This is a genomic window from Acidovorax facilis (assembly GCF_023913775.1).
Lineage (GTDB): Bacteria > Pseudomonadota > Gammaproteobacteria > Burkholderiales > Burkholderiaceae_C > Acidovorax > Acidovorax facilis.
The window spans coordinates 1-112,806 of the sequence record NZ_JAMXAX010000001.1; the positions used below are offsets into that span (position 1 = coordinate 1).

Annotated in this window: 111 protein-coding genes and 2 tRNA genes (1 of these 113 only partly in view); 86 read left to right on the forward strand and 27 right to left on the reverse strand. The window is 61.9% G+C overall.

Translation table 11 applies throughout. From position 1 onward, the window contains the following. Positions 1–192: 192 nt before the first annotated feature. The 15 genes from NFX52_RS00005 to NFX52_RS00075 all read left to right on the forward strand — a co-directional run bounded on the left by NFX52_RS00005 (position 193) and on the right by NFX52_RS00075 (position 18,250). Positions 193–351, forward strand: coding sequence for a hypothetical protein (locus tag NFX52_RS00005; protein ID WP_156358765.1), 159 nt, complete (start codon positions 193–195; stop codon positions 349–351). Further along, positions 351–1,700 carry an NAD(P)-dependent oxidoreductase gene (locus NFX52_RS00010; RefSeq protein ID WP_055399343.1) on the forward strand — a complete coding sequence of 450 codons (1,350 nt, stop codon included), beginning with the start codon at positions 351–353 and terminating at the stop codon, positions 1,698–1,700. Before NFX52_RS00005 ends, NFX52_RS00010 begins: the two co-directional genes overlap by 1 nt. Positions 1,701–1,733: 33 nt before the next feature. Further along, positions 1,734–3,047 carry an NAD-dependent dihydropyrimidine dehydrogenase subunit PreA gene (gene preA / locus NFX52_RS00015; RefSeq protein WP_055399341.1) on the forward strand — a complete coding sequence of 438 codons (1,314 nt, stop codon included), beginning with the start codon at positions 1,734–1,736 and terminating at the stop codon, positions 3,045–3,047. A gap of 222 nt (positions 3,048–3,269) precedes the next feature. Continuing rightward, positions 3,270–4,727 carry an NCS1 family nucleobase:cation symporter-1 gene (locus NFX52_RS00020; protein ID WP_055399339.1) on the forward strand — a complete coding sequence of 486 codons (1,458 nt, stop codon included), beginning with the start codon at positions 3,270–3,272 and terminating at the stop codon, positions 4,725–4,727. A 78-nt stretch (positions 4,728–4,805) separates the two neighbouring features. Continuing rightward, entirely contained in the window at positions 4,806–6,257 is a 1,452-nt protein-coding gene (gene hydA / locus NFX52_RS00025; RefSeq protein ID WP_055399337.1) for a dihydropyrimidinase, read from the forward strand. Between the two features lie 26 nt (positions 6,258–6,283). Continuing rightward, positions 6,284–7,540 (forward strand): Zn-dependent hydrolase, encoded by a 1,257-nt coding sequence (locus NFX52_RS00030; protein WP_055399335.1) that lies wholly within the window; start codon positions 6,284–6,286, stop codon positions 7,538–7,540. 219 nt (positions 7,541–7,759) lie between these two features. After that, positions 7,760–9,763, forward strand: coding sequence for an ATP-binding response regulator (locus NFX52_RS00035; protein WP_055399333.1), 2,004 nt, complete (start codon positions 7,760–7,762; stop codon positions 9,761–9,763). 38 nt (positions 9,764–9,801) lie between these two features. Beyond that, on the forward strand, positions 9,802–10,554 hold the full coding sequence (locus tag NFX52_RS00040; protein ID WP_055399331.1) for a response regulator: 753 nt from the start codon (positions 9,802–9,804) through the stop codon (positions 10,552–10,554). Positions 10,555–10,823: 269 nt separating this feature from the next. After that, positions 10,824–12,029 carry an ABC transporter substrate-binding protein gene (locus NFX52_RS00045; protein WP_055399330.1) on the forward strand — a complete coding sequence of 402 codons (1,206 nt, stop codon included), beginning with the start codon at positions 10,824–10,826 and terminating at the stop codon, positions 12,027–12,029. A 122-nt stretch (positions 12,030–12,151) separates the two neighbouring features. Beyond that, positions 12,152–13,012, forward strand: a complete 861-nt coding sequence (locus tag NFX52_RS00050; RefSeq protein WP_055399328.1) for a branched-chain amino acid ABC transporter permease — start codon at positions 12,152–12,154, stop codon at positions 13,010–13,012. 5 nt (positions 13,013–13,017) lie between these two features. Continuing rightward, on the forward strand, positions 13,018–14,001 hold the full coding sequence (locus tag NFX52_RS00055) for a branched-chain amino acid ABC transporter permease (RefSeq protein ID WP_055399326.1): 984 nt from the start codon (positions 13,018–13,020) through the stop codon (positions 13,999–14,001). Continuing rightward, a complete protein-coding gene (locus NFX52_RS00060) occupies positions 13,998–14,774 on the forward strand; it encodes an ABC transporter ATP-binding protein (RefSeq protein ID WP_055399324.1) in 777 nt (258 codons plus the stop codon). The genes NFX52_RS00055 and NFX52_RS00060 overlap by 4 nt, the downstream gene beginning before the upstream one ends. Continuing rightward, positions 14,771–15,472, forward strand: a complete 702-nt coding sequence (locus NFX52_RS00065) for an ABC transporter ATP-binding protein (RefSeq protein ID WP_055399322.1) — start codon at positions 14,771–14,773, stop codon at positions 15,470–15,472. The genes NFX52_RS00060 and NFX52_RS00065 overlap by 4 nt, the downstream gene beginning before the upstream one ends. A gap of 18 nt (positions 15,473–15,490) precedes the next feature. Further along, the gene (locus NFX52_RS00070; protein WP_055399320.1) at positions 15,491–16,963 is read left to right on the forward strand and encodes a M81 family metallopeptidase; all 1,473 of its coding nucleotides are present in this window, start codon (positions 15,491–15,493) and stop codon (positions 16,961–16,963) included. Between the two features lie 30 nt (positions 16,964–16,993). After that, the gene (locus tag NFX52_RS00075) at positions 16,994–18,250 is read left to right on the forward strand and encodes a Zn-dependent hydrolase (RefSeq protein ID WP_055399318.1); all 1,257 of its coding nucleotides are present in this window, start codon (positions 16,994–16,996) and stop codon (positions 18,248–18,250) included. Positions 18,251–18,329: 79 nt separating this feature from the next. On the opposite strand, the gene NFX52_RS00080 is transcribed toward NFX52_RS00075, so the two are convergent. From NFX52_RS00080 to NFX52_RS00095, 4 genes are all read right to left on the reverse strand, one after another. Next, complete coding sequence (locus NFX52_RS00080; RefSeq protein ID WP_055399316.1) at positions 18,330–19,367, reverse strand: bifunctional nicotinamide-nucleotide adenylyltransferase/Nudix hydroxylase; 1,038 nt, start codon at positions 19,365–19,367, stop codon at positions 18,330–18,332. Positions 19,368–19,475: 108 nt separating this feature from the next. Next, positions 19,476–21,176, reverse strand: coding sequence for an NAD+ synthase (locus NFX52_RS00085; protein WP_055399314.1), 1,701 nt, complete (start codon positions 21,174–21,176; stop codon positions 19,476–19,478). A 4-nt stretch (positions 21,177–21,180) separates the two neighbouring features. Beyond that, positions 21,181–22,374 (reverse strand): nicotinate phosphoribosyltransferase, encoded by a 1,194-nt coding sequence (gene pncB / locus NFX52_RS00090; protein WP_055399312.1) that lies wholly within the window; start codon positions 22,372–22,374, stop codon positions 21,181–21,183. 46 nt (positions 22,375–22,420) lie between these two features. Beyond that, entirely contained in the window at positions 22,421–23,278 is an 858-nt protein-coding gene (locus NFX52_RS00095) for a cysteine hydrolase family protein (RefSeq protein WP_055399310.1), read from the reverse strand. Between the two features lie 329 nt (positions 23,279–23,607). On the opposite strand from NFX52_RS00095, the gene NFX52_RS00100 reads away from it, so the two are divergent. Together NFX52_RS00100 and NFX52_RS00105 are read left to right on the forward strand one after the other, a co-directional pair. Further along, positions 23,608–24,279 carry an NUDIX hydrolase gene (locus NFX52_RS00100; protein WP_055399308.1) on the forward strand — a complete coding sequence of 224 codons (672 nt, stop codon included), beginning with the start codon at positions 23,608–23,610 and terminating at the stop codon, positions 24,277–24,279. Between the two features lie 159 nt (positions 24,280–24,438). After that, positions 24,439–25,680, forward strand: a complete 1,242-nt coding sequence (locus tag NFX52_RS00105) for a diguanylate cyclase (RefSeq protein WP_055399306.1) — start codon at positions 24,439–24,441, stop codon at positions 25,678–25,680. Positions 25,681–25,714: 34 nt separating this feature from the next. Here NFX52_RS00105 and NFX52_RS00110 read toward each other — a convergent pair whose 3' ends face one another. The 3 genes from NFX52_RS00110 to metK all read right to left on the reverse strand — a co-directional run bounded on the left by NFX52_RS00110 (position 25,715) and on the right by metK (position 27,871). After that, positions 25,715–26,173, reverse strand: coding sequence for a hemerythrin domain-containing protein (locus tag NFX52_RS00110; RefSeq protein ID WP_055399304.1), 459 nt, complete (start codon positions 26,171–26,173; stop codon positions 25,715–25,717). 47 nt (positions 26,174–26,220) lie between these two features. Next, positions 26,221–26,406 carry a DUF1328 domain-containing protein gene (locus NFX52_RS00115; RefSeq protein WP_055399302.1) on the reverse strand — a complete coding sequence of 62 codons (186 nt, stop codon included), beginning with the start codon at positions 26,404–26,406 and terminating at the stop codon, positions 26,221–26,223. Positions 26,407–26,689: 283 nt separating this feature from the next. After that, complete coding sequence (metK, locus tag NFX52_RS00120) at positions 26,690–27,871, reverse strand: methionine adenosyltransferase (protein WP_055399300.1); 1,182 nt, start codon at positions 27,869–27,871, stop codon at positions 26,690–26,692. A 132-nt stretch (positions 27,872–28,003) separates the two neighbouring features. Between metK and NFX52_RS00125 the strand changes: the two genes are divergently transcribed. Next, positions 28,004–28,858, forward strand: a complete 855-nt coding sequence (locus NFX52_RS00125) for a lysophospholipid acyltransferase family protein (protein ID WP_055399298.1) — start codon at positions 28,004–28,006, stop codon at positions 28,856–28,858. Then, positions 28,855–29,724, forward strand: coding sequence for a lysophospholipid acyltransferase family protein (locus tag NFX52_RS00130; RefSeq protein WP_055399296.1), 870 nt, complete (start codon positions 28,855–28,857; stop codon positions 29,722–29,724). Before NFX52_RS00125 ends, NFX52_RS00130 begins: the two co-directional genes overlap by 4 nt. A gap of 52 nt (positions 29,725–29,776) precedes the next feature. On the opposite strand, the gene NFX52_RS00135 is transcribed toward NFX52_RS00130, so the two are convergent. Both NFX52_RS00135 and yihA read right to left on the reverse strand, forming a co-directional pair. Next, positions 29,777–30,682, reverse strand: coding sequence for an alpha/beta fold hydrolase (locus tag NFX52_RS00135; RefSeq protein WP_055399294.1), 906 nt, complete (start codon positions 30,680–30,682; stop codon positions 29,777–29,779). A gap of 50 nt (positions 30,683–30,732) precedes the next feature. Beyond that, on the reverse strand, positions 30,733–31,488 hold the full coding sequence (gene yihA, locus NFX52_RS00140) for a ribosome biogenesis GTP-binding protein YihA/YsxC (protein WP_055399291.1): 756 nt from the start codon (positions 31,486–31,488) through the stop codon (positions 30,733–30,735). A 72-nt stretch (positions 31,489–31,560) separates the two neighbouring features. Here yihA and NFX52_RS00145 point away from each other — a divergent pair, with 72 nt between their 5' ends. The 5 genes from NFX52_RS00145 to msrQ all read left to right on the forward strand — a co-directional run bounded on the left by NFX52_RS00145 (position 31,561) and on the right by msrQ (position 37,719). After that, complete coding sequence (locus NFX52_RS00145) at positions 31,561–32,190, forward strand: c-type cytochrome (protein WP_055399289.1); 630 nt, start codon at positions 31,561–31,563, stop codon at positions 32,188–32,190. Positions 32,191–32,349: 159 nt separating this feature from the next. Beyond that, positions 32,350–34,503 carry a cytochrome c biogenesis protein ResB gene (locus tag NFX52_RS00150; protein ID WP_055399287.1) on the forward strand — a complete coding sequence of 718 codons (2,154 nt, stop codon included), beginning with the start codon at positions 32,350–32,352 and terminating at the stop codon, positions 34,501–34,503. Further along, complete coding sequence (ccsB, locus tag NFX52_RS00155; protein WP_055399285.1) at positions 34,500–35,849, forward strand: c-type cytochrome biogenesis protein CcsB; 1,350 nt, start codon at positions 34,500–34,502, stop codon at positions 35,847–35,849. The genes NFX52_RS00150 and ccsB overlap by 4 nt, the downstream gene beginning before the upstream one ends. A 145-nt stretch (positions 35,850–35,994) precedes the next feature. Further along, positions 35,995–36,999, forward strand: a complete 1,005-nt coding sequence (gene msrP / locus NFX52_RS00160) for a protein-methionine-sulfoxide reductase catalytic subunit MsrP (RefSeq protein WP_055399284.1) — start codon at positions 35,995–35,997, stop codon at positions 36,997–36,999. Positions 37,000–37,065: 66 nt separating this feature from the next. Further along, a complete protein-coding gene (msrQ, locus tag NFX52_RS00165) occupies positions 37,066–37,719 on the forward strand; it encodes a protein-methionine-sulfoxide reductase heme-binding subunit MsrQ (RefSeq protein WP_055399282.1) in 654 nt (217 codons plus the stop codon). A gap of 100 nt (positions 37,720–37,819) precedes the next feature. On the opposite strand, the gene NFX52_RS00170 is transcribed toward msrQ, so the two are convergent. Further along, on the reverse strand, positions 37,820–38,638 hold the full coding sequence (locus tag NFX52_RS00170; protein WP_055399379.1) for an oxygen-binding di-iron domain-containing protein: 819 nt from the start codon (positions 38,636–38,638) through the stop codon (positions 37,820–37,822). Positions 38,639–38,762: 124 nt separating this feature from the next. Beyond that, positions 38,763–38,972 (reverse strand): LPS translocon maturation chaperone LptM, encoded by a 210-nt coding sequence (gene lptM, locus NFX52_RS00175; RefSeq protein WP_082437493.1) that lies wholly within the window; start codon positions 38,970–38,972, stop codon positions 38,763–38,765. Between the two features lie 12 nt (positions 38,973–38,984). Between lptM and cyaY the strand changes: the two genes are divergently transcribed. Further along, positions 38,985–39,314 carry an iron donor protein CyaY gene (gene cyaY, locus NFX52_RS00180; protein ID WP_055399280.1) on the forward strand — a complete coding sequence of 110 codons (330 nt, stop codon included), beginning with the start codon at positions 38,985–38,987 and terminating at the stop codon, positions 39,312–39,314. A 58-nt stretch (positions 39,315–39,372) separates the two neighbouring features. Here cyaY and NFX52_RS00185 read toward each other — a convergent pair whose 3' ends face one another. Next, positions 39,373–41,766, reverse strand: coding sequence for a penicillin-binding protein 1A (locus NFX52_RS00185; RefSeq protein WP_055399278.1), 2,394 nt, complete (start codon positions 41,764–41,766; stop codon positions 39,373–39,375). A gap of 268 nt (positions 41,767–42,034) precedes the next feature. Here NFX52_RS00185 and NFX52_RS00190 point away from each other — a divergent pair, with 268 nt between their 5' ends. The 25 genes from NFX52_RS00190 to hisD all read left to right on the forward strand — a co-directional run bounded on the left by NFX52_RS00190 (position 42,035) and on the right by hisD (position 70,370). Next, positions 42,035–43,114, forward strand: a complete 1,080-nt coding sequence (locus tag NFX52_RS00190) for a pilus assembly protein PilM (RefSeq protein WP_055399276.1) — start codon at positions 42,035–42,037, stop codon at positions 43,112–43,114. Continuing rightward, a complete protein-coding gene (locus NFX52_RS00195) occupies positions 43,111–43,719 on the forward strand; it encodes a PilN domain-containing protein (protein ID WP_055399274.1) in 609 nt (202 codons plus the stop codon). Before NFX52_RS00190 ends, NFX52_RS00195 begins: the two co-directional genes overlap by 4 nt. 2 nt (positions 43,720–43,721) lie before the next feature. After that, a complete protein-coding gene (locus tag NFX52_RS00200) occupies positions 43,722–44,402 on the forward strand; it encodes a type IV pilus inner membrane component PilO (RefSeq protein ID WP_055399272.1) in 681 nt (226 codons plus the stop codon). Further along, complete coding sequence (locus NFX52_RS00205; protein WP_082437492.1) at positions 44,399–44,941, forward strand: pilus assembly protein PilP; 543 nt, start codon at positions 44,399–44,401, stop codon at positions 44,939–44,941. The genes NFX52_RS00200 and NFX52_RS00205 overlap by 4 nt, the downstream gene beginning before the upstream one ends. Then, positions 44,938–47,079, forward strand: a complete 2,142-nt coding sequence (locus tag NFX52_RS00210; RefSeq protein WP_156358764.1) for a type IV pilus secretin PilQ — start codon at positions 44,938–44,940, stop codon at positions 47,077–47,079. Before NFX52_RS00205 ends, NFX52_RS00210 begins: the two co-directional genes overlap by 4 nt. A 25-nt stretch (positions 47,080–47,104) precedes the next feature. Then, positions 47,105–48,631, forward strand: a complete 1,527-nt coding sequence (locus tag NFX52_RS00215) for a putative Ig domain-containing protein (RefSeq protein WP_156358763.1) — start codon at positions 47,105–47,107, stop codon at positions 48,629–48,631. Between the two features lie 413 nt (positions 48,632–49,044). Then, positions 49,045–50,148 (forward strand): 3-dehydroquinate synthase, encoded by a 1,104-nt coding sequence (gene aroB / locus NFX52_RS00220; RefSeq protein WP_055399270.1) that lies wholly within the window; start codon positions 49,045–49,047, stop codon positions 50,146–50,148. Positions 50,149–50,228: 80 nt separating this feature from the next. Beyond that, positions 50,229–51,392, forward strand: a complete 1,164-nt coding sequence (locus tag NFX52_RS00225) for a deoxyguanosinetriphosphate triphosphohydrolase (protein WP_055399377.1) — start codon at positions 50,229–50,231, stop codon at positions 51,390–51,392. A 69-nt stretch (positions 51,393–51,461) separates the two neighbouring features. Further along, positions 51,462–52,091: a DUF1415 domain-containing protein gene (locus NFX52_RS00230; RefSeq protein WP_252635342.1), complete on the forward strand. Its 630-nt coding sequence runs from the start codon at positions 51,462–51,464 to the stop codon at positions 52,089–52,091. Next, positions 52,091–53,047, forward strand: a complete 957-nt coding sequence (locus NFX52_RS00235; RefSeq protein WP_055399266.1) for a class I SAM-dependent methyltransferase — start codon at positions 52,091–52,093, stop codon at positions 53,045–53,047. Before NFX52_RS00230 ends, NFX52_RS00235 begins: the two co-directional genes overlap by 1 nt. An 84-nt stretch (positions 53,048–53,131) precedes the next feature. After that, complete coding sequence (locus tag NFX52_RS00240; RefSeq protein WP_055399264.1) at positions 53,132–53,830, forward strand: transposase; 699 nt, start codon at positions 53,132–53,134, stop codon at positions 53,828–53,830. A 180-nt stretch (positions 53,831–54,010) separates the two neighbouring features. After that, a complete protein-coding gene (locus NFX52_RS00245) occupies positions 54,011–58,744 on the forward strand; it encodes a glutamate synthase-related protein (protein WP_055399262.1) in 4,734 nt (1,577 codons plus the stop codon). 48 nt (positions 58,745–58,792) lie between these two features. Continuing rightward, the gene (locus NFX52_RS00250; RefSeq protein WP_055399260.1) at positions 58,793–60,271 is read left to right on the forward strand and encodes a glutamate synthase subunit beta; all 1,479 of its coding nucleotides are present in this window, start codon (positions 58,793–58,795) and stop codon (positions 60,269–60,271) included. Between the two features lie 401 nt (positions 60,272–60,672). Continuing rightward, entirely contained in the window at positions 60,673–61,491 is an 819-nt protein-coding gene (locus NFX52_RS00255; protein WP_055399258.1) for an ABC transporter ATP-binding protein, read from the forward strand. Further along, a complete protein-coding gene (gene mlaE, locus NFX52_RS00260) occupies positions 61,488–62,270 on the forward strand; it encodes a lipid asymmetry maintenance ABC transporter permease subunit MlaE (protein WP_055399256.1) in 783 nt (260 codons plus the stop codon). The genes NFX52_RS00255 and mlaE overlap by 4 nt, the downstream gene beginning before the upstream one ends. Positions 62,271–62,305: 35 nt before the next feature. Further along, positions 62,306–62,794, forward strand: coding sequence for an outer membrane lipid asymmetry maintenance protein MlaD (gene mlaD, locus NFX52_RS00265; RefSeq protein ID WP_055399254.1), 489 nt, complete (start codon positions 62,306–62,308; stop codon positions 62,792–62,794). Next, positions 62,791–63,585, forward strand: a complete 795-nt coding sequence (locus tag NFX52_RS00270) for an MlaA family lipoprotein (RefSeq protein ID WP_055399252.1) — start codon at positions 62,791–62,793, stop codon at positions 63,583–63,585. The genes mlaD and NFX52_RS00270 overlap by 4 nt, the downstream gene beginning before the upstream one ends. 175 nt (positions 63,586–63,760) lie before the next feature. Next, positions 63,761–64,405: an MlaC/ttg2D family ABC transporter substrate-binding protein gene (locus NFX52_RS00275; RefSeq protein WP_055399250.1), complete on the forward strand. Its 645-nt coding sequence runs from the start codon at positions 63,761–63,763 to the stop codon at positions 64,403–64,405. Between the two features lie 9 nt (positions 64,406–64,414). After that, on the forward strand, positions 64,415–64,687 hold the full coding sequence (locus NFX52_RS00280; RefSeq protein ID WP_055399248.1) for an STAS domain-containing protein: 273 nt from the start codon (positions 64,415–64,417) through the stop codon (positions 64,685–64,687). Positions 64,688–64,745: 58 nt separating this feature from the next. Further along, entirely contained in the window at positions 64,746–65,684 is a 939-nt protein-coding gene (locus tag NFX52_RS00285; protein WP_055399246.1) for an ABC transporter ATP-binding protein, read from the forward strand. Further along, positions 65,681–66,436, forward strand: coding sequence for an ABC transporter permease (locus NFX52_RS00290; RefSeq protein WP_055399244.1), 756 nt, complete (start codon positions 65,681–65,683; stop codon positions 66,434–66,436). Before NFX52_RS00285 ends, NFX52_RS00290 begins: the two co-directional genes overlap by 4 nt. A 267-nt stretch (positions 66,437–66,703) precedes the next feature. Then, the gene (locus tag NFX52_RS00295) at positions 66,704–66,946 is read left to right on the forward strand and encodes a BolA family protein (protein WP_010462096.1); all 243 of its coding nucleotides are present in this window, start codon (positions 66,704–66,706) and stop codon (positions 66,944–66,946) included. Between the two features lie 97 nt (positions 66,947–67,043). Beyond that, positions 67,044–68,318, forward strand: coding sequence for a UDP-N-acetylglucosamine 1-carboxyvinyltransferase (gene murA, locus NFX52_RS00300; protein ID WP_055399241.1), 1,275 nt, complete (start codon positions 67,044–67,046; stop codon positions 68,316–68,318). 2 nt (positions 68,319–68,320) lie between these two features. After that, positions 68,321–68,968, forward strand: coding sequence for an ATP phosphoribosyltransferase (gene hisG / locus NFX52_RS00305; RefSeq protein ID WP_121508815.1), 648 nt, complete (start codon positions 68,321–68,323; stop codon positions 68,966–68,968). A gap of 19 nt (positions 68,969–68,987) precedes the next feature. Beyond that, positions 68,988–70,370, forward strand: a complete 1,383-nt coding sequence (gene hisD / locus NFX52_RS00310; RefSeq protein ID WP_055399237.1) for a histidinol dehydrogenase — start codon at positions 68,988–68,990, stop codon at positions 70,368–70,370. Here the strand turns inward: hisD and NFX52_RS00315 are convergent. Beyond that, on the reverse strand, positions 70,357–70,767 hold the full coding sequence (locus NFX52_RS00315; RefSeq protein ID WP_055399235.1) for a DUF2917 domain-containing protein: 411 nt from the start codon (positions 70,765–70,767) through the stop codon (positions 70,357–70,359). The two genes, hisD and NFX52_RS00315, sit on opposite strands and share 14 nt — an antisense overlap. Positions 70,768–70,918: 151 nt before the next feature. On the opposite strand from NFX52_RS00315, the gene NFX52_RS00320 reads away from it, so the two are divergent. The 9 genes from NFX52_RS00320 to NFX52_RS00360 all read left to right on the forward strand — a co-directional run bounded on the left by NFX52_RS00320 (position 70,919) and on the right by NFX52_RS00360 (position 77,909). Further along, positions 70,919–72,373: an aminotransferase-like domain-containing protein gene (locus NFX52_RS00320; protein WP_252635343.1), complete on the forward strand. Its 1,455-nt coding sequence runs from the start codon at positions 70,919–70,921 to the stop codon at positions 72,371–72,373. A gap of 60 nt (positions 72,374–72,433) precedes the next feature. Then, the gene (locus tag NFX52_RS00325) at positions 72,434–72,658 is read left to right on the forward strand and encodes a hypothetical protein (protein ID WP_015012682.1); all 225 of its coding nucleotides are present in this window, start codon (positions 72,434–72,436) and stop codon (positions 72,656–72,658) included. Between the two features lie 14 nt (positions 72,659–72,672). Beyond that, entirely contained in the window at positions 72,673–73,125 is a 453-nt protein-coding gene (locus NFX52_RS00330) for a PIN domain-containing protein (protein ID WP_055399231.1), read from the forward strand. Continuing rightward, on the forward strand, positions 73,122–74,243 hold the full coding sequence (gene hisC, locus NFX52_RS00335) for a histidinol-phosphate transaminase (RefSeq protein ID WP_055399229.1): 1,122 nt from the start codon (positions 73,122–73,124) through the stop codon (positions 74,241–74,243). Before NFX52_RS00330 ends, hisC begins: the two co-directional genes overlap by 4 nt. After that, positions 74,240–74,878 carry an imidazoleglycerol-phosphate dehydratase HisB gene (gene hisB, locus NFX52_RS00340; RefSeq protein ID WP_015012685.1) on the forward strand — a complete coding sequence of 213 codons (639 nt, stop codon included), beginning with the start codon at positions 74,240–74,242 and terminating at the stop codon, positions 74,876–74,878. The genes hisC and hisB overlap by 4 nt, the downstream gene beginning before the upstream one ends. Before the next feature lie 51 nt (positions 74,879–74,929). Next, positions 74,930–75,607 carry an imidazole glycerol phosphate synthase subunit HisH gene (gene hisH / locus NFX52_RS00345; RefSeq protein WP_055399227.1) on the forward strand — a complete coding sequence of 226 codons (678 nt, stop codon included), beginning with the start codon at positions 74,930–74,932 and terminating at the stop codon, positions 75,605–75,607. A 65-nt stretch (positions 75,608–75,672) separates the two neighbouring features. Further along, on the forward strand, positions 75,673–76,413 hold the full coding sequence (gene hisA, locus NFX52_RS00350; RefSeq protein ID WP_055399225.1) for a 1-(5-phosphoribosyl)-5-[(5-phosphoribosylamino)methylideneamino]imidazole-4-carboxamide isomerase: 741 nt from the start codon (positions 75,673–75,675) through the stop codon (positions 76,411–76,413). Between the two features lie 123 nt (positions 76,414–76,536). Next, on the forward strand, positions 76,537–77,337 hold the full coding sequence (gene hisF / locus NFX52_RS00355) for an imidazole glycerol phosphate synthase subunit HisF (protein ID WP_055399223.1): 801 nt from the start codon (positions 76,537–76,539) through the stop codon (positions 77,335–77,337). Beyond that, positions 77,334–77,909, forward strand: a complete 576-nt coding sequence (locus NFX52_RS00360) for a hypothetical protein (protein WP_055399221.1) — start codon at positions 77,334–77,336, stop codon at positions 77,907–77,909. Before hisF ends, NFX52_RS00360 begins: the two co-directional genes overlap by 4 nt. A gap of 41 nt (positions 77,910–77,950) precedes the next feature. Here the strand turns inward: NFX52_RS00360 and NFX52_RS00365 are convergent, their stop codons facing one another. After that, a complete protein-coding gene (locus NFX52_RS00365; RefSeq protein WP_156358762.1) occupies positions 77,951–78,160 on the reverse strand; it encodes a hypothetical protein in 210 nt (69 codons plus the stop codon). Here NFX52_RS00365 and hisI point away from each other — a divergent pair. From hisI to tatC, 8 genes are all read left to right on the forward strand, one after another. Further along, positions 78,150–78,548, forward strand: coding sequence for a phosphoribosyl-AMP cyclohydrolase (gene hisI / locus NFX52_RS00370; RefSeq protein ID WP_176889144.1), 399 nt, complete (start codon positions 78,150–78,152; stop codon positions 78,546–78,548). The two genes, NFX52_RS00365 and hisI, sit on opposite strands and share 11 nt — an antisense overlap. Beyond that, complete coding sequence (locus NFX52_RS00375; protein WP_252635344.1) at positions 78,548–78,943, forward strand: phosphoribosyl-ATP diphosphatase; 396 nt, start codon at positions 78,548–78,550, stop codon at positions 78,941–78,943. Before hisI ends, NFX52_RS00375 begins: the two co-directional genes overlap by 1 nt. After that, entirely contained in the window at positions 78,940–79,326 is a 387-nt protein-coding gene (locus tag NFX52_RS00380) for a DUF4870 family protein (RefSeq protein ID WP_055399217.1), read from the forward strand. Before NFX52_RS00375 ends, NFX52_RS00380 begins: the two co-directional genes overlap by 4 nt. Beyond that, the gene (locus NFX52_RS00385) at positions 79,319–80,383 is read left to right on the forward strand and encodes a patatin-like phospholipase family protein (RefSeq protein ID WP_055399215.1); all 1,065 of its coding nucleotides are present in this window, start codon (positions 79,319–79,321) and stop codon (positions 80,381–80,383) included. The genes NFX52_RS00380 and NFX52_RS00385 overlap by 8 nt, the downstream gene beginning before the upstream one ends. A gap of 164 nt (positions 80,384–80,547) precedes the next feature. After that, complete coding sequence (locus tag NFX52_RS00390) at positions 80,548–80,904, forward strand: histidine triad nucleotide-binding protein (protein WP_055399213.1); 357 nt, start codon at positions 80,548–80,550, stop codon at positions 80,902–80,904. Between the two features lie 106 nt (positions 80,905–81,010). After that, positions 81,011–81,253, forward strand: a complete 243-nt coding sequence (tatA, locus tag NFX52_RS00395) for a Sec-independent protein translocase subunit TatA (RefSeq protein ID WP_055399211.1) — start codon at positions 81,011–81,013, stop codon at positions 81,251–81,253. A 43-nt stretch (positions 81,254–81,296) separates the two neighbouring features. After that, entirely contained in the window at positions 81,297–81,758 is a 462-nt protein-coding gene (gene tatB, locus NFX52_RS00400) for a Sec-independent protein translocase protein TatB (protein WP_055399209.1), read from the forward strand. A gap of 62 nt (positions 81,759–81,820) precedes the next feature. Beyond that, a complete protein-coding gene (gene tatC / locus NFX52_RS00405; RefSeq protein ID WP_055399208.1) occupies positions 81,821–82,615 on the forward strand; it encodes a twin-arginine translocase subunit TatC in 795 nt (264 codons plus the stop codon). A 223-nt stretch (positions 82,616–82,838) separates the two neighbouring features. Here the strand turns inward: tatC and NFX52_RS00410 are convergent, their stop codons facing one another. After that, on the reverse strand, positions 82,839–83,990 hold the full coding sequence (locus tag NFX52_RS00410; RefSeq protein WP_055399373.1) for a S1C family serine protease: 1,152 nt from the start codon (positions 83,988–83,990) through the stop codon (positions 82,839–82,841). A gap of 122 nt (positions 83,991–84,112) precedes the next feature. On the opposite strand from NFX52_RS00410, the gene NFX52_RS00415 reads away from it, so the two are divergent. Together NFX52_RS00415 and pdxA are read left to right on the forward strand one after the other, a co-directional pair. Further along, positions 84,113–84,874, forward strand: coding sequence for a Nif3-like dinuclear metal center hexameric protein (locus NFX52_RS00415; protein WP_055399371.1), 762 nt, complete (start codon positions 84,113–84,115; stop codon positions 84,872–84,874). Between the two features lie 95 nt (positions 84,875–84,969). Then, entirely contained in the window at positions 84,970–85,998 is a 1,029-nt protein-coding gene (gene pdxA / locus NFX52_RS00420; RefSeq protein ID WP_055399206.1) for a 4-hydroxythreonine-4-phosphate dehydrogenase PdxA, read from the forward strand. Between the two features lie 182 nt (positions 85,999–86,180). Here the strand turns inward: pdxA and mscL are convergent, their stop codons facing one another. Beyond that, positions 86,181–86,612: a large conductance mechanosensitive channel protein MscL gene (gene mscL / locus NFX52_RS00425; protein WP_055399204.1), complete on the reverse strand. Its 432-nt coding sequence runs from the start codon at positions 86,610–86,612 to the stop codon at positions 86,181–86,183. 145 nt (positions 86,613–86,757) lie between these two features. Here mscL and petA point away from each other — a divergent pair, with 145 nt between their 5' ends. The 6 genes from petA to NFX52_RS00455 all read left to right on the forward strand — a co-directional run bounded on the left by petA (position 86,758) and on the right by NFX52_RS00455 (position 91,004). Next, positions 86,758–87,354, forward strand: coding sequence for a ubiquinol-cytochrome c reductase iron-sulfur subunit (gene petA / locus NFX52_RS00430; RefSeq protein WP_055399203.1), 597 nt, complete (start codon positions 86,758–86,760; stop codon positions 87,352–87,354). A gap of 11 nt (positions 87,355–87,365) precedes the next feature. Continuing rightward, the gene (locus NFX52_RS00435; RefSeq protein ID WP_055399201.1) at positions 87,366–88,778 is read left to right on the forward strand and encodes a cytochrome b; all 1,413 of its coding nucleotides are present in this window, start codon (positions 87,366–87,368) and stop codon (positions 88,776–88,778) included. 19 nt (positions 88,779–88,797) lie between these two features. Beyond that, positions 88,798–89,556, forward strand: coding sequence for a cytochrome c1 (locus NFX52_RS00440; protein WP_055399199.1), 759 nt, complete (start codon positions 88,798–88,800; stop codon positions 89,554–89,556). 109 nt (positions 89,557–89,665) lie between these two features. Next, positions 89,666–90,277: a glutathione S-transferase N-terminal domain-containing protein gene (locus NFX52_RS00445; protein WP_007854512.1), complete on the forward strand. Its 612-nt coding sequence runs from the start codon at positions 89,666–89,668 to the stop codon at positions 90,275–90,277. A 48-nt stretch (positions 90,278–90,325) separates the two neighbouring features. Beyond that, positions 90,326–90,877: a ClpXP protease specificity-enhancing factor gene (locus NFX52_RS00450; protein WP_055399369.1), complete on the forward strand. Its 552-nt coding sequence runs from the start codon at positions 90,326–90,328 to the stop codon at positions 90,875–90,877. 51 nt (positions 90,878–90,928) lie between these two features. After that, a tRNA-Thr gene (locus NFX52_RS00455) sits at positions 90,929–91,004 on the forward strand. 46 nt (positions 91,005–91,050) lie between these two features. Here NFX52_RS00455 and NFX52_RS00460 read toward each other — a convergent pair. Continuing rightward, positions 91,051–91,350, reverse strand: a complete 300-nt coding sequence (locus tag NFX52_RS00460) for a hypothetical protein (RefSeq protein ID WP_055399197.1) — start codon at positions 91,348–91,350, stop codon at positions 91,051–91,053. A 31-nt stretch (positions 91,351–91,381) separates the two neighbouring features. Between NFX52_RS00460 and NFX52_RS00465 the strand changes: the two genes are divergently transcribed. The 5 genes from NFX52_RS00465 (at position 91,382) to NFX52_RS00485 (ending at position 97,972) form a co-directional block, all read left to right on the forward strand. Beyond that, a complete protein-coding gene (locus NFX52_RS00465; protein ID WP_238385645.1) occupies positions 91,382–92,365 on the forward strand; it encodes a M23 family metallopeptidase in 984 nt (327 codons plus the stop codon). Positions 92,366–92,502: 137 nt separating this feature from the next. Then, complete coding sequence (secA, locus tag NFX52_RS00470) at positions 92,503–95,256, forward strand: preprotein translocase subunit SecA (RefSeq protein WP_207401850.1); 2,754 nt, start codon at positions 92,503–92,505, stop codon at positions 95,254–95,256. Positions 95,257–95,351: 95 nt separating this feature from the next. Continuing rightward, entirely contained in the window at positions 95,352–96,581 is a 1,230-nt protein-coding gene (gene argJ / locus NFX52_RS00475) for a bifunctional glutamate N-acetyltransferase/amino-acid acetyltransferase ArgJ (protein WP_055399191.1), read from the forward strand. Between the two features lie 55 nt (positions 96,582–96,636). Then, positions 96,637–97,509: an ATP-binding protein gene (locus NFX52_RS00480; RefSeq protein ID WP_055399189.1), complete on the forward strand. Its 873-nt coding sequence runs from the start codon at positions 96,637–96,639 to the stop codon at positions 97,507–97,509. Beyond that, the gene (locus NFX52_RS00485; RefSeq protein ID WP_055399367.1) at positions 97,502–97,972 is read left to right on the forward strand and encodes an NUDIX domain-containing protein; all 471 of its coding nucleotides are present in this window, start codon (positions 97,502–97,504) and stop codon (positions 97,970–97,972) included. Before NFX52_RS00480 ends, NFX52_RS00485 begins: the two co-directional genes overlap by 8 nt. Positions 97,973–98,066: 94 nt before the next feature. On the opposite strand, the gene NFX52_RS00490 is transcribed toward NFX52_RS00485, so the two are convergent. The 8 genes from NFX52_RS00490 to NFX52_RS00525 form a co-directional block, all read right to left on the reverse strand. Further along, positions 98,067–98,285 carry a DNA gyrase inhibitor YacG gene (locus NFX52_RS00490; protein WP_055399187.1) on the reverse strand — a complete coding sequence of 73 codons (219 nt, stop codon included), beginning with the start codon at positions 98,283–98,285 and terminating at the stop codon, positions 98,067–98,069. A gap of 51 nt (positions 98,286–98,336) precedes the next feature. Further along, positions 98,337–99,092 (reverse strand): cell division protein ZapD, encoded by a 756-nt coding sequence (gene zapD, locus NFX52_RS00495; RefSeq protein WP_055399185.1) that lies wholly within the window; start codon positions 99,090–99,092, stop codon positions 98,337–98,339. Between the two features lie 85 nt (positions 99,093–99,177). Next, the gene (gene coaE, locus NFX52_RS00500) at positions 99,178–99,798 is read right to left on the reverse strand and encodes a dephospho-CoA kinase (RefSeq protein WP_055399183.1); all 621 of its coding nucleotides are present in this window, start codon (positions 99,796–99,798) and stop codon (positions 99,178–99,180) included. 3 nt (positions 99,799–99,801) lie between these two features. After that, entirely contained in the window at positions 99,802–100,680 is an 879-nt protein-coding gene (locus tag NFX52_RS00505) for a prepilin peptidase (protein ID WP_055399181.1), read from the reverse strand. Next, positions 100,680–101,897: a type II secretion system F family protein gene (locus NFX52_RS00510; protein ID WP_055399179.1), complete on the reverse strand. Its 1,218-nt coding sequence runs from the start codon at positions 101,895–101,897 to the stop codon at positions 100,680–100,682. Before NFX52_RS00510 ends, NFX52_RS00505 begins: the two co-directional genes overlap by 1 nt. Before the next feature lie 17 nt (positions 101,898–101,914). Next, the gene (gene pilB / locus NFX52_RS00515) at positions 101,915–103,654 is read right to left on the reverse strand and encodes a type IV-A pilus assembly ATPase PilB (RefSeq protein ID WP_055399177.1); all 1,740 of its coding nucleotides are present in this window, start codon (positions 103,652–103,654) and stop codon (positions 101,915–101,917) included. Positions 103,655–103,787: 133 nt separating this feature from the next. After that, a tRNA-Pro gene (locus NFX52_RS00520) sits at positions 103,788–103,864 on the reverse strand. A 40-nt stretch (positions 103,865–103,904) separates the two neighbouring features. Further along, positions 103,905–104,834, reverse strand: a complete 930-nt coding sequence (locus NFX52_RS00525; protein ID WP_055399175.1) for a polyprenyl synthetase family protein — start codon at positions 104,832–104,834, stop codon at positions 103,905–103,907. 226 nt (positions 104,835–105,060) lie between these two features. Between NFX52_RS00525 and rplU the strand changes: the two genes are divergently transcribed. The 4 genes from rplU to proB all read left to right on the forward strand — a co-directional run bounded on the left by rplU (position 105,061) and on the right by proB (position 108,119). Beyond that, complete coding sequence (gene rplU / locus NFX52_RS00530; RefSeq protein WP_005794184.1) at positions 105,061–105,372, forward strand: 50S ribosomal protein L21; 312 nt, start codon at positions 105,061–105,063, stop codon at positions 105,370–105,372. Positions 105,373–105,387: 15 nt separating this feature from the next. After that, on the forward strand, positions 105,388–105,645 hold the full coding sequence (rpmA, locus tag NFX52_RS00535) for a 50S ribosomal protein L27 (protein ID WP_008905145.1): 258 nt from the start codon (positions 105,388–105,390) through the stop codon (positions 105,643–105,645). A gap of 171 nt (positions 105,646–105,816) precedes the next feature. Continuing rightward, positions 105,817–106,887 carry an Obg family GTPase CgtA gene (gene cgtA / locus NFX52_RS00540; protein ID WP_055399173.1) on the forward strand — a complete coding sequence of 357 codons (1,071 nt, stop codon included), beginning with the start codon at positions 105,817–105,819 and terminating at the stop codon, positions 106,885–106,887. Between the two features lie 92 nt (positions 106,888–106,979). Beyond that, positions 106,980–108,119 carry a glutamate 5-kinase gene (gene proB / locus NFX52_RS00545; protein WP_055399171.1) on the forward strand — a complete coding sequence of 380 codons (1,140 nt, stop codon included), beginning with the start codon at positions 106,980–106,982 and terminating at the stop codon, positions 108,117–108,119. Between the two features lie 113 nt (positions 108,120–108,232). On the opposite strand, the gene NFX52_RS00550 is transcribed toward proB, so the two are convergent. Then, positions 108,233–108,901: an RNA pyrophosphohydrolase gene (locus NFX52_RS00550; protein WP_252635345.1), complete on the reverse strand. Its 669-nt coding sequence runs from the start codon at positions 108,899–108,901 to the stop codon at positions 108,233–108,235. A gap of 92 nt (positions 108,902–108,993) precedes the next feature. On the opposite strand from NFX52_RS00550, the gene NFX52_RS00555 reads away from it, so the two are divergent. Beyond that, the gene (locus NFX52_RS00555) at positions 108,994–110,736 is read left to right on the forward strand and encodes a proline--tRNA ligase (protein WP_055399167.1); all 1,743 of its coding nucleotides are present in this window, start codon (positions 108,994–108,996) and stop codon (positions 110,734–110,736) included. Further along, positions 110,733–111,434, forward strand: coding sequence for a lytic transglycosylase domain-containing protein (locus tag NFX52_RS00560; RefSeq protein WP_055399165.1), 702 nt, complete (start codon positions 110,733–110,735; stop codon positions 111,432–111,434). The genes NFX52_RS00555 and NFX52_RS00560 overlap by 4 nt, the downstream gene beginning before the upstream one ends. A gap of 136 nt (positions 111,435–111,570) precedes the next feature. On the opposite strand, the gene paeA is transcribed toward NFX52_RS00560, so the two are convergent. Then, positions 111,571–112,806: the 3' portion of a polyamine export protein PaeA gene (gene paeA / locus NFX52_RS00565; RefSeq protein WP_252635346.1), read on the reverse strand. Its footprint extends 123 nt past the window's final position; the window shows 1,236 of its 1,359 coding nt (coding positions 124–1,359); its start codon lies beyond the right edge, outside the window — the gene reads right to left on this strand; the stop codon is at positions 111,571–111,573.

A 112,806-nucleotide genomic window follows, 5' to 3' on the forward strand; every position in this document is an offset into this window, starting at 1 on the left:
GGAACAAGCCAGGGGCCAAAAACTGGCATTTCGCTGGCGTGGGACGGAGATTTGCGGCGATTTGGCTGGCACGGGGTTTGCTCTAGGGATTTTACCAATTGGTAAATTTTTACGGGTTGGTAAATTGAACCACCACACAGGGCACCGCTGCACCAAAGCAGCGGGCACCTGAATCCTACAGCGAGGCCCACGATGAAACCTCCGAAGTTTGCAAGCACAGGCGCCTGCGCCTGCGCTGCATTGGCTGGCCCCAGCCGCATGCGCAGCCAGTGCTGCGCGGCACGGGCGCGCATGGCGGCCTGCATGGCCTGCGCCCAGACCCCCACCCTGACCCTCTCGGAGGAAACCTGATGGACACACCCGCAAGCCGTGCCTGCGGCATTCATGCCGCACGCCTGAACCTGGCTGATTACGCCGCCAACTTCAGCGACGCACATCCGCCGCTCACCCGCCCCCAGGCCCTGATCGAGGCCGAGCGCTGCTACTACTGCCACGACGCCCCCTGCGCCACGGCCTGCCCCACGGGTATCGACATTCCCTCGTTCATCCACCGCATCGCGCAGGACAACAACCGGGGCGCGGCCCGCGCCATCCTGGAGGCCAACCCGCTGGGCGGCATGTGTGCCCGGGTGTGCCCCACTGAGGTGCTGTGCGAACAGGCTTGCGTGCGCAACACCAACGAAGACAAGCCGGTGGAGATCGGCTCGTTGCAGCGCTATGCGACTGACGCATTTTTTGAAAAGCCGGGTGCACCGTTGTTCCAGCGCGCAGCCGCCACTGGCAAGCGCGTGGCTGTGGTGGGCGCTGGGCCTGCGGGCCTGGCCTGTGCGCATGGTCTGGCCGTGCGCGGGCATGACGTGGTGCTGTTCGAGGCGCGCCCCAAGCTGGGCGGCCTCAATGAATATGGCCTTGCCAGCTACAAAACCACCAACAACTTCGCGCAGAAGGAGGTGGAGTGGCTGCTGTCCATCGGTGGCATCGAGGTGCGCACCGGCCAGCAACTGGGCCGTGACATCACGCTCGACAGCCTGCTGGGCGCGTACGACGCCGTGTTCCTGGGCCTGGGCCTGCAGGGCGTGAACGCGCTGGGCGTGGCCGAGCCCACGGCCACCGGCCTGCGCAATGCGGTGGACTTCATCGCCGAGCTGCGCCAGAGCACTGACCTCTCGACCCTGCCCGTTGGCCGCCGCGTGGTGGTGATTGGCGGCGGCATGACGGCGGTGGACGCCGCCGTGCAGTCGCGCAAGCTGGGCGCGGAAGAGGTGACCATCGTCTACCGCCGGGGCGCAGAGGCCATGTCGGCATCGGCCGTGGAACAGCAATGGGCGCAGACGAATGGCGTGACCATCCGCCACTGGGCGGCACCGAAGGAAGTGCTGAGCGAAGGCGGTGCGGTCAAGGGCGTGCGCTTTGCCGCCACGGCACTGAGCGGCGGCAAGCTGGTGGAAACCGGCGAGACCTTCACGCTCGATGCCGACATGGTGCTCAAGGCCATTGGCCAGACCTTTGTGGCCGAGCCTGTGGGCAAAAGCATTGCGCTGGAGGGCGGGCGCATCGCCACCGATGCCGAAGGCCAGACCAGCCTGGCGCGCGTGTGGGCCGGTGGCGACTGCCGTGTGGGCGGCCGCGACCTCACGGTGGAGGCGGTGGAGCACGGCAAGGTGGCCGCTGTCTCCATCCACGCCGCATTGATGGCCTGAACCCCTTCACCCCAGTTTTCACGGGAGCACCCCATGGCAGACATTCGCAGCAATTTCCTGGGCATCCAAAGCCCCAACCCCTTCTGGCTCGCCTCCGCACCACCCACCGACAAAGAGATCAACGTCACCCGCGCCTTTGAGGCGGGCTGGGGCGGCGTGGTGTGGAAGACGCTGGGCGAAGACCCACCGGTGGTCAACGTCAACGGCCCGCGTTACTCCACGCTGATGTCGCAAGACCGCCGTGTGATCGGCCTGAACAACATCGAGCTGATCACTGACCGGCCGCTGCACACCAACCTCGAAGAGATCAAACGCGTCAAACGCAACTGGCCGGACCGCGCCATGATCGTCTCGCTCATGGTGCCGTGCGAGGAGCAGAGCTGGAAGGCCATCTTGCCGCTGGTGGAAGACACCGGCGCCGACGGCATCGAACTCAACTTCGGCTGCCCCCACGGCATGAGCGAGCGTGGCATGGGCGCGGCCGTGGGCCAGGTGCCCGAATACATCCAGATGGTCACCGCCTGGTGCAAGCACTACAGCAAGCTGCCCGTGATCGTGAAGCTCACCCCCAACATCACCGATGTGCGCCAGCCCGCACGCGCCGCCAAGGCGGGCGGGGCCGATGCGGTGTCGCTGATCAACACCATCAACTCCATCATGGGCGTGGACCTGGACCGCATGGTCATGAGCCCGAGCACCGACGGCTGGGGCTCGCACGGCGGCTACTGCGGGCCGGCCGTCAAGCCTATCGCGCTGAACATGGTGGCCGAGATTGCACGCGACGCGCAGACCGCGGGCCTGCCCATCAGCGGCATTGGCGGCATCACCACCTGGCGCGATGCGGCCGAATACATTGCGCTGGGCTGCGGCACGGTGCAGGTGTGCACGGCAGCCATGGTGTACGGCTTCAAGATCGTGCAGGACATGTGCGATGGGCTGTCCAACTTCATGGACGAGCACGGCTACGCCACGCTCGACGACTTCAAAGGCCAGGCCGTGCCCACGGTCAAGGACTGGAAGAACCTCAACCTCAATCACATTGAAAAAGCCGTCATCAACCAGGACGCCTGCATCCAGTGCGGCCGCTGCCATGTGGTGTGCGAAGACACCTCGCACCAGGCCATCACCTTCACCAAAGAGGGTGGCGTGCGCAAGTTCGAGATCAACGAGGCCGAGTGCGTGGGCTGCAACCTGTGCGTGTCGATCTGCCCCGTGCCTGAGTGCATCACCATGCGCGCGCTGGAGCCGGGCGAAGTTGATGTGCGCACAGGCAAGAAGGTGACCGGCGAATACGCCAACTGGACCACGCACCCCAACAACCCGCAGCGCGTGTCTGCAGCGGCTTGATATGCGGCCCATGCGTGCGTGTGCCACAGACCCTGCAAGGCGTTGTGACAGCACCCGTTGTGGTGCTGATTTGCAACGCATGCTGCACTGCATCTGGTGCAGTTCTTGCGTGATCTCTAGCATCGCTCGCTTCCCTTTGCCCGCCATCTGCCAGCGTGAGGGCGCTGAAACAGACGGCGGGTTGTGTGCAACCCCAACGACGTCTTTGACAGGAGTACAGGCATGACCAACAGTACCGGCAGCGCTGCCCATGTGGCGGGGCTAATGCCCGGCGGAGCCTCCAACACGCTCGCCAATGAAGATCTGCTCCCCACCACCGCCGCGCAGCGACACTGGACCTGGAAAGACTTCGCTGCACTCTGGGTGGGCATGGTCGTGTGTGTGCCCACCTACACCATGGCCAGCTCCATGCTGGACCAGGGCTTCACCTGGCAGATGGCGGTGTGGCTGGTGTTCCTGGCCAACTGCATCGTGCTCGTGCCCATGGTGCTGATCGGCCGCGTGGGGCCCAAATATGGTGTGCCGTTCCCGGTGCTGGCGCGCGCTTCGTTCGGTGTGAAAGGCGCCAACCTTCCTGCCGTGTTGCGCGGCCTGGTGGCGTGTGGCTGGTTCTCCATCAACTGCTATTTCGGCGCGCTGGCGCTGCATGGCTTCCTGAACATCCTGGGCATGGGGCTCGCGGGCCCGGCCGAGGGGCAGACCATCAGCACCTCGCAGTTCATGTGTTTCCTCGCGTTCTGGGCAGTGCACATCTACTTCATCTGGAAGGGCCCAGAGTCCATCCGCAAGCTCGAAGTGATCGCCGCGCCGCTGATGATCATTGCGTCCATCGCGCTCGTCGTGGTGCTGATGATGAAGGTGCCTTCGGGCCAGCTCTTCAACCTGCCTGCCAAGGTGGTCGAGGGTGGCCCCAAGACCTGGGCGGCGCTGACGGGCCTGGTCGGCTTCTGGGCTACGCTTGCGCTCAACATCCCGGACTTCACGCGCTTTGCCAAGTCGCAAAAGGACCAGGTCATGGGCCAAGCCATCGGCCTGCCGATTCCCATGGCACTGTTCTCCATGGTGGGTGTGATTGGTTTCTCGGCCTCAGCCATCCTGTATGGCAAGGCACAGTTGTTCCCCGACGGCCTGCTCACGCAAATGGGCAGCGTGGCTGCGGGCGTGGGCCTGCTGGTGATCCTGCTGGCCAACCTGACCACCAACGTCGCCGCCAACCTGGTGTCGCCGTCGTATGACTTCAGCCAGGTCGCACCGTCCAAGATCAGCTTCCGCATGGGTGGCCTGATCGCCGCGCTGATTGGCCTGGTGTTCATGCCCTGGAAGCTGCTGGCCACCTCGGGCGGCTACCTGTTCACCTGGCTGGGCGGCTACGGCACGCTGCTGGGCGCCATCGCGGGCATCCTGCTGGTGGACTACTACCTGGTGCGCAAGAGCGAGCTGAAGGTGGACGACCTGTACCGCCGCGGCGGCGAATACGAGTACAGCAATGGCTGGAACGTGCAGGCGCTGATTGCCTTTGCGCTGGGTGTGCTGCCCTGCCTGCCGGGCTACTTGGCCGTGTCGGGCGTGATCGACAAGGCGGCTGTGCCCGGCCTGCTGCTGGCGCTGTTCGACTTTGGCTGGTTCTTCAGCCTGGCCGTGGCCGGCACCTATTACTACCTGACTGCCAAGAAGAAGTGACCCCTTGGCCCTGCCTGGGCCTGGTGCCAGTGCAGGGCCTTTTTTTGATCTGATCCGCATCCCTGAAGGAGACCCCCCATGACCCAAGCCCTTGTGATCCGCGGTGGTACCGTGGTCAACGCCGACCGTGAACAGCGCGCCGATGTGTTGTGCGTCGATGGCCGCATCGTGGCCGTGGGGGATGGGGCTGCGGCGCAGGCCCCCGCAGGTGCGCAGACGCTGGACGCCAGCGGCCAGTACGTGCTGCCCGGCGGCATCGACCCGCACACGCACATGCAGTTGCCGTTCATGGGCACCGTCACCATGGACGACTTCTTCACCGGCACGGCCGCCGCGCTGGCGGGCGGCACCACGAGCATCATCGACTTCGTGATCCCCGATCCGCAAGAACCCATCCTGGATGCTTATCGCAAGTGGCGCGGCTGGGCGGAGAAGTCGGCCGCTGACTATTCGTTTCACGTCGCCATCACCTGGTGGAGCGAGCAGGTGCGCGCCGACATGGGCACGCTGGTGCAGGACGAGGGGGTGAACAGCTTCAAGCACTTCATGGCCTACAAGAACGCCATCATGTGCGATGACGAAACCCTGGTGAACAGCTTCAAGCGCGCGCTAGAGCTGGGCGCCATGCCCACGGTGCACGCCGAAAACGGCGAGCTGGTGTACCTGCTGCAGCAAGAGGTCGCCAAGATGGGCATCACCGGCCCCGAGGGCCACCCGCTGTCGCGCCCGCCCATGGTCGAGGCCGAGGCCGCCAACCGCGCCATTGCCATTGCCGACGTGCTGGGCGTTCCCATCTACGTGGTGCATGTGAGCTGCATGGAGTCGGCCGACGCGATTGCCCGCGCCCGTGCGCGCGGCCAGCGCGTGTACGGCGAGGTGCTGGCGGGCCACCTGCTGGTGGATGACAGCGTGTACCGCGACCCCGACTTCGCCAAGGCCGCCGCCTACGTGATGAGCCCGCCCTTCCGCCCCAAGGGCCACCAGGAGGCGCTGTGGCGCGGCCTGCAGTCGGGCCAGCTGCACACCACGGCGACAGACCACTGCACCTTCTGCGCTGCGCAAAAGGCCATGGGCAAGGAGAACTTTGCCAAGATCCCCAACGGCACAGGCGGCGTGGAAGAACGCATGGCCGCGCTGTGGGATGGTGGCGTGAACACCGGTCGACTTACGCCCAGCGAGTTTGTAGCCATCACCTCGGCCAACGCGGCCAAGCTGTTCAACATCTATCCGCGCAAGGGCTACATCGGCGAAGGTGCCGATGCCGACCTGGTGCTGTGGGACCCGCAAGGCACCAAGACCTTCTCGGCCAAGACGCAGTTCAGCAAGGGCGACTTCAACATCTTTGAAGGCCGCACCGTGCGCGGAATTCCCAGCCACACCGTGAGTCAGGGCCGCGTGGTGTTTGCCAACGGCGACCTGCGGGCGGAGCAGGGCAAGGGCCGCTACATCAAGCGCCCCGCGTTTGGCGCCAACTTCCAGGCCGTGCAAAAGCGTGCACAGGACCTGGCCCCTACGGCGGTGGCGCGCTAACCGCTGCAATGCATCCGGAGAACACCATGGACACCAAAGTGAAGACTGACATCGAAAACCTGCGCATCAACGGAGATCGCCTGTGGGCGTCACTCATGGAGCTGGCGCAGATCGGCGCCACCCCCAAGGGCGGCGTTTGCCGCCTCACCCTCACCGACCTGGACAAGCAGGGCCGCGACCTCGTCACCCGCTGGGCGCGCGAGGCCGGCATGAGCGTCACCATCGACAAGATCGGCAACGGCTTCATGCGCCGCCCCGGGCGCAACAACAACCTGCCGCCCATCATGACCGGCAGCCACATCGACACCCAGCCCACAGGCGGCAAGTTCGACGGCAACTACGGCGTGCTGGCAGGCATCGAGGTGGTGCGCACGCTCAACGACCACGGCATCGAGACCGAGGCCCCCATCGAAGTGGCCTTCTGGACCAATGAAGAAGGCAGCCGCTTTGTGCCCGTCATGATGGGCTCGGGCGTGTTCGCCAAAGCCTTCACGCTGGAGCATGCCTATGCCGCCACCGACACCGAGGGCAAGACGGTGAAGGGTGAGCTGGAGCGCATCGGCTACATCGGCGACCAGGAGCCCGGCGACCACCCCATCGGCGCGTACTTCGAAACCCACATCGAACAAGGCCCCGTGCTGGAAGACAACGACAAGACCATCGGCGTGGTCAGCGGCGTGCTGGGAATCCGCTGGTTTGACTGCACCGTGACCGGCATGGAAGCCCACGCAGGCCCCACGCCCATGGCCCTGCGCAAGGACGCCCTGCTGGCCGCCACACGCATCATGCAAGACGTAGTCGCTGCCGCCCACCGCCACCCGCCGCATGGGCGCGGCACCGTGGGCATGGTGCAGGTGTTCCCCAACAGCCGCAACGTGATTCCGGGCCGGGTCAAATTCAGCATCGACCTGCGCAACAGCACGGACGCGCTGGTGGACGCCATGGCTGCCGAGGTCAAGGCCTTTGCCGACCAGGTGGCCAAGGAGCATGGCGTACAGGTGCACATCGAGATGGTGTCGAGCTACCCCGCGCAACTCTTCCAGCCCGAGTGTGTGGAGGCCGTGGGCCGCGCCGCCGCCAAGCTGGGCTACAGCCACATGCCCGCTGTCTCGGGCGCGGGGCACGACGCCGTCTACATGGCCAAGCTCGCGCCCAGCGGCATGATCTTCATCCCGTGCAAGGACGGTATCAGCCACAACGAGATCGAGGATGCGAAACCCGAGCACATCGAGGCCGGGTGCAACGTGCTGCTGCATGCCATGCTGGAGCGGGCAGGGACTTGATGCTATTTAAATAATAGCTGTCGGCGCTTTATGGAAAAGCGCTGGCGCTCAATCTGGCTTGAAGTCTGGTACTGGGCTCAGGCGGCATGGGGCTGCGCAGGATGCTCTCGTCGGGGCGGCGCGCAGCCTGGTACGGCTCCATAAGTCGAGGGCGGGCACTTCTGCCGATCTGTGCTTGAATCCGATTTCCCTTCCAGGCTCACTTCACCCAGGCTGCCCATGTTTGCTCGCCGCATCGCGCTGCGCAGTTTTTTGACCTTTGCGCTGCTGGCGATTCTCCTGCCGATCTCGCTGGCCAGCGGCACCCTCTTTTATCGCTCTGCTGTGGGCGCGATGGAGGGCTTTGCACTCCAATTGGCCGACGAAGTCTCGCAGCGGGTGCGCGAAAAGCTGTTGTCTTTTTTCGATGTGCCCCAGCGGGCGGTGGCTTTCAATGTAGAACAGGCGCGTGCCGGTCTGTTGATGGTCGATCACCCGGACCAGCTCATGAAGCAGTTCATGCTGCAGATTGACCAGCAGCCGCAGTTGACGTTCATCTCTCTGGGGACGCGGGAGGGCGAGTACTTCGCCGGCAGCCGTCCACCCCTAGGGAGTGACCGGGCGCTGCGCATGATGCGAGCCACGATCAGCGGAGATCGTGCGATGGAGGTCTTTCGGGTGGATGAGCTGACACGCCAGCCCACGCTGATTTCGCGCAGCGAGATCGATTTTGATGCGCGCAACAGACCCTGGTACACCAACGCCCTGGATTACGACGGGACGTCATGGTACGCACCCTATCGTTACAAGATCGAGGACGTGCAAGGCGCCTATCGTGCGATCGGTATGGGGGCATCCGCGCCATTGCGTGCCAGGAACGGCGATCTGATTGGCATTGTCACGGCAGACGTTTCGCTGTCGCAGCTGAACGATTTCTTGAATACCGTCGCTTCGGAGTCTGGCGGAAAGGCGTTTCTGGCGGAGGCATCTGGAGAGCTGCTAGCCATGTCTTCAGCCGATGCCTCCATGGGGCTCACGGGGGCTGCCGGTGAGCGGCGGCCGCGCATGGATGAAAGTGGGGACCCCGTGGTGCGTGCTCTGGGGCAGCACATCCTGCGCACCGGTCAGGCTGAGGGGCATGAGTTCATGGAAGTAGGTGGCGAGCGGCATCTGATGCGTTGGTGGACGCATGTGTTGCACAAGGGGCCGACACTCACTATGGCCATCATGCTGCCGGAGAGTCGCTTCGATGCTCCGCTGCGCGGGGTGTTGCGCAACACCATCTACACCACACTGGCTGTGATGCTGGCATCCGTACTTTTCTCGCTGTTTGTCGCCAGTCGCCTGGTTCGTCCGCTGCAATCGCTCAGCGATTGGGCGACACGACTGACTCAGGATGACTGGACGGCCAAGGCACCCAAGTCCAGCCCGATCCGTGAACTGCGCTCGTTGGCCGATGCGATGGGCTATATGGCGCGCCATATGCAGGAGCATGCACAAGACCTGGAAGCCATGGTTGCGCAGCGCACCCAGGAGCTGGAGAGTGCTGTCGCTTCCATCGAGCAGACGGTCCTCGATCAACGCCATTTCATTGCCATGCTTTCGCATGAGGTGCGTTCGCCGCTGGCGGTGATCAACACCGCAGGTCAACTGCTGGCGCTGCGCTCCAAGGACATACCGGCGCAGGAGGCGCTGGCCCAGCGCATCCTGCGCGGTTCTGCGCGCTTGAGCTATTTCTTCGACAACTGCCTGACCCAGGACCGCATCGACAGCCAGAACTTCGCGCTCGAGCCCGTGGATGTGGATGTGGCTGAAATGGTCATGTGGGTCACGGAAAACGGCGGCCAGCTGTCCACAGCGCATACCGTGCAGCAGCAAGTGCAGGCCGATCTGCCGGCGCTGCATGGCGACCCGGTACTGCTGCGGGTGATGCTGATGAACCTGCTGTCGAACGCTTTCAAATATGCACCGGCTGGGACGACGGTGTTGCTGCGTGTGACGCGAGAGGCGGGGCGCTGTCGTCTGTCGGTCGAAGACGAGGGCCCGGGTATTCAGCCCGACGAGCAGCAGAAGGTGTTTGAAAAGTACCGGCGAGGACGAACCGCTGAGGGCAAACCCGGTGCCGGATTGGGGCTGGCCTTGGTAAAAGGCATAGTCGAACTGCATGGCGGCACGATTACGCTGCAGTCCCGGTCGCCGACCGGCATGTGTTTTGTGATTGAACTTCCCTTTTCGGTGGCCTGAATATTGCGTCTTGCGCAGGGACCGAAGGCACTTCCCGCATGACCCAACAAAAACCCCACATCGCCATTGTTGAGGACGACTCGGACCAGTTGCACAGCATCGAAGAGTTCCTGCTCGATTCTGGCTACAGCGTCTGGGGCGCCGAGAGTGCGGAAGCCTTCTACAAGGGATTCACGGTGCGGCCCGTGGATGTGGTGATTCTTGACCTGGGCCTGCCAGGCGAAGATGGCCTGAGCGTGGCCTCGCTGCTAAAGTCCAGGCCTGAGGTGGGTGTGATCATTCTGAGCGCTCGCGATGCCCTCAATGACCGCCTTGCCGGCATGCGTGCTGGCGCAGATCGTTACCTGGTCAAGCCCGTCAACCTGCGGGAGCTGGCTGCGAACATTGATGCGACTGCCAACCGCCTTGCGCCGCGCACGGCGGCATCCGGCCTGGACATTTCAGTTCGCGCTCAAAGTGCTCCGGCGCCCGCATGGGTCCTTGCGGTCAAGGACTGGACGCTGAGCTCGCCGCACGGCAAACAGCTCAAGCTGACGACCCATGAGTTCATGTTTTTCCAGCAGCTCTTGCGTGCGCAGGGCCAGCAAGTCTCCAAGCGCGAGCTGAGCGATCATCTGTTCGGCGCGCGCGCCCAGAACGGCGCAGAACGCCTGAACCTGCTTCTCACGCGCTTGCGCAAGAAGGCGGCGGAAGCCTTTGCGGAACCACTGCCCGTGAAGACCCTTCACCAGATCGGCTACGTGTTCACAGCTGACGCGCAAATCACCCAGGACGTCTCCCGCCTGCACTGAGTGCATGCCGGGGAGTGCACGGCCTGGGCCGCGTTGTCACGCAATCCCGACGCTTCGGACTCCGCCTTCCAGGCACTTCATGGTGCATGGCGGGCAGTTGCGTGCGCAGTCGCGGTGCGTGGAGAAACCCTCTTGGTGCAATCAAGGGTTAACCCTTGATTCGCATGAATCCAAATGAAAGATCGTGAAAGTTCACGAAGTCCCTTTGCTGCGCACTATGGAGGCCGCAAATCACGCGATCCATCCATTCACCTTCAAGGGAGTCCTTCATGCAACGTCGGCAAATATTGCAAGTCTCGGCACTGTCAGCGCTGGCTGCGTCCATGGGCCTGACCCGTAGTGCGTTTGCACAGGTCGCTGGTGCCATTCAGTTCGGCTGTCCCGTGCCCATGTCGGGCCCGTTTGCGGCGAATGGCAAGTTTGCCGATCTGGGCATGAAGCTGGCCATTGAGCAATATGGCAAGGCACTGAATCGTCCGCTGGCCTACACCCTGCTGGACACCGAGGGCAAGCCCGCCACCGCTGTGCGCAAAGTGCAGGAAGCGGCGCAGCAGCAAGGTGCGCGCTTCTTCGCGGGCGGCATTCTGTCGGGCGAGGCCCTGGCCATGGGCAAGGAGGCCGAGAAGGCCGGAGGCCTGTTTGTCACCACTGCCGGAGCTGACGAACTCACGGGCGCGGACTGCAATGTGGCGACCTTCCGCTGGTCGGTGCCGACCTTCGGCGCGGTCGAGCAGACTGTGCGACCGCTGATTGAGTCCATGCCCAAGGCCAAGCGCTGGTACACCATCACCCCGCAGTACGTCTTTGGCGATGGCCTTCTGTCGGCAGCCAAGAACATCTTCAAGGAAAAGGGCATCGAGCATGTGGGCAACAGCTACCACTCGCTCGCGGAAAAGGAGTTCAGCGGCTACATCACCAACGCGATCGCGGCCAAACCCGATGTACTGCTGTTGCTGAACTTTGGCGCGCAATGCGCTGACACGCTGCGCCAGGCGGTGAGCTTTGGCATGCACAAGAACATGACGATTCTGGTGGCCTGGGCCTCGGGCCTGGAACAGTTCGAATCGCTGGGCGCCGACCTCTGCGACGGCATCTACTTCGGCGCCCAGTACTGGCACACCGTGGATTCCGAACTCAATCGCGATCTGGTCAAACGCACCAATGACAAGCTCAAGATCAATCCCAACTACAGCCTCGCGGGCTCGTACATCTGCACCAAGCTGCTGATCGACGGCATCATCAAGGCCAACTCGGTCGAGCAAAAGGCCGTGATCGCCGCACTCGAGGGACACAAGTACCAGGGCCTGACGGGCGAAGAAGAGGTACGCAAAGAAGACCACCAGGTCATCAAGAACTACTACCTGCTCAAGGGCAAAGCCAAGTCGAAGATGAAGAACAAGGACGACTACGTGGATGTGCTCAGTTCGGGCAAGTCGTTCCTGCCGGTGGACAAGACAGGCTGCAAGCGCGCCTGACAGTCAGCAAGGCCTGCGTGGCGGGCGGCTACCTGCAAGCCGCAACCGCCACGCCATTCCAGAACTGGTGAACCCAGGGTCCGCCCCATGGCGGCCTGCTGGGTCTGTTGCCCGAGCACTGTATGAATATCTATCTGCTACAGGTTATCAACGGGATCGGCATCGGCATGCTGTATTTCCTGTTGGCAGTCGGCCTGTCCATTGTTTTTGGTCTGCTGCGATTTGTGAACTTTGCCCATGGAGCGTTCTATCTGATCGGCGCCTATTTCTGCTATCAGATGACGCGTTGGGGCATGAGCTTCTGGTTGGCGTTGCTGGTCGTCCCTTTGGTTGTCGGCTTCATTGGCTGGGCGACGGAGAAGCTGGTCTTGCGCCATGTGTACGCGTCAGCGCACGAGTTTCACATCCTGGTCACCGTGGGTCTGGCCCTTGCAGCGCAGGAGTTGGTGATCCTGCAATGGGGCCCCTTGGGCGACAGCGTGGCCGTGCCCGATGCGCTTCAAGGGGTGGTGATGTGGGGCAGCTTCATCTACCCCAAGTACCGCCTGTTTGTGATTGGCTTCACGGCAGTGCTCTCTGTGCTGTTGTGGTGGGTGCTGGAGGGCACTCGCCTGGGCAGTGCCGTGCGTGCGGGCAGCGAGTCCACCGAGATGGTCTCGTTGCTGGGAATCAACGTGTTGCGGATCTTCAGTCTGGTGTTTGGGCTGGGAGCCGCCACAGCGGCCCTGGCCGGGGTGCTGGCCTCTCCGATACGCGGAGCCGAGCCCTTCATGGGCGTGGAGGCGCTTGCCGTGGCCTTCGTGGTGGTGGTGGTCGGAGGGCTTGGCAGCTTTGGCGGGGCGCTACTGGGTGGGCTCATGATCGGCATCGTGCAAAGCGTGATGAGCACGCTGTGGCCCGAAGGCGCTCGCCTGATGATTTACATCGCCATGGGCGCCGTGTTGTTGCTGAGGCCTCACGGCCTGCTGGGTCGCAAGGAGTGAAGCACATGAAAAAATACACCCATTTCATCCTGGCGGCTGTGGTGGTTCTGACCATGCCGTTGCTCATGCATTCCGGTTCTCTGGCGAGTGAAGTGCTGATCTTTGCGCTGGCTGCCATGGGATGCAATCTGCTGCTGGGCTTCACGGGCCTGCTGTCTTTCGGGCAGGGCATCTTCTTCGGTCTGGGCAGCTACACGGTGGCGCTGATGCTGAGCCGCTGGGCGGTGCCGATGCCGCTGGCGTTGCTGCTGGCAACATTGATGGGCGCACTGGGCGCTGCCCTGGTCGGCTGGGTGGCCATCCGTCAGCGAGGGACCTATTTCGTGATGCTGACGCTGGCCTTCTCGCAGATGTTTTACTTCATTGCCTACACAGCGACCGATCTCACGGGCGGCGACAACGGCTTGATGGACGTGCCGCGCCCCAACCTCTCGCTGTTTGGTGCAGACCTGTGGACGCTGGCTACGCCCTGGCAGTTCTATGGCTTTGTGTCGCTGCTGTTCCTGATCGTTTTCTGGTTGTTGCTCAGGGTGTCCAACTCCACATTTGGCCGCACGTTGCTGGCGGTGCGTGACAACGAGGAGCGCGCTGCGGCCATTGGCTACAACCTGCGTTTGCTCAAGCTGCAGGCGTTTGTGATTTCGGGTGCGGTCACTGGGCTGGCGGGGGCGTTGCACGCCATGATGACGGGGTTGGCTCCGCTGTCCAACGCCGAACTGCACACCAGCGAGATGATTCTGATCATGACCGTGATCGGCGGCACCGGAAATCTGTTCGCCTCGTTGCTGGGCTCAGCGTTCTACCTGTTGCTGGCGGACTGGCTGTCCCAGTTGTGGCCGCGATGGCTGCTGCTGCTGGGGGTGGCGCTGATTGCCGTCAGCCTGTGGATGCAGCGTGGCCTGTGGGGCCTGGGTGAAATGCTGTGGCGCAAGCTGCAGGGGCAGCGCAATACGGCAACGGCTGCAACTGCGAAGGGAGAACAGGCATGAACACCAAGTCTCCGATCCTGCTGGAAGCCATCGATGTCGAGAAGCATTACGGCAAGTTTCCCGCGCTGGGCGGCGTGAGCCTGCAGGTGCGCGCCAACACAGTGCACTCCGTGATCGGCCCGAATGGCGCTGGCAAGACCACGCTGTTTCACATGCTCACTGGTACCAAGACCGTAAGTGGCGGGCGCATCCTGTTTGACGGCCAGGATGTGACGGACGAGCCCGACTACCGCCGTGTGCAACGGGGCATTGCGCGTTCGTTTCAGGTCACCAGCCTGTTCCTCACGCTGTCGGTGCGGGAGAACCTGCGCCTGGGCGCACAGGGTGTGGCCCCCATGCACGCGCTGAACCCCTGGCACGAGCCGGTGGGCGCACGTGCGCAGAAGGAAGTGGTCGAAGCCGTTCTTGCAAAGGTGGGGCTGGAGTCACTGGCCGACACGCCGGCCGGCAACCTGTCACACGGGCAGCAGCGCCGGCTGGAGGTCGGCATGGCCTTGTCGGCGCGGCCCAAGGCCATCTTTCTGGACGAGCCTACATCGGGCATGGGCATTGATGACCTGGAAGAGATGAAGCGTCTCATCAAGAGCCTTCGTGACCAGCACACCGTGGTCCTGATCGAGCACAACATGAACATCGTGATGGATATCTCTGACACGGTAACGGTGATGCAGATGGGGCGTGTGCTGGCCGAAGGCCTGCCGCACGACATCCGCAGCGATGACCGGGTGCGCACGGCCTATCTGGGCAACATGATCACGGGGGGGAAAGCATGATTCTCGCGCTGGACAACATTCACGCCCATTACGGCAAAAGCCACGTGCTGCAAGGGGTGAGTTTTGAGGTGGGCGATGGTGAGCTGGTCACCTTGCTGGGGCGCAATGGCGCCGGCAAGACGACCACGCTCAAGAGCATCGTCGGGGTGGTGCCTTCCACCAGCGGCAGCATCCGGTTTGCCGGCAAGCCGGTGCAGGGGTTGCCTCCCCACGTCATCGCCAGCCAGGGCGTGTGCCTGGTACCGGAACACCGCGGCATCTTCAAGCTGCTGACGGTGGAAGAAAACCTGCTGCTTGGGCAGCGCAAACGCTCGCCATGGCAGCTTGACGATGTCTACCGCATCTTCCCGCGCCTCAAGGAGCGACGCACCAACGGCGGCGGCCAGTTGTCCGGGGGCGAGCAGCAGATGCTGGCCATCGGGCGGGCGCTGATGAACAACCCCAAGCTGCTGATGCTGGACGAGCCCGTGGAAGGGCTCGCTCCGGTAATCGTTGAAGAGATCGTGTCCCAGCTCAAGACCATCAAGGCGGCCGGAGTGGCCATCCTGCTGGTGGAGCAGAACCTGGAGGTCTGCACGCAACTGGCAGACAGGCATTGCGTGCTGGAGCAGGGCCGCATTGTCTACACGGCGGACAACGCCACCTTCCTGGCCGACGAAGAGGTCAAGGACCGTTACCTGGGCGTTGGCCTGGTCTGATTTGCATTGCGAGCTGTCATGAAATTTCTGATCGCGCGTCTCAACCACGAGACCAATACCTTTTCACCCGTCGCCACGCCGCTGGCATCGTTTGCGCCTGACTATGACGACGCGGCGTTCCAGGCCAACAAGGGTATGCGCACGGCAATGGCGGCGTTCATCGATGCGGCGCAGGGCCTCGGGGCGCAGTGCATCACGCCAGTGTCTGCCACGGCCAATCCCAGCGGCACGGTCGATGCCGAGGCCTATCGCGTCCTGACCGACCGCATTGTGGCGGCTGCTCCGGGTTGCGACGCGATCCTGCTGGACCTGCACGGAGCCATGGTGGTGCAGAGCACGCCCGATGGCGAAGGCGACCTGCTGGCGCGCGTGCGTGCCGCTGCACCGGGTGTGCCGCTGGGCGTGGCGCTCGACCTGCACGGCAACATCACGCAGACCATGGTGGACAACGCCGACGTGATGGTGGGCTTCAAGACCTATCCGCACATCGACATGTACGATACGGGTGCCCATGTGGCGCGTCTGGTGCTGCAGATGCTCCAGGAGGGGCGCCAATGGGCCGTCCGCTGGAAGCAATTGCCATTGATGAGCCATACGCTGCGCAGCACCACGCTCAACGGCGCCATGGCGCGCGCCGTGGCGGCCGCAACCGAAGCGGAGCGTGAGGGAGTGCCGGGCATGACGGTGTTTGCCGGGTTCTGCCTCGCTGACATTCCTGCGCCCTGCATGAGCGTGGTCGCCACTGTCGAAGCTACTGCTGACGGTGAAGCGCAGGCCGCTGTGGCCCTGCAGCAGGTGGCAAGCCAGATATGGAATGAGCGCGCCGATTACGTGTACCGGAGTGAACCCCTGAATGCGGCGTTCGACCGTGCAGCCGCCATGGCGCAAGGTGCCGACAAGCCCGTGTTGTTGCTCGATCACAGCGACAACTGCATGTCGGGTGGCACGTGCGACACCATGGATGTCTTGCAGGCGGCGTGGGCGCAAGGCCTGGAGGGCATTGCCACAGGGCCGCTGTGCGATCCGCAGGCTGTGGCCGAACTGGTGGCGGCCGGGGTGGGCGCGCAAGTGTCGCTGCGCCTGGGCAACAAGGTGCCGTTAACCCAGCTTGGTCTGCACAAAGATCCTGTGCCGGTACAGGGCACTGTGCGGGCCATCAGCGATGGCAGCTACACGGTCACCGGCCCCATCTACACAGGCCAGCGCTGTTCGATGGGGCGGGCTGTGTGGCTGGACCTGGGCCACACGCAGATTGTGGTGGTTGAGCAGCCCCACGAGCCGTGGGATCTGGGCGTGTTCTCCTGTGTGGGCCTCGACCCCACCATGTACCCCTACCTGCTGCTCAAGTCGCGCATGTACTGCAGGCCTGTCTTCGTGCCGTTGTCGGCGGGTTTGGTGGAGTGCGACAGCCAGGGCCCCACGAGCTCCGACCACAGCCTGTTTCCCTACCAGAACCTGCGCCGCCCGGTCTACCCGCTCGACGCCCTGTAAGCCCACCTGAAGCCATTGCCCAAAGTCACCATGAACCCCTCCGCAAAGACTGACATCGAAACCCTGCGCATCAACGGCGATCGCCTGTGGGCGTCACTCATGGAGCTGGCGCAGATCGGCGCCACCCCCAAGGGCGGCGTGTGCCGCCTCACCCTCACCGACCTGGACAAACAAGGCCGTGACCTCGTGACCCGCTGGGCGCGCGAAGCGGGCATGACCGTCACCATCGACAAGATCGGCAACGGCTTCATGCGCCGCCCTGGCCGCAACAACAGCCTGCCGCCCATCATGACCGGCAGCCACATCGACACCCAGCCCACGGGTGGCAAGTTCGACGGCAACTACGGCGTGCTCGCAGGTATCGAGGTGGTGCGCACGCTCAACGACCACGGCATCGAGACCGAGGCCCCCATCGAAGTGGCCTTCTGGACCAATGAAGAAGGCAGCCGCTTTGTGCCCGTCATGATGGGCTCGGGCGTGTTCGCCAAAGCCTTCACGCTGGAGCATGCCTATGCCGCCACCGACACCGAGGGCAAGACGGTGAAGGGTGAGCTGGAGCGCATCGGCTACATCGGCGACCAGGAGCCCGGCGACCACCCCATCGGCGCGTACTTCGAAACCCACATCGAACAAGGCCCCGTACTCGAAGACAACGACAAGACCATCGGCGTGGTCAGCGGCGTGCTGGGCATCCGCTGGTTTGACTGCACCGTCACCGGCATGGAAGCCCACGCCGGCCCCACGCCCATGGCCCTGCGCAAGGACGCCCTGCTGGCCGCCACGCGCATCATGCAAGACGTAGTCGCTGCCGCCCACCGCCACCCGCCGCACGGGCGTGGCACCGTGGGCATGGTGCAAGTGTTCCCCAACAGCCGCAACGTGATTCCGGGCCGGGTCAAGTTCAGCATCGACCTGCGCAACAGCACCGACGCGCTGGTCGATGCCATGGCTGCCGAGGTCAAGGCCTTTGCCGACCAGGTGGCCCAAGAACACGGTGTGCAGGTGCACATCGAGATGGTGTCGAGCTACCCCGCGCAACTCTTCCAGCCCGAGTGTGTGGAGGCCGTAGGCCGCGCCGCCGCCAAGCTGGGCTACAGCCACATGCCCGCTGTCTCGGGTGCGGGGCACGATGCGGTGTACATGGCCAAGCTCGCACCCAGCGGCATGATCTTCATCCCGTGCAAGGACGGCATCAGCCACAACGAGATCGAGGATGCCAAACCCGAGCACATCGAGGCGGGATGCAACGTGCTGCTGCATGCCATGCTGGAGCGTGCAGGGGCTTGATGCTATTTAAATAATAGCTTTATGCGCTTATTGGATAAACGCTAGAGGCTGTTTTTGCTTGAAGTCTGGCTGCACGTTGTCAGTGCAGCTCCGTCAGCCCCAGGAAGTGGTCCAGCATGTGGAAGTGGTCTTCAAAGAACTCTTCTTCCATCCCCGCCAGCTGGTCAATGCGTGTCCACTGCACCTGCAGCGCGTCGTCGTCTGCTTGCACGTTTGGAAACTGCGCATCTCCCAAATCAAAGTAATGCGCATGCGTGATGGTGCGGCCGCGCTGGCTGCGGTCGGGGTGGTCGAACACGGCCACGGACTGCAGCGCGGCGCGCATGGTGGCCTCGGGCAGGTGGCAGTGGGTTTCTTCCACCAGTTCGCGCAGGCAGGACTGCCACACCGTTTCGCGCTGTTCGATGAAGCCACCGGGCACGGCCAGCTGGCCCTTGCCGGGTGCGTGTGCGCGGCGGATCAGCAGCACATGGTCCTGGCAGCGCAGCACCGCGTCCACCGTCACGAAGACGGGTGGGTAGGGCGCGGCGGCCCAGGCCTGGCGGTAGCCCCGCAGCATCTCCCACTCCTGCTGCAGCGCCAGGTAGTGCGGGGTCTGCGCAAACTCGGTCAGCGTGGCCAGGGTGCTGGCAGGCATCTGGTCAGCCAGAGGAGCGAGGGCGGACTGCACCGTGTCGGGGGTGGCGCCAAACCAGGCGTCGCGGATGGCGGTGGCGTCAATCGGCCCCTGGCGCTCCACATGGATCAGCTCCCAGCCCGGGAACGCGCTCAGGTAGCCGCTGGTGGCGTCCTTGAAGTGGCCCACCAGACCGATATGCGCACCGGGTGTCGTCAGCCGCGCCACGCCCTGGCGCACGGCCTGCACCCAGACCGCCTCGTTGTAGTAGTCGCGCATGGGCAGCACCACCATGCGGCTGCGGTCGGCCTCGGGCAGCGCATTGCGCAGCATTGCCTCGCGTTCTTGCCAGGTGAAGGGGTTCTTGGGCGAGCGCGCCTGCCAAGCCGAGCCCACCACCACGATGACCTGCTGCGCGCTGTCGAGCGCGCGCTGCAGCAGCGCCATGTGGCCGTTGTGCACGGGTTCAAAACGCCCGATGTAGATGGCGGTATCGACCATGTGTCTCCAGTCGTTATCGGGTGATTTTTAAGTGTTTTTGGTCGCTAGCGCTTATCTGTAAAGCGCTAGCAGCTATCTTTTTGGTAGTGATTTTACCGTGGACCAGTTTCACACATACCGCGCTGCAATCGGCATCTGCCGCCCGCTGCCAAAAGCCCGCGCCCGCACGCGCACGATGGGCGGGGCCTGACGGCGCTTGTATTCGTTGCGCGCCACCATCATGCGCACGCGCTGCACCAGGGCGCGGCCCGCGTCGTCGGTTTGCAGCTGGGCCACGAAATTCTGCGCCGCCTGGTGCTCCTCGGCAGAAAGTCGGTCGCCTTCGATCAGCAGCTTGAGCACTTCGTCGAGCACGGGGTAGGGTGGCAGGCTGTCCACATCGCGCTGGCCGGGTGCCAGTTCGGCCGAGGGTTCCTTGTCGATGATGGCCTGCGGGATCAGCTCGCGCCCGGCGTGTTCGTTGACGTGGCGTGAAAGGGCAAACACCTCTGTCTTGTAGAGGTCGCCAATCAAGCCCAGGCCGCCGTTGGTGTCCCCATACAGCGTGCAGTAGCCCACCGAGATTTCACTCTTGTTGCCCGTGGTCAGCAGCAGGTGTCCAAAGGCGTTGGAGTATTCCATCAGCACCGTTCCGCGAATGCGCGCCTGCAGATTTTCGAGTGGCAGGCCCGCCAGTGGCGTGCCAAAGCTGGCCTCGAACTGCTGCGCATAGCCCGCCACCAGCTCGGCAATCGGGTGCGTGAAGAGCTGCACACCCAGGTTCCGGCACAGCGCCACCGAGTCATCGACCGAGCCGCTGCTGGAGTAGCGCGAGGGCATGGTCACGCCCACCACGTTGTCCGCACCCAGCGCCTCCACAGCAAGCGCCAGCGTCAGCGCGCTGTCGATGCCGCCCGAGCTGCCGACCACCACCTGCGTAAAGCCGCAGCGCCGTGCGTAGTCGCGCAGGCCCAGCACGATCTGCTGGCGGTAGAAGTCCATGGTGGGCAGACCCTGTGCGGGCACGGGGGCGGGGCGTGCGCCTTCCGCGCTCAGAAAATGCCCGTTGTCGAACTGCAGCGTGCACACGTCTTCCACAAACCGCTGCGCTTCAAAGACGACACCCGCATCGGGCTCGGCCGCGAACGATGCGCCGTCGTACACCACCTGGTCGTGCCCACCGATCTGGTTCACGTACAGGATCGGCAGGCCGTGGCGGCGCGCGGCGTCGGCAAAGATCTGGTGGCGCTGCTCGCGTTTTCCAGTGTGGCTGGGACTGGCGTTGATGCTCACCACCAGGTCGGGCGCGGCGTCGCGCATGCGCTCGAAAGGGTTGGTGGCGTAGTCGGCGCCGTGGTCGTTCCAGCCGTCTTCGCAGATCAGCAGGCCCACCTGCGTGCTGCCGATGCGCAGCACCTTGGCCACGTCTGGTCCGGGCTCGAAGTGGCGGCGCTCGTCAAAGATGTTGTACGTGGGCAGCAGCTGCTTGGCGTATTGCAGGCGCACAGCCCCGCCTTGCAGCACCAGCAGGCTGTTGTGCAAGCGCTTGCCGGGGCCGCGCGCGGGTGTGGGCGCGCCCAACACCCAGTGCAGCTGGGGTAATTCAGCAGAGGCCTGTTGTAACGCGGAGATACCGGCTTCGATGCGTTGCTGAAAGCCGGTTTCCTCCAGCATGTCGCCGGGGTAGTAGCCGCACAGCGACAGCTCGCTGAACACGATGATGTTGGCCTGTTCGCGCGCCGCCTGCTGCGCGGCGGCCACCATGCGGGCCACGTTGCCTTCGATGTCGCCGACAGTGAAGTTGAGCTGTGCAAGGGTGATGCGGAGCATGGTGTCAGTCCTTCACGTTGAAAACCTGACGCAGGTAGGCCAGGTAGGTTTCATCGTCGCACAGCGTCTTGCCGGGTGTGTCTGAGAGTTTCGCCACAGGTTGTCCGTTGGCGCGCACAAGTTTCATCACGATGTTGAGCGGCTTGTGGTCCGCGCCCATGTCGTTGGTGAGGTTCGTGCCGATGCCAAACCCGAGCTGCGTGCGGTCGCCAAAGTGGCGGTACAGCATGAGGGCGCGTTCCAGGTCGAGTCCGTCCGAGAACACCAGCCGCTTGGTGTGTGCGTCGATGCGCAGCCGGGTGTAGTGCGCGAGGGCTTTTTCTCCCCAGGCCACCGGGTCGCCGGAGTCGTGGCGCAGGCCGTCGAACAGCTTGGCGAAGTACAGGTCAAAGTCAGCGAGAAAGGCGTCCATGCCCACGGTGTCGGTCAGCGCAATGCCCAGGTCTCCCCGGTATTCCTGCACCCAGTCTTCGAGTGCGGCCTTTTGGAAGTCGCGCAGCCGCACGCCCAGGGCCTGGTAGGTCTGCAAATACTCGTGCGCCATGGTGCCGATGGGCACCAGGTTCAAATCGCGCGCCAGCAGCACGTTGCTGGTGCCCTTGAACCACTGCGGCGCCTCTGTCGCAAAGGTCTGCACCACCTCGCGCTGCCAGGCGCCGCTGTAGCGGCGGCGCAGGCCAAAGTCGAACAGCTCGAAAGGGTGGCGCAGCGCGGCCTGCCTGGCCAGGGCCTGCAGCTGATGCACTTTGGCGGCCAGCCGTGCACGGCCGCTGGCGAGGGCCTGGGCCGCGTCAAAGCGGCGAAAGTACAGCTCGTTCACGATGGCCAGCACGAAGATCTCAAACCCCATCACATGCACCTGTGGGCCTTGCGCCACGATGTGCAGTTGCTCGCCCTCGGCCCAGGCGCTGATGAAACTGCGCTGGAACTGGAAGATGCGCAGGAAGTCCACAAAGTCGCTCTTGATGTAGCGCAGGCTGCCCACATAGGCCAGCTCTTCGGGCGTGAAGCGCAGGCTGCACAGGTGGTCCAGCGCAGCGTTCACCTCGGGCAGCAGCTCGGCCAGCGGGTAGGCGGGGGTGTTGCGGCACACAAAGCGGTATTCGCTTTGTGTTTGTGGGTGGCGGTGCAGCAGGGCCTGCCACATCGTGAACTTGTAGAGGTCGGTGTCGAGCAGGCTGGTGATGACGGGGTTCATGGTGTTGCTCCAAAAATGGTAGCTGCTAGCACTTGATAGATAAGCGCTAGAGCCTGATTTCATTCATATTGGCGAGATGCGCACCGGCTGCACACATGACCTGCTGAAATGCCTGGTGCTGCGCCTCGAACCCGCCCACGGGGCTCATGCCATCGGTCAGCAGCACGATGCGGCTGGCTTGCCAGCCCGGCACCAGGCGGGGCAGGTGCTGCGCGATGTGCTCGGTGGTCGAGCGCACGCAGTGGCTGCTGGCCTCGCCCGCGATCAGCAGCACATCGGCCTGGCCCAGCGACTGCAGCAGGGCGGTGTTGAGTGCGGTGCCTTCGTCGTCCGCATCGGGCACCTCGGCCTCGATGGCGCTGTAGTGCTCCGTCCAGGGGTTGGTGCCCTTGAACACATTGCGCACCGCGCGCTGGCGCTGGAGCTGCCAGGCCCCGCAGGCGGCCAGTACATCGGCGTGCACGCCATGGCCCCAGCTGCCCACCTCGCAGTGCACCGGCCACACCATCAGCGTATAGCGACCCTGGGCTTCGAGTGCGTCCAGATACCCCAAGGTGCGGGGGAGGGCCGTGGTATCGCGCGGTGTGTAGTCGCCTGCGCGCACCTGGGCGGCGGTGATGGGGGTGAAGGGCGCCACATCGGCACCCGCGCCGGTCTGCCAGAAGCCAGGGTGAGCGATATCAAAGCGCTGGTGCGAATCGAGCGTAACGGTGATCCCATCAAGCTGGTCGCCCCGGTTGCGGATGAACTGGGCCAGGCGCTGCATGTCGGCATGGGCACCCGGCACAGGCAGTGTGGGGGCGGTGTGCTGGCCGGTGAGCGCATCCACGGGCTGCCATGCGGCAGGCAGGTCGCAAAAGTCGTTTTGCGGGTCAATCACCAGCAGCTGGATGTTGCGGGGCATGGTCTTCTCCTGGGTTGTTGGATGCAGTGTAATCTTGTTAGTAAAAAAAATAAACTAACTAAGTTGAAAGCACTTGTTTCGTAGTGGTCTCAAAGAACTTGCGCTGGGGACCCTCTGCACGAATCACCGCGCCGTGCGCATCTGCGGCCTCGGGCGGTCTGCGGCGTTGCAAATACTCGCAATAGCTACGGCTATTGCTGCGTTTTGCGCCTTGCAGCCCATCCCGATCCGCAGCGCTCACTTGCCGCTCGATTCGTGCAGAGGGTCCCTAGGGAATGTGGTTCGCGATCTGGGTGCCGGTTTGTTCATGTTTGTGACAAACTCGGCGCATGACCGAATCCGCTTTGCCCACTGTGATCTGTACCGTCGATGTGGTGTTGCTGACCTTGCAGCAAGGGGCGTTGCAAGTGGCCCTGTTGCGCCGTGAGCGCGCGCCGTTTGCCGGGGCTCTGGCGCTGCCGGGTGGCTACATCCATGCGCAAGAAGATGCCGATGCCCAGGCCAGCGCGGCCCGGGTGCTGCGCGACAAGGCGGGCTTGCAGAGCCCGTACCTGGAGCAGTTGGCCACCTTCTCCGGCCCGGTGCGCGACCCCCGGGGCTGGTCGCTGGCCGTCGCTTACTGTGCTCTGGTGCCGCCTGAGGTGCTGGCGCAGGCACCGCTAACGCTGGTACCCGTGGCCGAATTGCCTGCGCTGCCTTTTGACCACCGTGCCATGGTCGATGCCGCCGTGGCCCGCGTGCGCAGCAAAAGCCAGTATTCGTCCATGCCCGTGCACCTGTGCGCCGAGCCGTTCACGCTGCCGCAGCTGCAGGCTGTGTACGAGGCGGTGCTGGGCGAGCCGGTCAACAAGGTGAGTTTTCGCCGCAAGATGGACGAGTTGGCCATGCTGGAGCCGGTGCCGGGAGCGCTGCAAGGCGGCGGCGCCCACCGGCCCGCGCAGCTGTACCGGGTGCGCCCGGCCTACCGGCGCAATCTGTCGCTGAGCGCGCGCGGGCTGTAGCGCGGGCTTAGCGCACAAACTATTGGACCGCCGCACGGAAATCTGGCACAAACGCAAACTTTGTGTCCCACGAACGGTGGGTGCGTCGCGCGGGCCAGGGTGGCTGCCGTTGCACCACCAACAACAAGCCGGCACAACGCCGGCACCTGAGGGAAATCCATGTCTTTGCGACTCAAATTCAACCTGGTGCTGGCGGCCGTGCTGCTGGTGGCAGCGGCGGGGGCGGGAGTTTATGTACACCGCTTTCTGCAGCAGTCGGCCATCGAGGAGGTGCAGCACAACTCGCAGATCATGATGCACGCGGCCATGGCGATCCGCGACTACACGACAGAGCTGGTCAAGCCCCACCTGGACGTGACGCTGGCCGAGAAATTCCTGCCGCAGACGGTGCCTGCCTATGCGGCCACCGAAACCCTGCGCCGCCTGCAGAACCGGTTTCCGGGCTATGAGTACAAGGAGGCGGTGCTCAACCCCACCAACCTGCGCGACCGTGCCAACGAGTGGGAGGAGCGCATCATCAGCGACTTCCGCGAAGGCCGGGCCGACCTCAAGAAAGAGGTCACCGGCGAGGTGGGCGAGGGCATGCACCGCGCCATGTACGTGGCCCGCCCCATCACCATCAAGCAGGCGCAATGCATGGCCTGTCACAGCACACCGGCCGTGGCGCCGCCCACCATGCTCAAGGTCTATGGCGACAAGAACGGCTTTGGCTGGGGCATGAACGAGACGGTGGGCATCCAGGTGGTGAAGGTGCCGATGTATTTCCCGCTGGAGAAGGCGCGTCAGACCTTCAACACGGTGATGGCGGCGCTGGTGGGTAGTTTTGTGCTGCTTTTCGTCGGGCTCAACCTGTCGCTGTCGTCGCTGGTGATTGAGCCCATGGCGCGGCTCAACCGCAAGCTGGAAGACCTGGCCACCAAGGACTTCCTGACGGACTTGGTCAACCGCCGCCGCTTCTTTGAGAGGCTGGAGACCGAGATGGCCGACACCCGCATCAAGAAGGGCAGTCTGTCGGTGGTGATGTTTGACATCGACTTTTTCAAACGCATCAACGATACCTTTGGGCATGACTCGGGCGATGTGGTGCTCAAGAGCACGGCGCTGCGTGTGCGCGAGCTGCTGCGGTCGTCCGACTGCGCTGCGCGTTTCGGGGGCGAGGAGTTCATCATCCTGCTCAAGGAAACCCCGGTGGATGCCGCCATGGCCATGGCCGAGGCGGTGCGCGCGCGCATTGCAGGCGTGCCGTTCGACGCGGTGGGCCATGTCAGCGCCAGTTTTGGCGTGGCCACCTGGGACCACAAGGAAGACAGCCACGCCCTGATCAAGCGCGCGGACACGGCGCTGTACAAGGCCAAGTCCAGCGGTCGCAACTGCGTGGTGCAGGCCGAAGAGTCCGTATGACCCCTTGCGTGTCTCCGGGCAGAGCCCGGCACGCTCATGCCATGGCGGCCTTGGCCTCCTCATAGTCAGCCCGGTAGTCCGCCGCCAGCGCGGTTTTTTGCTTCTCCGTCAGCAGCTTGCCAGCCATCTGGAAGAAGCGGTGTTCTTCTTCCTTGAGGTGGTGCTCCACCTTCTCCGCCAGTTTCTTGGCCAGCGGCAGCCAGCTGGGGGTGGCCGGATCTGCCTCTTCCAGTGACTCCAGCAGTTCATCGAGCTGGTGGTGCTCTGAAATGGCGTGGCGGGACAGGTCGATGCCCGCGTCGTGCGCCATCAGCGGAATATAAAAATGCCGTTCCTCAGCCCGCTCATGGGCCGTCAGTTCCTGCTTGAGCTGGTCAAACAGCTCGCGCCGCTCGGGGGTGTCTCCGCTGGTGTCGGTGAGTGCGGTGTACAGCGCTCGTTGGCGTTCGTGGCTCTCGCGCAGGGCTTCAAAGATATTGGTGGTGTCGGTCATGGTGCGGCTGTGTGGGGAATGTGGAGCTGTGACAAAGGTGCGGTGGGCTACTTGAGTACCTTGCGCGCGGCACCCACGCCGATGACGGCCAGCACCACAAACACCACGGCAATCACCAGGAACAGCACAAACAGCACCTTGGCGATGCCCGCCGCGCCTGCGGCGACTCCGCTGAATCCCAGGGCACCGGCGACCAGGGAGATCAGGGCAAAAATGATGGCGTACTTCAGCATGGTGGTCGCTCCTTGCAGTGGATGTTCAGGCAGCGGGGCTGCGAAAGGGTGTGCAGGAACGATACCGAGGGGCCGTCGGCAGCGCCGTCAGTGCGGGCGGGCGGTGGGTGTAGGAGAGGGCCGCTGGCGGGCAGTGGTGAAGCGTCAAAAGAAAAGCCGCAACGCGGAGCGTTGCGGCTTTGGAGGTGGGACGGCTCTGACGGTCTTTTGGTCTGCGCTCACATCGCTGACGCGATATGAGCTTCGTCCGCAGACCGAAAACCGCGCTATCGCGCGGCGGGCTTTACAGCCCGGCTGCAGCGCGCAGCGCAGCAGCTTTATCGGTCTTCTCCCAGCTGAATTCGGGCTCTTCGCGGCCGAAGTGGCCGTAGGCTGCGGTCTTCTCATAGATGGGACGCAGCAGGTCCAGCATCTGGATGATGCCCTTGGGGCGCAGGTCGAAATGCTCACGCACCAGCGCTGCCAGACGCTCGTCCGACACCACGCCCGTGCCTTCTGTGTAGACCGTGATGTTCATGGGCTCGGCCACGCCGATGGCATACGCCACCTGGATCTGGCACTGGCGCGCCAGGCCTGCGGCCACGATGTTCTTGGCCACATAGCGGGCAGCGTAGGCTGCCGAGCGGTCCACCTTCGTTGGGTCCTTGCCGCTGAAAGCGCCGCCGCCGTGGGGGCAGGCACCGCCGTAGGTGTCCACGATGATCTTGCGGCCGGTCAGGCCACAGTCACCTTGTGGACCGCCGATGACAAAGCGGCCCGTGGGGTTGATCAGGTAGCGCGTGTTCTGCAGCCATTCCTTGGGCAGCACGGGCTTGACGATCTCTTCGATGATGGCTTCGGTGAACGAGGCCTTCATCTTGGTTTGCGTTTCGCTCTGGTCGGGGTGGTGCTGGGTGGAGAGCACCACGGTGTCGATGCTGTGGGGCTTGCCGTCCACGTAGCGCATCGTCACTTGCGACTTGGCATCGGGGCGCAGGAACGGCAGGCGGCCGTCCTTGCGCAGCTGGGCCTGGCGCTCGACGAGGCGGTGCGCGTAATAGATGGGCGCGGGCATCAGCTCGGGCGTTTCGTCGCAGGCGTAGCCGAACATCAGGCCCTGGTCGCCGGCGCCGGTGTTCAGGTGATCGTCGCTCGCGTGGTCCACGCCCTGGGCGATGTCGTTGGACTGCTTGTCGTAGGCCACCAGCACGGCGCAGCCCTTGTAGTCGATGCCGTAGTCGGTGTTGTCGTATCCGATGCGCTTGATGGTGTCGCGCGCCACCTGGATGTAGTCCACGTGGGCGTTGGTGGTGATCTCGCCCGCCAGCACCACGAGGCCAGTGTTGGTCAGCGTTTCGGCGGCGACGCGGCTGCGGGGGTCTTGCTTGAAGATTGCATCGAGAATCGCGTCCGAGATCTGATCGGCCACCTTGTCGGGGTGGCCTTCGGAGACGGATTCCGAGGTAAAGAGAAAGTCGTTCGCCATTTGAATAAACTCCTGTGTTCCGGCATTTGGGGCGTTGCCCTCACCCCGAAGGAGATCTGGCGAACGCTTTAGCAGATTTTTTTAACGTCGCCCTGCAAGTTGCTCATTTAACTCAGCGACCCCGTCATTTTAATGCCAGTCGTCTTTCGATTCTTTTCCGTATTTCCACTGTGGTTGCTGCACATCATGGGCGCGGCCATGGGCTGGATTGCGTTTTGTGCGTCGCCCACGTACCGGCGTCGCTTTCTGGCCAATTCGGCCCTGGCAGGGTATTCGCTCGGCGACGTGCGTGCCGCTGTGGCCCATGCCGGCCGCATGGTGGCCGAGCTGCCGCGCCTGTGGCTGGGGGCGCCACTGCCCTGCCGCATCGAAGGCGAGGCCTGTGTGGAGCAGGCGTATGCGGCCGGGCGCGGCATTTTGTACCTCACGCCGCACCAGGGGTGCTTCGAACTGTCGGCCCAGGCAGCGGCCCGGCGCTGGAGCGCGGAGCGCGGCCCCATCACGGTGCTGTACCGCCCCGCGCGCCAGGCCTGGCTGGCCAAGGTGATGGAGACCGCACGCAACCGGCCCGGCATGCTGGCCGTGCCCACCACACTGGCGGGTGTGCGCCAGATGATCAAGGCCCTGCGGCGGGGTGAGGCCGTGGGCCTGCTGCCCGACCAGGTCCCGCCGGACGGGCAGGGCCTCTGGGCGCCGTTTTTTGGCCGCGATGCCTACACCATGACCCTGGCCGTGCGCCTGGCGCAGCAGACGGGTGCTGCCGTTGTGCTGGTGCGCTGCGAGCGGCTGCCCTGGGGCCGTGGTTTTGTCACCCATTTCGAGCCGCTGGCGCAACCGCTGTCGGACCAGTTGGACGTTGCCGTTGTGCAGATCAACCAGGCCATGGAACACCTTATCCGCCAGTGCCCCGAGCAATACCTGTGGGGCTATGCCCGTTACAAGCAGCCGCGCGCCGAGGCAGCGCCTGCTGCGGGAGCTGCGGTATGACGGGACGCCTGGGTGTGTGGTTCATGCGGGTGCTGGCGCACCTGCCGCTGCCCGTGCTGCGCGGCATGGGATGGCTGCTGGGGCAGGTGGCCTTTGTGCTGGTGGCGCCTCGGCGCAAGGTGGCGCTGCGCAACCTGGAGTTGTGTTTCCCGGACTGGACCGAGGCGCGCCGCCGCGCCGTGGCGCGCGCCAGTTTTGTGGTGTTTTGCCAGACCTGGCTGGACCGCAGCTGGCTCTGGGCCGCGCCTCGCGAGGTGGTCGAGCGGCGCGTGCAACTCAGAGGTGCCGTGCACGAGCTCGACGGCGACACCCCCACGATACTGTTTGCCCCGCACTTCTATGGCATGGACGCGGGTGGCCTGGCGCTGCCGCTGCATTCGGGCCGAGCGTTCACGTCCATTTTTGCCACCCACCCCGATCCGGCGGTGGACGGCTGGTTCATGGCCGGGCGCCAGCGTTTTGGTGACGTGCGCATGCTCAACCGCTCGGACGGCGTCAAACCCATCATCGCCAACCTGCGCAAGGGCGGCCTGCTGTACCTGCTGCCCGACATGGACTACGGGCGCAATGATTCGGTGTTTGTGCCGTTCTATGGCGTGACGGCGGCCACCATCCCGTCGCTGTCGCGGTTTGCGCGGCTGGGACGCGCCAAGGTGGTGGGTGTGTATTCGCGCATGACGCCCACAGGCTACGTGGCCGAGGTCTCGCCCGCCTGGGCGAATTACCCCACCGACGATGCCGAGGCCGACACCCTGCGCATGAACCACGAACTGCAGGCCGTCATCAACACCATGCCCGAGCAGTACTACTGGGTGCACAAGCGTTTCAAGACACGGCCCGAAGGCGAACCGTCTTTTTACGCCTGAAAATTTGAGTCAAATCAGCATCTGGCGCCTATCTGTCAAGCGCTGGTAGCTATCATTTTGATTGCAAAAATCGCTGCAGTTCCAGGGCCACGCGCTCAGGGTGCTCGTGCACGATCCAGTGCGAGGCCTTCTCCATCTGCCGCAGCTGCAGCTGCGGCACCCAGCCCGGCAGGCCGTCGAGCAGGCCGGGCAGCAGGGCCGGGTCGTCCATGCCCCAGAGGACCAGCGTGGGCACTGTCACCGTCAACATGGATTCGGGCAGGGTGATGGCTTGCGCGCCCGGGTCACCATCGCGGGGTGGGCGCAGGGGGCTGGCGCGGTAGTAGTTGCAGGCACCCGTCAGGCCCTGCTGCCACAGCGCGCGGTACTGGGCGCGCACGCTCTCGGTCAGCCACGCGGGGGCGCTGCCGTCTGGGGCGTTGAAAAATGCGAACAGGCGGCGAAAGTCGTCCTCGGCCAGCAGGGCCTCGGCATCAGGCCTGCACAGGAAGTGCATGTACTGGCTGCCCGCCTGCTGCGCAGCGTTGTGTGCCAGCTCCCGCACAAAGGCGCCAGGGTGTGGGGAGTTGATGATGGCCAGCCGCTTCATGAGCTGCGGCTGCTGGTTGGCCAGGTTCCAGGCCACGGCGCCACCCCAGTCGTGCGCCACCAGGCATTCCAGCGCGCCGCCGGGGCATTCGTGGGCAATCAGCGCCACCAGGTCCTGCACCAGATGCTTGGCTCGGTAGGCATCCACTTCGGCGGGGCTGCTGGAGGGGCCAAACCCGCGCAGGTAGGGCGCCACGCAGTGGTAACCACCGTTTTCGGGGCGGGAAAAGTGCAGCAGCAGCTCATCCCAGATGAAGGCACCCTCGGGGAAGCCGTGCAAAAACAGCAGCACAGGGCGGCCCGCCACGCCGCTTACGCGGCAGTGCAGGGTGGTTCCGTGGGGCAGGGGAGCGGAGACGGTCTGGATCATGGCGCTATGCATTTAATAGCTGGTAGCGCTTGATGGATAAGCGCTAGGGCCTAATTTGACTGAATATCCTCAGAATCACCGAGCTCTGGGGGCTCAACGGCGGGGGCAGGGGCTGCGGCTGCGTCGCCCGAGGCTTGCACCGGATGCGCCCACTGCCACAGCAGCTGTGCCACCTCGTCCACGCCTTGTTTCTTGAGGGCCGAGAACATCATCACCTCTCCGCCGGCTGCGTTCAGTCGCGTAATCGACAGGATCTTGGCTTGCTCCGAGCGTGTGAGCTTGTCCGCCTTGGTCAGCACGATCAGGAATTTCAGGCCTTCTTCGACCCGTGGTCGCAGCACTTCAAGCAGGGCCTCGTCCAGCTCGGTCAACCCGAGCCGGGGGTCACACAGCAAGACGATGCCGGTGAGCCCAGGGCGGCTCACCAGGTAATTGACCATCACCTGCTGCCAACGCACCTTGTCGGACCTCGACACCTTCGCGTAGCCGTAGCCGGGCAGATCGGCCAGTACCGCATCGGTCGCACCGTGCTTGCCCAGTGAGAAAAGGTTGATGTGCTGCGTGCGCCCGGGCCGTTTGGAGGCGAACGCCAGCTGCTTTTGCTGTGTGAGCGTATTGATGCAGGTGGATTTGCCCGCGTTGGAGCGGCCCACAAAAGCGATCTCGGGCACGTGGATGGGCGGCAGGTGGTGCAGCTGGGCGGCCGTGGTCAGGAATCTGGCGGTGTGCATCCACCCCATGGCGATCTTGGCGTCGGGAGCGGGCGGAAGGGAGCCAGCAACTGGCGCGGTGGAAGAGGTCGTCATGGAATATTGGGAGGCTTGGGAGCCTCATTGTAGAATCGCGAGGTTTTGCGCACATAAACACAGACCCTCGATATGAAGTTGCTCGCCTCTTTGCTGACGGCTGCCGCACTGGCAGCACCTGTTTTTTCGGCCTATGCGGCGGGCGATGCCCCCAAAGCGGCCAAGCCGGATCTCGTCAAAGGCGAGGCCAGCTACACCGCAGTGTGTGCTGCCTGCCATGGCGCCGATGGCAATTCGGCCATTGCGGCCAACCCCAAGCTGTCGCAGCAACACCCCGAATACCTGGTCAAGCAGTTGCAGGAATTCAAGTCCGGCAAGCGCAACAACGCCATCATGAAGGGTTTCGCCACCGCGCTGTCGGACGAGGACATGAAGAACATTTCGTACTGGGTGGCTTCCAAGGCGGCCAAACCCGGTTTCGCCAAGGACAAGAACCTGGTCTCCCTGGGGGAGCGCATCTACCGTGGCGGCATCGCCGACCGCCAGATCGCTGCCTGCGCTGGCTGCCACAGCCCCAATGGCGCAGGCATCCCTGCCCAGTACCCCCGCCTGTCGGGTCAGCACGCTGACTACACCGTGGCCCAGCTCAACACCTTCCGCGATGGCTCGCGTGCCAACAGCACCCAGATGACGCAGGTGGCGGCCAAGCTGAACGACAAGGAAATCAAGGCCGTGGCGGACTACATCGCTGGCCTGCGCTGATTGACTTGATTTTCGTCAATCTTGTGGCCCGCTAGACCGGGTTGCACGGAACCTACCGCCAATAACAATCCCAAAACGGGCGGGCCCATCGCACAGATGGTCCCGCCCTTTTTCTTTCCTTCTCTCGCGCCTCCTCGCCGTCTCCTTTCTTTTTCATCCATGTCCGATAACACCCAAGGCCTTCGCATCCAGTCTGGTTCCCAGGCCTGGCGCGCCGGGATCGAGCTGCTGTCCTCCATGCGGTTCGCGATCTCGCTGCTGACGGTGATCTGCATTGCCTCGGTGATCGGCACGGTGCTCAAGCAGCACGAGCCGGCGGTCAACTACGTCAACCAGTTCGGTCCTTTCTGGGCGGAGTTGTTTGGCGCCATCCAGCTCAATGCGGTCTACAGCGCCTGGTGGTTCTTGCTGATCCTGGCGTTTCTGGTGATCAGCACATCGCTGTGCATCGCCCGCAATACACCCAAGATCCTCATCGACCTCAAGGTCTACAAGGAAAACATCCGCGAACAAAGCCTGAAGGCCTTTCACCACAAGGCCGAGGCAACGCTTAGCGGCTCTGCCGAGGTCGAGGCGCGCCGCATTGGCACCCTGCTGGCCGGTGGCGGATGGAAGGTGCGCCTGCAGCAGCGCGACACCACCTCTGGCCCCGGCACTGGCTGGATGGTGGCGGCCAAGGCGGGTGCTGCCAACAAGCTGGGCTACATCGCCGCGCACAGCGCCATCGTGCTGGTGTGTGTGGGCGGTCTGCTGGACGGAGATCTCATCGTGCGCGCCCAGATGTTGCTGGGGGGCAAGACACCGTACCAGGGCGGCGGCCTGATTGCCGATGTGAAGCCCGAGCACCGGCTTTCCGAGCGCAACCCCACCTTTCGGGGCAACCTGCTGGTGGCTGAGGGCACACAGTCGAGCACAGCCATCCTGAATCAGTCCGACGGCGTGCTGCTTCAGGACTTGCCGTTTGCCATCGAACTCAAGAAGTTCATCGTGGAGCACTACTCCACCGGCATGCCCAAGCTGTTTGCCAGCGAGATCATCATCCACGACAAGGCCACGGGCGAGAAGACGCCCGCGCGTGTGGAGGTGAACCACCCGGCCAGCTACAAAGGCATCGAGATCTACCAGTCGAGTTTTGACGACGGCGGCTCGCACCTCAAGCTGCGCGGCGTGCCCATGGTGGCAGGCGCCAAGCCCATTGAGGTCGAAGGAGTGGTCGGCAATTCCACCCAGCTGACCAACAACGGTGGCGGCCCGGGCAGCGAGACGCTGACGCTGGAGTTCACAGCACTGCGCACCATCAATGTCGAGAACTTCGGGGGTGCAGGCCCCGGAGGCAGCGGTGTGGATGTGCGCAAGGTGGACCTGCGCGAGTCGGTGGAATCCCGCCTGGGCGCCGCCAACAAGACCGTCACCAAAAAAGAACTGCGCAACGTGGGCCCGAGCGTGAGCTACAAGCTTCGGGACGCAGCGGGCCAGGCGCGTGAGTTCCACAACTACATGCTGCCCGTGGACACGGGCGACGGCGTGCCGGTGTTTCTGCTGGGCGTGCGCGAAACCCCTGCAGAGCCATTCCGGTACCTGCGGGTGCCAGCCGATGACAAGGGCAGCATGGACGGCTTCGTTCGCATGAAGGCCACCCTGGCCGACCCCGCAGCGCGCGAGCAGGCCGTGCGCCGCTATGTGGCGCAGGCCATCGACACCTCGCGCCCGGATCTGGCCGAGCAGTTGCAGCAGTCTGCACTGCGGGCCTTGGCCCTGTTTGCGGGCCAGGGCATGGTCGATGGCAAGCCCACTGGTGGCCTGCAGGCGGTGTCGGACTTCATGGAGGCCAACGTGCCCGAGGCCGAGCGCGCGCGGGCGGGTGAGGTGCTGGTGCGCATTTTGAACGGCACGCTGTTCGAGGTGGCGCAGTTGTCGCGCCAGCGTGCCGGCCTGCCGCCGCTTCCCCAGGACGATCAGACGCAGGGCTTCATGACGCAGGCCGTGCTCTCGCTCAGCGACGCGCAGATCTACCCCGCACCGCTGGCGTTTGAACTCAAGGACTTCACCCAGGTACAGGCCAGTGTTTTCCAGGTGGCGCGAGCCCCTGGCAAGAATGTTGTCTATCTGGGATGTGCCTTGCTGATCCTGGGCGTTTTTGCCATGCTCTACGTCCGCGAACGGCGCGTCTGGGTCTGGGTGGCGCCGCAGGACGGGCGTACCCACGCCACCATGGCCCTGTCCACCAACCGCAAGACCATGGACGGCGACCAGGAGTTTGTCCAGCTCGCACAAAAACTGATCGGGGCATCGCCCCGCGAAGGCACCGCATGAATACCGCGACTTCTTCCTCCACGGCCACCACGATCACCCTGAACGAGGGTTTTTTTGCCCGCCGCAACTGGTTCGACTGGCTGTTTGCCGCCATCGTGGCCGTGGGCGGGCTGTATGCGTTGCAGCGCTACGGCGCCTTCATGGACGTCTATGAGAAAGGTATTTTGCTGGGTGCCATTCCGTGCACGATCTGGCTGGGCTGGTTCTGGCGCCCCTTGCGCGCGCTGATGCTGATCGTGGCTGCGGTGGCGCTGTTGGCCATCGGCCTGTACCAGCAAGACGGTGCGGGTAGTCTGGCGCGGGCCGATACGGTGTTCGGCCTCAAGTATTTCCTGTCGAGCCAATCTGCCATCCTGTGGATGAGCATGCTGTTCTTCATGAGCACCATCTTTTACTGGGTGGGCATGTTCTCCCGCGGCGAGGGGCGCACCATGAGCATGCTGGGCTCGCGCATTGCCTGGGTGGCTGTGGCCATGGCGCTCATCGGCACGCTGGTGCGCTGGTACGAAAGCTACCTCATCGGCCCGGACATCGGCCACATCCCGGTGAGCAATCTGTATGAAGTGTTTGTGCTGTTCTGCTGGATGACGGCGGCGTTCTACCTGTATTACGAACAGCAGTACGACACGCGTGCACTGGGCGGGTTCGTGATGTTGGTAGTCAGTGCCGCCGTGGGCTTCCTGCTCTGGTACACGGTGGTGCGCGAAGCGCACGAGATCCAGCCCCTGGTGCCTGCCCTCAAGAGCTGGTGGATGAAGCTGCATGTGCCCGCCAACTTCATCGGCTATGGCACGTTTGCGCTGGCCGCCATGGTGGCCTTTGCCTACCTCATCAAGCAGCAGGCAACCGAAACCCGCTGGTACAAGCTGGCGCCGCTGTGGCTGCTGGGCGTGGTGCTGTGTTTCGAGCCTATCGTGTTTCGCCAAGGTGCGACCGAGAACGGTGGCAGCTACTGGATGGTGTACTTCGGCATTTCGGCTTTCATCGTGGCTGGCATCCTGCTGGGCCGCAAGCGCATCGCGGTGCGCCTGCCCTCGTTTGAGATCCTGGACGACGTGATGTACAAGTCCATCGCCGTGGGCTTTGCGTTCTTCACCATTGCTACCGTGCTCGGCGCGCTGTGGGCGGCCGAGGCCTGGGGCGGCTACTGGAGCTGGGACCCGAAGGAAACCTGGGCGCTGATTGTCTGGCTCAACTACGCCGCCTGGCTGCACATGCGACTGATGAAGGGGCTGCGCGGCACGGTGTCGGCCTGGTGGGCGCTGGTGGGCCTGGCGGTGACCACGTTCGCCTTTCTTGGGGTGAACATGTTCCTGAGCGGTTTGCACAGCTACGGCACGCTGTGATGGCGTGAGGGCACAGTCGGGCATCGGAGTGGGGCCGACAACTATTGCGTCTTCGGTGTAACCTGCGCGGTCTAGGGAACGAACTAACAGTTGTGCTGCTCTACTGCAGCAGCTGTTTCCACCAGACCATGACCGGAGCCTCCCCATGCTGATCCCTTCGCGCGATTCGGGTTTCAACCACCCCCACTCCTCCGAAATCACCCCCCGCGCGGTCTACGAAGACCGGCGCCAGATGCTCAAGCTCATGGCGGGCGGCGCTGCAGGTGCCGCGATGGCGGCCTGGGCCGGCCGCGAGGCGCTGGCGCAGCAGGCGCAGGTGGTGCGGCCCAACAAGCTGGCTGCGCTCGCGGGTGCCAAGTCCACCGTGGCGGGTGCGGTCACGATGGAAAAGCTCACTGACTACAAAGACGCGAGCACCTACAACAACTTCTACGAATTCGGCACCGACAAGGCCGACCCCGCGCGCAACGCCCACACACTCAAAACCACGCCCTGGACGGTGGAAGTGGAAGGCCTGGTCAAGAAGCCGGGTAAATACGGCATCGAAGACCTGATCAAGCTCAGCGCGCAGGAAGAGCGCATCTACCGTCTGCGCTGCGTGGAAGGCTGGTCCATGGTCATCCCCTGGGTGGGTTATTCGCTGGCCGAACTGATCAAGCGCGTGGAGCCCCAGGGTAGCGCCAAGTATGTGGAATTTGTGACGCTGGCCGACAAGGCCACCATGCCTTTTGTCGGATCGCGCGTGCTCGACTGGCCCTATGTGGAAGGCCTGCGCATGGACGAGGCAATGAACCCTCTCACTCTGCTGGCTTTTGGCATGTATGGCGAAGTGCTGCCCAACCAGAACGGGGCGCCTGTTCGCCTGGTGGTGCCGTGGAAGTACGGCTTCAAGAGCGCCAAGAGCATTGTCAAGATCCGCTTTGTCGAGAAAGAACCCGGCACGGCATGGAACAAGGCGGCCAAGCAGGAATACGGTTTTTACTCAAACGTGAACCCCGAGGTGGACCACCCTCGCTGGAGCCAGGCCACCGAACGGCGCATTGGCGAAGATGGCCTGTTTGCCAAAAAGCGCAAGACGCTCATGTTCAACGGCTATGAAGCCCAGGTGGGGCAGCTGTACGCGGGCATGGACCTCAAGAAGTTCTACTGATCTTCATTCGCCTTTTTTCTCCGCCTGACGTGTAGTTAAAGCGGCAGAAGAGGGGCGCGGATCACCATGCGCAAGCTCTTCCTCCATCCTGCCGCCAAGCCCGCGGTCTTTGCGCTGTGCCTGCTTCCGCTGGCATGGCTGGTCTACGCTGCGGCGGCCAATCAGCTGGGCGCCAATCCGGCCGAGGCCCTGATCCGCGCCACGGGTGACTGGACGCTGCGCGCGCTCTGTCTGGTGCTGGCCGTTACGCCGCTGCGCGTGGTGACTTCCACGCCCCAGCTTGCGCGCTTTCGGCGCATGCTGGGCCTGTTCGTGTTTTTCTACGGCCTGCTGCACCTGCTGAGCTACGCCTGGTTCGACATGGGTTTTGATGGGACCGACATCGTGCGCGACATCGTCAAGCGGCCTTTCATCCTGGTCGGGTCTCTGGCGCTGCTGGTGCTCACGCTGCTTGCCGCCACATCGTTCAACCGCGCGATCAAGGCTTTGGGCGCAAAGCGCTGGCAGGCGCTGCACCGCAGCGTATACGCAGTGGCGGGCCTGGCCATCCTGCACTTCTTCTGGATGCGCGCTGGCAAGAATGATTTTGGCGAGGTGGCGGTGTATGCGGCGGTTTTGTCAGCTTTGCTGGGCTGGCGGCTGTGGCACCGGCTGCGCAAGCGTCGGCCAACCCAGGGTACGGCGGGGGCCAAGGCATCCCAAGCCGCCCGCACGTCGTAGCGCTGTGCTTGTGGAATTATTTGCTATATAAATAATAGCTGCTGGCGCTTGATGGTAAAGCGCCAGCAGCAAATTTAGCCTGAAATTCCAAGACCTGTGGCTACCGCGCCGGTGCCGCGCGCATCTGCCGGGTCACAGGATCGATGTAACCGGTGGGAATCTGGTACGCCCGATCGTCAAACAGGTCGATGCCACACATGAGGTTCTCGATCCAGCTGAAGAAATCGCTGATCGCCTGCTTGCCCATGATGGGCGCGCCGTGCTGTGGCACCAGCATGGCGATATCAAGTTGCCGTGCCATGCGGACCCAGAGCCGCAGGATCTTGTTGGACACCATATAGCGGCGGTGAAATCCCTCCATGCGCGGGATGTGAGCCTTGAGGTCGGTCACCGGCACACGAGCCTCGGCGCCCGACATCATCGACACCCCCAGGTCGCCGGTGAACAGGATGCGGCTGACTGGGTCGTAGAAGTGAAAGTTGCCCTCGGAGTGCATGAAGTGCGCAGGCAGCAGCACCAGTTCATGGCGGCCCAGGGGCAGATGCCCGCCACTGTCGGGCACACCGATGACGCGATTTTCCGTCTTGCCTACCTTGGTGAAGTGGGGCGCAAAACGTTCCCAGACGCGTGAGATTACCAGGTCGGCCTTGGTGCTGGTCATCCAGCGATCCAGCGAGGCAATGATGTCTGGGTCTGCATGCGAAGCGATCAGGTACGACAGCTTGTGCGGTGGGAAGTGCTTGGTCATCCCCATGAACAGCTCGTTGAAGGCCAGGTTGCCACCGGGGTCGATGATGGCGCCGGTGTCGTCGTCCACGATCAGAAACTGGTTGGCCTGAACGGCCTGACCGTCTTCTTCGATGAGGTCGGTGAACATCAGACAAGCATGGTTCTTGTCGCGGTAGAGTTCGAGGGCCATGGCCATCCTGCGGTGCAATAAAGCACGAACTGTACGATTGACCCTCTGAGACGTCCTTGATAGAAATCAAGTGCCTTGGTGGTATTGGTGGTCAGAACCGTTGTCCCGGTCCTTCTGCCGCTTTTCAGCGCGGCGCTGACGCTGCACCTGCGGGGGGCTGCGCTGGACTGGCGGTACCGGCGCCGGGGGTCAAGGTCTGGGGCAGGGTCGCACGCTGCGCAGCTGCCGGACTGCTGGGCAAATACAGGGGGCCTCGTTGACCGCAACCTGTAAGGGCTGCCGCACTGGCAGCAAGGACAAGCGTCCTGACTAGAATTTGGGAAGCTTTCAACATGCGCAAATTGTAATGACCGACCTCGAATTCATGGACCACGCCGAAAAACTGCTGCTTGCCGTCGAGCGCAGCTGCGATCGCATCAACGATGCGACCGATGCCGATGTGGACGCCCAGCGCTCCGGGGGCATGGTGACATTGACGTTCCCCAACCGCAGCCAGATCGTCATCAATCTGCAAAAACCGCTGCACGAGGTGTGGATGGCCGCGCGGTCCGGTGGTTACCACTACCGGTTTGACGGCCAAGCCTGGCAGGACACCAAAGGAGCAGGCGAGTTCTTTGACTGCCTGAGCCGCGACGCAGCCGCCCAAGCGGGTTTGCCACTGCAGTTTTCAGCTTGAGCCACCCTCCTGGGTGGCTCACGTCTCTCAGGTAGATGGAAGAGCGTCTGCAACGCCATCAGTTGCGGAACAGGTCCAGGATGCGGTTTCGCTCTTCGGTGGGCGGTGGCGCTTGTGGAGCCACAGCGGGTGATGCGGATCGGTCATCGAGACCCACACTTGGAATACCGCTGTTGCGCGCGTACTCGTCGTAGAACCATTCCCCGCCGACATTGACCACGCCAGCGGGCACTGTGGGCTCCATGACGGGAACACCCTTGAGTGCACGTTCCATGAAATTGATCCATACCGGCAAGCTGAGGCCACCCCCTGTTTCGCGGCTTCCCAAGTTACGCGGCGTGTCGTAGCCAATCCAGGTCACTGCAGCGATCGTGGGCTGGTATCCGGCAAACCATGCGTCCACAGAATCGTTGGTGGTCCCGGTTTTTCCGTAGAGGTCTGGCCGCTTCAGAGTTGCTTGCGCCCGCGCTGCGGTACCGGAGCGCGTGACCTCTTGCAGCAAGCTGTTCATCACGAAGGCGTTGCGGGCATCAATGGCACGCGGTTGTTCGCTGGTGACCGGCGGAGTCGTTTCAGAGATGACACGGCCCTTGTGGTCGGTGACCTTAGTGATCAGCCAGGGGTTCACGCGGTACCCGCCGTTGGCAAACACGGAATAGGCCGTAGCCATTTGCAGGGGGGTGACGGAGCCCGCGCCCAATGCCATGGTGAGGTAGGCCGGGTGCTTTTCAGCATCGAAGCCAAAGCGGGATACCCACTCCTGCGCAGTCTTCGGTCCCACGGCCTGCAAGATGCGGATCGAGATCATGTTCTTGGACTTGGCCAGTCCCGTGCGCATGCTCATGGGGCCGTCGTACTTGCCATCGTAGTTCTTGGGCTCCCATGGTTGGCCACCGGTCACCCCTGCATCAAAGAACAGAGGGGCGTCGTTGATGACCGTTGCGGGCGTGAACCCTTTCTCCAGTGCTGCAGAGTAGATGAAGGGTTTGAAGCTCGACCCGGGTTGGCGCCATGCCTGTGCGGCGTGGTTGAACTTGTTCTTGTCGAAATCAAATCCGCCCACCAGCGCCCGGATGGCTCCAGTGCGCGGGTCCAGTGCCACCAGGGCGCCTTCGACTTCGGGAAGCTGTGTAATTTCCCAGGCGTTCTTGGGTGTTTTCACCACCCGGATCACTGCTCCACGGCGGATCTTGATGTTGGGCGCGGCCTTGTCACTCAGGCCGGACTGTGCGGGCTTCAGTCCATCGCCGGTGATTTCCAGGGTGTCGCCGTTCGCGCGGGCTGCAACGATCTTGCGCGGCGAGGCCTCCAGAACCACTGCAGAAAGGACGTCACCGTTGTCCGGGTGGTTGGCGAGCGCATCGTCAATGGCGTCTTCCACCTCCTGGGCCGCCGTCGGCAATACCACGAACTTTTCCGGTCCTCGGTACTGCTGGCGCCGCTCGTAGTCCATGATGCCTCGGCGCAGCGCCGCGTACGCAGCCTCTTGTTCCGCAGCGTTAAGTGTCGTGTAGACGTTGAGCCCGCGTGTGTAGGCCTCGTTGCCATACTGCGTGAAGATCAGCTGGCGCGCCATCTCGGCCACGTACTCTGCATGAATCCGGGTACTGTCCGGGCCGGTTCGGATCTTGAGTTCTTCTTTCTTGGCATCTGTGGCCTGCTCGGCGGTGATGAAGCCGTTTTCCTCCATGCGCTCAATGATGTAAAGCTGCCTGGAGCGAGCCCGCTTGGGGTTACTGATGGGGTTGTACGCAGAGGGCGCTTTGGGCAGACCCGCAAGCATGGCCGCCTCAGCCACGGACACAGATTTCAGGGGCTTGCCAAAATAGGCTTCTGACGCCGCAGCGAATCCATAGGCACGATTGCCCAAATAAATCTGATTCATGTAAATCTCAAGAATCTGATCTTTGGTCAATAAATGCTCGAGTTTGAATGTCAGTAAGATTTCGTAAATTTTGCGTGTAAATGTTTTCTCTGACGAGAGGTAAACATTCCGCGCCACCTGCATTGTGATAGTAGAGGCGCCCTGGCTTTTTACCCGGCCAAGATTAGCCAAGGCTGCGCGAATTACGCCTTTGTAGTCAACGCCGCCATGCTGGAAGAAGCGGGCATCTTCAATGGCCAATACCGCGTCCTTCATGACCTTGGGGATTTCACCAATGGGGGTGAGGTTGCGGCGCTCCTCGCCGAATTCGCCCAGCAAAGCGCCTTCGGCAGAGTAAACGCGCAAAGGCAACTTGGGGCGATAGTCAGCGAGATCAGAGATGTCCGGCAGGTTCGGATAGGCCACCGCCAGCGCCACTGCAATGGTCAGAGCCAATCCCACGGCGGCGGCAGTCGCCAGGCCCACCATCCAAAGAGTGGCGCGCACCAGCCAACGGAGCCAAGTGGGGCGGGTGGGAGCGGAAGGAGAGTCCTGCTTGTCAGAGGACTTCGATGAAGAGGGCGGCATATCGCTCCGGAGGGGTAAGACGGCCCATTATAAAAATGTCCGCTGCACCCCACTGAAAATCACAATGCCCGGCCCGTGCCCGTCTGCCCAAAGGTGCGTCATCGTTGCCAAACGGTGTTGCAAGGGCGGCTAAATTCGTCTGCTTTTGGCAACGCTCCGCAAGTGTTACGCGGGGAAAAATCTTTGCTGGAGAACTATCTTACTGATAGCATTCATGTGAAGTGTTAAGTTTTGTTGCCTCATTTTGGCAAGTTACAGGGGACCAATCTTGAGCTCAATGGGGTCTTTGTTCAGTCGCCAGTCTCCGCCGCTGCTGGGAATCGACATCAGTTCCTCCAGTGTCAAACTGGTGGAGCTTGGGCGCGATAAGGCAGGCGGCTTGGTTCTGGAGCGTTGCGCGATCGAACCGCTGGAGCGTGGCTGGATCACGGATGGCAACATCGAAAAATTCGACGAAGTTGCGGACGCACTGCGCCGCCTGGTCAAAAAAAGTGGAACGCGCACGAAGAACGTCGCTTTGGCATTGCCACCATCGGCCGTCATCACCAAGAAGATCACGCTGCCAGGGGGCATGACAGAACAAGAGCTTGAGGTTCAAGTCGAGTCAGAGGCCAATCAGTACATTCCTTTCTCGCTCGACGAAGTGAGTTTGGACTTCTGCGTCATCGGCCCCAGCAAAAATGCGCCGGGGGACGTCGATGTTCTCATTGCCGCATCTCGGCGAGAGAAGGTCCAAGACCGCCAAGGTTTGGCAGAGGCTGCAGGCCTCAAGCCGGTGGTGGTGGACATTGAATCCCATGCCTCCCGATTGGCTGCGGGGCGTCTCATTGAGGCCTTGCCCAAGAAAGGCGTCGACGCAATGGTTGCGCTTTTTGAGGTGGGAGCACTTACCACCAGCATGCAGGTTATCCGCAATGAAGAAGTGCTTTATGACCGGGACCAAGCTTTTGGAGGAGCGCAGCTGACCCAATTGATCGTCCGTCAATACGGTTTCTCAGTGGAAGAGGCGGAAAGTAAAAAGCGAAATGGTGACCTCCCAGAAGACTACCAATCGGCTGTGCTGCGGCCGTTTGTAGACAGCATGGCCCAGGAGATCGGCCGAGCTTTGCAGTTTTTCTTCACCAGTACACCCCATAACCGTGTTGATCACATCATGCTTGCAGGTGGCTCCGCGCCGCTGCCAGGCCTGACAGAGGCTGTTACCCAGCAGACCGGCTTTGCGTGCAGCGCAGTCAATCCTTTTGACGGTATGGAAATCGGAAGTTCCGTTCGTTTGAAAAAAATGGTGCGTGAAGCGCCGTCCTATCTGACCTCGTGCGGTCTGGCCATGCGGAGGTTCCTGCAGTGATTCTGATCAATTTACTTCCGCACCGGGAAGCTGCGCGCAAACGTCGGAAGGAAGCCTTTCAGGCGACGATGTTCGCATCATTTCTGATTGGTCTGGCAATCGCTGGGGCAGTGTATTGGTGGTTTCAAATGATGATCACCGCACAGCAAGAGCGAAATGCTTTTCTTCAGAGTGAAATTAAGGTCCTTGAAGAACAAATCAAGGAAATTGCCACCATAGAAGACGAAATTGCGGCTTTGCGGGCTAGGCAGAAGGCTGTGGAAGATCTTCAGTCAGATCGAAATCTCCCTGTTCACTTGCTCAATGAACTCGTGCGTCAGATACCAGAAGGCGCGTATGTGACAAGCATTAAGCAAACTGAGCAAGTAATCGCTATGCAAGGGGTTGCCCAATCCAACGAGCGTGTTTCTGAGATGCTTCGGAATTTGACCGATAACACTCCTTGGCTGTCAAAGCCGGAATTGGTGGAAATTGTGGCCAGCAATATTGCGTTGTCGTCCAGAGACCAGCGTCGAGTATCCACGTTCAATTTGCGCTTCCGTCTGATGCGTACTGGTGAAGCGCAAAAAGCCAAAGACTCAGCTAGCGCCACGATTGGGAAATAGAGATGGCAAAAAAATCAAAAAAAGATATTGATTTCTCTGCCTTGCAGGAGAATGTTTCCCGGCAGTTCCGAAATTTGGATCCCAAAGACCCCTCTTTGTGGCCAGTAGCTCCAAAAATTCTGCTATGTCTTTTTATTTCCATCGCGGTGGCAGCAGTTCTTTGGTTTGCCAAGATCAATGAGTATGAAGTCGAACTTGAAACCGAGATCGCCAAAGAGCAAACCCTGCGTCAAGACTATCAAGAAAAATTGATTAAAGCTGTGAGTTTGGAGGCTTTGAAGCGTCAACGAGAACAGGTCCAGCAGTACGTGATTCAGTTGGAAAAGCAACTACCAAGCAAAGCCGAGATGGCAGCGTTGCTCTCTGATATCAATCAGGCTGGGCTTGGAAGAAGTTTGCAGTTTGATTTGTTCAGGCCAGGGCAAGTGGTGGTTAAAGAGTATTATGCTGAATTGCCTATTCAAGTTCGTGTAACTGGAAAATATCACGACATGGGATCGTTTGCGTCTGATATTGCACATCTGTCGCGGATTGTTACCTTGAACGATATTTCTATTGCCCCAGTAGGGAGGGAAAAAGATGGGGCTGCGTTGACTATGGAGGCCACAGCTCGTACGTTTAGATACCTTGATCCTGAGGAGATTCAGGCTCAAAAGCAGGTGGCAAAGGGCGAAAAAAAATGACGTCATACAGACTGATTCTATTAATAGTGATTGTTCTTGGTTTATCTGGTTGTGGTTCTTCAGGTGATGACGAATTGCGTCAATGGATGTCGGAGTTGAGGGCAACAACAAAACCTAAAGTTACCCCTTTGACTGAGCCCAAGCAATTTTTACCTCAAACCTATGCAATGGCATCAGGGGTCGAACCATTCAATTCGATAAAGCTCACACAGGCGTTGAGACGAGAGTCTACCCAGACTGCCTCTAACGCCGCTTTAATCGCCCCAGAAATGGCCAGACGAAAGGAGCCTCTGGAGTCTTATCCGCTGGATGTAATGGCGATGGTAGGAAGTCTTGATAAAAAAGGTGCACCGACCGCTCTGTTGAAGGTTGATAATTTACTTTATCAAGTGCGAGTTGGTAACTATATTGGTCAAAACTACGGGCGAATAACAAAAATTACTGAAAATACGATTCAATTGCGCGAAATTGTTCAAGATGCGACTGGTGATTGGATTGAACGTGCGGTCTCTCTCGATCTGCAAGAGGACAAAAAATGAAATATCTGAAAATTTATCCATCAAAGATTTGTCAAATTGCAGTGGGATTCACATTTGCTGTATTGACGCCCATTAGTGCGTTTGCACAGGTCGTGGTTCAATCTGTAGTGGGGAGTGTGCAGAACGGTGTAGATGTGGTTCGTATTGATTTTTCTGAACCACTGAAGTCCGTGCCCACAGGATTTTCCATTCAATCGCCTCCACGCATTGCCTTGGACTTTCCTAATGCGTCCAATGCTACCGGAAAAAATATTTTTGAAGTGAATCAGGGCAACGTTAAGTCGGTCAATGTGGTGCAGGCCGGTGACCGCTCCCGAATTGTTCTGAATCTTAAGCAACCCACTTCCTATCAGGCCGATATTCAAGGGAAATCACTGCTGATTTCTTTGGGAACGGTGCAGTCTGTAAATTCGGAAACTCAAGCGGTGTCTGCTCCAGTTTTTGCTGATCCTTCTAGTTCTGAGGTTCAGACACTGAAAGATGTTGACTTCAGACGAGGCGCGGATGGCTCTGGACGTGTGGTGGTGATGCTTCCCTCGAGCCAAGTGGGCGTCGATATTCGTCAGCAGGGAAAAGGTTTGGTGGTGGATTTTCTCAAATCTTCATTGCCAGAAGGACTGCGTCGGCGTTTGGATGTGGGTGATTTTGGCACGCCAGTGCAAGCTATTACCACCGTTCAGCAGGGTGAGCGGGTTCGCATGACTATCGATCCCGTTGGTGATTGGGAACATAGCGCGTATCAAAGTGATAGCCAATTTGTGGTTGAAATCCGGCAGAAAAAGGTCGACCTGAACAAGCTAACACAAGGCCCTGGATATAGCGGGGAGAAGCTATCGCTGAATTTTCAGAATATTGAAGTTCGATCACTTCTGCAAGTAATTGCTGATTTCACCAATTTCAATATTGTGACCTCGGATACAGTCACCGGTTCGCTGACATTGCGTCTCAAAGATGTCCCGTGGGATCAAGCGCTTCAAATCATAATGGAGGCTAAAGGCCTGGGGATGCGGAAATCTGGCACTGTGTTGTGGATTGCACCTAAAGATGAAATTGATGACAGGACGAAGAAGGACTACGAGGCTGCCTTAGCTATTCAAAAACTGGAGCCGCTCCGAACACAAGCGTTCCAAATGAATTATGCAAAAGCGGTTGACATGGTTGCTCAACTGACGGCATCGAGCGGCGGTGCATCTGGGGGGACCTCAAATAGATTCCTGTCGGAGCGAGGTAGCGCTATTGCGGAACCCCGAACCAATCAGCTTTTTGTGACTGACACGGCAAGTAAACTGGAAGAAGTACGTCAGTTGCTATCGACCTTGGATGTTGCTGTTCGACAAGTGATGATTGAAGCGAGAATTGTTGAGGCATCCGATACGTTCGGGCGCTCCTTGGGCGTTCGACTAGGTGGAACAGATTTGCGTGCTAATCGTGGCGGTACCGGGGGGTACAATATCGGTGGTGGCAATAGCGTGGCGTTTGGCACCAGCTATAGTAACGCGGTAGCGTCATCTGGTGCTGGTGGGGCTGCTAATACGTTGGGTAGCTTTGTTAATCTTCCTGCTCAGGCTCAAGGAGGTTTCGATCCAGCAAGTTTCGCTATATCAATTTTTAACTCCGCGGCCAACAGATTTTTGAATCTAGAGATATCTGCGATGGAGGCAGACGGTAAAGGTAAGATTGTGTCCAGCCCCCGTGTTGTGACAGCTGATCAAACCAAAGCATCTATCGAGCAAGGAACCGAATTTCCATATCCCGTAACAGCTCCAAATGGTGGAACGGTTATTGCGTTTAAGAAAGCAGTTTTAAAATTGGAGGTGTTGCCTCAAATAACACCAGAAGGTAATATCATCTTGGATCTTGATGTAAACAAAGATAGTCCAGGTGAAATTCTTCAGAATGTGCGTGCTATTAATACTAAGCACATTAAAACTCAGGTGTTGGTTGAAAATGGCGGTACGGTCGTAATTGGTGGAATTTTTGAATTGTTCGAGGATGATGCCGAGGCAAAGGTGCCATTTTTGGGTGACATTCCCGGCGTTGGTAATTTATTTAAAACAAAAACTAAGCAAGCCAATAAGCAGGAAATGTTGATTTTTATTACCCCGAAAGTTCTTACCGAGCGTGCTGCAATTCGCTGAATTTAATCTTTGAATGGGAACATAAATGTTGAAATATATCAAATTTGTGCCAATTGCACTGGTGACTGCACTTGCGGCTTGTGGCGGCGGCGGGGGGAATCCGGGTCAAACGGATGAAAATTATGCTATCACTTTGCGTGCGGAGAAAACTACTCTGCCTGTCAATGTTGGAAATTATCCTGTCGGTATTGGAGTCTATGCGCCGTTCACGACGGTTTTGTATGTGAATGCTACAAAGGGTGGAGCACCAATTCCGAGTGGCGAGAATGTATTTGGCTGCAATACAGAGTATGGTCTGAGTTCTCGTCCTCTGTATTATCTTGACGGTGATGAAGAGCATCAGGATGATGAGGGAAACCCCCTTGCATTCCGAAACATCGCTCTGGATGCAAATTCCGGAGGCAATTCTTTCTATTTTCATGCGGGTAATCAAGCTGGGGTGGCGACTATTACATGCTCAGTATCGGATCCCCGATCTGGACGTGTTGAAAAGGCGAGTGTAAATATTTCTGTCGGAGCGGGAGCGGCGACTGGTAAGCCTGCAAGTCTGCGAGTTATTGCTGCAACTCCTGAATACGTGGCTCAAAAATTCCTTGGAAGTAAATCCAATCCCAATGGTTTGATAAACCAAGTTGGTATTCAAGCTTTTGTTCTTGATGACAGTAATCAACCTACACCAGATGCATCAGGTGCCAAAGTCCAAGTTAGAATTATGGCGGGAACAGACGCTGCCAATGGTGCTCGATTGGTTTCAGGGAATCAGTCGGGCAGCATTTTGCAGCTGCCGTCTACGGGTGGTGTTGCACTGTTCAGCTTGCTGAGTGGCGAAGAAACGGGGCCCATATTTGTGGAGTTCACGTCAGACCGCTTTGACAACAACGTTGCCAATGGTATTCAGGATCCCATTTCGATCATCGATGTGTTCCCGGTCGTTGCGGCTGTGACTGACCCGCTGACACTGGCAGATGCAGATCTTGGAACAGTGACCAAGGGTGTTCCATTCACTTCCCTCTTGGCTGCGAGCGGGGGATTGCCGCCATTGACTTGGTCCGCTACGGGTTTGCCCGCAGGCTTGTCAATCAATTCCAGTACAGGAATGATCAGCGGAACTGTGAGTAGCACCGCGGAAGAGCGTGATTACCGTGCGACCGTTACTGTCGTCGACAGAAACAAGATCGTTGACACTGCCGTCCTGAAGCTCAAAGTGGTGGGCGGATTGCCTGAGGACTTCGCGATTGGCGATTGCAACTCCGATACGGTGTGTTCGTTGGGCTCAGCGCCTGTCGGTGCGAACTTTACGTATTCCTTCGTGGCATCTGTCAGCGATGTGACCTGGAGTTTCACCAGTCTGCCTTCATGGCTGACCAGTGGTACCACAAGCACGGCGGGTGTTTTGAACGGCGTGCCTAAAGTGGCAAACTGCGGACAGCAGCGGTTCCTGGTGACCGCAACGAAGGGGGCCGCGAAAGTGACACGCACATTCAGTATCACCGTAGTGAGTGCAAGCACTATTCCGCCTGGAGGAGATCCTCTCGAATACACCTGCCCCTGATAGAGGGTAGTCAGCCTGATGCTCAGAAGGCTTTTCGCAACGCCTTCTGAGCAATGATGACACCAAACCCCAGGTATATCCTGGGGTTTTTTTTGAGAAATTGGCTTGTTGATCCCTGTTTTTCTTCGGTGTAGCTGCCGACGAGGGTTAGCGTTGCTGTACCTCGCTCGAGAGGGATGCATTGACGGGTAGACCCTTGGGGTAAGGGAGAATGGCGCGAACTGAGTCAGTAGACCTCAATTTCCTGGGCCAAGACCCTATGCGATTCGTGTGCGTTTGCTGTCTAGCTATCCAATGCGTATTCCGCCCGATAGCCGGGGCGAACCTGGCCCATATGCGAAGTTCATTAAGATAAAAACGGATCCAGGGCAGTGATGTTTCACAGTCATTCAACCAAACTGCAACAATATTCCATGTCCCAGATTGATCAAGCCGTCACCATTGAGCTGGCTGAGCGTAGCTATCGCATACTGATCGGAGATGGCCTTTTGGCCGACGCGGCGTCCTACGCCGGTTTGCCTCGCGCGAGCACGGCATTGATTGTGAGTAACACCACGGTCGCCCCTTTGTATGCAGATGCTTTGCGGGAAGCACTTGCAGGCCGTTATACGCAGATTCATGAGTTGCACTTGCCTGACGGAGAAGAGCATAAGAATTGGCAGACTTTGCAGCTCATTTTCGACTCGCTGCTGTCCAACACTTGTGATCGGAAGACAACCGTTTTTGCGCTAGGAGGGGGAGTCGTTGGTGACATGACAGGCTTTGCTGCGGCCAGTTACATGCGAGGAGTGCCTTTTGTGCAAGTACCTACCACGCTACTGGCCCAAGTGGACTCTTCGGTGGGCGGCAAAACGGCCATCAACCACCCTTTGGGCAAGAACATGATTGGCGCGTTCTACCAGCCGCAGTTGGTGGTGTGCGACCTTGCGGTGCTCGATACGTTGCCAGCGCGCGAGTTCAGTGCGGGTCTTGCAGAAGTCATCAAGTACGGACCGATCTCGGACATGGCCTTCTTTGATTGGCTGGAACGGAATATGGATGCCCTGATCGCGCACGACCGCGACGCCCTGGCGCACGCTGTACGGCGCAGTTGCGAGATCAAGGCCTGGGTTGTCGGCCAGGATGAAAAAGAGACGGGCCTTCGTGCCATCCTCAATTTTGGCCATACCTTTGGGCACGCCATTGAAGCTGGCATGGGTTATGGCGTGTGGCTGCATGGTGAGGGCGTTGGTGCCGGCATGGTGATGGCGGCAGAGCTTTCTCGCAGGCTTGGCTTGGTGGACGGCGAGTTTGTGGCCCGCCTGAATCTGCTGATTCAGCGCGCGGGGTTGCCCACCAAGGGGCCCATTCTGGATGCCGCAGACAATGCCGGCCGTTATTTGGAACTGATGCGCATCGATAAGAAGTCAGAAGCCGGTGAGATCCGATTTGTCGTGATCGATGGCCCGGGCAAGGCGGCAGTGCGCGCTGCACCGGACAGCCTGGTGCGCGAAGTGATTGATGCCTGTTGTGCCTAGAAGGTGCTTGTCACCAATTGCTATAAATAGTATAGCTATTTGCGCTTTATAGATAAGCGCTGGCGGCAATTTTGATTCCGATCCTTGACCTCGCTCCGTACGCCTGCCACCCTGCTGCGACCAGGGGGCGGCGCTACCCTGAAACACCGGCACCCACACGGACCGAATACCAGCGTGATCGGGACCGGATCGTGCACTCCACTGCATTTCGGCGATTGGTCTACAAGACGCAGGTCTTTCTCAACCATGAAGGGGACCTGTTTCGCACACGCCTGACGCACTCGCTGGAGGTCGCACAATTGGGGCGGTCCATCGCTCGCTCCTTGCGCGTCAACGAAGACCTGGTGGAAGCGATCTCGTTGGCCCACGATCTTGGGCACACGCCGTTTGGACATGCCGGCCAGGATGCGCTGCATGGGTGCATGGCGGAGCACGGGGGCTTTGAGCACAACCTGCAGAGTTTGCGGGTGGTGGACAAGCTGGAGGAGCGTTATCCACAGTACGACGGACTGAACTTGACCTTCGAGTCGCGTGAAGGCGTGCTCAAGCACTGTTCCAGGCAACACGCACAGCAGTTGGAGCGGGAAGAGCCCGGTGGCGTCGGTGCAAGGTTTTTGCGCCGGGAGCAGCCCAGCCTGGAGGCGCAGCTGTGCAACCTAGCCGATGAAATCGCCTACAACGCGCACGACATCGATGACGGCGTGCGCTCTGGGCTGATCACGCTGGCGCAATTGCAGGACGTGCCCCTGTTCGACCAGTACCGCGCTGCGGCCCAGGCCGAGTACCCGGATCTTGTGCAGCCGCTCCTGCAGCGGCGCCTGTTGTTTGAAGCCATACGGCGCATGCTCAGCGCGCAGGTTTATGACGTGATTGATGCCACGCAGGCAGCGCTGGCCAGGCACGCGCCCACTGATGTGCAGGCCGTGCGCCAATCGCCGTCGCTCGTGATGTTTGGCGATGCCATGCGTGCGCGCTCGCTGGAACTCAAGCAGTTCCTCTTTAAAAACCTGTACCGCCATCCACGCGTCATGGAGACCACGGGACGTGCGCAGGAGGTCGTGCGCGACCTGTTTGCAGCGTACACGGCCTCCCCCCAAGAAATGAAGGCGGCGTTTGCCGAGCAGGCCTCTGTGGACTGCGGCCCGCTGCGGGCAAGGGCTGTGGCGGATTTCATTGCGGGCATGACAGACCGGTTTGCAGCGCGGGAGCATGAGCGCCTGACGGGGCGGCGGCTTTTCGACTAGCGGCTGTCGGGGGGCAGAGCGCCCGGTAAAATCAACCCCGCACTTCTTCGCGCCCCGTGCGCCCGTTTCATGACTTCCTCCCCCCCCTTTACGGCTTCGGCGGCCTCTTCAGAGTCTGCCGATTTGTTCGTTCGCAACACCGTCCGTTGGCTGGAGCGAGCAGTGATCGGGCTCAACCTGTGCCCTTTTGCCAAGGGCGTTCATGTCAAAGGGCAGATTCACTACGTGGTCGCGCTGACCGAAGATTTGACGGAAGTGCAGGCTCTTCTGCGCAGTGAGCTGTCTGCCCTGGTGGCGACCCCTGCCGAAACGCGGGACACCACCTTGCTGATACTCCCCCGCTGCCTCCAGGATTTTCTTGATTTCAACGATTTTCTGGGAGATGCGGAGGCACTGCTGGAGGCCATGGAGCTCGACGGCACGCTGCAGATCGCGAGTTTTCACCCACAGTTTCAGTTTGCGGGCACCGATGTGGATGACGTGACCAATTGCACCAACCGTTCGCCATACCCCACACTGCATCTGCTGCGGGAGGAGAGCATCGACCGCGCCGTGGAGGTGTTTCCGGAGGCAGAAACAATTTTTGAGCGAAATATCGAGGTGCTGCAGGCATTGGGCATGCAGGGCTGGTCTGCGCTGGATGTGGGCCCCAGCGCTGGTACTCCATCGCTGCCGGAAGCGAACCAGGACGTTCGATGATGAGAAAGACCAAAGACCTCTCTGCAGCCCGCGCGCAGCAGCCGCAGGCTTCCCGCCCGAAGGCGGCCGCCTCCAATGCCGAGTCTGCGGAGCTTTCCGAACTGCGGCCGGGCCAGTCGATAGAACTGCTCAAGGAACTGCACATCCTCACGCGCGATGGACGCCTGAATCAGGACTCGCGGCGCAAGCTCAAGCAGGTCTACCATCTGTTCAACTTCATCGAGCCGCTGCTCACAGAGCTTGCCACCACCGACCAGGGGCCGACGCTCGCAGACCATGGGGCGGGCAAGTCGTATCTGGGTTTTATCCTGTACGACCTGTACTTCAAGGCCCTGGGGCACGGGCACATCTACGGGGTGGAAACGCGCGCCGAGCTGGTGGACAAATCCCGCCTGCTGGCGCAGAAGCTGGGCTTTGAACGCATGTCGTTCCTGAATGTGTCGGTGGCTGAATCCACTGGCGCAGATGAATTGCCAGCCCGGATCGATGTGGTCACCGCCCTGCATGCCTGTGACACCGCCACGGACGATGCCATTGCTTTCGGCCTGCAGAAACAGGCCCGGGCGATGGTGCTGGTGCCGTGCTGCCAGGCTGAGATGGCCGCCTGCCTGCGGCAGGGCAAGGCCTTGCAGCTGTCGCGCACGCCCTTGGCAGAGCTGTGGCGCCACCCGCTGCACACGCGCGAACTGGGCAGCCAGGTCACCAATGTGTTGCGCTGTCTGTACCTGGAGGCGAGTGGCTACCAGGTCACCGTGACAGAGCTGGTAGGCTGGGAGCACAGCATGAAGAATGAGCTGATCATTGCCCGCTACACGGGGCAGAAAAAGCGCAGCGCCTCGGAGCGCCTGCGCGCCATTCTGGAAGAGTTTGGCCTCGACAAGGCGCTGGGGGCTCGCTTTGGTCTGAAGCCGGAGGCTCGCGATACCCAGGTTGCCGTGGAATTGGTGCAGGACTGACGTCGCGCCATACGTTGTTGCTGGGGTGAGAAGAAATCGGGGACGGATTTATGATCATCCTTCCCCTAGCTCCCATCCGCATCCATGGCCCGCCTGCCGCGCCTGACCCTGCCGGGTCATCTGCACCACGTCATCCAGCGCGGAAACAACCGCCAAAGCATCTTCGTGGACCGCGAAGACTTCGAGACCATGCTTTCGCTGCTGGCGGACAACGCGCAGAAATTTGGTGTTGCTGTGCATGCCTATGTGCTGATGGACAACCACTTTCATCTGCTGGCCACGCCCACTACTGCTGACGGCCTTCCGCAGATGATGCAGGCGGTAGGGCGGCGCTACGTGCAGTATTTCAACCGGCGCCACGCCCGTACGGGCACCCTGTGGGAGGGGCGCTATCGTTCCACGGTGCTGCAGCCCGAGCGGTATCTCCTGCCTTGCATGGTCTACCTTGATCTGAACCCGGTGCGGGCCGGGCAGGTGGCGCAGCCTGGTGACTACCCGTGGTCCAGCCATGCCCATTGGCTGGGACTGCGCCATGACCGTTTGCTCACACCGCATGCTTTGTACTGGGCGCTGGGCAACACGCCGTTTGCGCGCGAGGCGGCGTACGCCGCGCTGGTGCAGGCGGGCATCGGCTCGCAGGAGCAGACTGTGCTGACGTCATCCGCACTCAGTGGTTGGGCGCTGGGCGACGCAGAATTTGTTCAAGAGTTGCAAAAGCACACACCGCGCCGGGTAACCCAGGGACAAGCCGGTAGGCCGGCGCTTCGCAAAACGTCTGAATAAATATGGCGTTAGCGCTTGATGTTATTGATTTAGTTGCTATGAAATTTGATATGTCCCTAATAAAAAATGAAATTCAATTTTCACTCGTGAATTAAGAATCTGACCCCAATTAATTTTCTTGCCAAAAGATGTTGCAATGCACTAATCTTCCACTCCCTGCGAAAAATATAGGAGTGCGCCATGACCACGGCTGCCGAGATCCAGCATCTGCAACAACACGGTTTGTATTCATCGGGTAACGAACACGACGCCTGCGGCCTCGGGTTTGTGGCCCACATCAAGGGCATCAAGCGCCACGACATCGTGACGCAGGCTCTGAAGATTCTGGAAAACATCGACCACCGTGGCGCGGTGGGTGCCGATCCGCTGATGGGCGACGGCGCCGGCATCCTGATCCAGATCCCTGACGCGCTGTACCGCGAAGAGATGGCCAAGCAAGGCGTGACCTTGCCAGCGGCTGGTGAATACGGTGTGGGCATGATCTTTCTGCCCAAGGAGCACGCTTCCCGTCTGGCTTGCGAACAAGAGATGGAGCGCGCCATCAAGGCAGAAGGCCAGGTACTGCTGGGCTGGCGCGATGTGCCGGTCAATGTGGACATGCCCATGTCCCCCACCGTGCGCAAGAAGGAGCCCATCCTGCGCCAGGTGTTCATTGGCCGTGGCAACGACGTGATCGTGCAGGACGCGCTGGAGCGCAAGCTGTACGTGATCCGCAAGACGGCCAGCGCCAACATCCAAGCCCTGAAACTCAAGCACAGCAAGGAATACTACGTTCCCTCCATGTCCAGCCGCACCGTGGTCTACAAGGGCCTGCTGCTGGCCGACCAGGTGGGCGTGTACTACAAGGACCTGTCCGACGAGCGCTGCGTCTCGGCCATCGGTCTGGTGCACCAGCGTTTCTCCACCAACACCTTCCCCGAGTGGCCGCTGGCCCACCCCTACCGCTATGTGGCGCACAACGGTGAAATCAACACCGTCAAGGGCAACTACAACTGGATGAAGGCGCGCGAAGGCGTGATGGCCTCGCCCGTGCTGGCTGCTGACCTGCAAAAGCTGTACCCCATCAGCTTCGCCGACCAGTCTGATACGGCTACGTTCGACAACTGCCTCGAACTGCTGACCATGGCCGGCTACCCCATCAGCCAAGCCGTGATGATGATGATCCCTGAGCCCTGGGAGCAGCACACCACCATGGACGAGCGCCGCCGCGCTTTCTATGAATACCACGCCGCCATGCTGGAGCCTTGGGACGGCCCCGCCTCCATCGTGTTCACCGATGGCCGCCAGATTGGCGCCACGCTGGACCGCAACGGCCTGCGCCCCTCGCGCTACTGCATCACCGATGACGATCTGGTCATCATGGGCTCCGAGTCGGGCGTGTTGCCGGTGCCCGAGAACAAGATCGTGCGCAAGTGGCGCCTGCAGCCCGGCAAGATGTTCCTGATCGACCTGGAACAAGGCCGCATGATCGACGACGACGAGCTGAAGGCCAACATCGTCAACACCAAGCCCTACAAGCAGTGGATCGAAAACCTGCGCATCAAGCTCGACAGCATTGACGCGGGCGCGCAAGTGGCCGCACCGCAGCCTGCCGAACTGCCGCTGCTCGACCGCCAGCAGGCCTTCGGTTACACGCAGGAAGACATCAAGTTCCTGATGGCGCCCATGGCCAAGAATGGCGAAGAAGGTATTGGCTCGATGGGCAACGACAGTCCGCTGGCTGTGCTGTCGGGCAAGAACAAGCCGTTGTACAACTACTTCAAGCAGCTGTTCGCTCAGGTGACGAACCCGCCGATCGATCCGATCCGCGAAGCCATCGTGATGTCGCTCAACAGCTTCATCGGACCCAAGCCGAACCTGCTGGACATCAACCAGGTCAACCCGCCGATGCGGCTCGAAGTGAGCCAACCCGTGCTCGACTTTGCCGGCATGGCCAAGCTGCGCGACATTGAAAAGTACACGCAAGGCAAGTTCAAGAGCGTGACCATCGACATCACCTACCCACTGAACTGGGGCCGTGAGGGGGTGGAAGCCAAGCTCGCCTCGTTGTGCGCGCAGGCCGTGGATGCCATCAAGGGCGGCGCCAACATCCTGATCGTGAGCGACCGCGCCGTGAGCGCTACCCAGGTGGCGATCCCTGCGCTGCTGGCGTTGTCCGCCATCCACCAGCACCTGGTGGGAGCGGGTCTGCGCACCACGGCCGGTCTGGTAGTGGAGACGGGTACGGCCCGCGAAGTGCACCACTTTGCCGTGCTGGCTGGCTACGGCGCCGAGGCCGTGCATCCCTACCTGGCCATGGAAACCCTGGCCGAGATGCACAAGGACCTGGGAGGTGACCTGTCGGCCGACAAGGCCATTTACAACTACGTCAAAGCGATCGGCAAGGGCCTGTCCAAGATCATGTCCAAGATGGGCGTGAGTACCTACATGAGCTACTGCGGCGCCCAGCTGTTCGAGGCCATCGGCCTCAACACGGAAACCGTGGGCAAGTACTTCACCGGCACCGCCAGCCGCGTGGAAGGCATCGGCGTGTTCGAGATCGCCGAAGAGGCCATCCGCATGCACAAGGCCGCGTTTGGTGACGACCCCGTGCTCGAGACCATGCTGGACGCCGGTGGCGAATACGCCTGGCGCGCCCGGGGCGAAGACCACATGTGGACGCCCGATGCGATTGCCAAGCTGCAGCACAGCACGCGCGCCAACAACTGGAACACGTACAAGGAATACGCCCAGCTGATCAACGACCAGAGCAAGCGCCACATGACGCTGCGCGGCCTGTTCGAGTTCAAGATCGACCCCGCCAAGGCGATCCCGGTCGACGAAGTCGAGCCTGCCAAGGAAATCGTCAAGCGCTTCGCCACGGGCGCCATGTCGCTGGGTTCCATCTCCACCGAGGCCCACGCCACGCTCGCCGTGGCCATGAACCGCATCGGCGGCAAGAGCAACACCGGCGAAGGTGGTGAGGACGCCGCACGCTACCGCAACGAACTCAAGGGCATCCCGATCAAGAAGGGCGATACGCTCAAGAGCGTGATTGGTGCCGAGAACGTTGAGGTCGACCTGCCCCTGCAGGACGGCGACTCGCTGCGCAGCCGCATCAAGCAGGTGGCCTCGGGCCGCTTTGGTGTTACGGCCGAATACCTGTCGTCGGCCGACCAGATCCAGATCAAGATGGCCCAGGGCGCTAAGCCGGGCGAGGGTGGTCAGCTGCCGGGTGGCAAGGTCTCCAACTACATCGGCAAGCTGCGCCACAGCGTGCCCGGTGTGGGCCTGATCTCGCCACCACCCCACCACGACATCTACTCCATCGAGGACTTGGCCCAGCTGATCCACGATCTGAAGAACGTGGCACCCCATGCTGGCATCAGCGTCAAGCTGGTTTCTGAAGTGGGCGTGGGCACCATCGCCGCAGGCGTGGCCAAGTGCAAGAGCGACCACGTGGTGATCGCTGGGCACGACGGCGGCACGGGTGCTTCGCCCTGGTCGTCCATCAAGCACGCGGGCGGCCCCTGGGAAATCGGCTTGGCCGAAACCCAGCAGACGCTGGTGCTCAACCGCCTGCGCGGCCGCATCCGCGTGCAGGCCGACGGCCAGATGAAGACCGGTCGCGACGTCGCCATCGGTGCACTGCTGGGCGCTGACGAGTTCGGCTTTGCCACGGCACCGCTGGTGGTGGAAGGCTGCATCATGATGCGCAAATGCCACCTGAACACCTGCCCCGTGGGCGTGGCCACGCAAGACCCCGAACTGCGCAAGAAGTTCTCGGGCAAGCCCGAGCACGTGGTGAACTATTTCTTCTTCATCGCCGAAGAAGTGCGCCAGATAATGGCCCAACTGGGCATTCGCAAGTTCGACGACCTGATCGGCCGCACCGATCTGCTCGACATGCGCCAGGGACTGGAACACTGGAAGGCACGTGGCCTGGACTTCAGCCGCCTGTTCGCCCAGCCCAACGTGCCCGCCGATGTGCCGCGCTTCCACGTGGACGTGCAGGACCACAACATCGAGCACACGCTGGACCGCAAGCTCATCGAACGCAGCAAGCCCGCCATTGAAAAGGGCGAGCGCGTGCAGTTCATCGAGGTGGCGCGCAACGTGAACCGCTCGGTCGGCGCCATGCTGTCCGGCGCTGTCACCCGCGTGCACCCTGAAGGCCTGCCCGACGACAGCATCCGTATCCAGCTCGAAGGCACGGGCGGCCAGTCGTTCGGTGCGTTCCTCACGCGCGGCATCACGCTGTACCTGATCGGCGACGCCAACGACTACACGGGCAAGGGTCTGTCGGGAGGCCGCGTGGTCGTGCGCCCCAGCATCGATTTCCGCGGTGACGCCGTGCGCAACACCATCGTTGGCAACACCGTGATGTACGGCGCCACCACGGGCGAAGCCTTCTTCAGCGGCGTTGCCGGTGAGCGTTTCGCCGTGCGTCTGTCGGGCGCCACCGCCGTGGTGGAGGGCACGGGCGACCACGGTTGCGAATACATGACCGGGGGCACCGTGGTGGTGCTTGGCAAGACCGGCCGCAACTTCGCGGCGGGCATGAGCGGCGGCGTGGCGTACGTGTACGACGAAGACGGTCAGTTCGACACCCGCTGCAACATGTCCATGGTGACGCTGGAGCGCATCCTGCCCGCCACCGAGCAGGAAGCCACGGTGCCGCGCTCGATCTGGCACAACGGACAGACCGACGAAGCCCAGCTCAAGAAGCTGCTGGAAGACCACAACCGATGGACGGGCAGCAAGCGCGCACGCGAGCTGCTCGACAACTGGGCCGCATCGCGCAGCAAGTTCGTCAAGGTCTTCCCGACCGAGTACAAGCGTGCGTTGGCTGAAATTTATGAGCGAAAAGTGCTGGAGGAGTCCGCTACACCAGCGGTAGCTGCTACCAAAAAAGAAGTGGCACCCGCCAAGTAAGGCGACGTCACCCACTTTCGCACAGCATTCATAGACAAGGACATCGTCATGGGAAAAACTACCGGCTTCATGGAATACGAGCGCATCGAAGAGGGCTACAAGCCTGTGCCCGAGCGCTTGAAGCACTACAAGGAATTTGTCATCGGGCTGGATGAAAGCCAGGCCAAGGTGCAAGGCGCGCGCTGCATGGACTGCGGCACGCCGTTCTGCAACAACGGCTGCCCGGTGAACAACATCATTCCGGACTTCAACGATCTGGTGTACCACGCGGACTGGAAGAGCGCGATCGAGGTGCTGCACAGCACCAACAACTTCCCCGAGTTCACCGGCCGTATCTGCCCCGCACCCTGCGAGGCCGCCTGCGTGCTCAATGTGAACGACGACGCCGTGGGCATCAAGTCCATCGAGCGCGCGATCATTGACCGTGCGTGGGAGGAGGGCTGGGTACAGCCACGCGTTGCCAAGCACAAAACGGGCAAGAAGGTGGCCGTGGTGGGCTCTGGCCCCGCAGGTATGGCGGCAGCACAGCAACTCGCGCGCGCTGGCCACAGCGTCACGCTGTTTGAAAAGAACGACCGCGTGGGCGGGCTGCTGCGCTACGGCATTCCGGACTTCAAGATGGAGAAGTCGCACATTGACCGCCGCGTCAAGCAGATGGAAGCCGAAGGCGTGGTCTTCCGCACGGGTGTGTTTGTGGGCGCCGCCAAGGATGGCTTGGGCAAGGATTCCAAAGTCACCAACTGGGCCAAGGAAACCGTCACGCCCGAGCAGTTGAACAAGGAGTTCGATGCCGTGCTGCTGACCGGTGGCGCTGAGCAATCGCGCGATCTGCCCGTGCCGGGCCGTGACCTCGATGGCATCCACTTCGCGATGGAGTTCTTGCCGCAGCAGAACAAGGTCAACGCGGGCGACAAGCTCAAGGGCCAGCTGCGCGCCGATGGCAAACACGTCATCGTGATTGGTGGCGGCGACACCGGTAGCGACTGCGTGGGTACCAGCAATCGCCATGGCGCCGTGAGCGTCACCCAGTTTGAGTTGATGCCCCAGCCGCCCGAAGAGGAAAACCGCCCGCTGACCTGGCCTTACTGGCCGATCAAGCTGCGCACCAGCTCCAGCCACGAAGAGGGTTGCGAGCGCGAGTTCGCCATCTCCACCAAGGAGTTCATCGGCGAAAAGGGCAAGGTCACCGGCCTCAAGACCGTGCGCGTGGAGTTCAAGGACGGCAAGATGGTCGAGGTGGCCGGGTCTGAGAAGATCCTGAAGGCCGATCTGGTGCTGCTGGCCATGGGCTTCGTGAGCCCGGTGGCTGCCGTCCTGGAAGCTTTTGGCGTGGACAAGGATGCCCGGGGCAATGCCCGCGCCACGACCGACTTCGATGGCGGTTATGCCACCAACGTGCCCAAGGTGTTCGCAGCTGGCGACATTCGGCGTGGTCAGTCGCTGGTCGTCTGGGCCATCCGCGAAGGCCGCCAGGCCGCGCGTGCAGTCGATGAGTTCCTCATGGGCTACTCAGACCTGCCGCGCTGATCGGCTGCGGAACATGCAATCGAAACGGCGCTGCGGCGCCGTTTTTCATGGTGGGTTGGTCAGGGCGTAAAGCGATCGGTGGATATGCCCCTGGAAGTTGGGAGGGGAAGGACGGCGGACGCATTCTTGGGCGAGGCCACCGACTGGACCCGGCGCGCGCCCGCCAGTCCAGGTGGATGGCCTCGCCTTCCACGTCTGCGCGTCTTTGTTGGCACAATCGAGGGTTCTGTCAATCCGGGGTTGTATGGCGTCTGAGCGACCATCCATCTCATGATGCAGATGCTTCAAGATGCAAACATACATGTATGTATGTTTGCATCTTGAGCTACCATCGCGGCTTCCTGCGGCCCGAGGAATCACTGTGTGGTGACTGACGACCCGGAATCCTGAATCTTTTTTGCATGTCTGACCCCTCCCTCCTTGCCGAACTGCGCAATGTCACGTTCTCCTACGGAGACCGCGACATCCTGCGTGACGTTTCGCTGACCGTGCCGCGTGGCAAGGTCACGGCGCTGATGGGCGCCTCCGGTGGGGGCAAGACCACGGTGCTGCGCCTGATAGGAGGGCAGCAGCGGGCTTCGAGCGGTGAAGTCCTGTTTGATGGGCAGGACGTGGGTCGCCTCGATGCGTCAGGCTTGTACGCCGTCCGTCGCCGGATGGGGATGCTGTTCCAGTTCGGGGCGTTGTTCACCGACCTGAGTGTTTTCGAGAATGTGGCCTTTCCGCTCAGGGAGCACACCGACCTTTCCGAAGCGCTGATCCGCGACGTGGTCCTCATGAAACTGCATGCCGTGGGCCTGCGCGGCGCACGTGATCTCATGCCCAGCGAGATTTCGGGGGGAATGGCCCGGCGCGTGGCTCTGGCCCGTGCCATTGCGCTGGACCCGGAGCTGGTGATGTACGACGAGCCTTTTGCGGGGCTGGACCCCATTTCCCTGGGAACGGCGGCGCAGCTGATCCGCCAGCTCAATGATGCCATGGGCCTCACGAGCATCGTGGTCTCGCACGACCTGGAGGAAACCTTCCGGCTGGCAGACCACGTGATCATCCTCGGGGCTGGCGTGGTGGCCGCCCAGGGCACGCCAGATGAGGTGCGTGCCAGCACGGACCCCCTGGTCCACCAGTTTGTCAATGCCTTGCCCACAGGGCCGGTACCCTTTCATTACCCTGGCCCTGACGAGGTGCAGGACTTCGGACCTGTGGGAGGGCGTGCACGGTGAGCTGGTACAACCCCTCCGATGTCGGTTTTGCCGTGCGCCAAAAGCTGGCCGACATTGGCATGGGCGCGCGTCTTTTTGTACGGCTTGTGCGGATGGTGGGTGCCACCTTCATGCGGCCTTCGCTGGTGCGCGACCAGGTGCATTTTCTGGGCAACTACTCGCTGGCAATCATTGCGGTGTCTGGCCTCTTTGTGGGTCTGGTGCTGGGGCTGCAGGGGTATTACACGCTGCAGCGCTACGGTTCAGCAGAAGCGCTGGGTCTTCTGGTCACGCTGTCGCTGGTGCGGGAGCTGGGACCCGTGGTCACCGCCTTGCTGTTTGCGGGGCGGGCGGGCACGTCGCTGACGGCCGAGATTGGTTTGATGCGTGCGGGCGAGCAGCTCAGCGCGATGGAAATGATGGCGGTGGACCCCGTCCAGCGCATTCTGGCGCCCCGCTTCTGGGCCGGCGTGATCACGATGCCCCTGCTGGCGGCGGTGTTCAGTGCGGTGGGGGTGATTGGTGGCTGGAGCGTGGGCGTGCTCATGATTGGCATCGACCCCGGCGCTTTCTGGAGCCAGACGCAGGGCGGCGTTGACGTTTGGAAAGACGTGGGCAATGGGGTGCTCAAAAGCGTAGTGTTCGGTGTTGCCGTCACCTTTGTGGCGCTGCTGCAGGGCTTTACTGCCAAGCCCACGCCCGAGGGCGTGTCGCGTGCCACCACGCGCACCGTGGTGATGGCGTGCCTGGCCGTGCTGGGGCTCGACTTCGTCCTCACGGCCCTGATGTTCAGTATCTGAGGCTGGCGCTGCTGGCAGTGAAGAGGAAATAAACAATGCAACGCTCCAAAAACGATCTCTGGGTTGGGCTGTTCGTGATGCTGGGGGCCGTGGCGCTGGTGTTTCTGGCGCTCCAGTCCGCCAATTTGCTGAGCCTGAATTTCCAGTCCGGCTACCGCATCACGGCGCGTTTTGACAACATCGGCGGGCTCAAGCCCCAGGCTGCGGTGCGCAGTGCTGGCGTGGTGGTCGGGCGTGTGGAGTCCATCACGTTCGACGACAAGACCTACCAGGCGCGGGTGACGCTGGCGATGGAAAACCGCTACGCTTTCCCCAAGGACAGCTCCCTCAAGATTCTCACCAGCGGCCTGTTGGGTGAGCAGTACATCGGTATTGAGGCCGGGGCGGACGAGAAGAACCTTGTTGCGGGCGACATGGTCACCGCGACCCAGTCTGCCGTGGTGCTCGAAAACCTCATTGGACAGTTTCTCTACAGCAAAGCCGAAGACGGCGGTAAGCCCGCAGGGGCAGGTGACAAGAAATGAAGAACTTTGAAACAACCACCCTGCCCACCGGCTCCAAGCAGCAGGGCTTGCCACGTGCGCTGGGCGGTTCGGCGCTGCTGTTGGCCGGTGCGCTGCTTTCGGGCTGTGCCACCGTGGCCAATCCCGACCCGCGTGATCCGCTGGAGTCCTACAACCGGAGCATGACCAACTTCAACGAGCAAGTTGATGCCATGGTGCTCAAGCCGGTAGCGATTGCCTACCAGGACATCGCGCCCGCCCCCGTGCGCACGGGGGTGAGCAACTTTTTCGCCAACATCGGCGATGTCTGGTCGTTTGTGAACAACGTGCTGCAGCTGCGCGCGGAGGCCGCAGCCTCGACGTTCATGCGCGTCAATGTCAACACCTTCATGGGCCTCGGCGGGGTGCTGGATATCGCCAGCGAGCTGGGCATAGACCGCTACAAGCAGGACTTTGGCCTGACGCTGGGCCGATGGGGCGTGGGAACCGGCCCATACCTGGTGCTGCCGGTTCTCGGTCCGTCCACGGTGCGCGACACCTTTGCGCTGCCGGTGGACATGAAGGGCAACGTGGTGAGCTATGTGGACCCGGTCTCGGCCCGGAACACGCTGTATGCACTGCGGGTGGTGGACACGCGCGCCAATCTTTTGCGGGCAAGCTCCGTCCTCGACAGTGCCGCGCTGGACAAGTACAGCTTCACGCGGGACGTTTTCCTGCAGGTGCGCAGCCAGGCTGGCGAGCCCCAGAACAGCAAGGGCTCGGATGGCAAAGACGGCAACGACGGCGTGCTGCCGCAAGAGCCTCCCCGTTGAGGTGATTTCCAGGGGGCTGCCCGCCGATGGCGGCCATAGCGTGGGCGATCGTGTTGCACTTGCTTGCACACCGCAACGCCCGCGACGCATGCGTTGTTTCTGCGGCCACCACAATGCAACACGGGCATGCCGGATGGCGGCTCATGACTGAACGAGAAAGTAGAGGATAGAGGACATGATGAACCGACGTTCCCTGGGCCACCTGGCACTGTGTGCTGCCGCCGTGGCATCGCTGGGCTTGCCGCTGGCCGCTCTGGCGGCAGACGAAGCGCCGGACGCGATGATCAAGCGCCTGTCCACCGACGTGCTCAACACTGTGAAGTCCGACAAGGCGATTCAGGGCGGCGATCTGACCAAGGTGATCGCGCTGGTGGACAAGACCGTGATGCCCAACGTCAACTTTCGCCGCATGACCGCCGCTGCCGTGGGCCCAGGCTGGCGCCAGGCCACGCCCGAGCAGCAAAAACGCCTGCAGGACGAATTCAAGATCTTGCTGGTGCGCACCTACGCGGGTGCGCTGGCGCAGGTCAACGACCAAAGCATCCAGGTCAAGCCCCTGCGCGCTGCGCCCGAAGACAAGGACGTGCTGGTGCGCACCGAAATCGTGGGCCGTGGCGACCCCATTCAGCTGGACTACCGCCTCGAAAAAACCCCTGGCGACGGCGCAGGCTGGAAGATCTACAACCTGAATGTGCTGGGTGTCTGGCTGGTGGAAACCTACCGGGGCCAGTTTGCCCAGGAGATCAACGCCAAGGGCATTGATGGCCTGATCGAGACCCTGGCTGCGCGCAACAAAGCCAACTCCACCGCCAAGGGCTGAGCCTCCTCCATGCTGGTTCTCCCCCCCGAGCTGACCCACCGCCAGGCCACAGCCTGCCTGCAGATGCTTCTGCAGGGGCTGCGCGTGCACCGTGAAAGTGGTGTGGTGGTGGATGCGAGCGCGATGACGGTGTTTGACAGCTCGGCCCTGGCCGTGCTGCTGGAATGCCGGCGTGAGGCGCTGTCCGTGGGCAAGACCTTTGCCGTGCAGGGGTTGCCCACGGCGCTGCGCGGCATGGCGGGCTTGTACGGCGTTGGCACCTTGCTCACGCCCGTGTCCTGAGGGTGCATACCCTCCGCCATAACGCAGTTCGGGGCAAGGCCGTAAAATCAGGGGCTTCATGCCCGCAGTCTCCTTCCAAGCCATCTCCAAGACCTTTGCCACGCCCAAAGGCCCTTTCCAGGCACTGAACCAGGTCAACCTGGACATTGAGGAGGGCGAGTTCTTCGGACTCCTCGGCCCCAACGGTGCCGGTAAAACCACCCTGATCAGCATCCTCGCGGGCCTGGCGCGCGCCAGCAGCGGCCGTGTGCTGGTGCAGGGCAGCGACGTGCAGGCCGACTTTGCCGAGGCGCGCCGCAAGCTCGGTGTGGTGCCGCAGGAACTGGTGTTCGACCCCTTCTTCAATGTGCGCGAATCGCTGCGCATCCAGTCCGGCTATTTCGGCGTGAAGAACAACGACGCCTGGATCGACGAGCTGCTGGAGAACCTGGGCCTTACCGACAAGGCCAACGCCAACATGCGGCAACTCTCGGGCGGTATGAAGCGCCGCGTGCTCGTGGCGCAGGCGCTGGTGCACAAGCCGCCCATCATCGTGCTCGATGAACCAACGGCTGGCGTGGACGTGGAGCTGCGCCAGACCCTTTGGCACTTTGTCGCGCGCCTGAACAAGGAAGGCCACACGGTGTTGCTGACCACGCATTACCTGGAAGAAGCCGAAGCCCTGTGTGGCCGCATTGCCATGCTCAAGTCCGGCCAGATCGTAGCGCTGAACCGCACCAGCGAACTGCTGCAGGCGGCTTCAGGCAGCATCCTGCAGTTCAAGACCGATGCGGCTTTGCCACCCGCCCTGGCGATGGCGGCGCGTGTCACCGGTCGTATCGTGCAACTGCCCGCGCACGACGCCGCAGAGATCGAAAGCCACCTGGCAGCGCTGCGCGTAGCGGGCGTGGAGGTGCATGACATGGAGATCCGCAGGCCGGACCTGGAGGATGTGTTCTTGCAGGTGATGTCCGGTACATCCGCGTCCAACATCCCACTCGAAGGTGTCGCGCTATGACCGGCTGGCAGACCCTGTTCTACAAGGAAGTCCTGCGCTTCTGGAAGGTCAGCTTCCAGACCGTTGCCGCGCCGGTGCTCACGGCCGTGTTGTACCTGCTGATCTTCGGCCACGTGCTCGAAGACCATGTGAAGGTCTACGACCGCATTAGCTACACCGCCTTTCTGGTGCCCGGCCTCGTGATGATGAGCGTGCTGCAAAACGCCTTTGCCAACAGCTCGTCGAGCCTGATCCAGAGCAAGATCATGGGCAGCCTGGTGTTTGTGCTGCTCACGCCGCTGTCGCACTGGGCTTGGTTTGTGGCCTATGTGGGCTCGTCCATGGTGCGCGGGCTGGTGGTGGGGCTGGGTGTGTTCATCGTCACGCTGGCTTTTGCGCGGCCAGAGTTTGCGGCGCCGCTGTGGATACTGGTGTTTGCGGTGCTGGGCGCGGGGCTGCTGGCCACGTTGGGGCTCATTGCCGGGCTGTGGGCCGACAAGTTTGACCAGCTCGCCGCGTTCCAAAACTTCGTCGTGGTGCCCATGACGTTCCTCTCGGGCGTGTTCTATTCCATCCAGTCGCTGCCGCCGTTCTGGCAGACCGTGAGCCACCTCAACCCGTTTTTCTACATGATTGACGGGTTCCGCTATGGCTTCTTTGGCCAGAGCGATACCTCGCCCTGGCTCAGCCTCACCATCGTGGGCGTCGCCTGGCTGGCCGTGAGCTTTCTCGCCGTGCACCTGCTGCGCACCGGCTACAAAATTCGGAACTAGAGCGTGCCATGCCCTTTTACGTACCCGCGTTGCCCCTGTGGCCCTGTGATCACAAGGCGCGCCGCGTGGTCAATGCTGGTTGCATTGGCAAGCGGCGCAACGCCGCGAGCGCGGGGCCACAGGGGCAACCCGCTGGGAAAGCTGGGGAACGGCCCGGCCACTTTGTTGCAGGTCACTTGCAGTATTCATACTGCGGTGTGTCCTGCGCTGCGTTGCCGGGCCGTTCCCCAGCTTTCGCGGGCACGTAAAAGAACATGACACGCTCCTATGACCGCTGACCAACTCAAAGACATCATCGCCGCCGGCCTGGCCTGCGAACACATCACGCTGGAGGGCGATGGGCGCCACTGGTACGCCACCATCGTCTCGGCCGAGTTCGAGGGCAAGCGCGCCATCCAACGCCACCAGCGCGTGTACGCCACGCTGGGCGCGAAAATGCATACGGATGAAGTTCACGCGCTGTCGATGAAGACCTTCACCCCCGCCGAGTGGGCGGCGCAAGCGCAGTGACACTGCCTGCCTGGTTACTCATTTATTGATAGCAGTTAGTGCTTGATAGATAAGCGCTAAGGGCCATTTTCATTCATATTTTGGTTGTTAGATAGAGATGGACAAACTCCTGATTCGCGGCGGACGCACCTTGCAAGGCGAGGTGCTGGTCTCTGGCGCCAAGAACGCCGCCTTGCCGGAGTTGTGTGCCGCGCTGCTCACCGCCGACCCGGTGACCCTGCTCAACGTGCCCCAGCTGCAGGATGTGAGCACCATGCTCAAACTCATCCGCAACATGGGCGTGACCGCAGAGCGCGCCGACGACGGCACGGTGCGCATCGACGCCAGTGCGCTCAACACGCCCGAGGCGCCGTACGAGCTGGTCAAGACCATGCGCGCCTCGGTGCTGGCGCTGGGCCCGCTGCTGGCCCGCTTTGGCGAGGCCACGGTGTCGCTGCCCGGCGGCTGCGCCATCGGTTCGCGCCCGGTGGACCAGCACATCAAGGGCCTGGCCGCCATGGGCGCCGAGATCGTGGTCGAACACGGCTACATGATCGCCAAGCTGCCTGCGGGTTGGACGCGTTTGAAGGGCGCGCGCATCACCACCGACATGGTCACGGTGACGGGCACCGAGAACTTCCTCATGGCCGCTGCGCTGGCCGAAGGCGAGACGGTGCTGGAAAACGCCGCGCAAGAGCCCGAGATTTCGGACCTGGCCGAGATGCTGATCGCCATGGGCGCGAAGATCGAAGGCCACGGCACCAGCCGCATCCGCATCCAGGGCGTGGACCAACTGCACGGCTGCACCCACCGCGTGGTGGCCGACCGCATCGAGGCCGGCACCTTCCTGTGCGCTGTGGCAGCCACGGGTGGTGATGTGATGCTGCGCCATGGCCGCGCCGACCACCTGGATGCGGTGATCGAAAAGCTGCGTGAGGCCGGTGCCACCGTGCAAGCGGTCGAGGGCGGTATCCGCGTGCAAAGCGCGGGCGGCGCCACGCTCAAGGCCCAGGGCTTTCGCACCACCGAGTACCCCGGTTTCCCCACCGACATGCAGGCCCAGTTCATGACGCTCAACTGCATTGCGCAGGGCACGGCCACGGTGACCGAGACAATTTTTGAAAACCGCTTCATGCATGTCAATGAGCTGGTGCGGCTGGGTGCCAAGATCCAGACCGATGGCAAGGTGGCTGTCATCGAAGGCGTGCCCCGCCTGTCCGGCGCCACCGTGATGGCCACCGACCTGCGTGCATCGGCCAGCCTCGTCATTGCCGGCCTGGTGGCTGATGGCGAAACCGTGGTGGACCGCATCTACCACCTGGACCGTGGCTACGACTGCATGGAATCCAAACTGCGCGGCATTGGCGCCGACATTGAAAGAGTGAAAGCATGACGATGATCACCCTGGCGCTTTCCAAGGGCCGCATCTTTGACGAAACCCTGCCGCTTTTGGCCGCCGCAGGCATCGAGGTGCTGGAAGACCCCGAAAAGTCGCGCAAGCTCATCCTGCCCACCAACCAGCCCAACGTGCGCGTGGTGCTGGTGCGTGCCACCGACGTGCCCACCTATGTGGAATACGGCGGCGCCGACATCGGCGTGACCGGCAAGGACACCCTGATCGAACACGGTGGCCAGGGGCTGTACCAGCCGCTGGACCTGCAGATTGCCAAGTGCCGCGTGAGCGTTGCCGTGCGCAACGACTTCGACTACGAGCGTGCTGTCAAGCAGGGCTCGCGCCTGAAGGTCGCCACCAAGTACACGTCGATTGCGCGTGACTTCTTTGCCACCAAGGGCGTGCATGTCGACATGGTCAAGCTTTACGGCAGCATGGAACTGGCGCCGCTTATCGGCCTGGCCGATGCCATCGTCGACCTGGTGTCCACCGGCAACACGCTCAAGGCCAACCATCTGGTGGAGGTGGAGCGCATCATGGACATCAGCTCCTACCTCGTGGTCAACCAGGCCGCGCTCAAGCTCAAGCAGGCACCGCTGCGCCGCATCATTGATGCGTTTGCTTCGGCCATCCCTGCCCCCAAGAACTGAACCCACCGTAGAACGCACTATGACTTTGGTAGCTGCTCCCGCCCGTCTGTCCACCGCTGCGGCCACTTTTGAGGCTGATTTTGCAGCCCGCCTGCATTGGTCTGCCGACACCGACGCGGCCATCGAGCAGCGCGTGGCCGACATCCTGGCCGACGTGCAAAAGCGCGGCGATGCGGCGGTGCTGGAATACACCGCCCGCTTCGACGGCCTCTCGGCACCGAACATGGCCGCGCTGGAGCTGACCCAGGCCGACTTCAAGGCCGCGTTCGACGCCATTCCGCAGGCCCAGCGCGACGCGCTGCAGGCCGCAGCGAAGCGCGTGCGCAGCTACCACGAGGCGCAGAAGAAGGCGTCGGGAGAGAGCTGGAGCTACCGCGACGAGGACGGCACTCTGCTGGGCCAGAAGGTCACGCCGCTGGACCGCGTGGGCATCTACGTGCCCGGCGGCAAGGCCGCCTACCCGTCGAGCCTGCTGATGAACGCCATCCCGGCCCACGTAGCGGGAGTGCAGGAAATAATCATGGTCGTGCCCACCCCCGTGCGTGGCAGCGTGGCGACCGGCGGAACGGGCGAGGGCACCTCGACGAAGGGCGAGCGCAACGAGCTGGTGCTGGCCGCCGCCTACGTGGCCGGTGTGACCCGCGCCTTCACCATCGGCGGCGCCCAGGCCGTGGCCGCGCTGGCCTATGGCACGGCCACCGTGCCCAAGGTGGACAAGATCACCGGCCCCGGCAACGCCTATGTGGCCAGCGCCAAGAAGCGCGTGTTCGGCACCGTGGGCATCGACATGATCGCGGGCCCGAGCGAAATCCTGGTGCTGGCCGATGGCACCACACCGCCCGACTGGGTGGCCATGGACCTCTTCAGCCAAGCCGAGCATGACGAGCTGGCGCAGAGCATCCTGCTGTGCCCTGACGCCGCCTACCTCGACGCCGTGCAGCGCGAGATCGACCGCCTGCTGCCCACCATGCCGCGCGCCGAGATCATCGCCAAGAGCCTTACCGGCCGGGGCGCGCTGATCCTCACCAAGGACATGGAAGAAGCCTGCGCGATCAGCAACCGCATCGCTCCGGAGCATTTGGAAGTGAGCAGCACCGACCCGCACCGTTGGGAGCCTTTGCTGCGCCACGCGGGCGCGATCTTTCTGGGCGCCTACACCTCCGAAAGCCTGGGCGACTACTGCGCAGGCCCCAACCACGTGCTGCCCACCAGCGGCACGGCACGCTTCTCCTCCCCGCTGGGCGTGTACGACTTCCAGAAGCGCAGCAGCATCATCGAGGTGAGCGAAGCTGGTGCCCAGGTGCTGGGCACCATCGCCGCCGAGCTGGCCTACGGCGAGGGCTTGCAGGCCCACGCGCAGGCGGCCGAGATGCGGCTCAAGGCTGGAGTCAAGCCGCGCTGATCGCCCCCCGGGGCAGGGCACCCTGTGTGGGGGCCGACGCCTTGGGCTGGGATGCGGCGGGTGCAGGTGGACAGGCGGCTCCTGCCACCGCCCGGTGTTGTGCCCAGTTCAGCCGCGCGGGCCGGTGGCCTTCGGCACTGACCCGCAGTCGCACGGGTCCGGTGAAGGACAGGCGCTGGCCGGCCTCCAGAAAGTAATCCTCCAGCAGACCATCACAGGTCACCCAGACGCGGCCTTGTTCGACTTCGAGCAGGGCAATGTCGCCTGCGCGGAAGTCCAGCACCTGGACAGCCTGCAAGGGCGGCAGGGGCTGGCGCTTCCATTGCAGCGTGAGAGGAACCGCAGGCTGGCTGGGCAGCGTGGGCGACGGTGGGGTGGGGGTGTGCAGCGTGTTCATGCCTTCACTGTGCGGCCAGCTGCCGTGGGCCACCAGCCACAGGCATGGACGATCTGGGCCAGTACAGAACAGCAAACCAACCCATCTGTACTGGCCGTACTGGGATGCCTCTGTACTGTCTATCGAACAGAGTGCCAGTACAGAATGCAGCATGGCCACCGATGACGCACCTCCGCTGTACCTCCAGATTGCCGAGCAACTCGCGCAGCTGATCCGCAATGGCACGCTCGCGCGCGGCGAAAAGCTGCCGTCGGTGCGAGAACTGGCGCGCCAGCACGGCGTGGCGCAGACCACGGTGGTGCAGGCCTACCACTGGCTCGAAGATGCGCGCCTGATCACCGCGCGCCCGCGCTCAGGCTTTTTTGTGGCGGCGCGGCCGGTGAGCCTGCCCGAGCCCAGCACACCGCGCCCGATGCGCCGCCCACGCGAGGTGTCGGTGGACTGGCTGGGCCAGCGTATCCTGGGGCGCAACCAGCCGGTGGACATGATCTCGTACAGTGGCGGCACGCCCGGCCCCGAGCTGTTCAACCCCGACCGCGTGCGCCGCGCCGTGGTGCGCGCCGCGCAGCGCCACCGCAACCTGCTGTGCACCTACCCCGGTTCGTCGGGCCATGAGGACGCGCGCCGTGCGCTGGCGCGCTATGCCGTCAGCCTGGGCTGCAGCCTGGACCCCGAGAACATCGTAATCACCGGGGGCTGCATGGACAGCATTGTGTTGTGCCTGCGCGCGGTGACGCAGCCGGGCGACGTGGTGGCGCTGGAGTCACCCACGCATTTTTCGTTTCTGGAGGTGCTGCAGGGCCTGCACCTCAAGGCGCTGGAGATTCCCACCCACCCGCGCAACGGACTGTCTCTTGATGCGCTGCAGCTCGCGCTGGACACCCAGCCCGTGAAGGCCGTGATGGTGGTGCCCACGCTCAGCAACCCGCTGGGCAGCTGCATGCCCCAGGCCGAGCGCAGGCGCCTGGTGCAGATGGCGGCGCGGTACGACATGGCGGTCATCGAGGACGCGATCTACAACGACCTGGTCGAGGTGGACGAGATGCGCCGCACCGTCAAGTCGTACGACACCACAGGCCATGTGATGTTGTGCGACTCGTTCTCCAAGACGCTGGCGCCGGGCCTGCGCCTGGGCTGGCTGGAGGCTGGCCGCTGGGCCGACAAGCTGCGCGCCATCAAGGACCTGCAGGCGGGCGGCCAGTCCGCCGTGCTGGAACTGGCCCTGGCCGATCTCATCACCCAGGCGGGCCACGCCGCCGCCATGCGCCAGCTGCGCGCGGCCGTGGCGGCGCGCATGGACGAGGTGCGCCATGTGATTGCCGCGCACTTCCCGCAGGGTACGCGCGTGAGTGACCCGCCCGGCGGCCTGCTGCTGTGGCTGGAGCTGCCGCGCGCGCTTGATTCGGTGCAACTGCACGAGGCCTGCCTGGCCCAGCAGATCCTGATCGCACCCGGCACGGTGTTCAGCGCCAGCGGACGGTTCCGCAACTGCCTGCGCATCGGCGTGGGAGGCGACTGGACGCCCGCCCACCTGCAGGCGCTGCGCACCGTGGGTGACATGGCGTGCCAGATGCTGCAAAGCGGGGCACCCCGCAAGGCAGCTTGATTGTGGTGTTTTAATCAACACGAAGTTCGTGGTGCACGAAGTTCGTGTAATATTTAGTCCATGAAAAACATCACCGTGACCATGGACGACACCGTTGCCGAATGGGTGCGCGTGGAAGCCGCCAAGCGCGGCAGCAGCGTGTCCCGCCTGCTCGGTGAATGGCTGGCCGAAAAGATGCGCCAGGAAGACGCTTACGCCCAGGCCATGCGCGAGGCACTTGGGTTTGAATCCTGGGGCGCGTCCAGTGGGCCCTATGTGCCGCGCGAAACCCTGTTTCTGCGCTGAACGGGGCAAAACGCATGGCCATCGTCCCCATCTTTGTCGATACCGAAATCCTGCTCGCCAGCGTGGACGACCGCGATGCCGGGCGCCAGGCGCGGGCGCGCGAATGGATCAGCTTTTGCTGGCAGACGCGCAGCGGCCGCATCAGCTCGCAGGTGCTCAACGAGCTGTACAACCAGGCCATCCAGCGTTTTGACGGCCCGCAGGTGCTGCAGCAGGTGCGCGCCCAGGTGCGCCGCCTGCGCGTGTGGCTGCCGCCGCACCTCGACTCCTACACGGTGGACGGCGCCTGGGACCTGCAGGACCGCTACCGCCTGGGCTACTGGGATGCGCTCATCCTCTCGTCCGCCCACCAGCAGGGCTGCCGCTACCTGCTCACCGAAGCGTTGCCACACGACCAGCCGATGGACGCCGTGCGGCCGATCAACCCTTTTCTTGTCACCCCCAACGAACTGGACACCACCGAATGACTACTCCTGCGTCGTCTCCTCTCCAAGCCCTGGCCCGTATCCGCCCCGACGTGCGCGCCATGCACGCTTACGGCGTGCAGCCCTCCACCGGCATGCTCAAGATGGACGCGATGGAGAACCCGTTCCGCCTGCCCGCGCACCTCCAGGCCGCGCTGGGCCAGCGCCTGGGCGCGGTGGCGCTCAACCGCTACCCCGGCGACCGCCTGCTGGACCTGAAGGCGGCGCTCGCGAAATACGCCGGGATGCCCGAGGGCTACGGCGTGGTGCTGGGCAATGGCTCGGACGAACTCATCACCCTGCTGGCCCTGGCCTGCGCACAGCCCGGCACGGGCCAGCGCGCCACCATGCTGGCGCCCATGCCGGGTTTTGTGATGTACCCGCTGTCTGCGCAGCTGCAGGGCCTGGACTTTGTCGGCGTGCCGCTCACGCCCGACTTCGAGCTGGATGAGCCCGCCATGCTGGCCGCCATCGCGCAGCACAACCCCGCCATCACCTACATCGCCTACCCCAACAACCCCACGGCCACGCTGTGGGACGAGGGCGCAGTGCAGCGCATCATCGACGCCGCGGGCGCTCAGGGCGGCATCGTGGTCATGGACGAGGCCTACCAGCCCTTTGCCAGCCGCACCTGGATCGACCGCATGCGCGCCGAGCCCGCGCGCAACGCGCACGTGCTGCTCATGCGCACGCTCAGCAAGTTTGGCCTCGCAGGCGTGCGGCTGGGCTACCTCATCGGGCCCTCGGCGTTCGTGAGCGAGATCGACAAGGTGCGCCCGCCCTACAACGTGAGCGTGCTCAACTGCGAAGCCGCCCTGTTTGCTCTGGAACACGCCGAGGTTTTCGCCGCCCAGGCGGCGGAAATCCGTGCCGAACGCACCACGCTCATCGCAGCCCTGCGCCAGATGCCAGGAGTGGAAAAGTGCTGGGACAGCGAGGCCAACATGGTGCTGATCCGTGTGGCGGATTCCGCCAAGGCCTACGAGGGCATGAAAAACCGCAAGGTGCTCGTCAAGAACGTTTCTACAATGCACCCATTGCTGGTCAACTGCCTGCGTCTTACGGTAGGCACTGCCGAAGACAACGCGCAGATGCTGGCCGCACTCCAAGCCTCCCTATGACTTCCTCCGCACTCGTACCTTCCGCCCCATCGGCCGACCCGATGGCCGACCGCATCGCCGAGGTCAGCCGCAACACCGCCGAAACGCGCATCAGTGTGCGCATCAACCTCGACGGCACCGGCCAGGCGAAGCTGCACACCGGCATCGGCTTCTTCGACCACATGCTCGACCAGATCGCCCGCCATGGGCTGATCGACCTCGACATCGACTGCGAGGGTGACCTGCACATCGACGGCCACCACACCGTGGAAGACGTGGGCATCACGCTGGGCCAGGCTTTTGCGCGCGCCGTGGGCGACAAGAAGGGCATCCGCCGCTACGGGCATGCCTACGTGCCGCTGGACGAAGCGCTATCGCGTGTGGTGGTGGATTTCTCGGGCCGCCCCGGGCTGCACATGGATGTGAAGTTCACGGCCGGGAGCATCGGCCAGCTCGACACGCAACTGGTGTTCGAGTTCTTCCAGGGCTTTGTGAACCACGCGGGCGTCACGCTGCACATCGACAACCTCAAGGGCGTCAACGCACACCACCAGTGCGAGACCATCTTCAAGGCGTTCGGGCGCACGCTGCGTGCGGCGCTGGAGCGTGATCCGCGCTCGGCCGGTGTCATCCCCTCCACCAAGGGTTCGTTGTGAAATTTTGGGTTAAATCAGGCGCTATCGCTTGATGGATAAGCGCTAGTAGCTATGAATATGGAAGCAAAAACAGTGGCGGTCGTGGACTACGGCATGGGCAACCTGCGCTCGGTGTCGCAGGCCGTGCAGGCCGCCGCCGAGGGCACGGGCTGGACCGTGGTCGTCACCCAGCGCCCCGAAGACGTGCGCGCCGCCCAGCGCATCGTGCTGCCAGGGCAGGGCGCCATGCCCGACTGCATGCGCGAGCTGCGCGAGTCCGGCCTGCAGGAATCGGTGCTCGAAGCCGCGGCCTCCAAGCCAATGTTCGGCGTGTGCGTGGGCATGCAGATGCTGCTGGACCACAGCGCCGAGGGGGATACGCCGGGCCTTGGCCTCATCCCTGGCGATGTGCTCAAGTTCGACCTGGCAGGCCGCACCCAGCCTGACGGCAGCCGCTTCAAGGTGCCCCAGATGGGCTGGAACCAGGTGCGGCAGATGCCCCACGCCCACCACGGCGGTGGCGTGCACCCGGTGTGGGCTGGCGTGCCGGACAGCAGCTACTTTTACTTTGTGCACAGTTTCTACGCCGTGCCGCAAAATCCTGCCCACTGCGCAGGGCAAACGGACTACGGCGGTTTGTTCGCCGCCGCCATTGCACGCGATAATATTTTTGCGACCCAGTTTCACCCGGAGAAAAGCGCGGAGCATGGCTTGGCCCTGTACCGCAATTTTCTGCACTGGAATCCCTGATCCCTTAACCGCCACCCGTTCGGGCCGAGCTGCGTCTCGCCCTTTTTCACCCGAACTTCACCACCATGCTGCTCATCCCCGCCATCGACCTCAAAGACGGCCACTGCGTACGCCTCAAACAAGGCGATATGGACCAATCCACCACCTTTGGTGAAGACCCCGCCGCCATGGCGCGCAAATGGGTGGATGCCGGTGCACGCCGCCTGCACCTGGTGGACTTGAACGGTGCGTTTGCGGGCGTGCCCAAGAACTACAGCGCCATCAAGTCCATCCTGAAAGAGGTGGGCGACGACATTCCCGTGCAGCTGGGCGGCGGCATCCGTGACCTGGACACCATCGAGAAATACATCGACGGCGGCCTGCGCTACGTGATCATCGGCACGGCTGCGGTCAAGAACCCCGGTTTTCTGAAGGACGCCTGCAGCGCCTTCGGCGGCCACATCATCGTGGGGCTCGACGCCAAGGACGGCAAGGTCGCTACCGACGGCTGGAGCAAGCTCACCGGCCACGAGGTCGTGGACCTGGCCAAGAAGTTCGAGGACTGGGGCGTCGAATCCATCATCTACACCGACATCGGCCGCGACGGCATGCTCTCGGGCATCAACATCGACGCCACGGTGAAGCTGGCCCAGGCTTTGAGCATCCCCGTGATCGCCTCGGGCGGCCTGTCGAACATGGCCGATATCGAGCAGCTGTGCGCGGTGGAGAGCGAAGGCGTTGAAGGTGTGATCTGCGGCCGTGCCATATACAGCGGCGACCTCGACTTTGCTGCGGCGCAAGCGCGTGCCGACGAACTGAACGGCTGAAACCGATCACCCCCTGAGCGGCTTCGCCGCTTCCCCCCGGGGACGACGCCAGTGGCCTGGCGAAGTCAGTTCCACGGCGTCTGCTGGCCTCGGTAGCGCCTAATCAACGAATCGCTCACTGACATGCTCGCAAAACGAATCATTCCCTGTCTTGACGTCACCGGAGGCCGTGTGGTCAAGGGCGTCAATTTCGTCGAGCTGCGCGACGCAGGCGACCCGGTCGAAATTGCCGCGCGCTACAACGCGCAGGGCGCTGACGAGCTCACCTTCCTCGATATCACCGCCACCAGCGATGGCCGTGACCTCATCCTGCACATCATCGAGGCCGTGGCCAGCCAGGTGTTCATTCCACTCACCGTGGGTGGCGGCGTGCGCACTGTGGAAGACGTGCGCAGGCTGCTCAATGCGGGCGCCGACAAGACCAGTTTCAACTCGGCCGCGATTGCCAACCCTGACGTCATCAACGCCGTGTCTGCCAAGTACGGTGCTCAATGCATCGTGGTGGCCATCGACGCCAAGCGCCGCTCGGCCGAGGATGCGCAGCGCCTGGGCGCCAACGGTCAGCCCGTGGGTGCGGGCTGGGACGTGTACAGCCACGGGGGGCGCAAGAACACCGGCCTGGACGCCATTGCCTGGGCCACTGAGATGGCGCGGCGCGGTGCGGGCGAAATCCTGCTGACCAGCATGGACCGCGACGGCACCAAGGCAGGCTTTGACCTGGAGCTGACCCGCGCAGTGAGCGATGCGGTGAGCGTGCCCGTGATCGCCTCGGGCGGGGTGGGTAACCTGGACCACCTGGCCGACGGCATCCAGACCGGTGGTGCCGACGCGGTGCTGGCCGCCAGCATCTTCCATTACGGCGAATACACCGTGGGCCAGGCCAAGGCCCGCATGGCCGAGCGCGGCATTCCGGTGCGTCTGTGACGACGCCATTCGCGGGCGCGCGTTGGGCGCTGGTGGTGGCCCTGGCGGCCACGGCACTGCCCGCTGCGGCGCAGCAGGTGCCGCCCCCGTCGTATGCGAGTTTTTCTGAGCGCCTGCCCTGTGTGCACCGCATTGGCCGCTGCTTTGACGCGACCATCGGCGGCAAGCCGGTGGAGGTGATTGCCGACAAGGCCGAATTCGAGAAGCTCAAGGCCCTGCTCCAGACGCTGAACAGCAATGTGCGTGACGTGCACTGGATCGTGCGCGAACCCGTGTTGGGCACGCTCGCGCTGGACGTGGAAACCCGCGCCAACACGCTGGGTTTGCCGCTGGTGGGCGATGAGAAGGAAGAGCCCGATGTCACCGTCTATGCCCTCGACGGCCAAGATCTGGAGAGCGAATCGGAGCTGGTAGCGCAGCAAAGCGTGCGCGTGAATGGCCAGCCCGTGGTGACGCAGCAGGAAACCCTCACGCAGGATTTTCTGCCCCCGGGGCGCTATGCGTTTGCCATCAAGTACCTGGGCCGCAAGAACTGGGATCGCAAGTGGGTGTTTTTGACCGTGGCGAAGTAAATTTTCGATCAAAAGTGGTTCTGGCGCTGAGGGTGAAAGCGCTAATAGCTATTGTTTTTGTAGTCAGATTTACGCGCTGCGCAGTGCTGCAATTGGCTGCAAGCTGCCCGGTGAAGCATCTGTTTTTTCATTGAACTCTCATTTTGATAGCTGCTAGCGCTTGATGGATAAGCGCTAGAGGCAAAAATGACCTCAAAACCGCTCGCCCGGCAGGCGGGCTGGTCATTCAAATCACCGACAATCCCGCCCATGAACTGGCTCAACGAAGTGAAATGGGACGCGCAGGGCCTGGTGCCCGTGATTGCGCAGGAGCAGGGCACGGGCGACGTGCTGATGTTTGCCTGGATGAACCGCGAGGCCCTTGCCAAGACGGCAGAACTCGGCCGCGCCGTGTACTTCAGCCGCTCGCGCAAGAAGCTGTGGTTCAAGGGCGAAGAGTCCGGCCACGTGCAGACCGTGCACGAGATCCGCCTGGACTGCGACAACGATGTAGTGCTGCTCAAGGTCACCCAGCTCGGCCACGAGCCTGGCATCGCCTGCCACACAGGCCGCCACAGCTGTTTTTTCAGCGTGCTCAAGGACGGAGCCTGGCACGCGGTCGATCCGGTCTTGAAAGACCCTGAATCCATCTACAAGTAATGGCAATGGACGACAAGACCATGAGTTCCAACGATTCCCTCGCACGCCTTGCCGATGTGATTGAAAGCCGCAAGCCTGCCAACGGCGGCGATCCCGATAAGAGCTATGTCTCGCGCCTGCTGCACAAAGGGCCGGATGCGTTTTTGAAGAAGATCGGCGAGGAGGCCACCGAAGTCGTCATGGCGGCCAAGGATGTGGACCACGGCGCCGACAAGTCCAAGCTGGTTTACGAAGTGGCCGACCTCTGGTTCCACTCCATGGTGGCGCTGGCCCACTATGGCCTCACGCCTGCCGATGTTCTGACCGAGCTGGAGCGCCGCGAGGGCACCAGCGGCATCGAGGAAAAAGCCTTGCGCAAGGTGGTTGCGCGCACTGCCGAAGAAGGAGCACCATGAACGACATCATCGACGTGCAAAGCAATGAGCAAAAAGCCCAGGGCCTGAAGAACATCGGCTGGGTCAGCTATGTGCTGCACCTCATCGTGGCCGTGGGGGCCGTGCTGCCGGGTGCGCAAGCCAGCGCGCTGCTGCTCGTCATTGCGCTGGTGCTCGATCTCGTCAAACGCGGCGATGCCGAAGGCACCTGGCAGGCCAATCATTTTTCGTGGCGCATCCGCACCGTGATCTGGGCGGGCGTGCTTTACATCGTCACCGCGCCGTTCTGGCTGCTGGGATTGTTTCTCTTTAACCCCGTATGGGTTGTGATCTCCCTGTGGTTCCTGTACCGCATCGTGCGCGGCATGCTGGCCATGAGCAAGAACCAGGCGGTGGATGCCTGAACCGACGGCGTCCCTGTCGCACTTGTCATCCCTGCCACGGCTGAACCTGGCCCTGCAGGGTGGGGGCTCCCACGGTGCGCTCACCTGGGGTGTGCTGGATGCCTTGCTGGAGGATGGCCAGTGGCAGTTTGATGGCGTGAGCGGCACCAGCGCCGGCGCGATGAATGCCGTGGCCATGGCGCACGGCTTTGCCAAAGCCGCGCAGGAGCACAAAGACCCGCACGAAGCGCACCTGGCCGGTTGCGTCCAGGCGCGTGAAACGCTTACCCGGCTGTGGGAGGGCGTGGGCACGCTGGGCAGCCTGATGTGGGGCTCGCCCCTGTCGGCCGCCAACCCCATGATGGGGCTGATGCGCCAGTGGCTCTCGCCCTACCAGACCAATCCGCTCGACATCAACCCGCTGCGCCGCCTGCTGGAGCGCGAGGTGGACTTTGACCTGTTGTGCACTGTGCGCCGCGCCAGCGCTGCGGCGGGCGGGCCCAAGGTGTTTGTGTGCGCCACCAACGTGCGCACCGGGCGCGGCGAAATCTTCTCTGGCCCCCGGCTGAGCGCGGATGCCGTGATGGCGTCGGCCTGCCTGCCAGCGCTGTTCAAGGCCGTGGAAATCGACGGTGAGCATTACTGGGACGGCGGCTATTCGGGCAACCCTGCGTTGCACCCGCTGATCTATCAGACCGAGACCTCCGACATCCTGCTTGTGCAGATCAACCCCATCGAACATCTGGATCTGCCCCACTCAGGCCAGGAAATCATGGAGCGCATGAACGAAGTCACCTTCAATGCCAGCCTGCTGGCCGAGTTGCGCGCCATCGAGTTCGTGCGCCGTCTGCTGGCCGAGGGCAAGCTGGATGCGCGCCGCTACAAAAGCGTGCGCATGCACCGCATCGACGGCGGCGCCGTGCTGGCGCCCTTTGGCGCCGACAGCAAGGCCCGTGCAGACATGGCCTTTGTGCGCAAGCTTTTCGCCCTCGGCCGCACGGCCGGGCAGGAATGGCTGTACGCGCACCGCAAGGATGTGGGTGTGCGGCCCACCATCAATATCGCTGAAAATACATGAAGCCCCCCTGTGCCGCCTACGGCGCCTTCCCCCTTGGGGGACGCCACCCGTGGCCTGGCAAAGCCAGTTCCACGGTGGCACTGGCTTCGCGCGCGCCGGTTGCGACCGCTTTGGATGGCGAGCAGCGCCTGGTGACCTGTTAATTTTGTACTGACATTTTCCTCATGCACGATCCGAACTGCCTCTTCTGCAAAATCATCGCAGGCCAGATTCCTTCGAAAAAGGTCTATGAAGACGAAGAAATTTTCGCCTTCCACGACATCCACCCCTGGGCGCCGGTGCACTTTCTGATGGTGCCCAAGCTGCATATCCCTTCGATGGCGCAGGTCACCGAGGAACACGCGGGTGTGCTGGGGCGCATGATGGCGCTGGCGCCGAAGCTGGCAATGGAGCAGGGCTGCAACCCGTACCCGGAGGGTGGCTTTCGCGTCGTGGTAAACACGGGGCTTGAAGGTGGGCAGGAAATCCACCACCTCCATATCCATGTGATGGGCGGTCCCCGTCCGTGGCTCAAAGGCTGAACCAGGCTGACGGGTCGTGCAGGGAGATTCCCGCAGTTCTGCTTGGGCTGTGAACTCCTGTCACGCCCCCCGTCTAAAATGATTGCAATTCGTTAGGAGATATTCCATGGGCTCTTTTTCCATCTGGCACTGGCTGATCGTGCTGCTGATCGTCGTCATGGTGTTCGGCACCAAGAAGCTCAAGAACATGGGCTCCGATCTCGGGGGCGCCGTAAAGGGCTTCAAGGACGGCATGAAAGACGGTTCGGCCGACGCGGCTGCCACCACCACCCCACCCGCGGGCCAGGTTGCCAACAACCCTGCGACCGACAAGACCACCATCGATGTCGAAGCCAAGCAAAAGAGCTGAGCGGGCTGTTCCCGCTGGCACCCGCACGCTTTGCGCTTGATCCATGATTGATATTGGCCTGTCCAAGATGGCGCTGATCGGCGCGGTGGCTCTTATAGTCATCGGGCCCGAGAAGCTCCCCCGTGTGGCCCGCACGGTGGGCACCCTGCTGGGCAAGGCCCAGCGTTACGTGTCCGATGTGAAGGCCGAGGTCAACCGGTCCATGGAGCTCGACGAGCTCAAGAAAATGAAGGACACGGTGGAGAACGCCGCACGCGATGTGCACAACTCCATCCAGACCAGCGCCAGCGAGTTCGAAAAGGACTGGGCCGAGGCTACCGACACCGCCAGCTCGGCGTTGCAGGACCAGACCGCCGTCGTGCCGGCCTACAAACACCCCGGCAAGAACTGGCGCCTCAAGCGGGGTGCGGTGCCCCAGTGGTACAAGGCCCGAAGCGGTGTGCGCACCAAGGCACAGTCCGGCGCGGCCCGTGTGGCGCGTTTCCGTCCCCGTAAATTCCATTGATGCAGCAGCCACCAGCGCACCGCGCGCTGCATGGGCGGCCCTGACGCCCACGAAAACCCAACATGTCCGAAACCCCTTCCAAAGAAGACGAGCTGGCCGGTACCGAGCAGCCGTTTGTGCAGCACCTGATGGAGCTGCGCGACCGGATGGTCAAGGCCATCATTGCCATCGCGATTGCGGCGGCGATTTTGTTCTTCTTCCCTGGCCCTGGCGCGCTGTATGACTTTCTGGCGGCGCCGCTGGTGGCCCACCTTCCCAAGGGCGCCACGCTGATCGCCACGTCGGTGATCTCGCCGTTCATGGTGCCGCTCAAGATCTTGTTGATGTCGGCCTTTTTGCTGGCACTGCCGTTTGTGCTGTGGCAGGTGTGGGCCTTTGTGGCGCCTGGCCTGTATTCCCACGAAAAGAAGCTGGTGCTGCCGCTCGTGATCTCCAGCACGCTGCTGTTCTTCATCGGGGTGGCGTTTTGCTACTACCTGGTGTTTGGCCAGGTGTTTGCGTTTATCCAGAGCTTTGCGCCCAAGAGCATCACCGCCGCGCCAGACATCGAGGCCTACCTGAGCTTTGTGCTGTCGATGTTCCTGGCGTTTGGCTTGTCCTTCGAGGTGCCGATTGCCGTGGTGGTGCTGGCGCGCATGGGCATCGTGAGCGTGCAGAAGCTGCGCGAATTCCGTGGCTACTTCATCGTGATCGCGTTTGTGATCGCCGCCGTCGTCACGCCGCCCGATGTGGTGTCGCAGCTGTCACTGGCGATCCCCATGTGTCTGCTGTACGAGGTGGGCATCTGGGCGGCGCAGATCTTCATCAAGCACACCAAAGCCCCGGAAGAGGGTAGCGAGCCCGCCTCCAACGCCTGAAGGTTGAGTTTCTCGTGAAAATGAGCTCTAGCGCTTGTTGGATAAGCGCTCCAAGCTATATTTTTAATAGCTGACGGGTTGCATCAGCGGCCATGCCGCAGTGTTCTGCGCGCAGCCCCTAAAAACTGGCGCGTGCCCAATACCAGTGCCACCGCGGAACCGGCTTTGCGAGGCCGCTGGAGGCGTCTCCCTTTGGGAAAACGCGCAGCGGCTCAGAGGGGGCTTACCGCCTCACATTGCGCTGAGGCTTGGGGCGCACGCCGGGGTTGATGCTCAGTTCCACCATCTTGTCGCCACGCTGCACGTTGAATGGTGCCGCAGTGCCGGGCTTGAGCCCCGCCACGGCGGTCAGCAACTCGGACACGTTGCTCACCTTCCTGCCTTCAACCCGCACGATCACATCGCCGGGCCGCATGCCCGCCTGAGCGGCGGGGCCGTCCTGCAGCACGCCGGTGATGATCACGCCCTCGGTGGCTTTCACGCCGAAGGTTTCTGCCAGTTCGGGTGAGAGTTCGTTGGGCTCCACGCCAATCCAGCCGCGTGTGACCTGGCCGTCCTGCACGATGCCATCCAGCACCATGCGGGCCGTAGACACGGGGATTGCAAAGCCGATGCCCATGCTGCCGCCCGAGCGCGAGTAGATGGCCGTGTTGATGCCCATGAGGTTGCCATTTACATCCACCAGCGCGCCGCCCGAGTTGCCAGGGTTGATGGCCGCATCGGTCTGGATGAAGTTCTCGAAGGTGTTGATCCCGAGCTGTGTGCGGCCCAGCGCGCTCACGATGCCGCTGGTCACCGTCTGGCCCACGCCAAACGGGTTGCCTATGGCCAGCACCTGGTCGCCCACGGCGAGTACGTCCGAGTTGCCCAGCACGATGACGGGCAGCTTGTCGAGTTCGATCTTGAGGATGGCCAGGTCGGTGTCGGGGTCGGTGCCGATCACGCGGGCGCGGGCGCGGCGGCTGTCGGTCAGCGTCACTTCGATCTCGTCGGCGCCTTCCACTACGTGGTTGTTGGTCAGGATGTAGCCGTCGGGGCTCACGATCACCCCGCTGCCCAGCCCGGCCTGCGCCTGGGCCCCCTGGTCGCCAAAGAAGAACTGGAACCAGGGGTCGTTGCTGCGCGGATGGCGCACGGCCTTGCTGGTGTTGATGCTGACCACCGCAGGCGCCGCCTGGCGCGCCGCAGCGCTGAAGCTGCCCGCCGCAGGCTGCGCATTGGCCGGGGCAGGGGGTGCTTCGAGCAGCGCAATGCCCGCGCCGGAGCGTGTGGTGGCGCCCCGGCCCAGCCAGCTCGGCTGCAGGGTGGCGACAACGAAGTAGGCCGCAACGAACACCGTGACGGCCTGCGAAAACAACAGCCAGATGCGTTTCATGAAATTCTGTACAGGTGATGGGCTGGAGAAGGGGCGGCGGGCGGTGTGCATGCCACGGCTGCCTCCCGGAGAAAAGCATTGTCCCCCATGTGTGGGCGTGGGCCACGCGCGACAATAGCTGCATGAGCATTTCCCGCACCAAACTTTTGCAGGCGTTTGACAGCCTGCTGCAACCCGAGCGCTTCAAGGACTATGGCCCCAACGGCTTGCAGGTGGAGGGCAAGGCCGAGATCAGCCGCATCGTCAGCGGCGTGACGGCCAGCCGCGCCCTGATCGACGCGGCCATTGCTGCCCAAGCGGATGCCATCTTCGTGCACCATGGCCTGTTCTGGCGCGGGCAAGACGGCCGGGTGACGGGCTGGATGAAGCAGCGTTTGCAGTTGCTGCTCGCGCATGACATCAACCTGTTTGCCTACCACCTGCCGCTGGATGCCCACCCGGAACTGGGCAACAACGCCCAGCTAGGACGGGTGCTGGGGCTCGTGGCCGACGCGCGGTTTGGCGAGAACGATCTGGGCTTTGCCGGGCCTGCCGCGTTTGCCGATGGGCAGGCCCTGGCAGACCATGTCGCGCAGGCCCTGGGCCGTCCCGTCACCTGGGTGCCGCCGGAAGGCGCTGCTGCGCAGCGGCCAGTCTGCCGCGTGGCCTGGTGCACAGGAGGCGCGCAGGGCTACTTCGAGGCGGCGATTGCGGCTGGGGCCGACGTGTTCATCACCGGCGAGATTTCCGAGCCCCAGGCGCATCTGGCCCGCGAGATGGGGGTGGGTTTTATCGCCGCAGGGCACCACGCGACCGAGCGTTATGGGGCGCCTGCGGTGGCGGCGCAGGTTGCAGGGCGGTTGGGGCTGGGCCACCAATTCATCGAGATCGACAATCCTGCCTGATCGCTGGTAGCCTGGGTTTTTCGCTATAAAAATAATAGCTATTTGCGCTTATCAATAAAGCGCTAGGGTCACTTTTTATCTGAAATCAAACTTCCATGAAGCCTCTCGCCATTACCCAGGGTGATCCTGCCGGCATCGGCCCCGAAATCGTGGCCAAGGCCTTTCGCGATGCGCCAGCCGATTTGGTGGGTTGCTTCGTGGTGGGCGATGTCGCCACCTTGCGGCGTGCGGCCCAGGCCATCGTGCGGCCCGGCGTGCCCATGGTACCCGTGGCACAGATTGCTGCGCCCGCCGATGTGCTGGACGTGCCGCCCCGCTGTGTTCCGGTGTTGCAGTTGCCAGGCATTCCTGGCCCGCAGCCCTGGGGGCACATTGGCGCCGCCGCTGGCCGTGCCGCCGCAGACAGCGTGGTCTGGGCCGCCCGCGCGGCGCTGCGGGGCGAGGTGGCGGGGCTGGTCACGGGGCCCTTGCACAAGGAGGCCTTGGCGGCAGCGGGCGTGGCATTTCCGGGCCACACCGAGCTGCTGCAGGCCGAGGCCGCCGCGCACCAGGGGGTATCGCTGGCGCAAATGCCCGTGCGCATGATGCTCGCCAGCGACGAGTTGCGCACGGTGCTGGTCAGCATCCACATGTCGCTGCGCGATGCCATTGCGGCGGTCACCACGGACAACGTCCTGCAGACGTTGCAAATCACGCACGCTGCCCTGGTGCGCAGCCTGGGGCGGGCGCCGCGCATCGCGGTGGCAGGGCTCAATCCCCACGCGGGCGAAGGCGGGCTGTTTGGTAACGAGGAAGCCGAGGTGATTGCGCCGGCCATCGCCGCTGCGCGCGCGCAGGGGCTGGATGTACGGGGGCCCTTCGCTCCTGACACGGTGTTCATGCGCGCGCGCAGTACGCCCCATCGCGCTGGAGAGTTCGACGTGGTCATTGCCATGTACCACGACCAGGGGCTTATCCCGGTGAAGTACCTCGGGGTGGACAAGGGGGTGAACGTGACCCTGGGCTTGCCCCTGGTGCGCACCAGCCCCGACCACGGCACCGCGTTTGACATAGCGGGGCAGGGTATTGCCGATGCTGCAAGCCTCATCGAGGCCGTGCGCATGGCGCGGACCCTTTGTGGATGAAACAGTCCCATGGCGCTGTGGCTAGGCGCAAAAACAAAAAACTATCAATTCGATAGCGGATTGTTGAGGGATGGGGCTTCAAACTGGCGCGCCCCGAGCCAGCAGCCACCGCGCAAGGGACACTCCGCCGCGCTGGCGGCGTCCCCCTTCAGGGGGAAGGCGCGTAGCGACTCAAAGGGGCGTTATTTTTTCAAGCTATCTCTGATCTCGCGCAACAGGACGATGTCTTCGGCGGGCGCGGCTGGGGCTTCGGGGGCTGGCGCAGGGGCTTCGCGCTTGAGGCGGTTGATCTGCTTGATCATCATGAAGATGATGAACGCCAGAATGATGAAGTTGACGGCCACGGTCAGGAAGTTTCCATAGGCAAACACCGGCACGCCCGCCTTCTTGAGGGCATCGAGCGTCATGGCCGTGCCCGGTGGCACGGACCCCAGCACCACGAAGAGGTTGGAAAAGTCGAGTTTGCCGAACACCAGCCCCACCACCGGCATGATCAGGTCGGACACGACCGAATCCACGATCTTGCCGAACGCCCCTCCAATGATCACGCCGACGGCAAGGTCGATCACATTGCCCTTGACCGCAAACTCCCTGAACTCCTGCATCATCCCCATGGTGTGCTCCTTGTTTGAATGGTGATGCCGGAGTATTGCCCGGCGCGGTGCCCTGTCAAGACAGTCACCCACTTTGAAATAACCATTTTCACTCCGCTACAATTCGCGGTTGACCCAACAATAGCGATGTTTACCGAGGATCCCCATGAGTGACACACCAGTCGACACCAGTAAAAGGACGTGGCTGATTGCGTCCGGATGTGCCGGTGCCGCTGGCGGAGTGGCAGTTGCAGTGCCTTTCGTCAGTAGTTTTCAGCCTTCGGAAAAAGCCAGAGCGGCCGGTGCCGCTGTAGAGGTGGACATCTCCGCCCTTCAGCCCGGCGAAAAGCTGACCGTTGAATGGCGTGGCAAGCCTGTGTGGATCCTGAAGCGCACTCCCCAGCAGCTGGAGTCTCTCGCTCAGACGGAATCGCAGCTGGCCGATCCCAAGTCGGATCGCAAGACGTACCCCACCCCCGAGTACGCCAAGAACCAGCACCGTTCGATCAAGCCGGAAGTGTTTGTGGGCGTGGGCATCTGCACCCACCTGGGTTGCTCGCCCGGAGACAAGTTCCAGACCGGCCCACAGCCCTCGCTGCCAGACGACTGGCACGGTGGCTTCCTGTGCGCCTGCCACGGCTCCACGTTCGACGTGGCTGGCCGGGTCTTCAAAAACAAGCCGGCGCCTGACAACCTGGAAGTGCCGCCGCACATGTACCTGTCCGACACGCTGCTGTTGATCGGCGAAGACAAGAAGGCCTGAGGTAAATCGACATGGCTGAATTCAAGGAAATCTCCCCCAACGCCTCGGCAGGCGCCAAGGTCACGAACTGGTTCGAGAACCGCTTCCCGACCGCTTTTGACGCCTACAAGGTGCACATGTCGGAGTACTACGCTCCGAAGAACTTCAACTTCTGGTACATCTTCGGCTCGCTGGCCCTCGTTGTGCTGGTGATCCAGATCGTGACCGGCATCTTCCTGGTCATGCACTACAAGCCCGACGCCAGCCTAGCGTTTGCTTCGGTCGAGTACATCATGCGCGATGTGCCCTGGGGCTGGCTGATCCGCTACATGCACTCCACAGGCGCCTCAGCGTTCTTTGTGGTGGTGTACCTGCACATGTTCCGTGGCCTTATCTACGGCAGCTACCGCAAGCCGCGCGAACTGGTCTGGATCTTCGGCTGCGCCATCTTCCTGTGCCTGATGGCCGAGGCCTTCATGGGCTATCTGCTGCCCTGGGGCCAGATGTCGTACTGGGGCGCCCAGGTGATCGTGAACCTGTTCGCTGCCATTCCCTTCATCGGTCCTGATCTGGCCTTGCTGATCCGTGGCGACTTCGTGGTGGGCGATGCCACGCTGAACCGCTTCTTCAGCTTCCATGTGATCGCTGTCCCGCTGGTGCTGCTCGGCTTGGTGGTGGCCCACTTGCTGGCGTTGCACGACGTGGGTTCCAACAATCCCGATGGCGTGGAAATCAAGGGCCCCAAGGCGCCCAAGGATGCCAATGGCAAGCCGCTCGATGGCGTGCCTTTCCATCCCTACTACACGGTGCACGACATCTTCGCGCTGAGCATGTTCCTGATGGCGTTCACGGCCGTGGTGTTCTTTGCGCCTGAGTTTGGTGGCTACTTCCTGGAGTACAACAACTTCATCCCGGCCGATCCGCTGGTGACGCCGTTGCACATCGCGCCGGTCTGGTACTTCACACCGTTCTACTCGATGCTGCGTGCCATCACGACCGAGATGATGTACGTTCTGGTGCTGTGTGTGCTGGCGGGTGCTGCCTTTGGTGTGTTCAAGGCCAAGTTGCCCAGCTTCATCAAGGTCGGCATCGCTGGTGCTGCCGTCGTGGCGGCGGTGCTGATGCTGTCGATCGATGCCAAGTTCTGGGGTGTGGTGGTGATGGGGGGTGCCGTGATCATCCTGTTCTTCCTGCCCTGGCTGGACCACAGCCCGGTGAAGTCGATCCGCTACCGTCCCGACTGGCACAAGTACCTGTACGGCGTGTTCGTGATCATCTTCCTGATCCTGGGCTACCTGGGTGTGCAACCCCCTTCGCCCATTGGCGAACGTGTGTCGCAGGTGGGTACGCTGTTCTACTTTGGGTTCTTCCTGCTGATGCCCTGGTGGAGCCGTATTGGCGAGGCCAAGGCCGTGCCCGACCGCGTGACCTTTGTGGCGCACTGAGCCCCAGGAGATAACAACAATGAAGAAAATCATCCTCACGTTGGTGGCCGCCCTGGGTCTGGCTGCTGGCTCTGCACTGGCTGCGGGCGGTGGCATTCCGCTGGACAAGGCCCCCGTCAAGACGAACGATCTGGCCTCGCTGCAAAATGGCGCCAAGGTTTTCGTCAACTATTGCCTGAATTGCCACTCCGCAGCGTTCATGCGGTTCAATCGCCTGAAAGACATCGGTTTGACCGATCAGCAGGTCAAGGACAACCTGCTGTTCACTACGGACAAGGTCGGCGAAACCATGAAGGCGGCGATTGATCCCAAGCAGGCCAAGGCCTGGTTTGGTGCCAATCCCCCCGATCTGACCGTGATCGCCCGTTCGCGTGCTGGCGCCGGTGGTTCGGGTGCGGATTACCTGTACACCTACCTGCGTACTTACTACCGCGACGAAACCAAGCCGACCGGCTGGAACAATCTCGTGTTCCCCAACGTGGGCATGCCCCACGTGTTGTGGGAGCTGCAGGGTGATCGCCGCCCAGTGTTTGAAGAGCACGAAAGCCATGGCCACAAGACCCAGGTTTTCAAGGGTTGGGAGCAGGTCAGGCCTGGTCTGATGACCCCACTGCAGTACGACCAGACTGTGGGTGACCTGGTGAACTACATGCAGTGGATGGCAGAACCCGCGCAAAACACCCGCAAGCGAGTGGGTGTCTGGGTGCTGATTTTCCTGGGTGTGTTCACGGTGATTGCCTGGAGGCTCAACGCAGCCTTCTGGAAAGATGTGAAGTAACGCGCGCAGCAGTCATATCCATTGAAAGCACCCTTCGGGGTGCCTTGGTTTTTTTGCAGAGTGGGCGCTTTTGGCGTCCCACTCTTTTGATTTTTAGGAGCCTCCCACCATGATGGTGCTTTACTCGGGTACGACCTGTCCCTTCTCCCACCGCTGCCGTTTTGTCTTGTTCGAAAAGGGCATGGACTTTGAAATCCGCGATGTGGACCTGTACAACAAGCCCGAAGACATCAGCGTGATGAACCCCTACGGCCAGGTTCCCATTCTGGTCGAGCGCGATCTGATCCTGTACGAGTCGAACATCATCAACGAGTACATCGACGAGCGCTTCCCCCATCCCCAGCTGATGCCCGGCGACCCCGTAGACCGCGCCCGTGTGCGCCTGTTCCTGCTCAACTTCGAGAAGGAGTTGTTCGTGCACGTGAACATCCTGGAGTCGCGCGCGACCAAGGGCAACGAAAAGGCGCTGGAAAAGGCGCGTGCGCACATCCGTGACCGCCTGACGCAGCTGGCTCCTGTGTTCCTCAAGAACAAGTACATGCTGGGCGACAACTTCTCCATGCTCGACGTGGCCATTGCCCCGCTGCTGTGGCGCCTCGACTACTATGGCATCGACCTCAGCAAGAATGCAGCTCCGCTGCTCAAGTATGCAGAACGCATCTTCTCGCGCCCTGCGTACATCGAGGCGTTGACCCCATCCGAGAAGGTCATGCGCAAGTAACTTGCGGCCTGCCCCGTTCCCTATTCACAGCAGTTGCCTTTCACCTTCATGACCGCACAGGAATCTACGTCCACACGCCCGTACCTCATTCGTGCCTTGTACGAGTGGTGCACCGACAACGGGCTGACGCCGTATGTGGCGGTGCGTGTCGATGACTCGGTGCAGGTGCCTCGTGAATACGTGAAGGATGGTGAGATCGTCCTGAACATCAGTTTTGATGCGACAAGCGCCTTGCAACTGGGCAACGATTTCATCGAGTTCAAGGCCCGGTTTGGCGGCAAGCCGCGTGAGATCCTCGTGCCGGTGGGGCGGGTGATCGCCATCTATGCCCGTGAAAACGGGCAGGGTATGGCGTTTCCGCCCCCGGTGGATGTGCTGGCTGGTGGTGCGGCTGCTGCCGGGGCCATCGCGCCCATGCTGGCAGAAGCGGTGTCTTCCGAAGATGCTACTGCTGCAAGTGGAGCGCAAACTTCCGAGGACCGCGTGGTGCAGTTGGTGTCTGCGGATGACGGCAGGAAAGATGGCGACGAAGGGGGTGACGCACCGCGACCACCTCCGGCTGCGGGTGGTGCTCGGCCATCGCTCAAGCGGGTGAAATAACCGCCCCTTGTTTTTTTGAGGCTGCTTTTTCCACGATAAAATGCAGCCTTCGCCGGTTTAGCTCAGTTGGTAGAGCACCCGCCTTGTAAGCGGTAGGTCGTCAGTTCGATTCCGACAACCGGCACCAGTTTTCTCCTGTTCCTCACCGCATTCCCTGATCCTGGCGTTGACCGTCAGGTTTGAACTTTCAGGCGAATCGCGTTAACCTCCCACCCCCGGCTGCGCAAATGCGCCTGCAAAGCAGGCAGCAGTTGGCGTATTTTTGCCGCGGCGGCATTGCTTTTGACCAGCAGGCACCAGGAGTCTCCATCAATGGGGCCGGCCTGGATCGCTGGGCGCAGCGCCGCAGGAATCAGCATTTCAATGGCCTTGAGCCGATCACTGGAGTCGCGTGTCAGCGCTGTGAGCTTGGCCAGCGTGGGAGAGTCCTCGCTGGCTTGCTGCAGGGTGACGGCGTAGTGGCGGCGGTTCATGGTGTGCGTCTTCGGGCGTGGAGAATTCGTAGTGCATCTGATTATCACGGACGCCAGGCTGGCGCGCAGCCGGGCCATTCACTTGTCGGGCACCCGCCTGATCCTGGCAGGGCTCTTGCTGTCGCTGTGCCTCATGCTGGTGGCTGTGACGCTGTACCACTGGGTGTTTCTCAAGGGCGCGCGTGAAGGCTGGCCCATTGTGGGGTCATTGGTACGGCTGGTCGTCAAGGACGAGTTTGCAGAGCGGGACCGTTTCATGCGTGCCAATCTGGATGCCATGGCCCGCCGCGTTGGCGAGATGCAGGCCCGCATGGTGCAGCTGGAATCCTTGGGCGACCGCGTGCTGGGCCTTGCAGGCATGGCGCCGGCCGATGTCCAGAAGTCCGATGGGCGTGGAGGGGTGTTGGTCAGTGCACGCAATCTCTCCATGGAGGAACTGCAATCCACCCTTGACGAGCTGGAGCGCCTGACCAACCAGCGTGTGGATTTGATGACCGTGCTCGAATCGCGCCTTTTTGACCAGCACATCCGCAAGAAGATGATTCCTACCCATGCGCCTGTCACCGGACGGGTGCCGGGCTCGGCGTTTGGCTGGCGCGTAGACCCAATCACCGGCCAGTCGGCCTTGCACACGGGCCTGGATTTTCAGGCAGATACCGGAACACCGATCCTGGCAGCTGCGGGGGGTGTAGTCGTGACGCAGGAATACCATCCGGCTTACGGCAACATGATCGAGGTGGACCACGGCAACCAGCTGGTCACGCGCTACGCCCACGCATCGCGCACCTTGGTCAAGCAGGGCGACATCGTACGCCGTGGCCAGAAGATTGCCGAAGTGGGAACCACAGGGCGTTCCACCGGTCCCCACCTTCACTTTGAGGTGCTGGTGCAAGGGGTTTTCCAGGACCCACAGAAGTTTCTCAGCGCTGGTGGCACGGCTGCGGGCGCGCAGGTTGCGGCGATCCAGCCGCACGCATCGCCCGGCCAGCCGGCCATACCTGCAGCGGGCAGGTAAAATCGCGGGTCCGGTGTTCATGGCCCGGGATTGCAGTGCTTGCAATCCTTGGTGATGGACCCACCTGAACTCAATTCATCTTAGGGATTTCGGTCGCTTGACGCGCTGCTTGCAGCGGGGCAGGCGGTCCTGTTCGCATGGCCACCAACTTCCTCACCAAACTATTCGGCAGCCGCAATGACCGGCTCCTCAAGCAGTACCGCAAGACGGTGACCCGCATCAATGCGATGGAGCCCGACTACGAGAAGCTGTCGGACGAGCAGCTCAAGGCCAAGACGCAGGAGTTCAAGGAGCGTGTGGCCAAGGGCGAATCGCTGGATGACATCCTGCCCGAAGCCTTTGCCGTGGTGCGCGAGGGCTCCAAGCGCATCATGAAGATGCGGCACTTTGATGTGCAGCTGCTGGGTGGCATGGCATTGCATTTTGGCAAAATCTCCGAAATGCGGACGGGTGAGGGCAAGACCCTCACTGCCACCTTGCCCGTGTACCTCAATGCCCTGTCGGGCAAGGGTGTGCATGTGGTGACCGTGAACGACTACCTCGCCAACCGCGATGCGCAGTGGATGGGGCGCCTGTACAACTTCCTGGGCCTCACGGTGGGCATCAACCTGCCCAACATGCCGCGCGAGCAAAAGCAGGAAGCCTACCGAGCTGATATCACTTACGGTACCAACAACGAATACGGCTTTGACTACCTGCGCGACAACATGGTCTACGAAGCGCAGGACCGCGTGCAGCAAGGCCTGAACTTCGCCATCGTCGATGAGGTGGACTCGATCCTGATCGACGAAGCCCGCACACCGCTGATCATCAGCGGCCAGGCCGAAGACCATACGGCGATGTACATCGCCATGAACAAGGTGGTGCCCCTGCTGGTGCGCCAGGAAGGCGAAGCCGACCCGCGCACGGGTGAAGGCGTGACCAAGCCTGGCGACTTCACGCTGGACGAGAAGACGCACCAGGTGTTCCTGACAGAACAGGGCCACGAGAGCGCTGAGCGCATCCTGGCCAGCCAGGGCCTGATTGCCGAGGGGGCCTCGGTGTACGACCCGGCCAACATCACGCTGATGCACCACCTGTATGCCGCGCTGCGTGCCAACCACCTCTACCACCGCGACCAGCACTACGTGGTGCAAAACGGCGAAATCGTGATCGTGGACGAGTTCACCGGCCGCCTGATGTCGGGCCGCCGCTGGAGCGAAGGCCTGCACCAGGCCGTGGAAGCCAAGGAAGGCGTGAACATCCAGGCCGAGAACCAGACGCTGGCCTCGATCACGTTCCAGAACTACTTCCGCCTGTACAACAAACTCGCCGGCATGACCGGTACGGCCGATACGGAAGCCTACGAGTTCCAGGAAATCTACGGCCTGGAAACCGTGGTCATCCCGCCGAACCGCCCCAGCCGCCGCGACGACCAGCTGGACCGCGTTTACAAGACCACGCGCGAGAAGTACGAAGCCGCCATCAAGGACATCCGTGAATGCCACGAGCGCGGCCAGCCCGTTCTGGTGGGCACCACGTCGATCGAGAACTCTGAAATCATCGACCAGCTCCTGAACAAGGAAGGCCTGCCGCACCAGGTGCTGAACGCCAAGCAGCATGCACGGGAGGCGGACATCGTGGCCCAGGCAGGCCGTGCGGGCATGATCACCATCGCGACCAACATGGCCGGTCGCGGTACCGACATCGTGTTGGGCGGCAACATTGAAAAGGATGTGGCGGCCATCGAGGCCGACGAGTCCCTGCCCGAAGCGGAGCGCGCTGCCAAGGTGGCGGCGTTGCGCGAGCAGTGGAAGATCGATCACGAGAAGGTCAAGGAACTGGGTGGCTTGCGCATCATTGCGACCGAACGCCATGAGTCCCGCCGCATCGACAACCAGCTGCGCGGCCGCTCGGGCCGTCAGGGCGACCCCGGCTCGTCGCGTTTCTACCTGAGCCTGGACGATTCCCTGATGCGCATCTTCGCGGGCGACCGCGTCAAGGCCATCATGGACCGCCTGAAGATGCCCGATGGCGAAGCCATCGAAGCCGGCATCGTGACGCGCAGCATCGAGTCGGCCCAGCGCAAGGTGGAAGCCCGCAACTTCGACATCCGCAAACAGCTGCTGGAATACGACGATGTATCCAACGACCAGCGCAAGGTGATCTATCAGCAGCGCAACGACATTCTGGATGCTGCCGACCTGTCGGACGTGATCGCTGCCATGCGCGAAGACTGCATGACCGATCTGGTGCGCCAGTATGTGCCCGCCGAATCGGTGGAAGAGCAGTGGGACCTCGCCGCGCTGGAAAAGGTGCTGGCTGAAGAATGGCAGGTGTCGATTGCCTTGCAGCAGGTGGTGCAGGGCGCCAGCGCCATCACCGACGATGAAATCCTGGAGAAGGTGCTGGCCGCTGCCCATGCCTCGTTTGACGCCAAGGTGGCGCAGGTTGGGCGCGAGAACTTCACGCAGTTCGAGCGCATGGTGCTGCTGCAGAGCTTCGACTCCAACTGGCGCGACCACCTCTCCGCACTGGACTATCTGCGCCAGGGCATTCACCTGCGTGGCTATGCGCAGAAGCAACCCAAGCAGGAATACAAGCGCGAGGCCTTCGAGCTGTTCCGCCAGCTGATCGACCAGGTCAAGAACGAAGTCACCAAGATTCTCATGACCGTGCAGGTGCAATCGCAGGAGCAGCTGGACCAGGCGGCGCAAGAGATGGAAAACCGTGGCGAAAGCATTGCCAACGTGACCTATACCGCGCCGACCGAAACGGGCGAGGTCGAAACCACGGTGGATGTGCAGGCGCAGGACTTGGCGCTGCCGGAGGGCATGCGTGTGGGCCGCAACGATCCTTGCCCTTGTGGCAGCGGCAAGAAGTACAAGCAGTGCCACGGCAAGCTCGCCTGATTTCCTGATCCACACAACACGGGCTTCGGCCCGTGTTTTCATTGGCGTGCCACGGTTTTCCGGATAATCGGCCGCAGTTTTTCAGAAGGACCCCCATGCCCGTCAATCTCGTTGCCCCCGTTGCCGCTGATCTGCACCCGATTGCTGGAGTGCGCATTGGCGTTGCCGAAGCCGGTGTGCGCAAAGCCAACCGCAAGGATCTCACCGTGTTCCTGCTGGATGCGGGCGCCAGCGTGGCGGGCGTGTTCACGCAGAACCGTTTTTGTGCGGCGCCGGTGCAGATCAGCCGCGACCACCTTGCCAGCGGGCAGCCCATCCGCGCCATGCTGATCAACACCGGCAATGCCAACGCTGGCACGGGCGCTGATGGCCTGGCGCGTGCGCGCGCCACCTGCGTTGCCCTCGCGCGCCAGCTCAGCGTAGCGCCCGAGCAGATTCTGCCGTTTTCCACCGGTGTGATCATGGAGCCGCTGCCCAATGACCGCATCGAGGCAGGCCTGCCCGCCGCCATTGCCGACGCGCAGCCGGGCCACTGGGCGCGCGCTGCAGAAGGCATCATGACCACGGACACCTTGCCCAAGGCCTTTTCTGCCCAAGTGCCGATTGGTGGTGCCACCGTGTCCATCACCGGCATCAGCAAGGGCGCGGGCATGATCCGGCCCAACATGGCCACCATGCTCGGCTTCATGGCCACGGACGCTTGCGTGGCCCCTGCCGTCATGCAGCAGCTGGCTCGCGAACTGGCCGACGGCTCGTTCAACCGCGTCACCATCGATGGCGACACCTCCACCAACGATTCATTTGTGGTGGTGGCGACCAACAAGGCCGCGCATGCGCCCATCACTTCTCTGGCAAGCGCCGAGGGCCAGGCCCTCAAGGCCGCCATGCTGGCGGTATCGCAAAAGCTCGCCCAGGCCATTGTGCGCGACGGCGAAGGCGCTACCAAGTTCATCACCGTGCAGGTAGAAGGTGGCAAGACCGGCGAAGAGTGCCGCAAGGTGGCGTACGCCATCGCCCATTCGCCGTTGGTAAAAACCGCGTTCTATGCCAGCGACCCAAACCTGGGCCGCATCCTCGCGGCCGTGGGCTACGCGGGCATTGACGACCTCGACCAGACCGGTATTGATCTGTACCTGGACGACGTACACGTGGCCATTCAGGGCGGACGCAACCCCGCCTACCGCGAGGAAGACGGCCAGCGTGTGATGAAGCAAAGCGAGATCACGGTGCGTGTGCTGCTGGGCCGGGGCGAGGCTTCCGACACGGTGTGGACCTGCGATTTCAGCCACGAGTACGTCACGATCAATGCGGACTATCGTTCGTAAAAAACGCTCCTATTTTGATAGCTTTTGGCGCTGATAGATAAGCGCTAGGCCCGAAATGAATCAAAAATTTGAACATCTGATCGAGCGGGCCGAGCAGCTGATCGCCCGCATCGAGTCTGTGCTGCCCCAGCCCCTGGGAGCGCCGGACTGGTCTTTGTCCATCGCCTGGCGTTACCGCAAGCGCAGCAGTGGCCACGGCACCCTGGAGCCCGTGCGCCATGTGGCCGCGATGCATTTGGCGGATCTCAAAGAGATCGACGGGCAAAAGGAAAAGATTCAGCGCAATACCGAGCAGTTTGTGTTGGGCAAGCCCGCCAACAACGTGCTGCTGACCGGTGCGCGTGGAACCGGCAAGTCATCGCTCATCAAGGCCTGCCTGAATGCGTACGCGGGGCAGGGCCTGCGCCTGATCGAGGTGGACAAGGCGGACCTGGTCGACCTGCCGGATATCGTGGATGTGGTGGCCGACCGGCCGGAGAAATTCATCATCTTTTGCGATGACCTGAGCTTTGAAGATGGCGAGCCCGGCTACAAGGCGCTCAAGTCGATCCTGGATGGATCGGTGGCCGCCGCCACGCCCAATGTGCTGATCTACGCCACCAGCAACCGGCGCCACCTGTTGCCCGAATACATGGCTGAAAACCTCACGTACACCCACACCGCTGATGGCGAAGTGCACCCCGGTGAAGTGGTGGAGGAGAAGATTTCGCTGTCAGAGCGGTTTGGCCTGTGGGTGAGCTTCTACCCCTTCAGCCAGGAGGAGTACCTGACCATCGTCGCCCAGTGGCTGGCCTCCTTCGGGGTCTCTGCCGCCGCGATTGCAGTGGCCCGGCCCGAGGCGCTGGTCTGGGCGCTGGAGCGCGGCTCGCGCAGTGGCCGCGTGGCCTACCAGTTTGCGCGTGACTATGCGGGGCGCCACGATGGTTGATTCTGTTGCCGGATCCGCTGCTGCGCCTGCAACACCGGCCGCGACCACGGCGCGCAAGCACACCGAGGTGGCTGTCGGTATCCTCTTGCGGGCCGATGGCGCGATGTTGCTCTGCACACGCCCGCCGGGAAAGCCTTATGCCGGGTATTGGGAGTTTCCGGGCGGCAAGCTCGAAGCGGGTGAGACCGTGGAACAGGCGCTGCGCCGCGAGCTGTTGGAAGAGCTGGGCGTGACCATCGGCGCTGCCAGTGTCTGGAAAGTCACGGAACACGACTACCCACATGCCCTGGTGCGCTTGCACTGGTGCAAGGTCTGGGAATGGTCGGGCGAGTTCGAAATGCGCGAAGGGCAGACCATGGAGTGGCAGCAGATGCCACTGACGGTGTCACCGGTGCTGCCCGGTGCCTACCCGGTGCTGCAGTGGCTCGCTGAAGAGCGTGGCCTGGAATATTCGCCGGAATGACTTTCGTTTGCTACTGAATTGGCAGCTGCTAGAGCCTCACTGGTAAGCGCTAGAGCCCAATTTGTTTGAAATCCTGGGCAATTCCCAGTCGAGGTCAGTGCTGCAGGCGAGGATCGCCATAAGGTTCGTCGGCGGGAGGAGCCTCTGCAGGCATGCGGAAATCCTCGCTGGCCCAGGCGCCGAGGTCGATCTGCTTGCACCGCTCGCTGCAGAATGGGCGGTACACGTTGGCGGGGCTGTAGACACTGTCACCGCCACAACTGGGGCAGGTGACGATGCGTGCTCGTGGTTGGGTGTGCGTAGAGTTGGCCATGCTCGTCGTCGTTCTCAATGTCCTTGCCTGCTGCCTATCTGGCGCCGCAGCTTACGCGCACAGGGTCAGCTCGAAGGCCGCATCTTCATTGCTTGCATGCAGGCGCCCATCACTTTCCAGGCGCATGAGCCGCACCGAGACGATCAGGCGGTTGCCACTGATCTCGGGAATCAGGTTCAGGGCCGGGTCAATGCGCAGACGCAGCAACTGGAATGTGCGGCCCTGCGGCAGGTTCTGCTGAAATTGACCGCGCTCTGCTGCCACCTTCTGGGGAACGCCAGAGTCGCGCAGCAGCTTGAGCAACACATAGATGGATTCGGCCAGCGGGGCCAGGGTCGATGCCCACTCTTCAAGGGCCTGCTGGCGCACACCCGGTTCATGGTGCTGCCACGCGTAATACGCAGGCAAATCGAACCCGCAGGTGCCACCGGGAATGCCCACCCGGCTGCGGATGCTCATCAGCCAGTCGTTTTCGGTGAGCAGGTGTCCGGACTTGCCTGATTGGGTGTTGAGAGCTGTGAAACAACGGTCGAGCTGGGCAATGACTGCGTCAAGGGCCGCTTCGGAGATCGAGGGATTGCCACGGTAGCTATCGAGCTGGTGCTTGTGCTTCTCGATGTCCTTGAGCACATCCGACTTGAGGTCGGCCCGTGCCGCCACATCCATGATTTCGAAGATGGTGACCAGCGCAAAGTGGTGGTCGAGCGCGTGGGAACGGGGAATCAGTTCTCCCAATCGGCGGAACAACTGCTCAAGCCGCAGATAGGTTCTGAGACGCTCGTTAAAGGGATATTCGTAAAGGATCACGCTGGCGGGTTCCTGGGGGCTCAGGGAGTATTCTGACGCCGGTGGCGCACGGCATGGGGTGAAAGCACAAACGGTTTCGTTCGCATCATAGCCCGAACAGCGTGGCCACTTGCCGGGTCTGGAGGCGCAGGTCCTCTAGCGAGCAATCCCTGTCGTTGGCAATCACGGCATCTGCCACGGCGCGGCGCGCCGTGCGGCTTGCCTGCGAGGCGATGATGCCTTGCACCACCTCTCGCGCCAGGCCGCTGCGTTGCATGACCCGCTTGATCTGCGTTTCTGCAGAGCAATCCACCACCACGACAGCATCGAGCCTGCGGGCCCACCGGCCGGACTCCGCCAGCAACGGGATGTCAAACACGATCAGGGCATGGCCTTGGTCCGCAGCCTGCTGGGCCATCGCGTTGCTATGCAGGGTAACCAGAGGGTGCACGATCCCTTCGAGCTGGGCGCGTGCCTCGGGGTGGCTGAAGACCAGAGCCCGCATTCGCGCACGGTCCAGTGCGCCGGAGGCATCCACGAAGTCTGCCCCGAAAGTGGCTCTGATTGCGTCCATGGCCGCTCCTTGCGGGCCTGTCACGTCGCGAGCCAGCTGGTCTGCATCGATCAGGCTGCCTCCCAGCGCGGCGAACATGCTGCCCACCGTGCTCTTTCCGCTGCCAATGCCCCCGGTCAAGCCAAGGCGCAAGGGGCGCCTGCGCGGATTCATCGTTTATAGGCCCAGAAGGTTCAAGACAGCGTTAAGGATTGCGTTGGGGCCAAACACCATAGCGGTAAAACCAGCGCCGACCAGGAAGGGGCCGAAAGGGATGTAGCCGCCTTCACGCAGGCTGCTGAAGACTTTCATCCCGATACCGATGACGGCACCGATGACTGAGGACATCAGGATGATGGGGATCAGTGCCTGCCAGCCGAACCAAGCACCCAGTGCGGCAAACAGCTTGAAATCTCCATAGCCCATGCCTTCCTTGCCCGTGGCGAGCTTGAATCCCCAGTAAACCAGCCAGAGCGAAAGATACCCCGCTGCCGCGCCGAGCACGGAGGCATACAAAGGCACATCAATCCACTGCAGCGCGGAAGCGAGCAGGCCAGCCCACAGCAACGGCAAAGTGATGTCGTCCGGGAGCAGCGTCGTGTCCCAGTCGATGAACGCCAAGGCGACCAAGGCTGCCGAGAACCCGCACCAGACGAGCCCCGTGGGCGTCATCCCCCAGCGCTGGATGCACAGGAAGAAAAGGGCCCCCGTCGCAATCTCGATCAAGGGATAGCGTACCGAGATCCGCGCCTTGCACGCGGAGCAGCGCCCGCGCAGAAAAAGGTAGCTCAAAACAGGGATGTTCTCGTACCACTGGACCATGTGCCCACACGAGGGGCAGCGGGAACGGGGAACCATGAGGTTGAACCGCTCCTGTTCAGGAGGTGCGGCACCGGGATCTCCTTGCGCGCTCTGCGCCTGCGCTGCCCGGATTTCCTCAACCCACTGGCGTTCCATGATTTTGGGAAGCCGATAGATGACCACATTGAGGAAGCTACCGATCAGAAGTCCCATTACCCCGCCCAAACTTGCATTCCACCAAACGGGCATCTCCATTACACAACTTGGCCGAGTTTGAAGATTGGGAGGTACATGGAGACGACAATGCCGCCAATCAACGTACCCAGGAACACAATGATGATGGGCTCCATCAGACTGGACAAGCCCGCCACCATTTCGTCCACTTCTGCCTCATAGAAATCCGCAGCCTTGCCCAACATGTGGTCAATGGAACCTGATTCTTCCCCGATGGCGCACATCTGAAGGACCATGGAGGGAAAAATATTAGCGTTGCCCATGGCTGCGGTCAGGCTGGTACCGGTAGAGACTTCCTGCTGGATTTTTTCGGTTGCCATGGAATACACCGAATTGCCCGAAGCACCACCGACGGAGTCCAGAGCTTCAACCAGTGGCACCCCTGCAGCAAACATCGTGGACAGAGTACGTGTCCAGCGCGCAACGCAGGATTTATCGATCAAAGCCCCAAAAATCGGAATCTTCAATAGCACACGGTCCATGAACATCTGCATCTTTTCATTTCTTTTCCACGCCTGCATAAAAAAGAAAAATCCCCCACCAATCACACCGAAGATCAACCACCACCACTTTACAAAGATTTCGCTAATACCCATCACGAAAAGTGTAGGAGCAGGCAAATCGGCGCCAAACGATGTAAAAACCTCCTTAAATGCAGGGATTACAAAAATCATGATGACTGTAACAACCACAAAAGCAACGATTACCACGGAAATGGGATACATCAAAGCAGATTTGATTTTTGATTTGATGGCTTCCGTTTTTTCCATGTAGGTGGCTAAACGGTCCAACAGGGCCTCCAAAATACCGGCCGCTTCGCCTGCCTCCACAAGATTGCAGTAGAGACTATCGAAATACATGGGATGCTTGCGGAATGCACCATTCAGGGAAGTCCCCGTTTCAACATCGGAGCGGATGTCGTTGAGTAGCTTGGTAACACTTGCATTGGTATTCCCTCGTCCCACAATATCAAACGATTGCAGAAGCGGAACGCCTGCTTTCATCATTGTGGCAAGCTGACGCGTGAACAAAGCGATGTCTTTGGGCTTTATCTTCTTGCCAGAGCGCATCCGACGTTTCTTGATCTTTGTGGGAAAAACGCCCTGGCGGCGGAGCGTGGCTTGCACCTGGTTCTCGCCAGACGCACGCACCTCGCCCCGCACTATCTTGCCGTGGCGATCTTTGCCTTCCCATTCAAAAACAAAATCCTTGATATCCCGTGATGCAGCGGTTGCCATGCTGGACCCTCTAGTCGTTATTCGTTGGTGACGGCAAGCACTTCTTCCAGCGAAGTGAAGCCCAGTCTTGCCTTGTGTAGGCCGGATTCGCGGAGCGAGCGCACGCCTTCTGCTCTCGCCTGTTCGGCGATTTCTAGTGCACTCCCGTCGCGCAGGATGATACGTTGGATGTCCTCAGAGATCGGCATGACTTGGTAGATGCCGACCCGTCCCTTATACCCGTTGTTACAAGCGGAGCAGCCTACGGGGCGGTACGTGACCCAGCTTCCATCAATTTCTTCTTCTTTGTACCCTGCTTCGAGCAGCGATTCATGCGGTATATCGGCCGGCGCTTTGCAGGTGGGGCACAACCTGCGGGCCAAGCGCTGCGCTGTGATGAGAATAACGCTGGAAGCAATATTGAACGGGGCGATTCCCATATTGCGCATGCGTGTCAAAGTGGTGGGGGCATCATTGGTGTGAAGCGTTGATAACACCAAATGCCCCGTTTGTGCTGCCTTGATGGAAATGTCCGCAGTTTCCAGATCACGGATTTCGCCGACCATGATAATGTCGGGATCTTGCCGTAGAAAGGATTTGAGGGCTACCGCAAAGGTTAGTCCAGCCTTTTCATTCACGTTGACCTGGTTAACGCCTGGAAGATTGATTTCGGATGGGTCTTCCGCTGTGGCAATATTGACGCCTGGCTTGTTGAGAAGATTCAAGCAGGTATAAAGGGAAACGGTTTTGCCGGAGCCCGTGGGTCCCGTGACCAAGATCATTCCATAGGGCCGCCCGATGGCTTCGAGCAGGCGCTCTTTCTCCTGGGGTTCATAGCCCAATGCATCAATACCCAGCTTGGCACTGCTGGGGTCCAGAATACGGATAACAATTTTTTCACCAAACAAGGTCGGGAGGGTGCTGACCCGGAAATCAATGACCCTGTCCGGGCCCACTTTGAGTTTCATGCGCCCGTCTTGCGGTACCCGCTTTTCAGAAATATCCAGGCGAGAAATCACCTTGATGCGAGATGCCAGCTTATCCTTGATGGCTATTGGTGGGGACGCGATTTCTCGCAATTCACCATCAATCCGAAATCTCACGCGGTATTGATGCTCATAAGGTTCAAAATGTAAATCGGACGCACGCATGTTGAATGCGTCCAGAAGCATTTTGTGCAAGAACTTGACGATGGGAGCATCTTCTACATCAGTAGCTCCGGTATCGTTATTGTCTGGCGCCTCTTCGATGGGTGAGTCGTCAAATTCAAAATCACCACCACCACCCGTCAGCGTTTCCAAAGATTCACTGGCCGATTTGGTGGTGGTTTCTACTAGGCGGCTGAGCTTGTCATACTCCGCAATAATCCAGTCCACCCCCATCTGGGTGGTGAATTTTATTTTTTCGGCTGCTTCCTGGTCCGTAGGGTCTGCAGTCGCAACAATCAGGCGATTATTGCGCTTGCTGAGCACAACAACCCGATATGCTTGGCATATCTTGCCGTCGAGCAGTTCTTTCGGCAGCCGTAATGGATCAATCGCATCCAGATCGAGTAAGGGTGCGCCAAACACAGCCGACACGGTATGGGCCAAGTCGGCAGCTGACACCGCGCCAGAACCGGTCAGTTCGGCAATAAAGCTGGTCCGGCTAGTTTGTGATTTTTTGTAAATGTCCTCTGCTGCCTTCTGGGTCAGCTTGCCAGCAGACATCAGGGCCCTGCCCAATCCGGGGAGGGCCACTGCGGAGGCTTCTTTGGGGGCAGTATCGACAGCGGCCATGTAACCGGAAATATGTTAGGTGTGGAAAAGAAACCATCCTATCATCACCGATCATCTGAAGGCTGTACAGAGATTCGAGATTGGCAACAGCACCACAAAAAGGGTGCTATTGCTGAAAATGCACTGGTATTTATGGTCGGGGTGAGAGGATTCGAACCTCCGGCCTCTACGTCCCGAACGTAGCGCTCTACCAGGCTAAGCTACACCCCGTGTGCCGCTATTGCGCTCAGAAGCTGATGCAATGGGCAGATCAGTTGCGTCTTGTAAGCAACTGTGCGGCCAATTCTAGCAAAGCTGCTGAATATGCATTGGTTGGTAGTTGCTCTGCAGCCGCCATGGCTCGGCGGGCCTCGCTAAAGGCGGCGGCCCGTGTGACTTCCAGTGCGCCGGTCTCGCGGACGATTTGCACGATGTCTGCCAGTTGGTCGGTCGAGCCTTGTTCAATGGCTTGGCGCACGACCTGCGCCTGAATTTCGGTGCCGCGCTCCATGGCAGCGATGAGGGGGAGGGTGGACTTGCCTTCGCGCAGATCGTCCCCCAGGTTTTTCCCCATCTCAGTCGCATCCCCGTCGTAGTCGAGGACGTCGTCAATGATCTGGAAAGCGGTGCCCAACGCTTGTCCGTAGGTTGCGCAAGCTTCCTCAATTTCAGGCGAGCTCTCGGCGAGTACTGCGCCGAGGCGTGCGCTGGCTTCAAACAGTTTGGCGGTTTTAGAGCGAATGACGCGCAGGTAACCCGCTTCGTCGAGCGATGCGTCATGCATGTTCATCAGCTGCAACACCTCACCCTCGGCGATCACGTTGGTGGCCTCCGAGAGTATCTCCATGATCCGCATGCTGCCTGCCTCGACCATCATCTGGAAGGAGCGGGTGTGCAGAAAATCCCCAACAAGCACGCTGGCGGGGTTGCCAAAGGTTTCGTTCGCCGTGGGTCGGCCTCTGCGCAGGGTGGATGCGTCCACGACATCGTCGTGCAGCAGTGTAGCGGTGTGGATCAGTTCCACAACGGCCGCGAGGCTGTGCCGATGTGCGCCCCGATACCCCAGGGCGCCGCAGACCATCAGCAGCAGTGCCGGTCGCAGGCGTTTTCCGCCAGCGGCAATGATGTACTGCGATATCTGGGCTACCAGAGGTACGCTGGACGTCAGGCGCTGACCAATGACCTTGTCGACCTCGTGCATGTCTTGTGCAACGAGCAAGAGAGGGGATGCTGCGGGGGCGGTGTGGTCAGTCAAGATGGTGGTCACAGAAAGAGACCGAATTATAGGAAGCCCCGGAGGCTCTTCGTTGCGACCACCGAGGCGGCGGCGCTGTCGCTGAACGCGGGGGTGGTGTGTTGTATGGCAATGCGCTATACTCTTGGGCTCTGCGGAAATTCGTCTGCAGAACTCATATCAAGAGGTCAACATGTACGCGGTCATAAAAACCGGCGGCAAGCAGTATCGCGTTGCTTCCGGCGAAAAAATTAAAGTAGAACAGATTGCTGCGGACGTAGGCCAGGAAATTGTGATCGACCAGGTTCTGGCTGTCGGCAACGGCGCTGAACTGAAGGTTGGTACGCCCCTGGTGTCCGGCGCAACCGTGAAAGCCACTGTCGTGGCCCACGGCAAGCACGACAAAGTGCACATCTTCAAGATGCGCCGTCGCAAGCACTATCAAAAACGCCAAGGCCATCGCCAGCAGTTCACTGAACTGCAAATCGGTGCGATTGCTGCTTAATCGAAGGAGCTAGTCATGGCACAGAAAAAAGGCGGCGGCTCTACGCGAAACGGACGTGACTCCAAGCCAAAGATGCTGGGTGTCAAGGCGTTCGGTGGTGAACTGATCAGCGCTGGCTCGATCATCGTGCGCCAACGTGGCACACGTTTCCACCCCGGCAACAATGTCGGCGTGGGCAAGGACCACACCTTGTTCGCCCTGGTGGACGGCCACGTGTCGTTCGGCACCAAGGGTGCGTTGTCCAAGTCCACGGTCAATGTGACTCCTGCCTGAGGTTCGTTCCTCTGGTAGCCATCGAAGCCCCGCTTTGCCGGGGCTTTGTTGTTTGGTCTGTACGATGGCGCTCAAGTCGTCGGCAGACGGCGCCTGCAAGGCGTTCCGCAGTTCCGACAGAATCAGGCAGTCTGCTGCTGGTGCTGCGCCCTTTTGTAAACTGGATATCCCATGAAGTTCGTCGATGAAGCCTTTATTGACATTGCCGCCGGTGATGGTGGCAATGGCTGCGTGTCTTTTCGGCACGAAAAGTACAAGGAATTCGGCGGTCCCAACGGCGGGGACGGTGGTCGCGGCGGGCATGTTTTTGCCGTGGCTGATCCGAACCTGAACACCCTGGTGGACTTTCGCTATTCGCGCAGGCACGAGGCCAAGCGGGGCGAGCATGGCATGGGATCGGATATGTTTGGTGCGGCTGGTGCCGACATCACCCTCAAGATGCCGGTCGGCACCATCATCACAGACGCCGAAACGGGCGAGGTGCTCTACGAGCTGCTGAACCCGGGCGAGGTCATCACCATTGCAAAGGGGGGTGATGGCGGCTTTGGCAACATGCGCTTTAAGAGCGCTATCAACCGGGCCCCGCGCCAGAAGACACCAGGCTGGCCCGGCGAGAAGAAGAACCTGAAGCTGGAGTTGAAGGTGCTGGCCGACGTGGGCCTGCTGGGCATGCCCAATGCGGGTAAGTCCACCTTCATCACGGCGGTGTCCAACGCCCGCCCCAAGATTGCAGACTACCCCTTTACGACGCTGCATCCCAACCTGGGTGTGGTTCGCGTGGGGCCGGAGCAGAGTTTTGTGGTGGCTGATATTCCAGGTCTCATCGAAGGCGCTTCGGAAGGTGCGGGCCTCGGGCACCAGTTTCTGCGCCATCTGCAGCGCACCCGCCTGCTGCTGCACATTGTGGATCTGGCGCCTTTCGACGATGCGGTGGACCCGGTGGCTCAGGCCAAAGCCATCGTCAACGAGCTCAAGAAGTATGACCAGCAGCTGTACAACAAGCCGCGCTGGCTGGTGCTGAACAAGCTGGACATGGTGCCCACCGAAGAGCGGGAAGCCCGTGTGAAGGACTTCGTCAAGCGCTTCAAGTGGAAGGGGCCGGTGTTTGAGATTTCTGCCCTGACGCGCGAAGGCTGCGAGCCGCTGATCCATGCCATCTTCCGCCATGTGCAGTCCGAACAGCGGGTGGAGAACGAGCCAGTGGAAATTGATCCACGTTTTGCAGGGGATGCGCCAGCCTGATTTGCAGTCACGGTCTGCGTTCTCATTTGCTATATTAATAATAGCTATTGGCGCTTTTGGAATAAGCGCTAGCGGCCAAAAATACTTAAAAAATGGTTTCCAGCGTATTGCGTGACGCCCGCCGCATCGTGGTCAAGGTAGGCTCCAGTCTTGTGACCAATGAGGGCCGTGGCCTCGACGAAACCGCCATTGGCGAGTGGAGCCGTCAGCTGGCGGCTCTGGTGCGTGGCGATGGTGGGGTGCCGCGCGAGGTTGTGATGGTGTCCAGTGGTGCCATTGCCGAAGGCATGAAGCGCTTGGGCTGGACCACGCGGCCGAACGAAGTTCACGAGCTGCAGGCCGCCGCTGCCGTTGGGCAGATGGGGCTGGCGCAGATGTACGAAACCAAGCTGCGCGAGCAAGGCATGGGCAGCGCACAGGTGTTGCTCACCCATGCTGACCTTGCCGACCGCGAGCGCTACCTGAATGCGCGCTCGACCCTGCTGACGCTCTTGCGCCTGGGTGTGGTGCCGGTGATCAATGAGAACGACACCGTCGTCAACGACGAAATCAAGTTCGGCGACAACGACACCCTGGGCGCACTGGTGGCGAACCTGGTCGAGGCCGACGCGCTGATCATCCTCACCGACCAGAAGGGCCTGTACACGGCCGACCCGCGCCGCGATGCGTCCGCGCAGTTTGTGCACGAAGCCAAGGCCGGCGACCCAGCGCTGGAGGCCATGGCCGGTGGTGCGGGTTCCAGCATTGGCAAGGGCGGCATGATCACCAAGATCCTCGCGGCCAAGCGTGCTGCTGGTTCTGGCGCCTCCACGGTCATTGCCTGGGGGCGCGAATCCGATGTGCTGGTTCGCCTCGTTCAAGGGGAGGCGCTGGGTACGCTCCTTGTGGCCCAGACGCAAAAAAAGCAAGCCCGCAAACAGTGGATGGCCGACCACCTTCAATTGCGCGGCTCGGTGGTGGTGGACGCGGGGGCTGCGGCCAAGGTGCGTGATGAAGGCAAGAGTCTGCTGCCTATCGGTATGACGGCTGTGGAGGGTGACTTTTCGCGCGGCGACGTGATTGCCGTGCGCGACGCATCCGGCACCGAAATTGCCCGTGGCCTGGCCAACTATGCTGCGGCCGAGGCCAGAATGCTGTGCCGCAAGCCTTCGACCGAATTCGAAAAGCTGCTGGGTTACGTTGCCGAGCCAGAGATGGTGCATCGAGACAACATGGTGCTGGCCGCCAGCTGACGGCGAAAGCCAGCAGCCAACGTAGCTTCTCAAAGACACCATCATTCCACCAACAAAAACGCCTGCGATTTGCAGGCGTTTTTCATGGGACTGGCGATCACCTCGCCAATGAATTAACGCGGCGTGGTGACCGCAGGCAGTCCGTCTAGCTCTCCGGGCACACTGTTCTGCGGATCCGGATCGAAACTGGCCCCCGGTGGAAGCTCCATGCCCGGATTGATCAGCATGGAGCCCGTCCGAAACATGGTGCCCGCGTGTTCGCCCTCGCGCGTGCGCATGCCACTGCGCAGGTAGCGGTTGCGCTGCTCGTGGCGAGGCAGGAAGCGGGCCAGTTCCGTCAGCGCCATTTCATAGACGCCACGCTTGAATTCGACCACGACATCCAGCGGAACCCAGTAGTCATTCCAGCGCCAGGCGTCGAATTCCGGATGGTTGGTGGCACGCAGGTTCAGGTCCCAGTCGTGTCCTACCAGTTGAAGCAGATACCAGATTTGTTTCTGGCCCTTGTAGTGTCCGCGTGCATCGCGGCGGATGTACCGGCCAGGCACCTCATAGCGCAACCAGTCCCGGGTGCGGGCCACCACGCGTACGTGGTTGGGCAATAAGCCCACTTCTTCATGCAGCTCACGGAACATGGCTTGCTCGGGAGTTTCTCCCCGGTCAATGCCACCCTGCGGAAACTGCCAGCTGTGGGTGCGTATACGCTTGCCCCAGAACACCTGGTTTTTCTGGTTGAGCAGGATGATGCCGACGTTCGGCCGAAAGCCGTCCCGGTCAAGCATAATCAAACCCCAAATTTTTAAACTGTGTCCATTATGCACGGCGCCTAGCGCGCAGCAAGTGGACGGCCCCGTTCTGCCTGCAATCGATTCCGATGAAAGCCTCCCAATTCTTTATTTCCACCCTCAAGGAAGCTCCGGCGGATGCCGAAGTGGTCAGCCACAAACTCATGACGCGGGCGGGGCTGATCAAGAAGCTGGGCGCTGGCATCTATAACTACATGCCCATGGGGCTGCGGGTGATCCGCAAGGTGGAAGCCATCGTGCGCGAGGAAATGAACCGTGCAGGCGCCGTGGAACTGACCATGCCCGTAGTCCAGCCTGCTGAGCTGTGGCATGAAACGGGCCGTTTCGACAAGATGGGCCCTGAACTGTTGCGCATTCAGGACCGTCACGGCCGCGACTTCGTGGTGCAGCCCACCAGCGAAGAAGTGATCACTGACATCGCGCGCCAGGAACTCAAGAGCTACAAGCAGCTGCCCAAGAACTTCTACCAGATCCAGACCAAGTTTCGCGACGAGCGCCGTCCGCGCTTCGGCCTGATGCGCGGACGCGAGTTCATCATGAAGGATGCTTACAGCTTCGACCGCGACCAAGCCTCGGCCAAGGCCAGCTACCAAATCATGGCGCAGGCTTACCGCCGCATTTTTGACCGCTTTGGCCTGACCTACCGCGCCGTGGCGGCCGACAGTGGTGCCATCGGTGGCGACCTCTCCGAAGAGTTCCAGGTGATCGCTGCCACAGGCGAAGACGCCATCGTCTACTGCCCACAGAGCGACTACGCCGCCAACATGGAAAAAGCCGAAGCGCTGGCCCCTGCCGGCCCACGCGGTGCAGCCACTCAGGCGTTGACCAAAACGGCCACGCCTGGCAAGAGCACTTGCGCCGATGTGGCAGAACTGCTGGGAGTGCCTCTGAACACTACGGTCAAGTCGCTCGTGCTGGCCACAGACGAAACCAGCGAAGCCGGCGAAATTGTCAAGACCCAGGTCTGGCTGCTGCTGCTGCGCGGCGACCACGACATGAACGAGATCAAGGTGGGTAAGGTGCCGGGGCTGGCGGGTTTCCGTTTTGCCACGGTGGGCGAAATCGAAGACCATTTCGGCTGCAAGCCCGGTTACCTGGGCCCCATCGGCCTGAAGAAGCCTTTGAAGATCGTGGCCGACCGCGAAGTCGCCCTGATGGCTGACTGGATCTGCGGCGCCAATGAGGTGGACTTCCACATCACCGGCGTGAACTGGGGCCGCGACCTGCCGGAGCCCGACGCCGTGGCCGACCTGCGCAATGTGGTGGCGGGCGACCGCTCGCCCGACGGCAAGGGTGAGCTGGCGATTGAGCGCGGTATTGAAGTGGGTCATGTGTTCTACCTGGGCACCAAATACAGCAAGGACATGAACGCCACCTTCCTTGGTGACGACGGCAGGCCCGCATTTTTTGAAATGGGCTGCTACGGCATTGGCGTCACGCGCTTGCCCGCTGCGGCCATCGAGCAAAACCACGACGAGCGCGGCATCATCTGGCCCGACGCGATTGCCCCCTTCACCGTGGTGGTCTGCCCCGTGGGCATGGACCGCAGCGAAGCCGTCAAGGCCACGGCCGAGCAGCTCTATGCCGACCTGCTGGCTGCGGGCGTCGACGTGATCCTGGACGACCGGGGTGAGCGCCCCGGTGCCATGTTTGCCGACTGGGAACTGATCGGTGTGCCCCACCGCGTGACCATTGGCGACAAGAGCCTCAAAGACGGCGTGGTCGAGTACCAGCACCGCCGCGACCCTGCGGCCACCAAGGTGGCGGTGGCAGACATCCTGGCCCACGTGAAGGGCCGCATGGCGGTATGAACGCGGCGCGGCTGGTTTCTGCAGTGGGCAGGGCTCCCGATGATGGGGGCTGTGTATCCCGGCGCGTCTGCCTGACGGCGCTGTCGGCTCTGTCTGCACCTGCGGCTTGGCTGGCGGCGCCCTCGCTGGCCTATGCGGGCGGGCAGCTGGAAGAGCCCCTGATGGACTCTGTGCGCACCGCCCTCAGTTCGGCCATTGCCAACCAGGCACCGCCAGAGCCCCATTTTTTCACCACCGAAGCCCGCATTCACTACGTGCGCTGGCTCGCCGCCATGAGCGACCGCCTGCGCCGCCGCAAGCCCGAATGGGAGGTCCGCCGCGACTTCCTGCAGACCGCCTGGTACGAATCCAAGCGTGCCGGGCTGGATGTGTCCCTGGTGCTGGGCCTGATCCAGGTGGAGAGTGCGTTCCGCAAATACGCGGTGTCCAGCGTGGGCGCACGTGGTTACATGCAGGTCATGCCCTTCTGGACACGGGTGATTGGGGATGGTGACCCCGGCAAGCTGTTTCACATGCAGACCAATCTGCGCTTTGGTTGTGTGATCTTGCGGCACTACATCGACCGGGAGCGGGGCGACCTGTTCATGGCTCTGGGGCGCTATAACGGCAGCCGCGGGCGTTCGCCGTACCCGGACGCCGTGTTTCGCGCACAGCGCAACTGGTTGTTCGCCGAGGGTTCACAGCTGCCCGCTGCCTAATTTGCTATTTTTTATATAGCTGCTTGCGCTTATCCATCAATCGCTAAAGGCCAATTGGGCTGATATTTCTGAAATTCTGCATGCGGCAAAAGCCGTCACCTCCCGCCAAGCCGCTGGAGCCCATTCGCCCGCAGGCCTAGGTCGAAGTCGGCGTGGCGATGTCTGCTGGGGTGGCCTGGATGGTCTGGCCGGAGCCTGCTGACTGTGCGGTACCGAGGCGGGACACCATGACCTGGTCGATGCGGTAGCTGTCCACGTCCAGCACCTCGAACTTGTAGCCACCCCAGCTCACGCTGTCCGTCCGGCGCGGAACGCGCCGCAGCATCACCATCAGGAACCCGGCCAGGGTTTCGTAGTCGCCCGCGTGGGGCAGCTCGTCCAGCGACAGTGCGCGCAGCACGTCCTCGACCGGTGTGACGCCGTCGATGAGCCACGAGTTTTCATCGCGCCGCACAATCTGCTCTTCATCCGCCGGGCCGACCAGGTCGCCCATCACGGTGCTCATCACGTCGTTCAGCGTGACCACGCCCACCACCAGGCTGTATTCGTTGACGATGACGGCAAAGTCTTCGTGCACCTGGCGGAACTGTTCCAGCACCTCCGACAGCGTGAGCCGGTCTGGGACGATCAGCACCTTGCGCACCAGACTGTCATCGGCCAGCGAAATGGGCTGGTTGTTCAGCACGCGCTGGAACAGGTCCTTGGCATCCACATAGCCCACCACATGGTCGATGTCCCCCTCGCACACGGGGTAGGTTGAGAAAGGCTCGGCCGCAATGCGCAGGCGGATCACGGAGTCCGGCTCGTCGCGCAAGAAGAAGGCCACACGGTCGCGGGGGGACATGGCGCTGGACACCATGCGCGTGTCCAGCTTGAACACATTCGTGATGACCTGCTGCTCGCGGGCGGCCAGCACGCCGGCACGCGCACCCGCTTCCATCATCGCCAGGATGTCGTCCGAGGTTATGCGGTCGTCCCGCAGCGACGACATACCCAGCACCCGGAACAGCGCATCCGCCCCCCGGCTGTAGAACCACACCACAGGGCGCAGCAGCGCCATGCACCAGGCCATGGGCTGTGCCAGCCGCACCACCAGCCGCTCGGGCTCGGCCATGCCCAGGCGCTTGGGGAACAGGTCGGCAAACAGGATGAAAAGGGAGGTGATGACCAGGAACGAGGCAAGAAAGCCCGCCTTCTGCGCGGCTGATTCCGACAGCCACAGGCCGAACAGCGTGGTGAAGTGGGGGCTCAGCGCACCTTCGCCCACGATACCGCCCAGGATGGCCACGGCGTTCTGCCCCACCTGCACCACGGTGAAGTAGTCGCCCGGCTGCTCCTGCATGCGCAGCACCTGGTCCGCCCTGGCATCCCC

Bases quoted from the DNA above. Each gene is read 5' to 3' on its own strand.
- NFX52_RS00005 (WP_156358765.1), top strand. From the start codon at position 193: ATGAAACCTCCGAAGTTTGCAAGCACAGGCGCCTGCGCCTGCGCTGCA.
- NFX52_RS00010 (WP_055399343.1), top strand. From the start codon at position 351: ATGGACACACCCGCAAGCCGTGCCTGCGGCATTCATGCCGCACGCCTG.
- preA (WP_055399341.1), top strand. From the start codon at position 1,734: ATGGCAGACATTCGCAGCAATTTCCTGGGCATCCAAAGCCCCAACCCC.
- NFX52_RS00020 (WP_055399339.1), top strand. From the start codon at position 3,270: ATGACCAACAGTACCGGCAGCGCTGCCCATGTGGCGGGGCTAATGCCC.
- hydA (WP_055399337.1), top strand. From the start codon at position 4,806: ATGACCCAAGCCCTTGTGATCCGCGGTGGTACCGTGGTCAACGCCGAC.
- NFX52_RS00030 (WP_055399335.1), top strand. From the start codon at position 6,284: ATGGACACCAAAGTGAAGACTGACATCGAAAACCTGCGCATCAACGGA.
- NFX52_RS00035 (WP_055399333.1), top strand. From the start codon at position 7,760: ATGTTTGCTCGCCGCATCGCGCTGCGCAGTTTTTTGACCTTTGCGCTG.
- NFX52_RS00040 (WP_055399331.1), top strand. From the start codon at position 9,802: ATGACCCAACAAAAACCCCACATCGCCATTGTTGAGGACGACTCGGAC.
- NFX52_RS00045 (WP_055399330.1), top strand. From the start codon at position 10,824: ATGCAACGTCGGCAAATATTGCAAGTCTCGGCACTGTCAGCGCTGGCT.
- NFX52_RS00050 (WP_055399328.1), top strand. From the start codon at position 12,152: ATGAATATCTATCTGCTACAGGTTATCAACGGGATCGGCATCGGCATG.
- NFX52_RS00055 (WP_055399326.1), top strand. From the start codon at position 13,018: ATGAAAAAATACACCCATTTCATCCTGGCGGCTGTGGTGGTTCTGACC.
- NFX52_RS00060 (WP_055399324.1), top strand. From the start codon at position 13,998: ATGAACACCAAGTCTCCGATCCTGCTGGAAGCCATCGATGTCGAGAAG.
- NFX52_RS00065 (WP_055399322.1), top strand. From the start codon at position 14,771: ATGATTCTCGCGCTGGACAACATTCACGCCCATTACGGCAAAAGCCAC.
- NFX52_RS00070 (WP_055399320.1), top strand. From the start codon at position 15,491: ATGAAATTTCTGATCGCGCGTCTCAACCACGAGACCAATACCTTTTCA.
- NFX52_RS00075 (WP_055399318.1), top strand. From the start codon at position 16,994: ATGAACCCCTCCGCAAAGACTGACATCGAAACCCTGCGCATCAACGGC.
- NFX52_RS00080 (WP_055399316.1), bottom strand. From the start codon at position 19,367: ATGGTCGATACCGCCATCTACATCGGGCGTTTTGAACCCGTGCACAAC.
- NFX52_RS00085 (WP_055399314.1), bottom strand. From the start codon at position 21,176: ATGCTCCGCATCACCCTTGCACAGCTCAACTTCACTGTCGGCGACATC.
- pncB (WP_055399312.1), bottom strand. From the start codon at position 22,374: ATGAACCCCGTCATCACCAGCCTGCTCGACACCGACCTCTACAAGTTC.
- NFX52_RS00095 (WP_055399310.1), bottom strand. From the start codon at position 23,278: ATGCCCCGCAACATCCAGCTGCTGGTGATTGACCCGCAAAACGACTTT.
- NFX52_RS00100 (WP_055399308.1), top strand. From the start codon at position 23,608: ATGACCGAATCCGCTTTGCCCACTGTGATCTGTACCGTCGATGTGGTG.
- NFX52_RS00105 (WP_055399306.1), top strand. From the start codon at position 24,439: ATGTCTTTGCGACTCAAATTCAACCTGGTGCTGGCGGCCGTGCTGCTG.
- NFX52_RS00110 (WP_055399304.1), bottom strand. From the start codon at position 26,173: ATGACCGACACCACCAATATCTTTGAAGCCCTGCGCGAGAGCCACGAA.
- NFX52_RS00115 (WP_055399302.1), bottom strand. From the start codon at position 26,406: ATGCTGAAGTACGCCATCATTTTTGCCCTGATCTCCCTGGTCGCCGGT.
- metK (WP_055399300.1), bottom strand. From the start codon at position 27,871: ATGGCGAACGACTTTCTCTTTACCTCGGAATCCGTCTCCGAAGGCCAC.
- NFX52_RS00125 (WP_055399298.1), top strand. From the start codon at position 28,004: ATGCCAGTCGTCTTTCGATTCTTTTCCGTATTTCCACTGTGGTTGCTG.
- NFX52_RS00130 (WP_055399296.1), top strand. From the start codon at position 28,855: ATGACGGGACGCCTGGGTGTGTGGTTCATGCGGGTGCTGGCGCACCTG.
- NFX52_RS00135 (WP_055399294.1), bottom strand. From the start codon at position 30,682: ATGATCCAGACCGTCTCCGCTCCCCTGCCCCACGGAACCACCCTGCAC.
- yihA (WP_055399291.1), bottom strand. From the start codon at position 31,488: ATGACGACCTCTTCCACCGCGCCAGTTGCTGGCTCCCTTCCGCCCGCT.
- NFX52_RS00145 (WP_055399289.1), top strand. From the start codon at position 31,561: ATGAAGTTGCTCGCCTCTTTGCTGACGGCTGCCGCACTGGCAGCACCT.
- NFX52_RS00150 (WP_055399287.1), top strand. From the start codon at position 32,350: ATGTCCGATAACACCCAAGGCCTTCGCATCCAGTCTGGTTCCCAGGCC.
- ccsB (WP_055399285.1), top strand. From the start codon at position 34,500: ATGAATACCGCGACTTCTTCCTCCACGGCCACCACGATCACCCTGAAC.
- msrP (WP_055399284.1), top strand. From the start codon at position 35,995: ATGCTGATCCCTTCGCGCGATTCGGGTTTCAACCACCCCCACTCCTCC.
- msrQ (WP_055399282.1), top strand. From the start codon at position 37,066: ATGCGCAAGCTCTTCCTCCATCCTGCCGCCAAGCCCGCGGTCTTTGCG.
- NFX52_RS00170 (WP_055399379.1), bottom strand. From the start codon at position 38,638: ATGGCCCTCGAACTCTACCGCGACAAGAACCATGCTTGTCTGATGTTC.
- lptM (WP_082437493.1), bottom strand. From the start codon at position 38,972: ATGTTGAAAGCTTCCCAAATTCTAGTCAGGACGCTTGTCCTTGCTGCC.
- cyaY (WP_055399280.1), top strand. From the start codon at position 38,985: ATGACCGACCTCGAATTCATGGACCACGCCGAAAAACTGCTGCTTGCC.
- NFX52_RS00185 (WP_055399278.1), bottom strand. From the start codon at position 41,766: ATGCCGCCCTCTTCATCGAAGTCCTCTGACAAGCAGGACTCTCCTTCC.
- NFX52_RS00200 (WP_055399272.1), top strand. From the start codon at position 43,722: ATGGCAAAAAAATCAAAAAAAGATATTGATTTCTCTGCCTTGCAGGAG.
- NFX52_RS00205 (WP_082437492.1), top strand. From the start codon at position 44,399: ATGACGTCATACAGACTGATTCTATTAATAGTGATTGTTCTTGGTTTA.
- NFX52_RS00210 (WP_156358764.1), top strand. From the start codon at position 44,938: ATGAAATATCTGAAAATTTATCCATCAAAGATTTGTCAAATTGCAGTG.
- NFX52_RS00215 (WP_156358763.1), top strand. From the start codon at position 47,105: ATGTTGAAATATATCAAATTTGTGCCAATTGCACTGGTGACTGCACTT.
- aroB (WP_055399270.1), top strand. From the start codon at position 49,045: ATGTCCCAGATTGATCAAGCCGTCACCATTGAGCTGGCTGAGCGTAGC.
- NFX52_RS00230 (WP_252635342.1), top strand. From the start codon at position 51,462: ATGACTTCCTCCCCCCCCTTTACGGCTTCGGCGGCCTCTTCAGAGTCT.
- NFX52_RS00235 (WP_055399266.1), top strand. From the start codon at position 52,091: ATGAGAAAGACCAAAGACCTCTCTGCAGCCCGCGCGCAGCAGCCGCAG.
- NFX52_RS00240 (WP_055399264.1), top strand. From the start codon at position 53,132: ATGGCCCGCCTGCCGCGCCTGACCCTGCCGGGTCATCTGCACCACGTC.
- NFX52_RS00245 (WP_055399262.1), top strand. From the start codon at position 54,011: ATGACCACGGCTGCCGAGATCCAGCATCTGCAACAACACGGTTTGTAT.
- NFX52_RS00250 (WP_055399260.1), top strand. From the start codon at position 58,793: ATGGGAAAAACTACCGGCTTCATGGAATACGAGCGCATCGAAGAGGGC.
- NFX52_RS00255 (WP_055399258.1), top strand. From the start codon at position 60,673: ATGTCTGACCCCTCCCTCCTTGCCGAACTGCGCAATGTCACGTTCTCC.
- mlaD (WP_055399254.1), top strand. From the start codon at position 62,306: ATGCAACGCTCCAAAAACGATCTCTGGGTTGGGCTGTTCGTGATGCTG.
- NFX52_RS00270 (WP_055399252.1), top strand. From the start codon at position 62,791: ATGAAGAACTTTGAAACAACCACCCTGCCCACCGGCTCCAAGCAGCAG.
- NFX52_RS00275 (WP_055399250.1), top strand. From the start codon at position 63,761: ATGATGAACCGACGTTCCCTGGGCCACCTGGCACTGTGTGCTGCCGCC.
- NFX52_RS00280 (WP_055399248.1), top strand. From the start codon at position 64,415: ATGCTGGTTCTCCCCCCCGAGCTGACCCACCGCCAGGCCACAGCCTGC.
- NFX52_RS00285 (WP_055399246.1), top strand. From the start codon at position 64,746: ATGCCCGCAGTCTCCTTCCAAGCCATCTCCAAGACCTTTGCCACGCCC.
- NFX52_RS00290 (WP_055399244.1), top strand. From the start codon at position 65,681: ATGACCGGCTGGCAGACCCTGTTCTACAAGGAAGTCCTGCGCTTCTGG.
- NFX52_RS00295 (WP_010462096.1), top strand. From the start codon at position 66,704: ATGACCGCTGACCAACTCAAAGACATCATCGCCGCCGGCCTGGCCTGC.
- murA (WP_055399241.1), top strand. From the start codon at position 67,044: ATGGACAAACTCCTGATTCGCGGCGGACGCACCTTGCAAGGCGAGGTG.
- hisG (WP_121508815.1), top strand. From the start codon at position 68,321: ATGATCACCCTGGCGCTTTCCAAGGGCCGCATCTTTGACGAAACCCTG.
- hisD (WP_055399237.1), top strand. From the start codon at position 68,988: ATGACTTTGGTAGCTGCTCCCGCCCGTCTGTCCACCGCTGCGGCCACT.
- NFX52_RS00315 (WP_055399235.1), bottom strand. From the start codon at position 70,767: ATGAACACGCTGCACACCCCCACCCCACCGTCGCCCACGCTGCCCAGC.
- NFX52_RS00320 (WP_252635343.1), top strand. From the start codon at position 70,919: ATGGCCACCGATGACGCACCTCCGCTGTACCTCCAGATTGCCGAGCAA.
- NFX52_RS00325 (WP_015012682.1), top strand. From the start codon at position 72,434: ATGAAAAACATCACCGTGACCATGGACGACACCGTTGCCGAATGGGTG.
- NFX52_RS00330 (WP_055399231.1), top strand. From the start codon at position 72,673: ATGGCCATCGTCCCCATCTTTGTCGATACCGAAATCCTGCTCGCCAGC.
- hisC (WP_055399229.1), top strand. From the start codon at position 73,122: ATGACTACTCCTGCGTCGTCTCCTCTCCAAGCCCTGGCCCGTATCCGC.
- hisB (WP_015012685.1), top strand. From the start codon at position 74,240: ATGACTTCCTCCGCACTCGTACCTTCCGCCCCATCGGCCGACCCGATG.
- hisH (WP_055399227.1), top strand. From the start codon at position 74,930: ATGAATATGGAAGCAAAAACAGTGGCGGTCGTGGACTACGGCATGGGC.
- hisA (WP_055399225.1), top strand. From the start codon at position 75,673: ATGCTGCTCATCCCCGCCATCGACCTCAAAGACGGCCACTGCGTACGC.
- hisF (WP_055399223.1), top strand. From the start codon at position 76,537: ATGCTCGCAAAACGAATCATTCCCTGTCTTGACGTCACCGGAGGCCGT.
- NFX52_RS00365 (WP_156358762.1), bottom strand. From the start codon at position 78,160: ATGGGCGGGATTGTCGGTGATTTGAATGACCAGCCCGCCTGCCGGGCG.
- NFX52_RS00375 (WP_252635344.1), top strand. From the start codon at position 78,548: ATGGCAATGGACGACAAGACCATGAGTTCCAACGATTCCCTCGCACGC.
- NFX52_RS00380 (WP_055399217.1), top strand. From the start codon at position 78,940: ATGAACGACATCATCGACGTGCAAAGCAATGAGCAAAAAGCCCAGGGC.
- NFX52_RS00385 (WP_055399215.1), top strand. From the start codon at position 79,319: ATGCCTGAACCGACGGCGTCCCTGTCGCACTTGTCATCCCTGCCACGG.
- NFX52_RS00390 (WP_055399213.1), top strand. From the start codon at position 80,548: ATGCACGATCCGAACTGCCTCTTCTGCAAAATCATCGCAGGCCAGATT.
- tatA (WP_055399211.1), top strand. From the start codon at position 81,011: ATGGGCTCTTTTTCCATCTGGCACTGGCTGATCGTGCTGCTGATCGTC.
- tatB (WP_055399209.1), top strand. From the start codon at position 81,297: ATGATTGATATTGGCCTGTCCAAGATGGCGCTGATCGGCGCGGTGGCT.
- tatC (WP_055399208.1), top strand. From the start codon at position 81,821: ATGTCCGAAACCCCTTCCAAAGAAGACGAGCTGGCCGGTACCGAGCAG.
- NFX52_RS00410 (WP_055399373.1), bottom strand. From the start codon at position 83,990: ATGAAACGCATCTGGCTGTTGTTTTCGCAGGCCGTCACGGTGTTCGTT.
- NFX52_RS00415 (WP_055399371.1), top strand. From the start codon at position 84,113: ATGAGCATTTCCCGCACCAAACTTTTGCAGGCGTTTGACAGCCTGCTG.
- pdxA (WP_055399206.1), top strand. From the start codon at position 84,970: ATGAAGCCTCTCGCCATTACCCAGGGTGATCCTGCCGGCATCGGCCCC.
- mscL (WP_055399204.1), bottom strand. From the start codon at position 86,612: ATGGGGATGATGCAGGAGTTCAGGGAGTTTGCGGTCAAGGGCAATGTG.
- petA (WP_055399203.1), top strand. From the start codon at position 86,758: ATGAGTGACACACCAGTCGACACCAGTAAAAGGACGTGGCTGATTGCG.
- NFX52_RS00435 (WP_055399201.1), top strand. From the start codon at position 87,366: ATGGCTGAATTCAAGGAAATCTCCCCCAACGCCTCGGCAGGCGCCAAG.
- NFX52_RS00440 (WP_055399199.1), top strand. From the start codon at position 88,798: ATGAAGAAAATCATCCTCACGTTGGTGGCCGCCCTGGGTCTGGCTGCT.
- NFX52_RS00445 (WP_007854512.1), top strand. From the start codon at position 89,666: ATGATGGTGCTTTACTCGGGTACGACCTGTCCCTTCTCCCACCGCTGC.
- NFX52_RS00450 (WP_055399369.1), top strand. From the start codon at position 90,326: ATGACCGCACAGGAATCTACGTCCACACGCCCGTACCTCATTCGTGCC.
- NFX52_RS00460 (WP_055399197.1), bottom strand. From the start codon at position 91,350: ATGAACCGCCGCCACTACGCCGTCACCCTGCAGCAAGCCAGCGAGGAC.
- secA (WP_207401850.1), top strand. From the start codon at position 92,503: ATGGCCACCAACTTCCTCACCAAACTATTCGGCAGCCGCAATGACCGG.
- argJ (WP_055399191.1), top strand. From the start codon at position 95,352: ATGCCCGTCAATCTCGTTGCCCCCGTTGCCGCTGATCTGCACCCGATT.
- NFX52_RS00480 (WP_055399189.1), top strand. From the start codon at position 96,637: ATGAATCAAAAATTTGAACATCTGATCGAGCGGGCCGAGCAGCTGATC.
- NFX52_RS00485 (WP_055399367.1), top strand. From the start codon at position 97,502: ATGGTTGATTCTGTTGCCGGATCCGCTGCTGCGCCTGCAACACCGGCC.
- NFX52_RS00490 (WP_055399187.1), bottom strand. From the start codon at position 98,285: ATGGCCAACTCTACGCACACCCAACCACGAGCACGCATCGTCACCTGC.
- coaE (WP_055399183.1), bottom strand. From the start codon at position 99,798: ATGAATCCGCGCAGGCGCCCCTTGCGCCTTGGCTTGACCGGGGGCATT.
- NFX52_RS00505 (WP_055399181.1), bottom strand. From the start codon at position 100,680: ATGGAGATGCCCGTTTGGTGGAATGCAAGTTTGGGCGGGGTAATGGGA.
- NFX52_RS00510 (WP_055399179.1), bottom strand. From the start codon at position 101,897: ATGGCAACCGCTGCATCACGGGATATCAAGGATTTTGTTTTTGAATGG.
- pilB (WP_055399177.1), bottom strand. From the start codon at position 103,654: ATGGCCGCTGTCGATACTGCCCCCAAAGAAGCCTCCGCAGTGGCCCTC.
- NFX52_RS00525 (WP_055399175.1), bottom strand. From the start codon at position 104,834: ATGCACGAGGTCGACAAGGTCATTGGTCAGCGCCTGACGTCCAGCGTA.
- rplU (WP_005794184.1), top strand. From the start codon at position 105,061: ATGTACGCGGTCATAAAAACCGGCGGCAAGCAGTATCGCGTTGCTTCC.
- rpmA (WP_008905145.1), top strand. From the start codon at position 105,388: ATGGCACAGAAAAAAGGCGGCGGCTCTACGCGAAACGGACGTGACTCC.
- cgtA (WP_055399173.1), top strand. From the start codon at position 105,817: ATGAAGTTCGTCGATGAAGCCTTTATTGACATTGCCGCCGGTGATGGT.
- proB (WP_055399171.1), top strand. From the start codon at position 106,980: ATGGTTTCCAGCGTATTGCGTGACGCCCGCCGCATCGTGGTCAAGGTA.
- NFX52_RS00550 (WP_252635345.1), bottom strand. From the start codon at position 108,901: ATGCTTGACCGGGACGGCTTTCGGCCGAACGTCGGCATCATCCTGCTC.
- NFX52_RS00555 (WP_055399167.1), top strand. From the start codon at position 108,994: ATGAAAGCCTCCCAATTCTTTATTTCCACCCTCAAGGAAGCTCCGGCG.
- NFX52_RS00560 (WP_055399165.1), top strand. From the start codon at position 110,733: ATGAACGCGGCGCGGCTGGTTTCTGCAGTGGGCAGGGCTCCCGATGAT.